The organism is Streptosporangium sp. CA-135522, from assembly GCF_050949235.1.
Lineage (GTDB): Bacteria > Actinomycetota > Actinomycetes > Streptosporangiales > Streptosporangiaceae > Streptosporangium.
In genome coordinates this window covers 8,281,604-8,394,836 of the sequence record NZ_CP192026.1, presented here as the reverse complement: position 1 = coordinate 8,394,836, position 113,233 = coordinate 8,281,604, and the positions used below count along the sequence as shown (strand labels likewise).

Genomic DNA, 113,233 nt, shown 5'->3' with positions numbered 1-113,233 from the left:
GGTCTCCAGACGCAGCCAGGGATGGCGCTGCCGCAGGATCTGCTCAGGCCGCTCCTTGGAGGATCCCTCCTGGGAGGCGTCCGGCACCGAGATCCGGACCTCATCGTCCGGATGCGCGAAGGCCGCCGTCAACTTCTCCGGCTTGATCTGACCGGTGTCGTAGACCAGGACGTCCCGGTTCGGGACCGGGATGGTGGCGACCGCGGAGAACCCCTGCGCCGCCAGCGGATTCGCCGGCCGCGTCGGCAGGGCGCCCGGGAGGGCGGGATCCGCGGGAGGCATCTTCACGAGGACCACGGCCTGCTCCGCGACGGGCGCGGCCGCGGTGGGGTCGTCGCGGAGCCGGATCTCGAACCGGTAGCCCGTTCGCCGGGCGACCTCGGCCACGACGTTCCTGGCGAACGCGTCCTCCCGCCCGGACGGGGCCTGGACGACGACCGTGCCCGGTTCCGTCCCGGCCGCGTCCCCCTCAACGAGGGGATCGCCGCCGGGAGCGTGCAGCATCGCGACGACACCGGTGCCGATCAAGGTGATGGCCAGCGTCGCGAAAGCCACGACCACGGCGATCTTGCCGTGCAGGCTCAAGCCGGGCAGGGACCGTCTCCCGCGGTCGGCCTGTTCCAGCCCGCCGAGCGAGGTCCGCATCGAGGGCGGCACGGCGCCCGAGGCCGGGCTCGCGGCGGCCTTCGGCCGGTAGGGCACGGTCGCCGCGGCGGGCGTGGCCCGGCTCTCGGGCACGGCATCGGGCGTCGCACCGGGTGCGTGTACGGCTGACCCCTCGCCGGTGCCTCCTCCTCCCGGAACCGGCTCACGATCCTCGAAACCGGGCGCGCTGGGGCCGGGCAAGGCATTTCGATGCCCAGCCACGACGTCCGTGTCCGCATCGGGGCCCTCTGCCCGGGGATCCTCCGCGCCCGGGTGCTTCGGCTTCCACCACACGCCGGTGGCGCCGGAGCGCAGCAGCCCGGAGCCGGAGTTTTCGAGCAGCCGTGCGGCGTCCGGCAGGTCCTCGGGGCCGAACGACAGCGGATCGGTCAGCCCGGCGAGCCCCCGCAGCATGTCCGCGATCCGGACCTCGGGCCGGGCCAGCAGGCCCAGGCACACGTTCGCCCGGCCGTCCCGCCAGGTGATCTCCGTTCCGTGGCCCCACCGCACCTCGTAGGCGTTCTCCGGCGCGTGCCGCGCGAAGGACAGCCTGATCTTGTGCCGGGCCGTGCTGCTGGTCCAGGTCGCCGCGGTCAACCTCGTCCGCATGCCGTACGGCAGGAGCGCGGCGACGGTGTCCAGAAAGCGCAACCGTTCGATCATGGGAACTCTGTCCGCGCCCACCACGCAGACGGGCCGCCCGGTCAGCAGCAGCGCGGCGGCGCACCGCGCGTCCGGTCCGGGGGCGAGGGCCGCGGGGTCGAACTCCGGCACGCGTACGACCAGGGGAGGGGACGGGGTCGCCGGCAGGCCTGTGAGGGCGTGGTAGAGCGCCTCGTAGGACACCTGATGGACGGCCAGCTCCTGGTACGGGACGTAGAACCAGCGGGTGTAGACGATCTTACGGTTGGTGGCGTCCCGGTGCCCGGACCACTCCTGGGCCGCGAGCACGATGTGGTGCGACACCCGCTCGCGCTCCCTGGTCGCCGCGACCGCGATCGTCACCTGGGGCAGATCCGCCGACAGACCCGTGGCGTACCTGCTCCTGATCTCCTCGAAGACCTCGGGCCCGAGGCGGTCGTCGCTCCAGGAGAGCAGCTCGTAGTCGTCGTGGGCGCCGGGCCGCTTCCCCTCCAGCGCCCACTCGAATCCGATCTCGCGGCTGGTCACGAGGCCTCCGTCGTCGGCCGGATCGCGGCGAGCCGCTGCCCCAGCCAGAGCATGGGCTCCACCACGTTGATCGGATGCAGCTGCCCCCGGATGCGTGAGTCCTCGTCCGCCTCTCCGGGAACCATGTTCTGGAAGTCGTCCCAGTCGAAACGCTTCATGCGCCGGTCCACGTAGAAGCCGATCGAGGACGTGGCGAAGAAGCGGATCCGATCCGGGTGGAAGAACCGGTCGAGCGCCTTGAGCACCATGTCGGCGTTGCCGCTGGCCGACACCTGGCACAGCTCGCGGAACAGCTCCCGTCCGTCCTCGCTGGTCACCCGGGGCAGCCGGTACGGATCGTCGACGTCCACGGTGAGCAGCCCTCGCTTCTCGGCCGTCTCCAGCACCCGGGGGTCGTCGAACTTGGTGACGCACACGGCGATGTGGTGCGGCAGCTTCCCGTCGGTGAACTCGCCGGCGGCGAGCATCCGCTCGGCGAGCCGGGTGAGCGGGGCGTGCATGTGGTCGAAGGCGTCCCCGAAGGTGAACTCCCTGATCGGGTCGAAGAGGAAGACGATGCCCCGGCTCCGCTCGAGGTTGTCCAGCAGCTCCTGCCGACGCGGGTCTCCCGAGCCGTCCGGAGCGCTCGGGCCGCCTGCCGGACGCCGTCCCGTGCCGAACAACCCTCCGGGAGCGTCGATCATGCCGATGCCTATCCGGGCCGGCGGCCCCGGCTTGGCCTTCCTGCCCCAGAAGCCGGGCTTGCGGAGAGTGGGGCCGATCAGCGTCCAGTGGTAGCGCTCCAGGGTCATGCTCGCCTCGGGGAACACCTTGCCCTGCAACAGGGCGTTGGTCTTCTCGATCAGGTAGTCCGACGACGCGGGGTCGGATCCGATGATCTTCCAGTCGTCGTTGCTCTTGGTCAGGGCGATGAACAACGCCGCCAGCAGAGTGGTTTTGCCGCTGCCGGGAGCGCCCCACATGGCGATGTTGTGATCGGGACGTTCCCGGCTCGGATCGGGCTGCATGCGCGTCGTCACTCCGTCTCGTCGAGCAGGGGGAACGGGAGATGGGCGGGGGAGGGGGCGACCAGGCCGAGCTCGGCGGCCAGGCCGCGCACGTCCACCGCCTCCAGATGGGCCAGGGCCGCCGCGCCGATCCGGTGCCACGCCTGGTGCGCCTGGTCGGCGGGCTGGTCGCAGATCGCGCCCAGCACCGTGCCCTGCCGCTGCCGTAGAGCGGTGATCAGCTTCCGCCAGTCGTGCCGGTGGGGGCAGGGCAGGATCCTGGACTGGTCGGTGCGATCCGGGTGCGGGGGGCGGCCTCCGACCGTGAGGATGACGGCGGGCGCCGGATCCGCCCGGCCGAGCCTTTCGACCACCACGGCGAGCACGTCCTCAAGCTGCGCCGCGTGGGGATGGTACGGATATCCCCTGGCCACCGCTCCCTGTTCCTCCAGCGCGCCGAGCGCGTTCAGGGCCTCTCCCGCGCCGGCCTCCCAGGCCGCGACCCGCACCGGGAACTCCGGCGCCGACGGGTCGTACGAGTGCGCCGCGTAGGCGAGGAGGGAGACCCGGAGCAGGCCGCCGAGCTCGCCGGAGGCAGAGCTGATCATCTGGCGTGCCCGGCTCAGCCGTTCCGCGACCTGGTCGTCCGCTCCGCAGACCTCCACCGCGCAGACGAGATGCGTCGGGCCGGTGGCCCCCGGCAGCCGATCCGGGAGCGCGGCGACGAGCTGATCCCAGTCCCGGGAGTCCGGCGAGAGCGCGGGCAGGCCGGTGAACCGTACCCGGCCGGGCCTTAACAGCTCGGCGGTCACCTCATACCGGCCGGGGGCGATCGGGGCGGACTGGACGGACAGCAGCCGCGGCTTCGGGCCCTGCCATGTGACCACGGCGAACGCGGTGCCGTGCGCGCCCGCGGCTTCGCAGCGGAGGGCGACCCGGGTCCGGGCCCCCGGGCGGGAGCCGAGGGGGAAGAGCTGTCTGCTGGTCAGCCGAGGCCGGTTGGTGCTCGAGTCGACGAGGACGACGATCAGCTCGTACGACCTGGTCAGCGGATCGTTCGCCATGACCTCCCGGATCCGTGCGGCGATCGGGGCCTCGGCTCGTAGCACCTGCGCGGCGGGATACGACGCGCGCAGCCAGGCGAGGGCCTGCTCGACCTTCGGATCGGCGGAGGAGGCGGCCACGAGGATCACGTCGGCGGAGGACGAGGGGGCGCGGGTCGTGCGTAGCAAGGCCTCCCGGGTCCCGGCCGGATCGGCGTCCCATCCGTGTTCGCCCGCGAGGGCCGGCCAGGTCGCCGACCAGCTCCGACCGTGGGGGCGGCCGTTGTCGTCCCGGTGGAGCAGGAACGTGGTGACGCCGTCGGCGGCGACCTCCACCAGGGTGAGGTGTTCGGTGTCGGCGAGGTCGGCCAGGGCCTGGGCGATCGCCTTCCTGTTCAGATCCCTGTCGGGCTCCGGCACGAGGAGTTCTCCATAGGTATGTCGTATTAGCTGCGCTGCGTCCCCGGTATCCCGATTAATCGGCGTATATAACGTTAGGGTGTGTTGCTGGGGCGAGGTGTCGTGTCGGACTTCCTCGGTGAAATTCCATTGGGTGTCTGTAAACGCGACATTGGGCGCCTATGATAACCCCTCCGAAGGACCGGCGCCGTTCCAATCGGTGCCGACGCGATGAGACTCCCTTTCCGAGGAGGAGCATGAGACGTTTCCTGAGCGGGCTGTCCGCGGTTTTGGTCGCGCTGTCAGGAGCACGCCCCGAGGTTCTCCGGACGTGCCCGACCGAACGCGGCAAATTCGAGGGCATCGGGGGCGCGGTCCTCACCACCAGCGTGCTCGCCTTCGTCTCCATGACGTTCGCCCTCAACAGCACGCTCGGCGTCAACATCGTCCTCGCCGTCGCCGCCGCTCTGCTGTGGGGCCTGGCGATCCTCAGCCTCGACCGGTGGCTCGTCTCCACCATCAGGGCTGACGCGCCGAACCGCTGGGCGCTGGCCATGCCGCGCGTTCTCGTCGCCGTCGTGCTCGGCCTGGTGATCTCCACTCCTCTGGTGCTGCAGGTCTTCAAGGCCGAGATCGACACCCAGATCGCCGAGATGAAACAGCGGCGCGCCGACACCTTCGCCGTACGGCAGGAGCAGGGCGCGGTGGGGAAGGGCGTCGACCAGCTCCGCAAGGAGGTGGCCGATCTGCGGCAGGTGATTTCCTCCGGCGGAGATGTTCCCCTTGACATGGAACAGGACTCGAAGATAAAGGCGCTGTCCGTCCAGCGCGTCAATGAGCAGAAGCAAGCGGACAAACACTACAAAGAGTGGCAGTGTCAGCTCTATGGTGGTCCAAACTGTGTTAAAAAGGGCAACGGTCCACTCGCCCAGGAGAGCCGGCGTGCGTACGAAAAGGACAAGGGACGCATCGAGCTGCTCACCCGGCAGATAGAGGGCCGAAAGCGGGAGCTGAACGCGACCGGGGAACAGGCCAAGAAAACACGGCTCGACGCCGCGGAGGAGGCCCTGCCCAAGGTCCAGCGTCAGCTCGACGCCGCGGTCAAGCAGCAGGCCTGGATCCAGCGGTCCTTCGACGAGGACAACCTGGCCACCGACGGGCTGCTCACCCGGCTCCGGGCGCTCAACGAGCTGACCGGCAAGGACCTCACCCTCAGCATGGCCCGGCTGCTGCTGTTCGCGTTGTTCCTGCTCATCGAATGCCTGCCGGTCGCGGTGAAGCTCATGCAGCGGCCCGGCATCTACGAGAAGGCGCTCGCGCTCGCCGAGCGCCAGGAGCTGGACGGCATGCGCGAGGAGTTCGGCGTCCGCGCCGGGTCCCGGTCCCGGCCGGCGGAGTCCGGCGGGTCGGACAGTGTCTGGCGCATCTGGTCGCCCCGAGAGGACGCGCCGCGACGGTCCGGCGCCGCCTTCGGGGAGGAGGCGCGGCCGCCTCACGGACCGAACGGCACCCAGGCCGAGCCGGTCGAACCCGACTACGAGTACGGGCCCCTGGAAGATCGGGCCCTGCGCGACATGACGGACACCCGTACCCTGCGGAGGCCGGGACCGGGTGCGGAGCGCTCGGGCGGGATCGAGCTGCTCCCCGACGAGGACTGAGGCCTCGGATGACGGCGCGAATCGTCCAAGGCCGGTACGAGCTGAGGTCCCGGCTCGGCAGAGGTGGCATGGGCACGGTGTGGCTCGCCTGGGACCGGACGCTGCGGCGATCCGTCGCGCTCAAAGAGGTCGTGCTGGCGCCGTACGGTGAGGACATGGCCGTACGGCGGGAGAGGGCGCTGCGCGAAGCGCGTGCCGCCGCCCGGATCCGGCATCCGGCGATCGTCGACATCTACGACGTCTTCATGGACGACGGATCGCCGTGGATCGTCATGGCGTACATCGAGGGCACGGCGCTGGACCGCCGGATCGAGCGGCAGGCCCTCTCCCGGCGGGAGATCCTCTCCGAGCGGGAGATCGCCCGGATGGGACGTGAGGTGCTGGCCGGGCTGGCCGCCGTGCACGATGCGCAGGTGCTCCACCGGGACGTCAAACCGGCCAACATCGTCGTCGATCCTTGCGACCGGGTCTTCCTGGTCGATTTCGGTATCGCGCGGATCTCCGGGGAGAGCGGCCTCACTTCGACCAACATGCTGCTCGGAACCATCGAGTTCATGGCGCCGGAACGGATCGACGGGCACACGGTGGGGCCGGCGTCGGATCTGTGGTCGCTGGGAGTGACGTTGTTCTGCGCGCTGGAGGGCTATTCGCCGTTCCTTCGCGCCAGTCCGATCGAAACGGTGCGGGCGGTCGCCGCCGGGCATCCTCCGCGCTTCCGGCGACCAGGTCCGCTCGCCGACGCGATCGCCGGCCTGCTCGTCACCGACCTCGCCCGGCGGATGGGGGCGGCCGAGCTGGGGCGGCGGCTGGACACGATCCTCGCGGGCCCGGGGCCGCGGCACCGTGGACGGGAGGAGTCGGACCTCGCGGGCCCGGGGCCGCGGCCCCCTGGGCGGGAGGGGCCGGACCTCGCGGGCCCGAGGCTGCGGCATCACGGACGGGAGGAGCCGGAGCGGCGCGCCGGCCCGGGAGCGGGCCGGGAGGCGCGGCGCGGACACGGTGCGCACGGCCCGGGGCCGGTCCGGGATCCGGACCGGGCGGGGATCCGGGATCCGGACCGGGCGGGGAAAGGCCGTGACGGCGAAAGCCCGCTGCTCGATCGGCCCCGCCAGGAGGCCGCCACCCTGCTCGGCTCGATGGAGCCGAAGGCCGCCGGGCGGCTCCTGGACGGCGCGGCGGAGGCGTCGGACACGGCAGCAGAGGTGCTGGCGTTGCTGCCGCCGCCGCGAGCCGCGCGGGTGATCGACCACATGACCCCGCATCGGGCGGCCAGGCTGGTGGGCGCGATGCCCCCCAGCCGGAGCGCGAGCATCCTGGCGCACACGGATGACCGTGTCACGGCCGCCGTCCTCGGAGCGCTCGGCATCGTCCCCACCGCGGTCCGTCTGGTGGAGGCGATGACGGTGCGGCGCGCCTGCCGGGTGCTCGGATACGTGCCGCCCGCCGTCGTCGCGGAACTGCTGTCCGCGACCTCGGACGGCCGTGCCGATCGGCTCCTCGACGGGCTCAGCCGCGCCGTACGCGACGAGATCACCCGGCTGACCGGCGGAGCGTGACGAGGAAGCCGTCGACGAGCTCGATCTGATGCTCCGCCGGAAATCTCTCCGGGGCGAAGAGCGCCTGCACCACCAGGCCGTGTGTGAAGGACAACGCGGTCGTCGCCAGCCGCTGCGCGTCGGCCCGAGCGGGCAGCTCGCCCAGGCGCTGCGCGTCCTCGATCGCGGCGCACAGTCCCGCGCGGATGCGTTCGTACCGGGTGGCCTGCGCGGTGAAGAGCGCCGGGTCGGAGAGGGCCACGTCCCAGGAACCGACCCAGATCCGGTTCATCGCCGCGCCCTCCGATGTCAGCGGAAGGATGTTGAGCATGTGGGTGCGCAGCGTGGGCAGCCCGATCGCGGGCGCCTTCAGGCGCGGGCGCTGCTGTGTGCGTACTTCCAGGATGTCGAGGGCGTGGGCGATCAGCTCGCGCTTGCCCGCGAAGTAGTGCGTGACGAGCCCGGTGGAAGCCCCCATGGCCGCCGCGACCGCGCGCAGGGTGAGGCCGGCGAACCCGTGCTCGGCGAGGACCTGCCAGACCGCCTCGGAGACGTCACGGCGACGGGCGTCATGGTCGGTGCGGGCGGGGCTCATGGTCCACTAGTCTACATACCGAACGTTTGTTATGAACTCGTGCGGAGGTCCGATGTTCGCTCTCCCCCTCACCGCTCGCGCCGAGCTGCGGCCGCTTGAGCCGTGGCTGGCCGAGGAATTCCTCACCCACCTCGACCGGGCACGTGAACACATCTCGCCATGGGTGTCGCCGACGTTCGTCGCCGCCGACCTCTCCGGGGCCCGCGCGCTGTTGCGGCGCTACGCGGACAAACGGGCACAGGACGCGGGTGGCATCTGGGGGATCTGGCTGGAGGGCACCCTCGTCGGTGGCGTCCTGTTCGTGTCGTTCGACGCCGCGCTGGGCGTCTGCGAGGCGGGCTGCTGGCTCGAACCCGGCGCGCAGGGGCATGGGCTGATCACACGCGCCGCCGAGCGGATCGTCGACTGGGCGGTGGGGGAGCGCGGCATCCAGCGCGTCGAGTGGCGGACCGACGCCGACAACGTGCGCAGCATCAACGTCGCCAAGCGGCTGGGCATGACCCGCGACGGCACCCTGCGGCAGTCCTACCCGATCGACGGCCGGCGGATCGACATCGAGGTCTGGTCGGTGCTCGCCGACGAGTGGCGCGCCCGCGGGGCGAGGGGCGCCGCGGACAAGGCCGAGATCGACGAGCTGACGGCGGCCTTCTTCCGCCTGTTCACCAACGCGGGCGGCGCTCGCCCGGACGTCGGCGCGATCCACCGGCTCTTCGTCCCGGACGGAATCATCGTCAAGGGCGGACCGCAGCAGGAGGTCTACGACCTGGACTCGTTCGTCGAGCCGCGGCAGAAGCTGCTGACCTCGGGCGAGCTCACCGAGTTCGCCGAGGAGGAGACCTGGGAGCGCACGGAGATCTTCGGCGACGTCGCACAACGGTTGGGCGGCTACCGCAAGCGCGGCGTTCACGCCGGCACGCCGTTCACCGGGACGGGGACGAAGAGCATCCACTTCCTGCGCACGCCGGAAGGCTGGCGGATGACCGCCCTCTCCTGGGACGACGACCGTTAGCCGTTCGTCCCGCGGGTTCGGTCCCGGTGGGTAGGCGACATCGAGCCGGCGGAGGCCGGCTCGATGTCGCGATCCCCACCGGACCCGAAGACCCTTCCTCATTTCCTCATTCCGAGAACATCGGGCCCGTGTCGCTCCCGCACTCGACCTCTGTGGCCAGTACACCTCCAAGACGCCCGCCGGGGAGCCGAGAGCGGTTTCTCGGTGATGTCCTGAAGCCGCCTCGCGGCGTCCTCGTCGAAGGACCCGCTCTCCACGCTGATCCGCCGCCCCTCCACGAAGGCGCTCACCTGAACAGGGGTTGCCGATGAGGAGGTCCAAGCTTTCGGCCCTGAGAGGAAGTCGGCCGCCGACCTGTTGACAGACACCACGCCAATGGAGATCGTTTCCCGAGAGCGGATCGGGCTCCTCTCGGGCCGATGGTGGAAGGTCGCGGTGACGGTGATCGTTCGTGGACTGGTTGCCGGTGCTCTCGCACTGGCCGCGGGCGCCCTGTGGGCCCGCCGGCGTTACGTGGTGGTCACCGTCGACGGGATGAGCATGGCCCCGACGCTGACCGACGGCGATCGCGTCCTGGTGCGGCGGCGACGGATCGACCAGGTGGGGCAGGGCGACGTCGTCGTGCTGGAACCCCCCTCCGATCCCGCCGGCCGATACGCGCCCGGACCGCCCGGGGCGGACGGCCGGCGCTGGAACATCAAACGGATCGCCGCGCTGCCCGGTGACCCGGTGCCCCAGGGGATCGCCGCCGGTGACGGCGTGGCCCACGTGCCCTCCGGGACGCTGGTGGTCCTCGGCGACAACCCCGACAGCGTCGACTCCCGGCATCGCGGATTCTTCCCCGCCGACCGGCTTCTCGGCGTCGCGCTGCGCCGGTTGGGCGGGCCGGCCCTTTAGCCGGTGACTGCAGCCGATGACTGCGGCCGGTGATTGCGGCCGGTGACAGGGGAAGCCGCGAGGCCGGTTGACCCGGGCCGTCGAGGAAGGCAAGAAGATGAGGTTTCGACTCCTCGGCCCGGTGCAGATCCAGGACGGCGACTCGCCCGTACGGATCACGGCGCCGAAGCAGCGCACGGTCCTCGCCATGCTGCTCGCGCGCGCCGGCTATGTCGTCCCGGTCCGGTCGTTGGTGGCCGAGGTGTGGGACGAGCCGCCGCGCTCGGCGGTGGCGAACCTGCGCACCTACCTCATGCAACTGCGCAGACTGCTGCCCCCCTCCGCCGACCCGGCCGTCGAGCGGCTGGTCACCTCGGACGCCGGCTACCTGCTGCGGGTCGCGCCGGACGAGTGCGACCTCTTCCAGTTCGAGGCGCTCTCCGCGCACGGCCGCCAGGCGCTGGCCCGGCGGGATCTCGCGGCGGCGCGGGACGCCTACGCTCGGGCGCTCGCCCTGTGGCGGGGCAGGGCGGCCGAGGACGCGCCGCTGGGGCCGACCCTGCGCGAGGTGGTCGCTCGTCTCACCGACCAGTATCTGAGCGCGGCGGAGGAGTACACGGAGATCCAGCTCGCGCTCGGCAGTCCCATGGCGGCGGCCGAGCGCCTGCGCGAGCTGATCGGGCAGCACCCTCTACGGGAGCGGCTGTACGGCCAGCTGATGGTGGCCCTGTGCCGATGTGGTGACGTCGTCGGCGCGCTGGAGGTGTTCGCGACGGCCCGCCGTACCCTGGCCGACGAACTCGGGCTCGACCCCGGACCCGAGCTGCGCCGCCTGCACCAGGCGGTCCTGCGCCGGGACGCGGACCTGATGACCCCCGTCGTGTCTCCCGTCGTGTCTCCTGCCGTGTCTATCGCCGTCTCTCCTGCCGCGCTCCCCGGCGTGCCCCCCGTTGTTCCCCCCGCCGCGGCACCGACCCGGGACGACCCCAGGGACGGTCGGCCCGGAAACGGGCAGGCCGGAGACGGGTATCCCCGCCCGCGTCAGTTGCCGCGGGAGCCGGTGCTGTTCGTGGGCCGGTCGGTCGAGCTCGCCCGGATGCTCGCCGCGCTGTGCGGTGACCCGGAGCCGGGCGCGATGCCGCCGGTGCTGGCGCTGCACGGCCCCGGCGGCGTCGGCAAGTCGACACTGGCGCTGCGGGCGGCGTACGCCGTGGCCGGCCGCTACGTCGACGGCCAGCTCTACGTCGATCTGCAGGGATCGAGTCCGGGCCTGCCGCCGCTCCAGCCCGCCGAGGTGCTCGGCCGCTTCCTGCGAGCCCTGGGGGTGCCCAACGGCGAGGTTCCCGCGGCTCCGGCGGAGGCGGCCGCCCACTACCAGTCGTTGCTGGCCGACCGGCGAGTCCTGATCGTTCTCGACAACGCCGTCGACGCCGCCCAGGTGGCGCCGTTGCTGCCGGCGGGCAGTGGCTGTGCGGCGGTGGTCACCAGCAGGGCGGCGCTGACCACCATGGACGGCGTGCCGATCGCCCTCGGTGTGTTCGACGAGGTGGACTCGGTACGGATGCTCACGCTGCTGGCGGGCCCGGCCCGGGTGGCCGCCGAGCCCGCGGCGGCGGCCGACGTCGTGCGCTGGTGCGGGTACCACCCGCTGGCGCTGCGCATCGCCGGAGCCCGTCTCGTCGGCCGCCCCGACTGGCCGCTCGCGCGGTTCGGCGAGCGGTTGCGCGACCAGCGACGCCGGCTGGACGAGTTGCAGGCCGCCGACCTGGCCGTCCGGGCCTGCTTCGAGGTCAGTTACGGAACGCTGGCCGGCGATGTGGGCCCTGCCGGGTGCGCGGCGGTGCGTGCCTTCCGGCTGTTCGGCGTGCTCGACGTGCCCGAGGTCAGCGTCGAACTCGCCGCCGTGCTCCTCGACGTCGATCCGAGGGCGGCCGAGGCCACGCTCGACGAGCTGACGGAGGTCCGCCTGCTGGAGCCGGTCGGCGCCGGACGGTTTCGCATGCACGACCTGCTGAGGCTGTTCGCCGCCGAGCTGGCCGTGGCCCATGATCCGGTGGACGATCGAGCACGGGCCGTCCGGCACGCCCTGGACTGGTACCTCGATCTGTGCGGGCAGGTGAACGATCTGGTGCAGCCGCACCTGCGATCCGGGGGGAGCCCGCCGGGCGGGCGGGACGCCGGAGTGACCCTTCGGAGCCCTGCCGAGGCGGTGCGGTGGTTCGAGACCGAGCTGCCCTGCCTGGTCGCGGCCGTCACCCAGGCGGCCGGGGAGACCGAGACGGCCCGTTTCGTCACCGATCTGCTGCCGTTGGTCAGGTCCCTGGCGACGAAGTGCGGGTACTGGCAGGAGCTTGAGACCATCGTCCGGCTCGCCGTCGAGGTGGCGCGGCGGCACGACGACCGGGCGGGGGAGGCGTCCACGCTGGCGACGCTGGGGGTGGTGGAGTGGCGGGCCGGCCGGATCGACGCCGCTCGCGGGTGCATGCGTCACGCGCTCGAACTCTGGCGCGATCTGGGTGATCAGGAGGCGGAAGGGCTGGCGCTGCACAACCTCGGCTGGCTGAGCATGCGCGTCGACGATCTCGACGACGCCCTCGGCCACATCACCGCGGGCCTGCGACTGCTGGAGGAGCACGGGTCCAACCGGGTCGGCATGGTCAGGCACAACCTGGGCGAGGTCCTGCTGCGGCTGGGCCGTTTCGCCGAGGCTGCCGACTGCCTCGAACGGTGCCTGGAGATCCGGAGGACGGACGGCGACTCCTTCGGGGAGAGCATCACCCTGGCCGCGCTCGGTCGCGCCTACTGCCTGCTCGACCGCCGGGAGCAGGCCCTGGCCACGCTCGCGGACGCGGTGCGCCACTGCCGGGAGATCGGTAACCGGGAGGACGAGTGGGAGGTGTTGCTCACCCGATCCGAGATCTGGCTGCGGCATGGCGATCCGGCCGCCGCGGCGGCCGACCTGGCCCGGGTCCTGGAGCTGGTGGCCCAGGTGGGTGACGCCTACGGCCAGGCCGCCGCCACCCGCCAGCTCGCCAGGGCGCGCACCGCGCTGGGCGACCCGCGCGCCGCCGAGCGGGACGCCCGCCGGGCCGAGGAGCTCTTCGCCTCGCCCGCCGTACGGCGTGATCCGGTGCTGGAGACGCTGCTCACCGCCCGGCTGTAGCTGCGCTGTATCGGCGGCTGTATTTCCCCAAAATAGCGTTTCGGTTGTCCGCAACACGCTATGAAGGGGTGAATCCAGATGAACGCTGTTCTGGGAAAGCTCGGCGACCGACTGCTCGAGAAGCTGGTGCCGAAGGCGACCGCCAAGGCCGACACCTACTTCTACCAGCACTGCTACTGCTATGGAACGACCTGGTACGCCAAGACCTGCTGGGTCGTCGGCGGTCAGACCGGCTGCGCGGGTGGTTGTGAGAGGCGCGGGAGCTGCTGACCGAGTAGAACCCGTAGGTCCGGGGGCTGGGGCGGCCGCCGGACTTCGGAAGTGTTTCGCGGGTCCCTCACCGTAGCGGGGATCCGCGAAACACCCCATGGCGGGGTGAGACGAGCGGTGAGACGGTGAAGATGCTCTATTTGATGATCGGGTGCCGGGCTTTGCTGGCCGGTGTCTTCGTGGTCGCGCTGGCGGGCAAGCTTCGCGGGCGGGCGGCGTTCGACGAGTTCGTGGCCTCGATCGTGGCCCTCGGGATGTTCCCGCGGGCCGGGTCCGTGACGGCGGCGTACGCCGTGCTCGGCGCGGAGGCCGCGGTGATCCTGTCGCTCGCGCTGCCGTCCACCGTGCTTCTGGGGTTCGCGGCGGCGATGGCGCTGCTCGCCGCTCTGACCGCCGGCATCCTGGCCGCCATGCGCCGGGGACGGCGCGCGCCGTGCCGCTGCTTCGGAGCCTCCGCCGCGCCGCTCGGCAAGGCGCACGTGGTGCGCAATCTCCTCCTGCTGCTGGCCGGCGGCGCCGGGCTCACGGCAGGGGCCGTCGCCGGTGACGCCGGGGCACACCCGGCGGGGATCGCCCTCGCACTGGTCACCGCCGCCGTGGGCGGCCTGTTCGTCGTGCGTCTCGACGACCTGCTGGGCCTGTTCACCCCCTCCGTCGCGCCGCGATGACGCGCGGCCGTGACGGCCTGAAGTCCTTGAGTGAGGTTGTCCGATGACTTTTCTGATCGCCGCCGTCGTGCTGGCCGGCATGCTCTCCATCTTCAACCTGGTGCTCACCTTCGCGGTACTGCGCCGCCTGCGCGAGCACACCACCGAGCTGGAACGTCTCGCCGGACCGGCGCGGTTCGGTTCGTACGATCCGAGAGTCCTGGTCGGTCGCACGTTGCCCCCCGCCGGGGCGGACGGCGGCGAGCGGCCACAGCTGGTGGCGTTCTTCGACGTCAACTGCGATGCGTGCCACGAGCGCGCACCGCGTTTCGCCGACGTGGCCCGCACCGGCACCGCCATGGCGGTCATCTCCGGTGACACCTCGAAGGTCGGCGACCTCATCGAGATGATCGGCGGCGCGGCGAGCATCGTCACGGCGGAAGAGGCCGACAGCCTGGTGAAGGCGGTCGGCATCGAGGCCTTCCCGACGTTCCTCCGGGTCGGCCCGGACGGCACGATCGTGGACGCGGACACGGAGCCGGACGTTCTCGCCGGAACGGCCCGTACGAGGTGACCACCTTTCCGGCCTCGGACGCGAAGCGGGATGGGGGCCGGCCGTACCGATCATGTGCTGTTGCCCGCAGGCGGCCTGACCCTCCTGGGACTGGCCGCCGGGGCGCTGCCGCACCTCTCCCCACGGCGCGTCGGTCGCGCTGGTGGGGTCGCGCTGGTGGGGCTCGATCGTCGTGCTCGACGGCGGCCGGATCGTCGAGCGGGGGACGCACGTCGACCTCACGGCGACGGGCGGGGAGTACGCCCGGCTGTTCGAGATGCAGACGCGGGGCTACCGCGAGGGCGCCGAGGGCGCGGAACGGTCAACGTTGACGCCCTGAACCCGATCGACAACGGTAAGTTACAATCCTCAAAAGAGGATATTTCCGGCATGGGTCTTGGTCGGTCACTCCCGTCGAGGGAGCCGCACGGCGACGTCCACGGCACTCCCGCCCGGTGGCCGCCACGGATCGGAGGCGCCCCTTGAGCACGGGACCGATCAGCGACCACGCCCTGCTGTCGGACTGCCGCTCGGCCGCCCTGGTCACCTCCGGTGGCTCGGTGGACTGGTTGTGCTTCCCCCGTTTCGACAGCCCGGCGATCTTCGCCCGGTTGCTCGACGATGACGCCGGGCACTGGTCCATCCGTCCCGCCCGCCCCGCCGAGGTCACCCGCAGATATCTGGACGATTCCCTGGTACTGGAGACCACCTTCCGCTGCCCGGACGGGACCGTGGTGCTCCTCGACGCGCTCGCCCTGGGCGCCCGGGAACGCGGGCACTCGCTGGGGGTCTCCTCACCGGGGGTCCTGCTGCGGGAGGCGACCTGCGTCGAAGGAAACGTGCCGCTGGAGATGGTGTACGCCCCGCGACCGGAGTTCGGGCTCGTCCACCCGCTGATGGAGCCGGTCCGCGGTGGTCTGGTGGCACGCGGCGGCGCGCATGTCCTCACCCTGTCGGCGCCCCTCGACCTACGGATGGGCGATTCGACCGCGCGTGCCGAGGTCACGCTGCGGGCGGGACAGCGGCTGAGCCTGGCCCTGCAGGCCAGCTGGGGCTGGGCGGCCGAACCGGCCTGCTGGAGTCCCTGGCGCGTCCACCGCCGCATCAAGGACACCGTCGCGGGCTGGCGCTCCTGGTCCCGGTTGCACACCGGCTACCGCGGGCCCTGGCAGGAGGAGGTCGGGCAGAGCGGGCGGGTGCTGCGGGCGCTGACGTTCTCTCCCACCGGAGCCATCGTCGCGGCGGCCACCACCTCCCTGCCCGAGGACGTCGGCGGGGAGCGGAACTGGGACTACCGCTACACCTGGATCCGCGACACCAGCTTCACCCTGCAGGCGCTCGCCACCGCCGCGTGCGAGGCCGAGGAGACCGCCTTCTTCGCCTTCCTCGCCCGCGCTTCGGCCACCCAGCTCGAACGAGGCATGGACCTGCAGATCATGTACGGCGTCGGCGGTGAGCGCGATCTGAGCGAGCGGCTGCTGCCCCATCTGACCGGCTGGCGGGGCAGCGCCCCGGTGCGCGTCGGCAACGACGCCTGGCGCCAGCGCCAGATCGACGTCTACGGCGAGCTGCTCGACGCGGCCCACCAGCTCTACGGTGACCTGGACGGCGACACGCTCCGCGGCAGGGGCCGGCTCGACCCTCTCACCCGTTCCTTCCTGGTCGGCGTGGCCGAGACGGCCGCCCGCCGCTGGCAGGAGCCGGACCAGAGCCTGTGGGAGGTGCGCGGGCCGAGCCGCCACTACCTGCACTCCAAGCTGATGTGCTGGGTGGCGCTGGACCGGGCCGTCGCCCTGGCTCCCGTCCTGGGAGCCACCGGCCGCGTCGCCGACTGGAGCCGCGTCCGGGAGCGGATCCGCGAGGCGATCCTCACGCAGGGCTGGAACGAGCGGGCGGGCGCCTTCACCCAGGCGTTCGGCACCGAGGACCTGGACGCGTCCGCTCTGGTGATGCCCCTGGTCGGGTTCCTGCCCGGTGACGATCCCCGCGTGCGGGCCACCGTCGGGGCCGTCGCCACGCGTCTGACCGACGCGCGCGGCCTGGTGCACCGCTATCACAGCACCGACGGGCTGCCCGGGGGAGAGGGCACGTTCCTGCTGTGCACCTTCTGGCTCGCCCACGCCCTCGCGCTCACCGGACAGGGCACGGCCGCCAGGAAGGTGTTCGAGACCGCCGCGTCGTACGCCAACGACGTCGGCCTCCTGGCCGAGGAGGTCGACTCGGCCACCGGCGAGCCCATCGGGAACTTCCCGCAGGCCTTCAGCCACATCGGCCTGATCAACGCCGCCCGCGCCATCCGCGACGGCGGCGGCTGAGGTCCATGGCCCATACGCCGGCATGGCCCATACGCCGACCGCCGCTGTGGTAAGTCCGATGCCGTGACCAATGTAATGAAATAGGGGTATTTGGTACTGCTGTGGGTTTTTGTCCACATAGAAAGTCTTGTGTCGGGAAAGGCGTAAGTGGCGGTGTACATCCGCCCGGACATACTTCCCGGAGGTAGTGATGGCGCTACGTACTCCACTCGCGGCGATAGCGGCGACCTCCGCTGCCGTGTTGGCGCTCATGAGCGGCTCACCGGCGGCCCTGGCGCAGCCGACCCCGACGCCGATGCCGACGTCCTCGGGCGCGCAGCAGGTGCCCGAGCAGGACAGCCGGTACCTGATGCAGGCGCACCGGAGCAACCTGGCCGAGATCGCCGCCGGCAAGCTCGCGGAGGGCAAGACGAGAGCCGGCGACGTCCGCTCGATCGCGGAGACGTTGGTATCCGACCACACCAAGCTCGACAAGAAGCTTCAGCAGGTCGCGCAGCGCCTGAACGTGACCCTGCCCACGGACCCCTCGGCCCGCCAGCAGGCCAAGGCCAAGGAACTGAGCGGGCTGTCGGGCGCGGAGTTCGACAAGGCATGGGTCAAGGCGATGATCAACGGTCACCGCGCGGCCCTGATCGCGACCAAGAGGGAGATCTCCAACGGGTCGGTGCCCCAGGTCAAGGCGCTCGCCAGGTCCGCCGAGCCGATCATCCAGGGTCACCTCGACAAGCTGCTCGCCGTGCAGAAGTCCCTCGGGGCCCTGGGACCGGTCCAGCCGCGGACCGTCCAGGTGGCGGTCGTGCCGCAGGCGGTCACCAACTGATCGCGCCCGACACTCCGGTGAGGCCCCGCACCGGTCGGGGAGCACATGGGTACGGCCATCGCGGGATCGTCCGGCGTCCATGAGAGCACCGGAAAGCCACGCGGCGGCCGTGGGGCGCAGCCCGGATCCGGCCGGCTGCGTCCCGATGACGGAGGTGTTCCACGGACCGGGGTGGCGATGATTCCGGGGCGCTCTGCCAGAATGCGGTCATGATCGAACAAGGGGAACCGGGCCCACGTCCGTTGCTGCTCCGCCCCACGGACGGCGAGCTGATCGATGTCGCAGGGGTGGAGCACTTCTTCCGGCTGACCGGCGAGCACACCGGCGGGCGCTTCGCCTTCGAGGAGTTCACCCTGGCGGCGGGCGTCGTCGGGGCCCGGCCGCATGTACACGAAGGGCACGACGAATATTTCTACGTCCTGGAAGGCGAGCTGACCCTGCACAACGGGGACGGAGAGGTGACGGTGGGACCCGGGCACCTGCTGTCGGCGGTGCGTGGGACCCCGCACGGGTTCCGCAACGCGAGCACGGAGACCGCGCGTGCCCTGTGCCTCTACACTCCCTCGGGATACGAGGGATACTTCCGCGAGGTGCACGCAGCCGTGGCGGCGGGTGCCCAGGTGACCGACGAACTCCTCACCGAGTTCCGCGCCCGCCACCGCACCACCTCCTGGCCGGTCGGGCACTGATTTGTCTATAGTCAGTCAGATGACTGACTTGGAAAAGGGTGCCGGAGCCGGAACGAAGCCGGGCAAGCGTCAGCGACTGGTGGCCGCCGCGACCCAGGTGCTGCATGAGCAGGGCGTCGAGAAGACGACGCTCGCGGACATCGCCCGAGTGGCCGAGGTCCCTGTCGGTAACATCTACTACTACTTCAAGACCAAGGACGACCTCGTCGCGGCGGCGATCGAGGCGCACGCGCAGGGCCTGCGGGTCGTGACCGCCGCGCTCGACCAGCACGGCGGCACTCCACAGGATCGGTTGAAGGCGCTGGTGCGTGGCTGGGTGGAACAGCGCGAACTCGCCGCGCGGTACGGCTGTCCCTTCGGGACCCTCGCCTCCGAACTCGACAAACGCACCGACGGCCTCGACCGGGAGGCCGCCAGGGTGATGCGGCTCCTCATCGACTGGGCCGAGCGGCAGTTCCGGGCGATGAACCGACCCGACTCCTATGACCTCGCGATCTCCCTGGTCGCCGCCTACCAGGGAATGTCGCTGCTCACCAACACCCTCCGCGACCCCGAGCTGATGACCAGCCAGGGCCGGCGGCTGGAGCAGTGGATCGACTCGCTGGTCTGAGCGCCCTTCCACGGTGCGGCCTGCCATCCCGCACCCCGGACCGGGGGCCCTTCCGGCTCACCGCTACGCCTGCGGGCCGCCGCGGGCCTGGACGGCGTCGTGCGCGGCCTGGGTGAAGGCGCGCACGCGGCCGGTCGCGGACGTGGTGAGCCAGAGCGGCCCCCACTCCAGGGGCGGGGCGTCGCGGAAGGGGACATAGGCGATGTCGGGCCGCGCGTAGTAGCGGTTGGCCTGCTCACCCACCGGGAAGACCCCCTGGCCCGCGCTGACCAGCATCAGCACTTCCTGGAACGTCTCGGCCGCCTGGCCGTACGTCACGGGCCTGCCCTCGGGGGTCAGTGAGGGCGCCTCCGGGTCGCGCCAGTGCTCGGGGATGGAGCAGGGGGCCCGCAGAATCTTGTCCCGGGCCAGGTCCTCGACGGAGACGGAGGTACGGCGGGCGAAGGGGTGCCGGGACGACACCGCCAGCATCCGCGGCTCGACGAGCAGCGCCGAGCCCATCGTGATGTCCGGCTCGTCGATGGGGAAGCAGGCGATGAGGAGCTCGATCTCCCCGGCGCGCAACCGCTGGACGGACTCGCCCGTCTGGACCTCCCGGAGCAGGACCCGGCATTCGGGGTGACGGCCGCCGAACAGGCCGACGGCCTCCAGCAGGAGCTGCCCCGCCGCGGCGCCGACGAACCCGACCCGCAGCATGCCGCTGATGCCGCGGCCCGCGTTGATCGCGCTCTCCACCCCGGCCACGACCTGCGCGTAGGCCGGCTGCAGGTCCTCGTGAAGCTTTCGCCCGATCGGGGTGAGCGTCACCCGGCGGCTGGTGCGCTCGAACAGCGGGACCCCGACGAGACGTTCGAGCTTCTTGATGGTCTGGCTGACCCGCGCGGTGGTCACGTGCAGGCGCTCGGCGGTGTGGCCGAAGTGCAGCTCCTCGGCCAGCGTCAGGAACGCCTCGATCTCGTGTCGCTCCAGCATGACCCTCCTTTGTTAAGCGGGGCTTAACGACTCTAGCGTGACGCGTCATTGTTCAGGTTTCGGCCAGACCGGATCCTGAAGACGTCACAAACGCCCCTCTCACATCGAGGAGAACCCCATGTATCTCACCCACGACCACGCGCTGTCGGCCCGGGACGGCGAGGCCGTCGTCCGCGAGCTCAGGGACCGCGCGGAGATCGTCGACGCCCTCTACCGCTTCGGCCTGGGCCAGGACCTGCGCGACAAGGAACTGTTCGCCTCGGCGTTCTCGGCCGACGCCGAATTGGACTTCCAGCCCGCCGCCGCGAAGTGGGGAGCGCACAGCCCGGTCATGGCCGGACGCGACACGATCGTGAACACCATCCTCGGGATGTTCACCGGCCGGATCGACACCACGCACGTGGTCACCAATCCCCGGGTGCTGGTGGAGGGCGACACCGCCCGACTCACCGCGATCGTCGAGGCCCAGCACCTGCTCACCGCCGACCACAGCCGGCACGCCCTGCTGAAGAACCTCTACGCCGTCGACCTCGTCCGCGACGGCGAGCGCTGGGTCATGCGGCACATCCGCATCGACAACATCTGGTACACCGGCGACCCCACCGCCATCTTCGGCGGCTAGTGCGGTGACCACGAACGTTCACCGGCTCAGGCGATCACGCGGCTCGGGCGGCCGGTTCGTCGTCCCTCACTGCGGATTCGAGCGCGTTCCCGGCGTTGCGTCGACGGAGGTAGGCCTCGCATGCGGCCGGCAACGCATACGGCTGACCACGTCGTACCCCTGACGCGGCGCCGCCGTCACCACGGACGGCGATCCGGTCAACTGGTTCAGCGCCATCGTCCGCGAATTCGGTGACACCGGCCTGGACCGCCGGGGGTGTCCGATCAAGCCGCAGAGTATTGACTTCAACTTCGGTTAAGGTTGCAGGCTCTTCCGTATGAAACGTGCACTCGTACTCGGTCCCGGTGGCGTCGTCGGTACGGCATGGCTGGCCGGACTGGCCGTCGGCCTGCGTCGTGCGGGCGTGGACCTGGCCGAGGCCGACATGATCGTCGGCACCTCGGCCGGCGCCATCGTCGGCGCCATGCTCGCCACCGGCGAGAACCTTGACCGCCTGGCCACCTTCACGAGATCCCGGAACAGCGCCGCCGCCGACCCGGGCAGGCTGGCCGAGGTCTTCGCGACCCTTGGCGACCCCACGCTGGACCAGGGGGAGAAGCTGCGCAGGGTCGGAAAGGTGGCCCTCACCGCCGACGTCGCCCCCGAGCAGACCCACCTCGACCGGACGGCCGCCCTGATCACCGCCCGCGACTGGCCCGAGCAGCCCCTCCTGATCACCGCAGTGAATACGGAAACAGGCGAACCCGTGGTCTGGGACCAAGGCGGGGACGCGCCGCTGCTGTCCGCCGTCGCCTCCAGCTACGCGGTGCCGGGCCTCTACCCGCCTATCACGATCAACGGCCACCGCTACATGGACGGTGCCTTCCGCGCGGGTGCCGGCGCCGACCTGGCGGCCGATGCCGACACGGTGGTCGTCATCGAGCCCCTGGGCCATCTCTTCCCCAGCGGCGCTCCCCTCTCGATCGCCCCTGACCAGGTAACCCTGGAGGTCTTCGGCCCCGACCTCCACGACACATCGGCCTGGGAGGCGTCTTATCAGGCAGGCATACGGCAAGCGACGCCGGCCGCCGAACGTATCGGAGGGTCATGGAACGGCACCGCCGACTGATGAGCCTGCTCACGCCGGCGCGGCCGAGATGGTCACCGGGACTGTCACAGCCACCGCATAGCATCGCGATCATGTTCCTCGGACTCCGCACATGGCACGGCGCAGCTGCACGTCCGCAGCCCGGGAGCCGCCCCCAAACGCCATCGGTCGCGCGTGGCGGCCCGACGGACGCCGCCCCACCCACGGCCCCGGTCGGAGGTTTTCCCCGTCGTGGGTGGGGCGGCGAGGTCGGCGCCGACCATGGAACCGCGTTCTCCTAACAGAGAGCCGGCTTGCCGGCGCCCTTGGGAACCTCCGGCATGGAGTCGACGACCTTGACCGTCATCACGGCCGTGCCGCCACGCATGGTCTCCTTGGTACGGCCGTCCGCCTGCTTCATCTCGGTCCAGCTCCGCCAGCCGAGGAACCTGTACGTCTCCGGCTCGAAGATCAGCTCCTCACGTTCCCAGCCTTCGGGACCCCGGTACTTGATCGAGGCGCCCATGCCATGGCGGCCCGCCGGGTCGGTGAGGTCGGGGACCATGGTCACGGTGGGCATCTTCGACAGAGCGCGGAAGACCACGGCGCGATTTCCGGAAGCGGCGAAGGGGTCCTCGACCAGGAGAAGCAGCTTCATCGCGACGACTCTTTCGATCCGGCGGCCGACCTGGTCCGCGCTCGGAGGGGCCTCTCCCCGCCCGGGCTTGTCCGCGCGGACGAACGCTTCCGCGTCCTTGCGGATCGTGGTGAGAAGCCGGTCGGGGTCGGTGGGAAGGTCGCCGGCACCCTGCGACGGCGCGTGCACGACATCCTCATGGCATTGGCCGGCGCGCTGATACTCCACCGTTCCGGCAGGTCGCACGTCCGTTTCCGGCGAGCCGCCGTCTCCGCGTCTCTCTCCGTACGTGGAACGCGCCAGGGCCCTGCCTGGGTCGGCGGCGGGGATCCACACCTCGCGGCGAACATCCTGCGTGTATTCGTGCCTCCCGGTACGCGGGCCGAAGATCACGCTCATCGTGACGTCCTTCCGGTCGACGTAGATGAACTGATCAGGTCGCGGCTGCGGATCCTCCCCGGCCGCCACCGTGGCCGCGTGCCGAAGCAGCTCCGCGGCGTCGGCCGGGCGGGCCCCGAACGGAGACGAGGCGTCGTCCCCGCGCACCGCGATCACCCCTACGGTCACCGCCGCCGCGAGCCCCACGGCGACGCCGGCCCTGAGCGCGATGCGGCCACGATCACGTGAACGCCGAAGAAGCGACGGAACCGGTTCGAGGGGACCGGCACCGGCCCGCTCCGCCTCCGCCTCGGCCGCCAGCCGGTCCCACGCTCGCGTGACGACCTGGGGAGCGGGCCCCGGCAGGGCGTCGTGGTGAGCCTTGACCGTCTGGAGTTCGTTCTTCACAGCGCCTCCTCATGGGGACCGATGACTTTGCGGAGCTTCTTGCGGGCGCGGTTGAGACGTGAACCGACCGTGCCCCGCGGGATGGCGAGGGCGTCGGCCACCTCCTCGTAGCTGAGCTGGGCGCACGCGACCAGCAGCAGGACATCCCGATCTCCGGCCGAGAGCCGGGCCAGGCCGCTGGCCAGCTGCGGCTGCATGATCGCCGCGGACACGCGCTGGACCACACGTTCGTCATGGCTCGCGACGGTTGAGGACTCGGCGCTCCTGGCCAGGGCCCGATACCTCCGGGCCTCGTTACGCCGATGGTCGGCGACGAGGTTGGAGGCGATGCCGTACAGCCAGGCGCGGGCGCTGAGGCGAGCGATGTCGTAGTGTTCCCGGACGCGGAAGGCGCGCAGGAAGGTCTCCGCGGCGATGTCGTCCGCGGCCGACTCGCCCAGGCGCATGTGCACATAGCGGTGGATGGTGTCGAAGTAGCGATCGAAGACGACGCCGAACCGCTCGGGATGACGCCACGACTGCTCTATCAGGTGGGCGTCGGTGATCTCGATCGGAGGCGCTGGATCTTTGGGGGGAGCTGACATGCACGCTGGCCTTTCGGCGGGGTACCTCGGACACGAGTAGTTCGGCGCAACCCCGATCCGTGTTCACGAAGGCCCGCCACGGCCCGTCGCCGCCGGTGGGAACGCCGCTTCACGTCGCACGGGCCGCGCCGGCTCCCGCCAGGAACGAGCCGATCACCGATGCCGTCGCCATCACCTGTTCGATCACAGGCCCCGAGGTGCGTGGGCCCGCGAGAAGTTCGCGGGCCCGAAACCTCCCATGGCCGAGGGGGTCAGCGGCTGACCGCGTCCGCCGGGCGCAGGCGGCCGAGGTCGGCGCGGCGGGGCAGGCTCTCCCAGTCGCCGTCCGCGGCGACCGCGAAGGCGCCGGCCGCGCAGGCGGTCGCCAGACGCCGTTCGGGGCCGGCCTCCTCCAGGGTCTCGGCGAGCCAGCCGGCGGCGAAGGCGTCACCGGCCCCGACGGGATCGAGTTCGGTGACGGGGTACGGCTCCGCATGCCGTACGACGCCGTCGGAGAGCTCCACCGCGCCGAGCGCGCCGCGCTTGATGAGCACGTGCCGCGGGCCCAGGTTCGACAGGGCTTCGGCCAGGGCGACCGGGTCCGCGCCCTCGACGACCAGGCGCGCCTCCGCCTCGGTCGCGAACAGCACGTCCGTCGTCGCGACGATCTCCCGTAGCACGGCGGACGCCTCGTCGGGAGCCCACAGGGCCCGGCGGTAGTTGATGTCCAGCGACACGGTCGAGCCCGCGTCGCGGGCCTCGGCGATCGCGGCGCGCACCGCCTCCCGGGCGGAGGCGGACAGCGCGGGCGTGATCCCGGTGACGTGCAGCACGCGGGCCGAGCGGATCAGCGAGACGTCGAGGTCGGCGGGTCCGAGCCGGGATCCGGCGCTCCCGGCGCGGTAGTAGCGCACATCGACCATCTCGGACGTCCGGCGACTTTTGATCATCAGTCCGGTGGGCGCGTCCGGATCGACGATCATCCCCTGGACGTCGACGCCCTCACCGGCCAGCGTCGAGCGCAGCAGCTCCCCGAACTCGTCGGCGCCCACTCGGCCGATCCACGCCGCGCGCCGGCCCAGGCGGGTGACGCCGATCGCCAGGTTGGACTCGGCCCCGCCCACGCTCAGACCGAAGTCGTGAGCGTGCCGGAGCAGACCGGTACGCCGCGCGGTGAACAGCGCCATGCTCTCACCGAGCGTTACCAGATCGATCATTGGAAATTGGTCCTTAGATGCTCGTCCGTGCCGGTCAACGGGTTGATCCCAGCTTCCTGGAGATGCGTAGCGCCGTCTCGGCCACCAGCGGCCCCAGTTCGCGGACCCGCGCGGCGGTGATCCTCGAAGTGAGGCCGGAGACGGAGATGGCCGAGGTCGCGGCATCGGTGTGGTTGAAGATCGGTGCGGCGACGCAGCGCACCTCGGGCTCGTTCTCGCGGTCGTCCACCGAGTAGCCCCGCTGCCTGATCCGGCCCAGCTCCGCGCGCAGCCGGTCGGCGCCGGTGATGGTGTGGCGGGTGATGGACGGCATCCCGGCGGCCACGACCCGCTCGACGTCCTCCTCCGGCTGCCAGGCGAGGATCGCCTTGCCGACGGCGGTGCAGTAGACGGGCGCCCGGCTGCCGATGCGCGAGGCCATGCGCACGTTGGTCTCGTTCTCGACCTTGTCGATGTAGACCACGTCCGGCGCGTCGTAGACCACGAGGTGAACGGTCTCCCGGACCTCGGTCATCAGCCGGTGCGACTCCTCGGCGGCCACCGTCCGCAGGTCGAGCGTGGCCAGGTAGGCCTGGCCGAGGTTGAGCGCGCCGTGCCCGAGCCGGTAGGCGCCGCTCTTGCGGTCGCGGTCCAGCAGCCTGGCCTCGATGAGCGGGGCGGTCAGGCGCAGCACCGTGCTCTTGGACAGGCCGAGCGCCTCGGCGAGCCTGGTGAGCGACAGGCCCTGGCCGGCGCCCGCGTGGTCGCGCACGTGTTCCAGCACGGCGAGGGCACGCCGGAGCGAGGCCGACTGGTTGCGTTCCGGGGCAGATTCGTTCATCACGGCCTCAACGAGAATTTCGGCAGGTCGAACACGCAGGTCAAATTAGGGGAGCCAATGCCCCCGTCGCCACTTTGCAGCACAACGTTCTGCATTGCACAACAAAGCACGCTCCCTCTTCCCGTGACCGGCGAGCCCTTCCTAGGGTCTGCCGCCAGCAGGAGGAGAAAGTTGTGAAGACGTCCACGCCTTCGACCCGGAGCCGGACGGGCTGACCCCCGGCGAACGATCCCGGGTGATCGGGGCCCGGTGCAACGTCTGGACCGAGCACATGGACAGCCCGCGTGCCGTCGACTACATGGTCTTCCCCCGGCTGTGCGCGTTCGCCGAGGTCGTGTGGTCGGCAGGGTGGGCGCCGTACCCCGACTTCGCCGGGCGGCTGGAGTCGCACGAGGTCAGGCTCGGCGCGCTGGGAGTGGAGTGCCGGCCCGCCGCGGGCCCGCATCTCTGGCAGAGCCGTCCCGACGCGCCGGGCCGGCCGATCAGCAAGGCCCGCCGGGAGGCCATGGTGGCCGAGTTCGGCATCGGCGGCCTCCATCCGTGAACGGTCACCGCCCGCGAGGGACCCGGGCGGGACAACGTCCGGGAACACGTCTCTCCGGCCGGTCCCGGCCGAGGTCCGCCGGAGGGCGCGTCCCTACCGCCGAAGGTCTGCCAGGTCGTGTCTCTCGAAGAGATCAGCGGTGTCCATCGGCGCTTTTCGGTAAACGGGCCGGGACGGCCGGTGTCGTGGTCAGATGGGGATCCTCGTTGAGGATGGCCTGATACAGCGTCTGCAGCTGCTGGCCCGGCTCGCTTCCCAGCTCTCTGACAAAGAGCTCACGCCTGTCGTGATACAGCGCGAGCGCGCGATTGGGCTGCCCGTCACGGCACATGGCCATGATGAGCTGGCCGAGCAGACGCTCACGGTAAGGATGTTCTTGGGAGTCTCTGTGGATCTCGGGCAGGATCTCACGGTGTCGGCCGAGGGAGATCTCGGCATCGTGCACATCTTCCATGGCCGCCAGGCGAAGCTCGGTCAAGCGTGAACGTTCGTGGAAGACGCCCTCCAGTGTCGTCAGTCCGTCATAGGCCGGCCCGCGCCAGAGCGCCAGAGCCTGGCGGAGCACCTCGATCCCGTCGGTGATATGACCGCGCCCCAGGCAGGCCCGGCCCTTCGCGAGGAGCTGTTCGAAGACCGGGACGTCGAGCTCGCCCGGGCCCAAAGGAAGAACGTAACCCGCATCGCATCGCACAATGCGCCGGGGGTTGGTGAAGAGCCGACGCAGGCTGCAAACCTGGACCTGTAGGTTTTTACGCACGGTCCGTGGCGGTCGTTCTCCCCAGAGCACGTCGATGAGACGGTCGGTGGAAACAGGGTTTCCCTGCTGTGACAAGAGGATCGCAAGCAGATGTCGCGGTTTCGGCGGCAGCGGGATGGGGCCCTCTTCCTGGTTGGCCTCGATCGTTCCCAATACTCGGAACTTCATATGTCCCCCAACCTTGTCCATCAAGATCAACCGGTTTCTAACCCTAGTAAACATTAAGCGCTTATCTCGGGCGTGAAGAGCGATTATATTCCGTTTGCAGATAGTACCGCCTCGGGATTCACGCCTCGTGAGACGAGTCACCCTCCACGGTGATCACGCGCTGAGCCTTTTTTGCCTTGAAAGGCTCACTGCGTCGCCCATTTAAGGGGATTGAGGCGTACGCGTCTATGAGATTGACAGTTCGGAACAGTTCCGAACAGCGCCGGACGGCGAGCCCGGTTTTTTGATATCGCAGGTCACGGCTGATGCCAGGTCGCTGGATTCGATTGTTGGAGTGCCGTGCGGCTGGAACGCGTTGCCGTGTCCGTGTGATTGTCCGGCGACCGTGAGTGACTTATGTGGTCATGTGACCCCGATCCGGTTTTCGGCGATCCGCAAAACGGAACCACGCGATTGAGGGTGGGAAGACAGTCGTCGGACCGATGTTAAGCAGGGGCTTTTATCGCTTTAACTGGATTTTTACCGGTCGTTGTGAGGCTCTTTCCCGGTCCTATCAAATCCAGGGTCTGACCTGTGGGTCCAGGCCCGAAGGGAAGGGGCATGGCCGTGTACAAGAAGTTCGAGTCGATGGGGGTTCGCCTGCTCGGGCGCCTGGTGCCCAAGGCGGAGGCGTTCGCCGGATGCGTTCCGCAGTGTTACCCCCAGTGCTGGCAGTGCGGCTACAGGCCGTGCCAGGTCGACAGCAAATGCAACGTTCAGTGCAACTCCTGACGCGATGAGACCGTGCCCGGCCATTGGCGGGCCGCTGACCCGGTCCGCCAATGCGGGGGCATGCCGGAACACGTTTCAGGCATTACCTACACAACAAAGGGGTTTGTAATGTACGAGAAGCTGCAGAGCATCGGCGGCCGGCTCCTGGAGAGATTCATTCCCAAGGCCGATGCGGCGGCCGGATGCACTCCTTTCTGCTATGTCAGCTGCCCCAGCTGGACTGGTAGGTGCGCGGGCAAGAGCTGCATCGTGCGCTCCGACTGCAGCGTCAGCTGTTAGTCAGGTTCACCGAAGACTCAACCGATCTCAGGCGGGCCTCGGCGGGCCCGCCTGAATCGCGGCGTTGATGAAAAGAGGCTGCCACGTGGAATACCTCGAAATCGGTGGTCGCTGCCTCATCTGCCTGGTGTTCCTCGTCGCGGCTGTCAGCAAGGTGGCGGGCCACGACGCGTTCGACGTCTTCACCTCGTCGGTGCGCGACATGCAGTTGGTGAGGTCCGGCGGGGTGCGCCGGGTCGCTCTGCTGGTCGTCGCCGCGGAGTTCTGCGTGTGCGCGCTCATGGTGATACCCGTGACCGGTAGCGGGATCGCCGGCTTCGCTCTCGCGGCCCTGCTCCTTACGGCGTTCGCCGTCGGCATCGTCAGGGTGTCGCGCCGGGGTGTGCGGGCCCCGTGCCGGTGTTTCGGCGCCTCCGCGGTTCCTCTCGGCGCTCGTCACGTCGTGCGCAACCTTGCTCTCGTGGCGGTCGCCGTCTCCGGCATCGCGGCCGCCCTGTCCACAGAAGGGGTTCGGCTGAGCGGGGAGACGGCGGTGGCCGCTCTCGGCGGGCTTCTTCTCGGCGGACTCGTCGTCATGCTCGACGACGTCTACACGTTGTTTCAGTCCGTAGACGGCTAGATCACCGTCGCTGACAAGCCGGCAAACTGGCAAAAGAGAGGTCAGGATGTCCTTTCCCGTTGCACTAGCGGTGCTCGCCTTGCTGGTGGGCGCCCTGAATCTGATCCTCATGGCGGGCGTGATCAAGCGTCTACGCGATCACACCGAGATGCTGGCCTCCAATCAGGGTCGCAAGCCCTCCATCGGCGTCGGAGAGGAAGTCGACGAGTTCTCGGCGACCACCATCGACGGTGATCCCGTGACCCGCGACTCGCTCGCCGGCGAGACCGTGGTGGCGTTCTTCTCGGCGACCTGCGGGCCGTGCAAGGAGAAACTGCCGAAGTTTGTCCAGTTCGCGAAGGAGCTCCCCCGAGGCCGTGACCAGACACTGGTCGTCGTCGCCGGAGAACCGGATGAGGTCGCTCCGATGACCGCCGCCCTGAGTCCCGTGGCGCGAGTCGTGCTTGAGAACAACAGCGATCCCGTGACGAGCGCGTTCAACGTCCAGATGTATCCGGTCATCCTGCGGGTCGGATCTGACCCCGACGGGAGAATCGCCGTTCTCAGCGACCGCGTCAACCTCAACCGGCACCCCGTCGCGATGGCATGACGCGACCGGCTTCTCACGATGCCCCTGATCCCGCCGCGCCGTCCGCACCGAATGGACGAACGCCGCCGGTGATCAGGCGCATCGCCCTTGCGGCATCGGTGACGGTGAGCGCCGCACCCGTGATTCTGGCCGTCCACGCAGGGCTGACGCTGATCACCGCGGCCGTGCCCGTGCTGAGCGCCTGGCTGACCAAACTCGTCATCGACAGCCTGATGGGGCGGGCTTCCCTCGGAACGGTGCTGGCCTTCGCGCTGGCGCTGGCCACCGCCGGGGCGGTCGCCGCGGTGCTCCCGCAGCTGATCAGGTATCTGCAGGCGGAACTCGGCCGCAGAACCGGTGAGGTCATCCAGGAACGGCTGTTCGCGGCGATGGAGCGTTTCACCGGACTGGCACGGTTCGAAGACCCGCGTTTCCTCGACCAGCTGCGACTGGCGCAGGCTCCCGGCGGGACCGTGCCTCATTCCAACGAGGTTCTTGACGGCGCCTTCGGCGTCGTGCGCTCTGTCTTTATGATCACCGGCTTCCTGGGATCGCTGTTCCTGCTCAACCCTTGGATGTCAGGCCTGGTACTGGTGGCCGGGGTGCCGATCCTGGTCGGGGAGACGGCGCTCGCCCGTCGCCGGGCCGGCATGCTCTGGCAGCTCGGGCCCACGGAGCGGCAGGAGATGTTCTACGGCAGCCTGCTGTCCACCGTGGAGGCGGCGAAGGAGATCCGGCTGTTCGGGCTGGGCGGGTTCCTACGAGATCGCATGCTCGCCAGCAGACGCGCCGCCAACACCGCCAAACGCGTCCTCGACCGCCGGGACCTCTTCATACAGGCCGGACTGGGTTTCCTGGCGGCGGCGGTGGCGGGTGCGGGACTGGTGTGGGCGGCTGTCTCCGCGCGAGACGGCTGGCTGTCCGTAGGGGACATCGCCGTCTTCGTCGCCGCGGTGGCCGGGGTGCAGGCCGGGCTGGCCTCGCTGGCCGGAGAGGTCGCCCGCTGCCATCAGGCGTCGTTGCTGTTCGACCACTACATGTCGGTGACGACGGCGGCACCGGATCTGCCCGTGGCCGTCCGGCCTCTTCGGATGTCGTCGCTGCGTCGGGGAATCGAACTGCGAGACGTGTGGTTCCGCTACGCGCCGGGCCGCCCATGGATCCTGCGGGGGATCGACCTGACACTCCACCATGACCAATCTGTCGCGCTCGTCGGCCTCAACGGGGCGGGGAAGTCAACGCTGGTGAAACTGCTGTGCCGGTTTTACGACCCCACCCGTGGCGCGATCTTCTGGGACGGTGTGGACATCCGCGAATTCGACATCGAGGAGCTGCGCCGCAGGATCGGTGCTGTTTTCCAGGACTACATGGACTACGACATGACCGCCGCCGAGAACATCGCCCTGGGAGACCTCACCGCGATCGAGGACAGGGCACGCCTCCAGGAGGCCGCCGAGCGTGCCGGAATACATCGTGAACTCACCGAACTCCCCTACGGCTACGACACGCTGCTGTCGCGGATGTTCTTCATGGAGACCGACAAGGAGAACCCCGAAACAGGAGTGGTGCTCTCCGGCGGGCAGTGGCAGCGGCTCGCGCTGGCCCGTGCCTTCCTGCGCGGGCAGCGCGACTTCATGATCCTTGATGAGCCGTCCTCGGGGCTGGACGCGCGGGCCGAGCACGAGATCCACGCCGCGCTGGACAGGCATCGCAGAGGGCGTGCCAGCCTGCTGATCTCCCATCGGCTGGGCGCTACCCGAGACGCCGATCTCATCGTCGTGCTCTCGAACGGCCGCATCGTCGAACAGGGCGACCATGCGACCTTGATGGAGGCCGGCGGGCCGTACGCGCGTCTGTTCACCACCCAAGCCGCCGGATACCAGACCGACCGGGAAATAGCCCTCACGGATTTATGATGCCTCTTATATGGTTATTAATCCCTTTAGTCGCCGTCTTTGTCCTCACCGCTCTGGTGGCGAGGCGCATGCTCGTGGTGGTCACCGTGCACGGCAGGAGCATGGAACCGGCCTACCATGACGGCGACCGCGTTCTCGTGCGGCGCACCCGAAAGCTCGTGGTGGGGCAGGTCACCGTGGTGGAGCATCCTCACGACCACAACGCCTGGAGTGACTCTCGGCGACCGCCCCTTTCCGGAGGCGAACCCGTCTCCAGCCGAAAGTGGCTGATCAAACGGGTGGCCGCGACACCTGGTGATCCGGTGCCGCGTGACAGGGTTCCACGCCTGGCGGACGTTCCCCACGGCCGGGTGCCTTTGGGCAAGGTGGTGCTCCTAGGAGACAACACCGAAGTCAGCTATGACTCTCGGTCGATGGGGTTCATTCCGGTGGAACGGATCCTCGGCGTGGTGGTCCGCCAGCTGGACATGACGGCGTCGGCGACCATTTGACTGGTCAAGGCCTCTCGTTCACCGGCGGCACCGCTCCTCACCGGCTTGTTTATTCTCCGCATATACGCGATGTCCTACCGTTTCCCTGGCCCGGACACGATTCGGCGGCGTGCGCGAATCCCCTACGCGGAGGCTGCTGACAAGAAAGGACCGTCCGTGATCGAAGATGTCGACTCGCGAGCCGGACGGGCGCGGATCCGGCATCGTCCACGATGGTTCCTCGTCACTCTGGGTGTTCTGGTCGCCGCGGGATTGGCCGTGTCGGCCTATCTCACCGTCACTCACTACAGCCATGAGATATCGCTCATCTGCATGGAGAACGCGACCGTCGATTGCGCTTCGGTGACGTCGAGCGAATTCTCCACGTTATTCGGAATCCCGCTTCCACTGCTGGGGCTGGCGTTTTTCATCGGGTTCGGGGCGCTGGTCGCCCCGTGGGCCTGGCGCTCGGAACACCCGCTCCCCAGATGGGGACGGCTCGCCGGCGCGATCGGCGGTGTGGTGTTCGTCGTCTATCTGGTCACCGCGGAGCTGGCGGTCCTGGGCAAGATCTGTCTTTGGTGTACCGCCGTGCACGTGATAACCGTCCTGCTGTTCGGTCTTGTCCTGGTTGACGAGTATCGCCGAATCGGATAGGTGTCCTGATCGCCGTCAGGTCGAAGCCATGGCGTGCGGTTTCCTCTTCGGGAGAGTGAATGAGCAAGAGCGTCCGGCAACGATCCGTCAAGGAGCGGCTCGCCGAGGAGCGCAAAAGAGAGAACGCTCGAGAGAAGCAGCGCAAGCTGCTGCTGAGCGTGCTTGGCGTTGTCGTCGTGGCCTCGGCGACGGTGGCTGTCGTGGTCACCGTCCAGGACAAGGCAAACAAGAGCAGCCAGAAGGGGATCGCGTACACCGGTCCGGCGATTCCCACCACTCGCCAGGCGGACGGATCGATTCTCATGGCGAAGGCGGGCGTCACCGGCCCCACGTTGGAGGTCTTCGAGGACTTCCAATGTCCGGCCTGCAAAAGGCTTGAAGAGAAGGCGGGCGACGCGGTGAAAAAGGCGGCGGCCGACGGCAAGGCGAAGGTGATCTTCCGGCCGTTCCAGCTCTTCACAGCGCCTCAATTCGCCGAGCCCGTGCCGTCGGTGTCCCGTCGCGGGGCGAACGCGGCGTTCTGCGCTCCCGCCGACAAGTGGGCCTCCTACGCCAAGACGCTGTTCACTCACCAGCCGACCGAGGGCAGTGAGGGGTTCGAGAACAAGGAGCTTCTCAACTGGGCCCGGGATCTCGGCTTCTACAGCCCCGAGTTCGACAAGTGCGTGACGGGCATGCAGAAGGCCGGGAACATAGACAAGGCGACCGAGTACGCCAAGGGTCAGCAGGTGACGTCCACACCCACCGTGAAGCTCAACGGCAAAGATCTCGGCCAGGAACAGGTGGCGCAGATCATCGCTGATCCCTCCAGCCTGGAGCGAATCCTCGCCTCGGCCGCCTCCTAGCGATCTCCGGCTGTCAGGCCCACAGGCTTTCCGCGGCTCGCGACAGTTCGGCGCGAGCCGCGTAGTCGTCGGCTCAGTCGGCTCTGTCGACCGCATCGTCTTCCCCCGGGTGTGCGCGTCGGCGGCCTCCAGCCGTGAGCAATCGGGGACGCCTCCGAAATGTCCGAGGTCACGTAGCGCGGTGAAGGAAGGTGAACAACGGCGGCGCGATGCCGAGGGCATCGCGGACGGCTCCCACTTGGCGGTATGTCGATGATTTTTGCCCGGTCCTGGGGCTAACTGTCGCTCGGGAGGCCTGACAGGCCAAAATTGGTCCGTGGTCAGGATCGGATCGGTAGGGATGAGCGATTGCGAGCGTGGGCAACTTCCGCCAGTGCTGGGTCAGCTGTTCGCCGACGGCGGTGAGGGGCGGACGCTCTCGACGGCGTTGCCGCCCGGAGACGTGGTCTGGCCCGATCCCGGTTACGCACGGTTCGCGACCGACCACCGTCCGGCGTTCTGGCTGAGCGACGTGGCGGTCACCGGCGAGCTGTGGGCCGAACTGCGGGCCGAGCACCACCGTTCGGGCCTGTGGCCGGTGCTGCTGGAGGACTCCGTCCAGCCGTGGTCGGCGGGGCAGGTCGCCCCGGACACGGCCGCCGAGATCGACAACTACCACGCCGCCGCGTTCATGGCCGAGGTGTGGTCGGACTGGATCGAGAAGGCCCGGGCCGACCAGCTCGAACTGCTGGACCCGTTCGGCCCGCAGTGCCCGGGACCGGCCGCCTCCGGAGAGCTCGCCGCCGATCCCGGCGTGGTCGCCGACTGGTACGCCGGGCTGGTGGCCGAGCGCAGGACCCCGCTCGGGCTGGTCGCGGCGGAGCGGGGGGCCGACGCGCTGGCCGTCATGGGCTGGCAGGGCGCGCTGAACCACAACGAGTGGATGGTGCCGCTCGCTGCCGTGGTGCGCAGCTGGGAGGACAGGTTCGGGGCGCGGGTGGTGGGCATGGGCTTCAACACCCTCGATCTGAGCGTCGCCGCGCCCCCGGTCACCCCGGAGCACGCCCTGCACGTCGCCGCCGAGCACTGGACGTTCTGCCCCGACAGCGTCATCTACAGCGCCGGGACGCTGACCGACTACGCCGAGCAGATCAGGGGCAGGAACGCCTGGTCGTTCTGGTGGGACTGATCATCGGAGCAGGAAGTCCCGCAGCAGCGGGAGATAGCGGGGCTGCTCGGTGGTGATGGAGTGGCCCGCTCCCGCGAGGCGGACGAGTGTGGAGCCCCGCAAGGTGCGCCGGTAGTCCTCGGCCACCTCGGGCTTCAGATAGTCGCACTCGCCCCGCAGGATCAGCACCGGAACCTCGACGGCGCGCAGCGCGGGACGGGGATCGGCGGCCCGTTCGGCATCGGCCGAGGTGAGCTGGTTGACATAGAAACCGGGGCGGTTGTCGTGGACGGGGGCCGGCGGGGAGCCCGGGCACCGTGTGGCGTCCTTGCCGGTCAGCATGACGCGCCGAAACCACGGATCGGCCTCGTCGTCGGGCACCAGCGCGTGGGCGGCGTTCGGATCGACGCTCATCAACACGCTGTGGACGATCATCCGCGGGGTGCCGGCCAGCTCGTCCCGCAGGCGGGTCTGCGAGGGCGGGAGCCTGCTCCATGGGTCGCCGGTGTCGTGACCGGGGTAGGCGCCCTCCCAGAGCGGCCCGGGGGAGACGAAGACCGCCTTGGCCACGTGCTCGGGGTGAGCGGCCAGGTAGCGGGCGGTGAGCGAGCCGCCCCAGGATCGGCCGACGAGGATGAGCTTGTCGGCTCCCAGGAGGTGCCGGATGGCTTCGAGGTCGGCCACCTGCCGGGCGACGGTGTACCCGGTGACGTCGGCCAGGCGGGTCGATCGTCCTGCCCCGACCTGGTCGTAGGCGTAGACGTCGAAACCGAGGGCGGCCAGGGCGCGGCCCGCGTCCGGGACGCCCTCGCCGGGAGTGCCCGGCCCCCCGTGCAGGAAGATCACCGGGGTGGCGCGGGGGTGGGCCGCCCGGACCGCGACATAGGCGATCCTGGAGCCGGTGGGCAGGTCCCAGAAGGCGACGCCGACCGGGGGCGGAGCCAGCGGGATCCGAGGCATCGGCCGGAACACGGTGAACGCGGCGGTCGCGGCGACGGCGAGGGCGATCGATCCGGCCAAGCCCGCCGCGACGGGACTTCGGCGGCGAATTCCCAGCAGGCCCAGGGCGAGCAGGATCAGCGGGAAGCCGGTGACGAGCGTCGCGCCGAGTGCCGCCGCGCAGAGAAGCGGGATCACCGCCGTGACGGCGGCGCCCCCGAAGAAGGCGGCCCCGCCCGAGACCGCGGCCACGACCGCGGCCACCGGCAGCAGGACGCCTCCCGCCAGGCGGCGCGTGAGAGCCGGGAGGCGAGAGCCGGTCGAACGCGCTTCGACGGAGGCGACGTTCGAGACGGCGGTGGGGGCGGTGGCGGCGGGATCGAAGTTGGAGACGGCGGATTCGGAGGTGGCGGACACCGAGGGGAGGGGCACCGCGGGGAGGGGCACCGAGGAGACGGGGACAGCGGTGCGGTGGTCGGGGACAGGGTCGGGGTCGGGGACGGCGGCGCGGTGGTCGGGGACAGGGTCGGGGACGGGATCGGAGGGAAGGGGGTGCGGGGGAGGGGGTTCGCCTTTCATGGATTTCACGCTAGGAGCGGGAAACGCGGTGATCGCCCTCCCTGAGGACCGTTACCATCCCCGCCGTGCGGCGGGGTTCGCCCCTCCCGGGGACGGATGCCGCCGGCGGTGGGAGGCGAGATCACCGCGTCCCGGGACGGACCAGTCCGGCCTCGTAGGCGGCGATCGTGGCCTGGACGCGGTCGCGGACCCCGAGCTGGGCGAGGATCCGCGCGACGTGATCCTTGACCGTGGCCGGGCTGATCTCCAGGGAGGCCGCGATCTCGGCATTGGACAGACCCCGGGCGACGTGCAGGAGGACCTGCGTCTCACGAGGGGTGAGACCCGCGACGCGGGCGGTGTCGGCCGGGCCGGGATCGGCGGCGAAGCGGTCGAGCAGCCGCCGGGTCACCCCGGGGTCGAGCAGCGCGTCACCTCTGGAGACCACCCGGACCGCGTCGATGATCCGCTCGGGGTCGGCGTCCTTCAGCAGGAATCCGGCGGCTCCCGCGCGCAGCGCCGCGAACACGTACTCGTCCAGGCCGAAGGTGGTGAGCACCACCACCTTCGCGCCCGGGACCTCCGCCGTGATCCGTGCCGTGGCCGCGAGCCCGTCGAGACCGGGCATCCTGATGTCCAGGACGGCCACGTCGGGCAGCAGGGACGCCGCCTGGGCCACGGCCGTCTCGCCGTCGGCGGCCTGGCCGACGACGGTGATGTCCGGTTCGGCGTCGAGCACCGCGGTGATCCCCACCCGGACCACCGCCTGGTCGTCGGCGACCGTCACCCGAATCACGCTGGCCCCACCTCCGGCAGCCACACCCGCACCCCGTCTTCCGTCTCGGTGACCGTACCGCCCGCGGCGTCGGCCGTGGCGCGCACCTTCCGGACCTGGGCCGGACCGGACACCGCGAGGCCGTCCGGGAGGTAGGCCACGGTCACCGTCACGCCGGTTGCACCGTTCATACGGCTCACGCCGCTTGCGCTGCTCACGCCGCCGGACAACATGGCCTCGGCGATCCGGTAGGCGGCGACCTCGACGGTGGCGGGCATCGGCCGGCGCGTTCCCGTGTAGCGGACGACGGCGTGGCTTCTGGCGGCCAGGGCGGCGATCGCGGCGATGACGGGGGGAAGGGCATCGTCGGCGGGATCGTCACGCAGCTCGCCGAGAAGTTCGCGCAGCGCGGTGAGACCGGCTCTGGCCTCGGCCAGGACGATGTCGAGGCGCCGCTCGTCGGCCGCCCTGACCACCGCCTCGGCCCGCGATCTGGCGGTACGGCGCAGCCCGGTGGCGATCCGGCCCCGCTCGGCTCGGGCCGCCGCCACCGCGTCCCGGTCGAGCCGGTCGCGTTGCTGCACCGCCGCGTCCCGCAGCCGGCGCCGCCGCCCGCCGACGAACACGCCCGCCGCCCACGCCGAGACGGTGGGGACGGCCAACGCCGCCGTGAGCGTCGCCCAGACCGCCACCGGCGGCCCCGTCAAGCCGTCGACCAGGGGAAAGGCGCCCAGGGCCGCCACCGCGAGCGGGGCCGGCCAGCCGCGCCCGCCGTACGCGCCGACACTGTAGACCAGGGTCAGCTCCACCCACCAGCACAACAGCACCAGCTGAGCCGACTCCGGCGCGGTCCACCCGGCGGCGTCGCACCACAACCAGGCCGGCAGCAACGACTGCGCCGCGGCCAGGCTCGGCCACGGCATCCTGCGACGCCACCTCAGCGGCAGGGCGTGCAGTACGAGCAGGACCGACAGCAGCGCTCCGGACGCCGGGGTCGCGAACGGCTCCGGCACCTCCGCGTAGAGCAGCCCGGCTCCGGCGGGCAGCGCCACGGCCAGTACTACCAGGGCCCAGTCCAGCGCCGCCGTCCCTCGCCAGCCCGCCGCGCGGCCAGGCCGGTGGACGTCCCGCCGGTTGTCGCCGTAGCGGAGCCGAGGAAACGGGCGGGGACGGCCGGGTACGGGTGCGTGGGCGGTCGTGAGCGGGAGGCGGGCCTGGACCGTCCAGCCACGGGGCGGGGGAGTTCGCGACGGCTCCGGTGCGTCCGCGGGTCCGTACGGCGGGGCGCAGCGCGGGAAGGGACCGGCACGCGGGCCGGTGTGGATGTGCTGGCCGGCGTGCGGGCCGGCGTGCAGAGTGCCGCCGAGGGCGCCGACGGCATGGCGCAGTGCGGCGAGGCCGGTGCCCGCGCCCAGGCCGGAGACGGTCGCCGGGCCGCCGTTGTCGGTGACCGTCACCGTCAGCCAGCCGGTGGCGGCCGGTGTGACAGGAGCCGGTGTGACGGGATCGGTGGCACCCCCCGCCGCCGGGGAGCTGGCGATAACGGGTGCGCCCCCCGGGCCGGTGGCCGGCGCGAGCACCGAGCCGGTGGCGGCCGGTGCCGCCGAGGCGTCGTGGACGGCTTCCACCCGGACGTGGACGACGGCGCCGGTGGCGTAGCGCATCGCGTTGGTCAGGGCCTCGCGGACCACGCGGAAGGCGACCGCGGCGAGTTCGGGCGGCGCGGTGACGATCGTGCGGTGGTAGGTCACGCCGGGACGGCCGATGAGGAGGGTGTCGATGTCACCGAGGGCGAGGGCACGGCCGCGGCGATCGAGGGCGCAGAGGCGGTCGAGTTCGGCCACGGCCTGGCGGCCCGCGTCGGCGGCGTGGGTGACGGCCTCGGCGGTGAGGCTCGGGTCGCCGAGACGGAGGGCGGCGGCCGAGGCGACCACGATTCCGGTGAGCCGGTGGGCGGCCACATCGTGGAGTTCGGCGGCGAGACGGTCGCGTTCGGCGGTGGCGGCCAGCCGGGGCACGGCCTCGGCGGCGGCTCGGTAGGCGGCGAGCGCCGCACGGCCGGCCCTGCGGCGGCGGCGGGAACGTCCCATGGCCCACGCCATCGCTGCGCCGCCCGCCGTGAGCCCTCCTGCTCCGGCGGAGTTCTGGAGACTCCCTCCGTGCATGACGACCACGAGGGCGACGGCCAGTGTGGCGGCGACCGCTCCGATCGCCGCCGGCCCGGCCGTGCCGTACACCGCCAGCGCGTAGAGGATCGCGAGGAGCACCGCGCAACCGAGGGCGATCAGCACAGGCCCACGCTACTGCCGACGTCACCCATGGTCGCGAGCGTCACGCGGCGTCCACCCGAACGCCCGGTGTTCGGCGCGTCCCGCACCGCAGAGCCGGCCGTCAGGGACGAGCTCGCGGTGCCCGCCTCCGGCGTTGGCGATATTGATCTCGTTCAGCCGTCCAGCGGCTGGATATCGCCGGTCGTGACCGCGGCTTTGCACGCGGGTGTATCCGGGCGTCTCCGAATCCTCCGGAAAACAGGCGTAGACCCGGCTGATCGGGGGTTCCATCGATCGATTGGCATATGCGGAGGCAAAGAACATCGTCGGGAGAAGGGCCGGCGCGCTGGTCGCCACCGCGATCACAGCTATCTCTCGCTCGTTCGTCGAGCAGTCCTCTTCGGCGGTTAAGAAGTAAGGATACGCAGGTCAAAGGCATGATCACCGAAAAGCTTCCAGGTAACCTTCCTAATGGTTCCAGCGAAGTCAACGGCCTCTCCGGGCATGATCAAGGCTTGGCCAATGGCGCTTTCTTGGTAGACGAGGTAGATCTTCTGGGGTTTTCATGGGTTTTGTTTTGCTTTGTCACTGAATGCGTGTAGTGTCCTATTTGTGATCGGTTGGCGACCTGCCCTTCAACGGAAGGAGCGGCCGGCCGACGTCGAATCCCGCAGGCCTCAGGGTCGCGGGAACCGGGGACCCACTTCTTGGGGTGAATCCGCCGCGAGCGTGCGGCGGTAGGGCAACTCCACCGCCCGAATCCGTCAGCTAACCCGGTAGACGAGATGGAGAGGAGATCACTAATGGGGCGTTTCGCCCACTTCCTGTCGGTGTCGACCTCGTTCACACCGGTCAACTAAGGCTTCCTCGCCGCGTCCGAACGCGGCGCACCCACAGCGCTCCGCGTAGCGCCCGGTCTTCCCGGCTACGCACCTTGACCCTGTGAGCGCCTATCCCGCCCGCGCCCCCCTGTCGGCGTGCGCGGCCTCCCGTTCCCTCGCGAAAGAGTCTTTTCTTCCCATGCGTTTCTCCCTTGGCCTGCGCCAGAACCGTTTCCTCGCCGCCACCCTCCTGGGTGCGAGCGTCTTCGCCTCCGCGGGCGTCGTCTCGGCGCTCCCCGCCTCCGCAGACGTCTCCGCCCCCGCCCCCGGCTCCGAGTCCGGTTCCACCTCCGGCTCCGAGGTCGCCCTCCTGAAGGGTTCGACCAAGGCCTCCTATTTCTGGGACGACTCCTCCGGCCGCGCCGGTGACACCGGCCTGCCCGCGAGCGGCAAGCCGATGCAGAAGGGCATGATCGCCAGCCCGAGCTGGCCCCTGATGACCGAGGGCTACGTGGTCTACAAGGGCAAGAAGGCCAAGTTCTTCGTCGGCGACCGCGGTCCCGGCGTGCCCTCCAGTAGCGGCGTCATGATCGACCTGGACGCCAAGTCCTTCGCCGACCTGACCGGCGGCACGTTCAACGCCGACACCCTGGGCGTGGACGGCAACGGCGGCATGGGTCACATCAAGGTCGACTACGTCATCACCAAGTGGGGCAACGGCCCGGGCAAGAAGAACTACCCGGTGCCCTTCTCCGCGGGCGCGTGGGGCCGCATCGACCACAACCCGGCCACCCCGCCGACGGTCGTCGACAAGTAATCGTCATCGCGTAGTCGGGCGGGCCGCCGCAAGGGCCGAAAGCCCCGGCGCCTCCTCCACGAGAGTCCCTCCCCCCTCTCCCCTTCCCCTGGAGGGACTCCCGTGCATCCCCCTTCCGCCTTCTGGTGACAAGCGAGAGCGGACGCCCGCCCAGGGCGTCCGCTCTTGCTCTCGTTTATACCGAATGTCATTCTGTTTGCCATGACCGGAACGGTATCCGCCATGACCGGCGCGGTGGGAGCGCCATGATCCTGCGCGCTCCCGCGAACGGCATCGAGATCGCCTACGAGACCTTCGGCTCGCCCGAGCACCGCCCGCTTCTGCTCATCATGGGTCTCGGCGCCCAGCTCATCCACTGGGACGACGAGCTCTGTGAACTGCTCGCCGACCGCGGGCACCACGTGGTCCGGTTCGACAACCGGGACGCCGGCGAGTCCACCCACCTGAACGGCGTCCCGGTGCCCGCCTTCGGCGGGGACGGGCAGGTCCCCTACCTGCTGGACGACATGGCCGACGACACCGCCGGCCTGCTCGACGCGCTCGGCTGGGAGTCCGCCCACGTGGTGGGCGCCTCGCTGGGAGGAATGATCGCCCAGACACTGGCGATCCGACACCCGCGCCGGGTGCGTACTCTCACCTCCATCATGTCCACCCCCGGCCCGCAGGCCGCCCCGCCCACCGAGGCCGCGATGGCGGTGCTCATGTCGCCGGCCGCGCGCGACCGGGAGAGCGCGATCCGGCAGTCGGTGGCGGCCTGGGAGGTCATCGGCTCGCCGGGATTCCCGCTGGATCGCGAGCGGATCGCCCAGGTCGCCGGGCTGAGCTACGACCGGTCCTACGATCCGGCCGGGACGGGCCGGCAGCTCGCCGGGATCATCGCCTCCGGCGACCGCACGCCGTTGCTGAAGGAACTCACGGTGCCCACCCTCGTGCTGCACGGAGAGGCCGACCAGCTCGTGCCGCTGTCCGGCGGCATCGCCACGGCCGAGGCGATCCCCGGCGCCAGGCTGATCACCTTTCCCGGGATGGGCCACGACCTGCCGTGCCCGCTCTGGCCCGAGATCGTCGGCGCGATCGACGAGCTCACCGCCGCCGAGCGTTGAGCTCCGGTACGGCTTGCGCCTCCCGGGGCGCAAGCCGTACCGGAGGATCAGATTTCGAGCTTCTCCTCGATGCCGCGCAGGCTGTGCCGCGCGAGCGCCAGGTTGGCCCGGGTCCGGTCGAGTGCCAGGTAGAGGAAGAGCCCCTTGCCGCCCCTGCCGGTGATCGGACGGATCACGTGGTACTGGCTGCCGAGCGTGATGAGGATGTCCTCGATGCCGTCCTTGAGGCCCAGCGACTCCATCGTCCGCAACTTGGCCTTGACGACCTCGGTGTTGCCGGCCGCGGCGACCTGGAGATCGAGGTCCTTGGAGCCGCCGAGGGCGCCCAGCGCCATGCCGCTGTTGTAGTCCACGACGACCGCGCCGAGGGCGCCGTCGATCGCCATCATCTCCTTGAGAGAGATGTCCATGTTGCCCATACCTGTCTCCGATCACGGGGTTGTCGATGTGCGGGACGTGATGGCGGCCAGGTTCGCCGCCGTCTTACGGCCCTCCAGTCGCAGCAGCCCGAGGTTGGTCCCGGGGCGGGCGAGCACTGTGAGGACGATCTTCGGACCGGCGGCGTAGAAGGCCGCGTAGCCGTTGGTGCCGGAGATGAGCGTCTCCTCGAAGGCGCCCTTGCCGGCCATGCTCGTCATCCGGCGGCTGAGGGCCAGCACCGCGGAGGAGAGTGCGCCGGTCTGCTCGACCTCGCCCTTCAGGTCGCTCGCTATCGTCAGGCCGTCCACGCTGCAGGCGATGCTGCCGTTCACATCGGGCATGCGCTCGCGCAGCGACATCATTTCCCGGTGCAGCTCGTCACGGAGCAGTGCCGCATCCTGGCGCACCTCGTCATGTGGTTCCACCGGCATCCTCCTTCCGAGCAGCTTCAGCGTCCGCAGCCCTATCGGCATCGGACCCAGCTCACGTCAGTGCCTCCAATGCGTTCTTGAGCCGGATGAGCAGGTTGATGTCGGCGGGATCCGCCGTCGCGGCGGGCAGCGACCCCGGTAGTGGCCCCGACAGTGAACCCGGCGATGAACCCGGCGGTGAACCCGGCAGCCCGGTGACGCCGGCCGCGGCGCCCGGGAACTCCCAGGTGCCCGCCGTGCCGCCCTTCTTGCGCTTGGGCAGCCCCGTGGGGGAGGGAGCGGGCGCGAGGGCGGGCGCGGGCTCCGCCGGCGAGGTGCTGAGCAGCCCGGCCGCGGCGAGCTGCCGTACGGCCAGCAGCACCGAGCCGGCCGGACGGCCGAGCCTGCGCGCCAGGTCACCGGGGGTCGCCGCCGAGTCGGCGGCGACCAGCACCTCCCATTGGAGAGAGGTCAGCACCACCCGCTGGGCGGGGATGCGTCCCAACGGGATCACCGGACGCGAGTCCAGCTCGGCGGACGGCCACGCCTGGTCCAACTGTGCCCTCCTTCGCCCGCACTCCCGCAGGAGACCGGTCACGTCGAAATACCACTGGGGCCCGAGCCAGTGCCGCTCTCCCGGCCGGAAGCCGGACCGGTCTCCGGAGGCCTGGAACAGGAAGTAGACGGCGTCGAGCACCGCGCTCATCACGCAGAACTCCAGCTCGCCCCGGGTGAGCACACCCCGGGAGACCAGCAGCTCGCCGCCGTGACGGTCCTCGCCGGCCTCCTGCCTGGCCTGCTGCACGGCGCGGGCGGAAACCCTGCGGCCGGCGGTCAGCAGGTCCTCCACCCGGGGGGCGGCCGCGCTCTCGGCGTGGGTCACGCGACCGCCGGTGAGATAGAACATCCCGGCCTCGCCCAGCCGCAGCGCGCCGGTGGCTCGCTCGCTCGCGAGCCCGCTGAGTACGCTCTCCATGGTCGGCATGGTTCACGTCGTTATCAGCCGGCCGGAAAGCGCCTGAAGGCGATGGCGGGCCAGAGCGAGGTTGGAACGATCTCGATCGAGCCGGACATAAATCACTAATGGGCCATCGAAGACCGTTTCTAGCGGTCTTAATAAATGATGCCCGTTATCTGTAGTTATGATCATGTCGTTGATTCGGACCGTTCCGCCGGGGGAGGTCGCTGCGAGCCCGTCCAGGGTCGCCCGCAGCGTCTCGCTCAACCCCGCGGCCGACTTCTCGACGTCGGCCAGGTGGTCGCCGCCGACCGCCACGGCCATCCCGCTGGTCTGATCGATCAGGATCGCGTCCAGCGCGCCGGGGATGGCCATGACCTCGGTCAGGCAGTCTTCGATTCCGAGCACGGGATCTCCCTCACCGCCGACTTCACAACGTCGCCCGGTCAGCGTAGGGATATCGCCGGAGAACCAAGTGTCCCGATTGAAAGTGATACGGGTGGAGATGGAGGATTCATCACCCGGGTATAAGGATCTCTACTCCGGAGAGTAAATCGCCGGTCAATCCCCGGTAATGAGTGCCTGTTCGTCCGGCTTGTAAATAAGAACATTCTTCACATAAGACTCCACGGCGGCGGGAAGCCCGACGTCGTTGCCGGCCGACTCGGACATGAACCAGCGGTGGTCGAGGACCTCGTGGAAGAGCTGGGCCGGCTCCAGCTTGTGCCGCAGTTCCTGGGGAACGGCCTCCACCGTCGGGTGGAAGACCTCCACCAGCCAGCGGTGGGCCACGATCGCCTCCTCCTCGTGACGCAGGCCGTACGACACGCGGAAGGAGTCGAGGTCGTTGAGCAGCCGCCTGGCCTGGTTCTCCTCCACGTCCAGGCCGGTGAGCCTGAGCAGCCTGCGCTGATGGTGGCCGGCGTCGACGACCTTGGGACGGACGATCAGCCGCCCGGTGCCCGCCTTGCGGCGGACCATCATCTCGGCGACGTCGAAGCCGAGGGAGTTCAGCCGGCGGATCCGCTGGTCGATCATGTGCCAGTCCACCTCCTCGATGATCTCGTCGGAGGTGAGCTCACCCCACAGCCGGTGGTAGCGGCCGCAGATCGAGTCGGCGACCTCCTCGGGATCGATGGAGGGGTGCAGCAGGCCGCCGGCCTCCAGGTCGAGCATCTCGCCGAAGATGTTGGTGTGCGCGACCTCGATGTCGTACAGCCGCTGGCCCTCACTGATCATGGGGTGGAGTTCCCCGGTCTCGGCGTCCACCAGATAGGCGGCGAAGGAGCCCGCGTCCCGGCGGAACAGGATGTTCGACAGTGAGCAGTCGCCCCAGTAGAAACCGCTCAGGTGCAACCGGACCAGCAGCACGGCCAGCGCGTCGAGCAGCCGGTTGAGCGTCTCGGGCCGGATCGTCCCCGACATGACCGCCCGGTAGGGCAGGGAGAACTGCAGGTGCCGGGTGATCAGCGCGGAGTCGAGCGGCTCCCCGTCCGCGTCGGTCCGCCCGGTGACCACGGCCACCGGCTCCACCGACGGGGTGTCCAGCCGGTTGAGGTCCCACAGCAGGCGATATTCCCGCTTGGCGTAGTACTCGCTGATCTCTTTGATCGCGTAGACCTTGCCGGAGAGCCGGGCGAAGCGGACCACATGCCGGGAGATGCCGCGTGGAAGCGAGACCAGGTGATGCTCCGGCCACTGCTCCAGCGGGACGTCCCAGGGCAGGCGGATCAGGTCCGGGTCGCCGGGGGCGCCGGTGAGCTGCAGGGGCATGGTCAGTCCTCACGACGGGGGAACAGGGGCGGGTTGAAGGCGCGATGGACCACCGCGGAGAGCTGCTCGTCGGTGAGCACCCGGGGCTCTGCGACGGCCTTGGCCCGCACGTAGACCTCGCAGAGCCACTCCAGCAGCCGGGTCGCCTCGAACGCCCGGTGCAGGTCGCCGCCGACGGTGACCCCGCCGTGGTTGGCCAGCAGCGCGGCCTGCCTGTCCTTGAGGGCGGCCCTGACGCCGGCCGCCAGCTCCGGGGTGCCGAAGGTGGCGTACTCGGCGACCCGCACCGTTCCGCCGAGCAGCAGCGCGTTGTAGTGGATCGGCGGCAGCTCGGTCATGGTCGTGGCGACCACGGTGCCGAAGGTGGAGTGGGTGTGCACGACCGCCCCGGCGTCGGTGGTCGTGTAGACCGCCAGGTGCATGGGCGTCTCGGAGGACGGTTGCGACTCGCCCTCGACCAGGTATCCCTCGACGTCGATCACCGGGCACGCCTCGGGTTCCAGCCGGTCGAGGGGGACGCCCGTGGGTGTCACGGCGATCAGGTCGCCGGCGCGGACGCTCAGATTTCCAGCGGTGCCGACGACCAGTCCGGTCTCGGCGGCCCTGCGGCCGTATTCACACAGCAGACGACGCTGCTCCGCCAGCAACATGCCGGTAAAAGTAGGGGCTTGCGGTGGTGTGCGGCAAACCATCATTATCTGGTCTAGACCGGTTACCCCTCATTCGACCGCTGAAAGGCCTGGATCTTTTACTCTCTTAGAAGTCGCGAGTCAACGGTCTTGCAGGGGTTATGAGGTACTGTGTGCCGATCTGTCAGGGGAGCATGCTCCTTTCGCGTTTACTTGCTACCGGAAATGTCGCGGGTACATCACGGGTCGGTCTAGACCGGCTGCGACCCCTTGACGGTGAACTTTGGGGATACGTACCTTCGGGCAAACGTTTAGGAAACTTTCCTAACTGATCTCCCGCTCAGGAGGGTTGCGATGTCCAACTCGGCCGGTACGCCCGGAGATATCACCCGACGGCAGATGCTTCGCCGGATCGGCCTGACCGCTCTGGTCGCCGGCCCCGGCGTCGGACTGCTCAGCGCCTGCGCCACCGGCGGCGGCTCCTCTCCCGCGGCCACCACCTCGGCCGCGCCGTCGTCGGGCGGCGCGGTCTCGGCGGCCAACCCCTTCGGCGTCGCCGCCGATGCTCCGCTCGAGGTCGTCATCTTCAAGGGCGGTCTCGGCGACAGCTACGCGACCGAGGTCCACGAGCCGCTGTACAAGAAGGCCTTCCCCAAGGCCACGGTCAAGCACGTCGCCACCCAGCAGATCGCGCAGACCCTGCAGCCGCGCTTCGCCGGCGGCGACGTCCCGGACCTGATCGCCAACTCGGGCACCGACCTCATGGACAACGGCGCCCTACAGCAGGAGGGCCAGCTCCTGGAGCTCACCGAGCTGTGGGACGCCCCCTCCATCGACGACCCGAACAAGAAGGTGCGCGACCTGGTCGCGCCGGGCACCGTGGAGTCGGGTCTCATCGCCGGCAAGCCGTACCTGATGAACTACGTCTTCTCGGCCTACGGCCTCTGGTACGACTCCGCCCTGTTCGAGAAGAACAGCTGGACCCCGCCGAAGACCTTCGAGGAGTTCAAGGCCTTCTGCGAGAAGGCCAAGGCCGCCGGGGTCGTCCCGTTCGCGTACGCGGGCAAGAACGCCTCCTACTACGCCTACTGGATGATCCTCATCTCCGCCGCCAAGATCGAGGGCAACCAGCTCCTGATCGACATCGACAACCTCGCCGACGGGGTCTGGAAGCGCGACTCGGTCAAGCAGTCCGCCGCCGCCTGGGCCGAGATCGGCAAATACATGGACAAGTCCTTCGAGGGCCTGATCCACACCGATGTGCAGACCCGGCAGAACCAGGGCAAGATCGCCCTCTATCCCTCGGGCTCCTGGCTGGAGAACGAGCAGAAGAGTCAGACTCCCAAGGAGTTCAAGTACGCGCTGACGCCCACCCCCAGCGTCACCGCGGCCGACAAGATGCCGTTCGAGGCCATCCGCGCCGCCGCCGGCGAGGCCTACATCGTCCCCGCCAAGGCCAAGAACCCCAAGGGCGGCCTGGAGTACCTGCGCATCATGCTCTCCAAGGAGGGCGCGCGCGGCTTCACCGAGAAGTCCGGCAACATCACCGTCGTGACCGGTGCCGCCGACGGCCTGGACCTGACGCCGGGTAACGCGAGCCTCAGCGCCGCGCAGACCGCGGCCGGCTCGAACATCGTCACCTTCAGCAGCTTCGAGAACTGGTACAAGGAGCTTGAGACCGAGCTGCGCAAGCAGACCAACGCGCTGATGTTCGGCCGCATCTCCGCCGACGAGTTCTGCGAGAAGATGCAGAAGGCCGCCGACAAGACCAAGTCCGACTCGTCCATCACCAAGCAGAACCGGACGGTGTAGGTCCCGATGCGGCATGGCAGGTATCCGTTCATCATCGGCTTTCTCGCCGCGCCGGTGCTCCTCTACGTCGTCTTCGTGATCAGCCCGTACGTCCAGGCTTTCTACATCGCGCTGACCAACTGGAAGGGCATCTCGGCCAATCCTCAGTTCATCGGTCTGGAGAACTTCTCCCGGCTGCTGGACGACGAGGTCTTCTGGGCAGCGGTGCGTCACCACGGTGTCCTGTTACTTGTCATGCCGCTGGTCACCATCGTGATCGCGTTGTTCTTCTCCTTCCTGCTCAACCTGGGCGGCGGGCAGAAGGGCGGCAGGATGTCCGGGATCGGGGGCTCGAAGGTCTATCGCGTGATCTTCTTCCTGCCCCAGGTCCTGGCCGTGGCCATCGTCGGCGTGCTCTTTCAGACGATCTACCGCCCGGACGAGTCCGGCGTGATCAACGGCCTGCTCGGCAAGATCGGGATCGAGCCGGTCGGCTGGCTGATCGAGCCCAACCTCGCCCTGTGGGCGATCATGGGCGTGGTGGTCTGGCAGGCCGTCGGCTTCTACGTGGTCCTGTTCTCGGCGGGCATGTCCTCCATCCCCAGTGACGTGTTCGAGGCCGCCGCGCTGGACGGCGCGGGCCGCTTCATGCTGTTCTTCAAGATCACTCTCCCGTTGCTGTGGGACACCATGCAGGTCGCCTGGGTCTACCTGGGCATCGCCGCCTTCGACTGCTTCGCCCTGGTCCAGGTGCTCTCGGTCGACCGCGGCGGACCCGACAACTCCACGACGGTGCTCCCTCTGGAGATCTGGCGGACGGCGTTCAACTTCTCCAAGTTCGGCTACGCGTCGGCGATGGGCGTGGCTCTGTTCTTCATGACCATCACGTTCGCGGCGCTCACCCTGCGCGTGACCCGGCGCGAGAGGATCGAGTTCTGATGGCTACGGACACGGCGTACAAGCCGGCCACCCGGTCGGGCGCCTCGCACGGCAGGCCGAGGAAGCGCAAGAGCCCGCTGGGCGTCTTCGGCTCCCTGTCCCACATCGCGCTGCTGGTCTGGGCGATCCTGATCATCGGCCCGATCCTGTGGACGTTCCTGGCCTCCTTCAAGACCAACGCCGAGATTTTCGGTGATCCCATCACGCTGCCGTCCTCGCTCGGCTGGGACTCCTGGGGCCGAGCGTGGGAGAAGGCCCACATCGGCCAGTACATGCTGAACACCGTCTTCGTGGTGGTGTGCAGCACGGCCGCGACCATGCTGCTGGGCTCGATGGCCGCCTACGTGCTGGCGCGCTACTCCTTCCCCGGCAACCGGGCGATCTACTTCCTGTTCGTTTCGGGCATGACCTTTCCGGTCTTCCTCGCCCTGGTCCCGCTGTTCTTCGTGGTGAAGAATCTCGGCCTGATCGACACCCACCTCGGTGTGATCCTGGTCTACACCGCCTACTCGCTGCCGTTCACCGTCTTCTTCCTTTCGGCGTTCTTCAAGACGCTGCCCACGTCGGTGGCCGAGGCGGCGATGATGGACGGCTGCTCCCACACCCGGACGTTCTTCCGGATCATGGTGCCGATGGCCAAGCCCGGCCTGATCAGCATCACGATCTTCAACATCCTGGGCCAGTGGAACCAGTACCTCCTGCCGATCGTGCTGCTGTCCGGCAACGTCGAGGACAAGTGGCTGATCACTCAGGGCATCGCGAACATCTCCACCAATGCGGGCTACGAGGCCGACTGGCCGGGCCTGTTCGCCGCGCTGAGCATGTCCATCATCCCGGTGATGATCGTTTACATCATCTTCCAGCGCCAGATCCAGTCGGGTCTCACCTCCGGCGCCGTCAAGTAGGCGCCGTCAAGTAGGCGCCGTCAAGTAAGCGCTGTCAGGACGGTGGTCAGATAAATCATGTTCGGCCGGTAATCCCACGAGGGGCTTCGGGAGTCGTTCTTAGTCGGAACGAACCCACCTCTCCGGGAGACCCATCCATGACCGACCTGGAACCGGCCTTCCCCTTCCCGTTCTTCGGGGCGGGGGAGGCCGGCTACTACATGTGGGCCGAAGTGCATGTGCGTTTCGGTCGCGAGCCCACGAGCTCACAGCGTGAGGTCATCGTGGACACCGTTCCGCCGCCGCTGCGGGGAGCGGTCGACTGGTGTGACGGGCGTCAGCTCATGGTGGCCAGCGGTCTGTTCCTGCACGGCGCGGTGGTCCGCGCCTATCCCGCTCGGGAAGGGGAGACCGACCGGGTCGGCGAGGACGGCTGGCTCTACGCCGCGCCCTCCCGGATCTCGGCCCTCAACGCCGGCATCGAGGCGTGGCTGCGCCGGATCCACCTGGAGTGCCCGATCCTGGCCGCCTACCGTGCCGAAGACCTCGACGGTGGCGGCACCCGGCTGTCCCCGTGGCACGACTGGAGCCTCACCCGGCTGCCCGACTTCATGCCGGAGTTGGAGCGGCTCCTCGACCGGAGCGGCCACGCCACGGTCATGGCCCGGGGTGTCATGGCCATGGCCCGGCGGGCCGGCAGGCTGCCCCGGCTTGGCGCGTTCGCCGCGGACATGATGTCCTGGACCGATGGACTTGCTTGATGACTCCGCGGTGGAGCAGAGACTGACCGGCGTGCCCGAGTGGCGGCGCGAAGGCGACGAGATCCGCCGGACGATCAAAGCCCCCGACTTCCCGGCCGCGATCCGCATCGTCGACGAGATCGCCGTCGAGGCCGAGAAGCTCAACCATCACCCTGACATCGACATCCGGTGGCGCACCCTCCACCTGGTCCTGTCCACCCATGACGCCGGCGGGCTGACCGAGATGGACTTCACCCTCGCCGCCCGCATCGACGCCATCGCCGCGTCCCACGCCTGAGAGCCGCGGAGCCGCACGGCCACAGGGCCGCACGGCCACAGGGCCACAGGGCCGCACGGCGGCATGGCCGTAGAGACGCACGGCCACAGGGCCGCACGGCCACAGGGCCACAGGGCCGCACGGCGGCATGGCCGTAGAGACGCACAGCCACAGGGCCGCACAGCGGTATGGCCACAGAACCGCATGACCACAGAACCGCATGACCACAGGGCCTCCCGGCTCGCGGGCCGTTTCGGACGCGGTCGTCGGGAGGCGCGAACCGGGGACACGTCGGGCGGACACGGCGAATACGCGATGTGATCGCCCGATTACTCGTTAGAGTGATCCCATCTCGCCGTATCTCGCGGTGTCCGGTCGTGTCTGGTCAAGGAGATGTTGGATGCGCGCTTTCGTGGCTCTCGTCGCCGTCGGTCTGCTGAGTGTGGCCTGTGGCGGGCAGCAGGCCGCGGCGCCCCCTCCGGCCGGGCAGGCCGCGAGCCCCGCCGGAATCCGGCTGGCCGGGGGCGGCACGCTCACCCCGCCGCTGCCCAAGGCCTCGGCGATCGCCTACAACCTCAAGCTGGCGCCCCCCGGCGCCTCGGCGCGGGTCGAAGCCGAGTCGGGGGCGGTTCTCGCCACCTCCACGCTCACGGTCGAGGGCCTGCTGCCCAACCGGACCTACGGTGCGCACCTGCACGTCAATCCCTGCGGAATCGAGCCTGAGGACGCGGGCTCGCACTACCAGCACGCCCATGCCCACGCCAGCGCCGACAACGAGGTGTGGCTCGACTTCACCACCGACGCCGAGGGGTCCGCCACCGCCACCGCCAAGCAGGACTGGGCCTTCGTCCCCGGGCGGGTGCCGCACTCCCTGGTGATCCACGCCAAGCGGACCAGGAAGGCCGGCGCCAAGGCGGGCACCGCGGGTCCGCGCGTCGCCTGCGTCACTTTGGCCGAGCATTAGGCCCCGGCCCGATCCGAGGGAGGCCCTGTCCGCTTTCCTTGGCCGATCCGCTTTCCTTACACTGTCCGCTTGCCTTGGCCGGCCCGCTCTGCGCGGCCTGCCTGCCTTGGCCGGCCCGCTCTGTGCGGCCTGCCTGCCTGGGCCGCCCGGCCCGTCCGGCGTGGAGCCGCTGCCGTCACCCTCGCCGCGCGCTCGCGCGGCCCGCGGCCTGCGCTTCCTCTGACGGGATGCGCGCCATCATGCGCTCCATGCCGTTGACCCAGTTGTCCCGAAGGGCCGCCGCCGCGCCCTTCCGGTCACCGGCGATCAGGCACTCGGCCACCCGGCAGTGCTCCTCGGCGGCCCGCTCCATCGGGGTGCTCTCCCCTGTCATCAGGTGGGCGTAGCGGCGCATGCCCGCCTTGACGCTGGTGATCAGATCGAGCAGCCGTTCGTTGGTGCAGCCGCTGAGCAGCAGGTCGTGCCACTCGTCGTCGTGGCGCTCGATGTCCTGCCGTTCGGCGATGTTGTCCGAGAAGTCCTGGGCGAGCCTGAGCAGTTCCGGAGCGATCTCCTCCAGGTAGGCCGGGTTGGAGTTTTCCAGGGCGAGTGCCTCCAGTGCCGCCACGATGGCGCACAGCTCGCGAAACTCCTTGCGGCTGACCGGCGCGAACCGAAACCCCCGGCCCTGGTTGCTCTCCAGCACGCCTTCGCCCGCGAGTGTGATCAGGGCCTCGCGCAGCGGGGTGCGGCTGACGCCGAGTTCGCCGGCGAGGGCGGCCTCGTTGATGTCGGTACCGGCCGCGAAGTCCCCTCGGTCGAGTCGGAGCATGAGCTCCTCGCGGATCTGTTCGCGGAGGGGGCGCCGCTCGATCGCCATGGCACTCCTTGGGTTGATCTTGCGTCAAGCTTACCCACTTGACGTGATGCAAAATACTGCACTATGAATTCTGCATACAAAATATTACATGTCATAGATCGGAGTTACGGGTGGGCTTGACCAGGATTTCCGGACTGCTGTTTGGTGGTGACTACAACCCCGAGCAGTGGCCGGAGCACGTCTGGGACGAGGACGTCAGGCTGATGTCCGAAGCCGGGGTGAACATGGCCACCGTCGCGGTCTTCTCCTGGTCCCGTCTCGAACCGCGTCCTGGGGAGTACGACTTCGGCTGGCTGGACCGGATCCTCGACCTGCTCCACGAGCACGGCGTGGCCGCCGACCTGGCCACCGCCACCGCGACCCCGCCGCCCTGGCTGGTACGCGAGCACCCCGACGTGCTCCCGGTGGACGCCGCGGGCACGCGCCTGGACTTCGGCTCCCGGCAGAGCTACTGCCCCAGCTCGCCGATCTTCCGCGACGCCACGGTACGGCTGGCGCGGATGATGGCCGAGCGCTACGCCGGCCACCCGGCGCTGGCCATGTGGCACATCGGCAACGAGTACGCCGACCACACGCTCGAATGCTTCTGCGAGGAGTCCGCCCGGCACTTCCGGCGCTGGCTCCAGGCACGTCATGGATCGATCCAAGGTCTGAACGCCGCCTGGGGCACCTCCTGCTGGGGCCAGCACTACACCGCGTTCGATCAGGTCAATCCGCCGCGCAAGGCTCCGGGACCGGTCAACCCCGCCCAGGTCCTCGACTGGCGCCGCTTCAGCTCCGACGCGCTGCTGGAATGCTTCGAGCTGGAGAAGGCCGTGCTCCGCGAGGTCACCCCGGACATTCCGGTGACCACCAACTTCATGAGTATCCTGCACGGCCTGGACTACTGGAAATGGGCCGAGGCCGAGGACATCGTCAGCGACGACGCCTACCCCGACCCCGCCGACCCCGCCTCGCACGTGGCGATCGCGCTCAGCTACGACCTGATGCGGTCGCTGAAGCGGCGGCCGTGGATCCTGCTGGAGCAGGCGTCGAGCGCGGTGAGCTGGCGTGAGGTCAACGCCCCCAAGCCGCCGGGGATGATGCGCCTGCACAGCCTCCAGGCCCTGGCCCACGGGGCCGACGGCGCGATGTTCTTCCAGTGGCGGCAGGCCAAGTACGGTCCGGAGAAGTTCCACTCCGCGCTGCTGCCGCACGGCGGCACCGCCTCGCGCGGCTGGCAGGACACGCTGCGGCTCGGCGCCGACCTCGGGCGCCTGGCCGAGATCGCCGGGTCCGAGACGCACGCCGACGTGGCGCTGCTGCTCGACTGGGACAGCTGGTGGGGCCTGGAGGCCCCGGAGTCGATGCCCTCCAACCGGCTCAAGCTCAAGCAGCTGCTGCAGTCCTGGTACGAGCCCATGCACGCCCGCGGCGTCGCGGTGGACCTCGTCCCGGCGGGCCGCGACCTGTCCGGCTACCGAGTGGTGATCGCCCCCAACCTCTACATGTGCACCGAGGAGCAGGCCGCGCACCTGGCCGCCTTCGACGGGCACCTCGTCGTCGGCCCGTTCAGCGGCGTCGTCGACCGGGCCGACCAGATCCACGACGGCGGCGCCCCCGGCCCGCTGCGGGAGCTGCTCGGCCTGACGGTGGACGAGTTCTGGCCGCTCCCCGACGATCACACCCAGCGGGTACGGCTCGCGCCGGAGTCCGGGGCCGGCGAGGCGCCGGCCGTACCGGCACGGACCTGGGCCGAGTGGCTGTGCGTCGAGGACGCCGAGGTGCTCGCCCGCTACGAGGGCGGAGACCTGGACGGCCAGGCGGCGATCACCCGGCGGGGGAACGTGACCTACCTGAGCTGCCTGCTCGACGACGTGACCCCGGTCCTGTCCGAGGTCCTGGCGGCCGCGGGCGTCCGGCCGGTGGCCGACGTGCCCGAGGGCGTGGAGGCCACCCGCCGGGGCCGCTACCTCTTCCTGCTCAACCACGCGACGGCCCCCGCGACGGTACGCCTGCGTGAGCCGGGGACCGACCTGCTCACCGGCCGTGACCTGCACGGCCTGATCGAGATCGCACCCCGCGACGCCGTGGTGCTCCGCACCGCGGCCGCGCCGACCGAAGCCGAGCCAACCGAAGGAGAACGGTGACCCACCCCTACATCCCGAACGCCGAACCCGGCGTCCGGGCCGAGATGCTCGCCGCCATCGGCGCCGCGAGCGTCGAGGAGTTCTACGCCGCCATCCCGGCCGGCCTGCGCCTCGACCGGCCGCTGAACCTGCCCGAGCCGATGGCCTCCGAGCAGGAGCTGGTCGCGCACATGCGCGGCCTGCTGGGACGCAACACCGACACCACCGAGGCGCTCAGCTTCCTCGGCCACGGCTGCTACCCGCACCACGTCCCGGCCGTCTGCGACGAGGTCAACGGGCGCGGCGAGTTCCTCACCGCCTACGCGGGCGAGCCGTACGAGGACCACGGCCGCTTCCAGGCGATGTTCGAGTACGTCAGCATGATGGCCGAGCTGTTGGAGATGGACGTCGTCAACGTCCCGACCTACGACGGCTTCCAGGCGGCCGGCACCGCCATCCGGATGGCGGCCCGCTACACCGGCCGCTCGAAGGTGCTGCTCAGCGGGGCCGTCGGTGCGGACAAGATGAGCAAGCTCCGCGACTTCCTCGACCACGACGTCGAGCTCGTCATCGCCCCGGTCGGGGCGGACGGCGAGATCGGCGAGGTGGTGATCGACGAGACCTTCGCCGCGATCTACCTGGAGACCCCGAACGTCTACGGCGTGGTGGAGACCCGGGGCCGCGAGCTCGCCGACCTCGCGCACGCCGTCGGCGCGCTGCTGGTCGTCTCGACCGACCCGATCTCGCTGGGCGTGCTGGCCCCGCCCGCCGCCTACGGCGCGGACATCGTCTGCGGTGACATCCAGTCGCTCGGCATGCATCAGAGCTACGGCGGCGGCCACGCCGGATACATCGCCACCCGCGACGAGGAGCGCCTGGTCGCGGAGTTCCCCTCGCGGCTGTTCGGCATCGCGCCCACCGCGGTCCCCGGCGAGTACGGCTTCGGCGACGTCTTCTACGACCGGACCTCCTTCGCCCTGCGCGAGGAGGGCAAGGAATGGGTGGGCACCGCCGCCGCCCTGTGGGGCATCACGGCCGGGGTCTACCTCGCGCTGATGGGCCCGGAGGGCATGCGCGAGCTCGGCGAGACGGTCCTGGCCCGCACCCGCTACGCGATGGACCGGCTCTCCGACGCCGGAGCCCGGGTGCTGCACCCCGACGCCGTCCACTTCCGCGAGTTCGCGATCGAGGTACCCTCCGCGGACGGGCTCCTCGCCGCGCTGCGCGCGGACGGGATCTTCGGCGGCGTCCGGCTGGACGACCGCACGCTGCTGGTCTGCGTGACCGAGCGGCACTCCAAGAACGACATCGACCGGCTCGCGGCAGCCGTGAAGGAAGGGCTCTCATGAGTGGGCACGCGGGAGAGTCGTTCGCCGAGCTGCCGGTGGCTCCCAAGCCGCCGCTGCGCCGGTTCCACCAGGCCCGCTGGGACGAGCCGATCATCTTCGAGCAGTCGCGCGCCGGCCGCCGGGGCATCGCCGTACCGGCCGCGGGGGTGCCCGCGGTGGAGCTTCCCGATTCGGTACGGCGAGCCGAACCGCCCAAGCTGCCGGAGATGTCGCAGCTGCACGTGCTGCGGCACTACGTCCGGCTGTCGCAGGAGAACCTGGGCGTCGACCAGGCCATCGCGGTCGGCCAGGGCACCTGCACGATGAAGTACAGCCCCAAGGTCAACGACCGCTTCGTCAACGACCCCAAGGTGGCCGAGCTCCACCCGCTCCAGCCCGACGACACCGTGCAGGGCGTGCTGGAGATCTACTGGCGAATGGAGCGGATGCTCGCCGAGATCTCCGGCATGCGCCGGGTCACGCTCCAGCCCGCCTCCGGGTCGGCCGCGATCTACGCCAACATCGCGATGATCCGCGCCTACCACGCCTCGCGCGGCGAGGCGGAGCAGCGCGACCAGGTCATCACCACGATGTTCTCCCATCCGTCCAACGCGGCCTGCGCCAAGGTCGCCGGGTACGAGATCATCACGCTGATGCCGGACGAGAACGGCTATCCGGACATCGAGGCGCTGCGCGCCGCCGCCGGTCCCCGCACCGCGGCCCTGATGATCACCAACCCCGAGGACACCGGCATCTTCAACCCGCGCATCGCGGAGTTCGTCGAGATCGTCCACGAGGCCGGCGGTCTGGCCTGCTACGACCAGGCAAACGCCAACGGCATGCTGGGCATCACCCGCGCCGCCGACGCCGGGTTCGACCTGTGCCACTTCAACCTGCACAAGACCTTCTCCACCCCGCACTCGTGCGGTGGTCCGGCGGCCGGCGCGTGCGGCGTCTCCGAGGCGCTCGCGCCCTTCCTGCCCGGCCCGACAGTGGAGTTCGACGGGACGCGCTACCACCTCGACGCCGACCGCCCGCAGTCGGTCGGCAAGATGCGCCCGTTCCTGGGCGTCACCCCGAACGTGGTCCGCGCCTACGCCTGGATCATGGCGCTGGGCGCCGAGGGCCTGCGCGAGGTCGCCGAGACCGCGGTGCTCAACAACAACTACCTGATGCACAAGGTCCTGCAGATCAAGGGAGCCTCGGCCCCCTGGGGTCGCAATCGCCTGGAGCAGGTCCGCTACTCCTGGCAGGAGCTGTTCGAGGAGACGGGCGTGCACTCGGAGGAGATCGGCGTCCGCGCCGCCGACTTCGGCGTGCACTACTGGACCAGCCACCACCCCTACCTGGTCCCCGAGCCCTTCACCCTGGAGCCGACGGAGTCGTACTCCCAGGAGGACCTCGACGAGTACGCCGCGATCCTCGCCCACGTCGCCGACGAGGCCCGCCGCGACCCCGAGCACGTCAAGGGCGCCCCCTACAACCAGACGATCCACAAGATCGACCCGACGTCGCTGGACGATCCCAAAAAGTGGTCTCCCACCTGGCGCTCCTACACCCGCAAGCACCTGTCGTGACCGCCGACCGGCCGGCGTCCCGCGCCGCCTCCCGAACCCGGCCGCCCGCGCTCGCGGACGGCGCGGTCCTCACGGTCGGGCTGATCGTCAACCCGGTCGCGGGGATCGGCGGTCCGGCCGGTCTCAAGGGCAGCGACGGCATCGACGTGCAGCGCGAGGCGCTTGCCAGGGGAGCGTCCCCGAGGGCGGGCGAGCGGGCGACGCAGGCCGTACGAGCCCTGCTGGCCCGCCGCCCGGAGGTCAGGATCCTGACCGTCGCCGGCCCGATGGGCGAGGACAGCGCGCGGGCCGCCGGTGCCCATCCGGAGCTCCTGCGGCTCGTCCCCGCCGGAGCCTCGCCGGACCTTCCGCGGACCGGCGCCGCCCTCGCCTCGCCGGAGCCCGTGCCGCCCGCCCCCGCGGGCCCGTCGTCGGCGGCGGACACGACGGCGGCCGTCGCGGCCATGCGCGGGGTCGACCTGTTGCTGTTCGCCGGTGGGGACGGCACCGCGCGGGACGTGCTGGACGGTTCGCCGTCCTGCCCGGTGCTGGGCATCCCGGCGGGAGTGAAGGTCTACTCCGGATGCTTCGCGGTCAGCCCCGCCACGGCGGGGGTCATGGCGGCGGAGTTCGGCGGGGACACCGCCGGAGCCACCGTCGACGCCGAGGTGGTGGACCTCGACGAGGAGGCCTACCGACGAGGCCGGGTCAGCCCGCGGCTCTACGGCACCCTCCGCGTGCCCGCCGCCAGGGCGCGGCTGTCGGGCCGCAAGACCGGATCGTCGTCGGCCGCCCCCGGTTCGGCCGAGGGCATCGCCCGGGAGGTCGTGGCGCGGATGCGCCCCGGCGTCCGCTACGTCCTCGGCCCCGGCGCCACCACCATGGCCGTCGGCCGGCGGCTCGGCCTGGCCACCACGCTGCTCGGCGTGGACGTGGTCCAGGACGGCGAGCTGGTCGCCGCGGACGTGGCCGACAGCGAGCTCCTCGACTTCGTGCGGGGGCGTGAGACCCACGCCGTCGTCTCGGTGATCGGGGGGCAGGGGTTCGTGCTCGGGCGGGGAAACCAGCAGATCAGCCCCGCCGTACTGAAAATGATCATGACCTCCGGAGGGCTGATCGTCCTGGCCACCCAGCAGAAGCTCGCCGGGCTCGGCGGGCGGGCGCTGCTGGCCGACACCGGAGACCCGGAGACGGACGCGCTGGTCAGCGGGCACGTCTCCGTCATCACCGGATATCGCGAGAGCGCGATGTACCGGATATGTTCTGCGATTGAGGAGTTCGTTGCATGACCACCCTGACTGACAAGGTCGCCATCGTCACCGGTGGCGCCTCCGGCATCGGCCGGGCCACCGCACTGCTGTTCGCCCGCCAGGGCGCGGCCGTCGTGGTCGCCGACCTCGACGGGTCCGGCGCCGCGAAGGTGGTCGAGGAGATCGAGGCCGAGGGCGGCCGGGCCGTGGCGGTCAGGGCGGACGTGGCCTCCGAGGACGACTGCGCACGTACGGTCGGCACCGCGCTGGAGACCTTCGGCGGGCTGCACGTGCTGTTCAACAACGCCGGGATCATCCGCCGGACCACCGCCCTGGACATCACCGCCGAGGAGTGGGACCGGGTCATGGCGGTCAACGTCCGCTCGGTCTTCCTCATGTGCAAGCACGCGATCCCCGCCATGACCGACGGTGGCTCGATCGTGAACACCGGCTCCGGCTGGGGCCTCAAGGGCGGCGGCAACGCCCTGTCCTACTGCGCCTCCAAGGCGGCCGTGGTCAACATGACCCGGGCCCTGGCGATCGACCACGCCAAGGCCGGTATCCGCGTCAACTCGGTCAACCCGGGCGACACCGACACCCCGATGCTCCGCGAGGAGGCCCGCCAGCTCTCGGAGGACTGGGCCGCCTTCGCCGCCGACGCCGCCGACCGTCCGATGGGCCGCTCCGGCACTCCGGACGAGATCGCCCAGGCCGTCCTTTTCCTGGCGAGTGACGCCGCCAGCTACGTCACCGGAGCGGCCCTGGTCGTCGACGGTGGCGGACTCGCATAACCCACCCCCCAAAGAAATCCCATCCCCAGGAGGCACACCGTGTCTTTCCCCATTTCCAAAAAGGCCATGGCCGTAGCGGCTCTGGCACTGCTCACCACCGCCGCCTGCAGCGGGAGCGGTGGCTCGACCGCCGGTGGTCCGTCCGCCGGCGGGAAGGTCACCATCCGGTGGTCGACCTGGGGCTCGGCCGAGGACGTCGCGCTCTACAAGGGCTTCAACGACGACTTCATGAAGCGCCACCCGAACATCGTGCTGAAGATGGAGACGGTCCCCAAGTACGAGGACTACCACCCCAAGCTCCTGACCCAGCTCACCTCCAAGACCGCGCCCGACGTCTTCTTCGTCGGTGACGACAACGTCGGCAAGTTCGTCGCCGCCGGGGTGCTCACCCCGCTCAACGACAAGCTCGCCGGCCCGGACAGCAAGAGCAAGCCCGAGGACTTCTTCGACGGCATCTACGGCGGGGCCAAGAAGGACGGCCAGATCTACGGCGTCCCGAACGACACCAGCCCCGAGGTGCTCTGGTACGGCAAGAAGGCGCTCAAGGACGCCGGGATCACCGAGGACCCGGCCGAGCTGAACGCGGCCGGCAAGTGGACCATGGCCAAGTACCTTGAGATGAACGCCAAGCTGAAGGCGGCGGGCAAGGCCGGTTCGATCTTCTGGAACTGGTACGGCTCGACCTACAGCGTCATCGGCGGCTTCGGCGGCAAGGTGTGGGACGGCGGCAAGTTCGTCGCCACCACCGACCCCAAGTCGCGCAAGGCCCTGGAGACCCTGGCCAAGGGCTACGCCGACAAGACCTTCCTGTCGGCCGACGTGCTGCCCGCCAGCAACAACGCCAGCACCCAGCTCCTCAAGGGCACCGCGGGCTTCTACGCCGGCGGCCGGTGGATGATCGACTCCCTCAAGAAGGGCGGAGACCTGCCCAACTACGACATCGTGCCGTTCCCGTCGGAGACCGGCCAGCCGATGCCCGGCGCGGTCGCGGTCTCCTACCTGGCGATGAACAAGGACACCAAGAACGTCAAGGAGGCCTTCACCTTCCTGACGGAGTTCGTCAGCAAGGAGGGCCAGCTCGTGCGCCTCAAGGGCGGCGGCGCGGTCCCCTCGATCAAGGGCGCCGAGCAGATCGTGCTGGAGGGCAACTACCCGGCGCACGCCCAGACGTTCCTGGACGTCCGTGACACCGGCTTCGCGAACTACCCCGAGGAGGTCGGCGTGCCCGGTCTCACCAAGGACATCAATGACGAGCTGATGAAGGTCTGGACCGGCAAGGTCCCCTTCGAGCAGGGCATGACCGAGCTCCAGTCCCTCGTCGACGGCAAGATCGGTTAGCGGCGTGGGCGTCGTCACCTCGGCGCGCCCCGCCGCGAAACCCCGCTCCGCACGCGCGAAGACGCGCGTGCGGAGCCGGGACGGCTGGTGGGCCGCGCTCTTCCTCGCCCCGCAGGTTCTCGGCCTGCTCGCCTTCCTGGTCTTCCCGCTCGGGTTCGCGGTCGCGCTCGCGTTCATGAAGTGGGACGGGCTCGGTGAGATGTCCTGGGTCGGCTTCGACAACTTCGCCGCCCAGCTCTCCGACCCCGACTTCGGCACGGCCGTCTGGAACACCGTCAAGCTCGCCTTCCTGACCGTCCCGGTGGGCCTGGCGCTCGCGCTGCTCATCGCGGTCGCGCTGAACCACGTCAGGGGCAAGACGTTCTACCGGGTCGTCTACTTCCTGCCGGTGGTGACCAGCTCCGTCGCGGTGGCCGTGATGTGGCAGATCATCCTGGCCAGCGGTGACTACGGCGTGCTCAACAGGACCGTCTACGACTGGTTCGGGATCACGCTGCCCAACTGGCTGGAGGACCCGAACTGGATCGTCGTGGCCATCGCGATCGTGACCATCTGGTCCTCGCTCGGCCTCAACGTGGTGATCTTCCTGGCCGGGCTGCAGACCATCCCGCCGTCGCTGACGGAGGCCGCCCGCATCGACGGCGCGGGCCCGGTCCGGATCTTCCGGTCGGTGACGCTGCCCATGGTCTCCCCGACCATCTTCTTCTCCACCGTGGTCGCGGTGATCAGCTCGCTCCAGGCGTTCGACCAGATCTACGTGCTGGTCAACCCCGACCACAACGACGGCGCCCGCACGATCGTCTACCAGGTCTACGACCTGGGTTTCCAGAAGTTCGAGTTCGGCATGAGCAGCGCCGCCGCGCTGATCCTGCTGGCGCTGACGCTGCTCGTCACCCTCGTCCAGTTCGGAGTGCAGAAGCGCTTCGTTCACTACGACTCCTAAGGGGAGGCGTCGATGGCTGTGATCCCCGGACCCTCCGGCGTTCCCGTCTCCCGTCGGCTGGGCAGGGTCGCCCTGCACGCCGTCCTCATCGCCGGCGGGCTGGCGATGCTGTTCCCGTTCGTCTGGATGCTGCTGACGTCGTTCAAGGGCACGCGGCAGATGCTCAACGCGCCGCTCGACTGGCTGCCCAACCCCTGGCGGGCGCAGAACTATCCCGACGCGTTCGGCGCGCTGCCCTTCGCCCAGGCCTACTGGAACAGCTTCTACATCGCGGTGCTCAACGTGATCCTCACCCTGAGCACCTCCGCGATGGCCGCCTACGCCTTCGCCCGGATCCGTTTTCGCGGCTCCGGGCTGTTGTTCGGCCTGTTCCTGGCGACCCAGATGGTGCCATCCCAGGTGACCATCGTCCCGCTCTACCTGATGCTGTCGAAACTGGGCTGGATCGACTCCCACCTGGCGCTGATCGTGCCCGGCTTCGTCAACCCCTTCGCGGTCTTCCTGCTGCGGCAGTTCATCCGGGCGGTCCCGATCGAGCTGGAGGAGGCCGCCCGCCTCGACGGCGCCAACCGCTGGACGATCTTCTGGCGGGTCGTGCTGCCCAACGTCAGGCCCGGCATGGGCGCGCTCGGCATCATGGTCTTCCTGGCGAGCTGGAACAGCTTCCTCCTGCCGCTGATCTTCCTCAACTCGCCGGAGCTGGCCACCGTGCCGCTGCTGGTCAGCCAGTTCGCCGGGCAGCACGGCGCCACCGAATACGGTCTCACCCTCGCCGCCTCGGCCATCTCGGTCATCCCGATGATGATCGCCTTCCTGATCGGCCAGCGGCGCATTCTCAACAGCATGGCCATGTCCGGCCTGGGAGGACGCTGACAATGCTGGACCTTCGCGAGCGGCCCTTCACCGACCGCGGCTCCCGGCTGCTGGTGATGGCCGCCGCCGACGGCTCACTCTGGATCGCCCGCGCCGAGTACGAGACCCGGCTGTCGGAGACGACCGTGCTCACCGGCCTGCGGGTGTTCTCCGGCGACCGCGAGCTGCCCGTACGGCAGGCGCGCGCCGACCGGATCTCCTTCGAGGAGGACGTGGATCTGGTCTTCGCCGACGCCGAGACGCTGGTGCTGACCGGTTCGGGGGCGCGTGCGGTCTGGAACGGCGGCGCCGGAGTGATCGACGGGACGTTCGTGCTGGTGGGGGAGGTGCGCCCGTACGACGGCGCGGAGCTGCGGGAGGCCGCCGCGCGCCGCTGGCGGGAGTGGTTCGACCGGATGCCGGCCGTCCCGGCGCAGCTGCGGGAGCGGGCCGAGCAGGCGTGGTGGACGCTCGGCGTGAACCTGCTGCCGATCGCGTTCGCGGGGGGCCGGGAGGGAGTCGTCCCCTCCAAGTTCGGCTATGTCGGCATCTGGAACTGGGATGCCTATTTCCACACCATCGCCCTGCGTCACGCCGATCCCGAGCTGGCCCGTGACCAGATCCGCATTCTCCTGGACCATCAGCGTCCCGACGGTCTCATCCCCGACGTCGTCCACGACCTCGGCGTCCTCGCCGAGACCACCGACCTGCCCCGTTCCGACCACGCCCGCCTGGCCCAGCACGTCGGCCAGGCGGGAGGGGCGGCGGAAAAGGCCCCGGGACACGGAGCGGAACCCGGCGGGGCGAACGGTGCGGGTCCCGGACGTCCCGGCGAACCCGGTGACGGGCCTGACGGGTACGGCGGGCCGATCGGCGGCATCGTCCCGGTGACCAAGCCCCCGCTCACCGCCTGGGCCGTCTGGAAGATCCACGAGGTGGCCCCGGACCTGGGCTTCCTCGCGGAGGTCTATGAGCCGATCACCCGCTCGCACGAGTGGTGGCTGACCGTCTCCGACCCTGACGGTGACGGACTCGCCGAGTATCTTCACCCTTACTCCTCGGGCCTGGACGACAGTCCGATCTGGGATCACGGCCCGCGTGCCGAACCCCCGGACCTCAACTCCTACCTGGCCCTGCAGGCCGACCGGCTGGGCGACATCGCCGAGGCGCTGGGCCGTACCGAGGAGGCGCTGACCTGGCGGAAACAGGCGGCCGAGCACGTCGAGCTGCTGGTGGCCAGGCGCTGGAACGGCAACCGCTTCGTGACCCTGTCGAAGACCGATCCCCGTACGGCGGCGCCCGGCACCGCCGTACGGCCGGCCGAGGTGGAGGTCGCCACCCGGACCCCGCTGGAGCTGATGCCGCTGCTCACCGGCCGTCTCCCCGAGGAGATCGCCGGGCGGCTGGTCGCCGATCTGCTCTCTGCGAGTTTCTGGGCCGAACGCCCGGTGCCCACGGTGGCCTTCGACGACCCGGCCTTCGACCCCGACGCCATGTGGCGCGGCCCGGTCTGGCTCAACGTCAACTACCTGTTGATCGAAGGCCTGCATCGCTCGGGTTTCACCGAGGTGGCCGGCGAGCTGACCCGGCGAACCCTCTCCATGGTGAACGCCGGTGGCGGCCTGTACGAATACTGGAACCCGCTCACCGGCGCCCGGGCGGCGCGGGCGACCAGCGGGTTCGGCTGGTCGTCCGCGCTCTTCCTGGACCTGGCCGCGCGTCAGGCGTGACCGGCCGCGTAAGACAGTTCGTGTTACATTGCCGATATGACGACGGTGACGGTGCGTCTCGACGAGAAGACGCGCAAGGAGCTTGAGCAGGTCGCCGAGGAGATGGGCGAGTCGATCTCGGAGGTCGTCCGCAAGGCCATCCACCTCGCCTGGTTCACCACCATGCAGGAGCGGATGCGGAAGGAGTCGGCCGAGATCGCCAACGACCCCGCCGAGCGGGAAGAGGCCGAGCGGATCAGGGAGTGGGCCCGCTACCTTGCTTCGTAAGGGGTCCATCTTCCATGTGACTCTTCCCGCCCGTTCCGACCACACTCAACAGGGGCGGCGGTACGCCGTCGTGGTGACCGCCACGAGTTTCATCGGGTCGGTCGTGACGGTCGCGCCCACGTCCACCTCCGCCCGGGCGAGCTTGACTCGTCCGGAGGCGGAGATCGACGGCCGCAAATGCCGGATCCTGCTTGAGCAGATGCTGGCGGTGGACATCGCCAAGCTCACGCAGTGGGTCGGAATCCTGGAGGACGACGAGCTGGACGCGCTGGACGACGCGCTGAGGCTCTACCACGGACTCCTGTGATCTTCGCTCGCCCGATCTTCCCGTAGCCGGCCGCGCGTCAGGCGTGACCGGCCGGGATGCTGCCGAGGCGGCCGGCCTGGTAGTCCTCGAACGCCTTGACCAGCTCCTCCTGGGTGTTCATCACGAACGGGCCGTAGTGCGCGACCGGCTCGCCGATCGGGCGGCCGCCGAGCACGATGACCTCCAGGTTGGGGCTGCGGCTCTCCTGGGTCCCGGCGGCCGAGACGGTGATCGTCTCGCCGTCGGTGCCCAGACCCGGCAGGGTGCCGAAGCCGTCGAAGACCGCGAGCTGCCCCGATTCGACGGGCTGCCTGTCGATGCCGACCGAACCCCGTCCGGAGAGGACGTAGGCGAGCGCGTTGAAGTCCTTGCGCCAGGGCAGCGTCAGGTAGGAGCCGGGGCTGAGGGAGGCGTGCAGCAGGGTGATCGGCGTCCTCGTGCTGCCGGGACCGGTGAAGCCGGCGACCTCGCCCGCGATCAGGCGCACCAGTGCCCCGCCGTCGTGGCTGCTGAGCAGGACGACGTTGGACCTGCCGATGTCCTGATACTTGGGCGCGACCATCTTCTGGCTGCCCGGCAGGTTGACCCAGAGCTGGATGCCGTGGAACAGGCCGCCCTTCTGGACCAGCCACTCCGGGGGAGCCTCCTTGTGCAGGATGCCCCCACCCGCGGTCATCCACTGCGTGTCTCCGTCGGAGATCGTGCCGCCGCCGCCGTGGGAGTCGGCATGGTCCATCACGCCGTCGATCATGTAGGTGACGGTCTCGAAGCCCCGGTGCGGATGCCACGGGGTGCCCTTGGGCTCACCCGGCGCGTAGTCCACCTCGCCCATCTGGTCCATCATGATGAACGGGTCGAGGTACTGGGGCTTGATCGTCGCCAGGGCCTTGCGCACGGGGAAGCCCTCGCCCTCGAACCCGCTGGGTGCGGTCGTCACCGTCAGCACCTGGCGTTCGCGCACCGCGTCGAGCGGCTGCGGCAGGCGGGGCAGGGTCAACGGGTTCTCTACGGTCACGGCTGGCATATCGGGCTCCTTCCTGCGGGATTCGCCGGTATCAACTCAGTTGATTGTTCAACTATTCCGCCGTGGCCGTAAGCGGCCACAAGTTGACGAGGCCGTGCCCGTGCCCGTGCGCACGGCCGCGACCGTGCCCGTGCGCACGGCCGCGACCGTGCCTGTACCCGTGTGGTGCCCGTGCCCGTGCGCGCGGCCGTGGCGTCGAGCACGCCACGGCCGCGGAGCCCGCCGGGTGTCACCTCGGAGTCGCTCCGGTCACCCCTTCTCGACCAGGGCGAACGCGCCCCGGCTCAGCGAGATGAGCTCGGGGGCGGCCTTGCTCTCGTCGAGGGCCGTCCGGGGGTCGTTGGTCAGCGTGGTGACGAAGTAGGTCTTCCCGCCGGCCTTCGGGGTGGTGCGGGCGAGGTAGCCCAGGTCCAGCACGCCGAGCTCGGAGCCGCCCTTGAACCAGACCGCCGACCACTTCTTCGGGTCGAGGCCGAGGCCGCCGTCGTTGGCCGACATCGCCTCGGCCAGCGGCCTGGAGCTCAGCTTGGCCAGGCCCGCGTAGGCGCGGCAGACGTCGCGCGGGGAGCCGAACCACTCCACTGTGTGGATCTCGCGGGGCTTGTCCCAGTATTTGATGTCCGACAGCGACTGCTTGGCCACCGTCCTGTTCAGATAGGAGAGTTTCCCCGCCGGGTTGAGCGCGAGGTATGCCCTGGCCTGCTCGGGATGGTTCACGCCCTTGAGCAGGAACAGCTCGCGCGTGGTGAGGAAGGGGATGTTCGCCTTGGCGTGGCCGGACCACTGGCGCACCTTGGCCTCCACGGCCTTTCGCCCGACCGTGTGGATGAGGATGTCGGCGGCGGTGTTGTCGCTGATCGAGATCATCAGCTTCGCGGCCTCGCGGACCGTGGTGGTGCTGTTGTCGGGGCGGTCGATCAGTCCTCCCTCGCCCAGGCTCTTCCACTCGGGCTTGATCGTGAGCTTGGTGTCCCAGCTCAGCTTGCCGTCGCGGATCTTCTGGGCCACCGCGCCCAGCACGTAGACCTTGAAGATCGAGCCCAGCGGGCGCGGCGTGTCCACCGCCGTGGCGTGGATGACCTTGCACCGGCCGCCGGGACCGATCTCGGCGGCCAGGAAGCCGGTCTCGGGGGCGACCTTGCGCAGCCGGTCGTCGAGCTGGGCCCAGCTCCCGGGAGCCGGAGGGATGGGTGCCTCCTCGGGGACCGCGCCCAGCGATGCGACCTTCCCGTCCCCGTCCACCGAGATCGTCAGGACGAACTTCTGCCCGGCCGCCGTCACCAGGCCGACCAGCAACTCGGGCTTGACGGTGGTCAGCTTCTCCAGCGCGACCCCTTTGCTCCTGTCGAGGAAGGCGTTGAAGTCGTCGGCGGGGATCGCCTTGAGGAACTCCGCGCTGAGGTGTTCCCGGAGCTCGCTCTCGGCGATCGGCGCCCTGGACACGGCGTCGAGGAACCAGCTCAGCTGGCGGCCGGCCGGGCTGTCGGGGATCGCCGGGGCGACGGCGACCGTGGCGGCCGCCGATGCGGCCGCCGCCTGCCCGCCGACGGCGAGCACCGTCACGGGGACGGCCGCGGTCAGCAGGGCGAGGGCCAGGACACGCGTCTGTCGGAACGGAAGTCGCACGGAGAGCTCCTTGTCGGGATCGGGAAGGCGTCACCGCCCCCTGCGATGGCCTTGATCACAAGCTAGGCAGGGGCGGCTCGCCGGACCACCCGGCCGTCCGCACTCCCCAGGGGTGCGGCAAACTGCACCGGGTGTGCGGACAACCTCATAGACGGCGCCTTCCGTGGCAGGTCACGCTGCGGCTCATGAATCGATTCCCCCGGGTGCTCGCCGCGGCGGCGGCCGCGGTGGCCGCGGCCGGGATCGTCGCGGGCGGGCTGCTGGAGACCGGTCTGCCCGCGCCGTTCAGCCAGTGGTTGTTCATCGTCGTGTGCCTGTTCATGCCCGGGATCGGCTGGCTCATCGCCTCCCGGCGTCCCGACAACGTCTACGGCTGGCTGCTGCTGGCCGGCGCCTGCTGCCTGGGCTTCGGCGCGTTCGGCACTTCCCTCATGCTGCGGGAGGACACCGGTCACGGCCCGCTCGTGCTCATCGGCGGCCCGCTCGCCTCGTTCTTCACCCTCTTCTATGGCCTGGCCTGGGTCTTCATTCCCCTTCTGTTCCCCGACGGGCGACTGCCCTCACGCCGTTGGCGCGCCGGGGTCTGGATCGCCGGGGTGGCGATCGCCGTTCACTGGGCGAGCGTCCTGCTGGCCCCCGACGCGGTTTACGCCACCGTCTTCCCGGGCGGCAACCCGTTCGGGATCGGCGGGACGGCGGGGCTGGCCCTGTTGGCCGCGGGCGGGCTGGGGCAGGCCGTGACCTTCCTGGTGGGAGTGTCGGTGCTGGTCTCCCTGGTCCTGCGCCGGTGGCGGAGCCCCGCCGCCGAGCGCCGCCGGTTCACCTGGATGATCGCCGGAGTCGTGGGCACCCTGGGCGGGTTCGTCCTCATGACGGCCTTCGGACCCACGGAGGGCCACTGGGGAGTGTGGCTCGGGGTGTTGAGCACCATGGCCTCGCTGCCCGCTGTGATCGCGGCGGCCGTCTTCCGGCACAACCTCCTCGACATCAGGGTGGGGATCCGGGGCTCGCGGCTCTTCCTGGTCTTCGACCTGCGGCCGACGGTCGACGAGCTGCTGACGGAGCTCGGCCCGGCGCTGGAGGAGGTGGAGCCGGTGGAGCAACTGGGCCGGCTGGCGGGAGCCGTACGGGCCGGGCTGGAGGTTCGCTGGGCGGCCGTCACGCTCGCGGACGGCACGCGGGTGGTGGCCGGGAAGGAGGAGGGCGAGGCCGTGCTCACCGTGCCGGCCGGGCTGGGACACATCGCGTGCGGCCCCAGGACCGTGGGGCGCTTCACCGCCGAGGACCGTCGCCTGCTCGGAGCGCTGGCGGTGCCGATCGGGCTGGCCATCCAGAGCGCCGGGCTGGCGGGCCGGCTGGTCAACGCGCAGGAGGCCGAGCGGCGGCGGATCGAGCGCAACATCCACGACGGGGCACAGCAGCAGCTCGTCGCGCTGATCGCCGGGCTGGAGCTGGCCCGGGCGACCGGCGGCGGCCCCGACACGTTCACCCTCCTGCGCGAGCAGGCCCGCCAGACCCTCACCGACCTGCGGGAGCTCGCGGCGGGCATCCACCCGTCCGTGCTCAGCCAGGGCGGGCTGGTCGAGGCGGTCGAGGAGCGCTGCTCGCGCCTGCCGGTGGTGACGACGGTGGCGGCCGGCGCGGGACTGCGGGCGCGACGCTTTCCCGACGAGATCGAGGGCGCGCTGTACTTCACGGTGAGCGAGGCGATCGCCAACGCTCTCAAGCACGCCGCGGCCTCCCGGATCGAGGTACGGCTGACGCAGGACGGCGGGCGGCTCCAGGCAGTGGTCACCGACGACGGCAAGGGGTTCGATCCGGCCGTGACCCGCCGCGGGGGGCTCGGCCCGCTGGCCGATCGGGTGGCCGCCCTAGGCGGAAGGCTGGAGCTGACCGGCGGCCCGGGTGAGGGGACACGCCTGCGCGCCTGGGTCCCGGTCCCCGGCTGAGCGGCGCGGGGACGGGCCCGCGGGACGGGGGTGTGGGGGAGCGGGCCCGGTGGGTCACTTCTGCGACGGGGACCTGTCAGGGAGCTTGCCCTGCTGGACCGAGCCGGTGAGCACCTTGCTGATCAGCTGGTCCATGGAGGGCGCCATGTGACCGAGGTCCTTCCCGCTCATCGCGTTGTTCGCGACGGTGTAGGCGTTCGAGCCGATGTAGAAGGAGGCGAAGTCCCCCAGGTCGTTGTCGAGCGCCTTGCCCAGGGGGCCGAGCCTGGTGAGGTCCCAGACGCCGAAGAAGACCAGGCAGGCCGCGAAGTCCTTCATGGTCGCCGTCGCGTTGTCCTTGCCCGGGCCGAAGCCGTCGCCGAAGGACAGCCTGGTCCCGACCGCCAGGGTCGTGTCGGCACCGGCGAAGAAGGCGCTGCCCGCGGCGTATTCCGCCGCCTTGTTCGCCACCACTCTCTCCGCCACCATCTTCCCCGCCAACTTTTTCGTCATCAACTTGCGGAGGATGTCATTGATGTATTTCTCCAGGAGCAACATCAGGTATTCGAGCTGGTACCTTCTGCGAAGCCTCTCCGCGACCCACTTGACGGCGGCGGAGCCGGGACCACCGACCCACGGCCAGGCCCCGGCGAGCGCCGACTGCGCCAAGGCCGTCGCCGCCATGACCTCAAGCGTGTGCCGGATCGCGTCGAGCGCCCTGCCGAACTCCTCGCACGCCTCCGCCGCGTGTTCGGCGTGCTCGGCGACGGCCTTGGCGTAGTCCTGGAAGGAGAAGCTCGGGTTCGGTCCCTGGGCGCCGGGAGGCAGCACGCTGGAGAAGAGGCCGCCCTCCCAGAACGCGCGGAACGCCTCGCTTCCCGCGCTGGGATGATCCCGCCACACCCGCGTGACCCGCGGCTGGACATCGCCGGCGGACTCCCGTACCGCCTGGGCGATCGACCGCCAGATGACGGCGGCCTCACGCGCCTTGTCCGGATCGCCCTCCGGCCACTTCTCGTAGATGTCGTAGAGGTTGAACCCCGCCAGGCCCACCGCGGCGGCTCCGCTCAGCGCGCCCCGCGCCGTGGGGCTGAGGTTCAGTGGGAACTTCACTTGGGGACCTTCGGCATGTCGCCGAACTTGGGGATCTTCGGCATGTCGCCGATGTTGTGCCAGTTGACGATCTCCGCGTCATTCACGTTCGTGCCCATGGCATGCAGGCCGATCGCCACTTTGGCGTAGAAGGTCGAGATGGCCTGCGCCTCGGTCAGGACCTCTTCGAGCGTGGCGGCGTAGCCGCGCATCCCGGCGTCGCCGTTGTAGAACTTCGTGCCGGGTTTGTCGTCACCCCAGAAGTTCCCGACGGTGAGGAGGGCTTCCATCTTCCTGATCAGGATGCCTTCGAGCTCGGTGCCCTCGTGGTGGACGGCCGGCGCGATGGAGCCCTGCAGGTCGTCCGGAGCCACGGCCATCTGGCCGGGCCGCTCTCCCGGCGTCGAAGGCGGGCCGTAGCCGCGGGGGGTCGAGGGCGGGCCGTACACGGGGTGCACGGGGGGAGAAGCGTCGGAGGAATCTTGGGACATGCGCCCTCCTTGAGATGAGCCGCGGGTACGGCTGGCCGGTGTTACCTGGCTAAACGCCAAGTAACTCTATTTACCAATCGGAAATATCAAGATTACATCGAAAGTGTCAGAAACGAGCAGGAAAGATCGACGATAGCGGGAAACGCGCCCTGCGGCGTCAGCCGAACACCCCGGGCGGGGGGACGGGGACGACGACGGGATCACCGTCGTTGAGAGGTTTCGCTCCGGCGATGAAGTTGACCAGGTCCTCACCGTGCACGCATCGGGCCTGGGTGAGGCCGCCCGCGGCCCGGCGGGTCAGGGCCGTGAGGGGAAGCCCGGTGCGTGAGGCGGCGAGGATGAGGTTGCCGAAGCGGCGTCCCCGCATGACGCCCGGATCGGCGAGCAGGGCCATGTGGGGGAAGACGCCGGAGACGGTGGCGAGCACCCGGCGGGCGAAGGCCAGGCCCTTGCCGTCGGCGATGTTGACCAGCAGGGACCCGGCCGGGCGCAGGACGCGGGCGAGGTCGCCCATGTATTCGGAGGTGGCCAGGTCCAGCGGCATCATGGCGCCGCTGAAGGCGTCCAGCACGAACAGGTCGGCCGAGGAGTCCTGAAGCCCGGCGGTGGCCGTGCGGCCGTCGAGGATCCTGACCTTGAGCCGGGGCACCGACTTCAGCCGGAGCTGATCCCTGACGAGCTGGACGAGACCTCCGTCCGGCTCGGCGACGATCTGCCGCGATCCCGGGCGGGTCGCCGCCACGTAGCGGGGCAGGGTGCAGCCGCAGCCCCCGATGTGCACGGCGTCCAGCGGACCCTCGTCGAGCAGGTCGATCACGGTGGCCATCAGCTGCACGTATTCGAAGTCGAGGTAGGTGGGATCGTCCAGGTCCACGTAGGACTGGGGCACACCGTCCTTGGAGATCACCCAGCCGGAGGGCCGGTCGAGGTCACCCAGCAGATCGACCTCGCCGAAGGTCACCGGATAACGACCCGGCATCGGCCCCTGTGGTTCCCGCCTGACCATCAGCTTCGATCCTCTTTCCTCTGCGTGTCCCGCCGCGTGTGGCCGGGGACGCCCCTGGGAGAAACCGTACGCGCAATCGAGCCCTCCTCACGCTCGCCCTCACGCTCGCCCTCACGCTCGCCCTCCTCATGCTCGCCGTCGTCCCGGGTCCGCCGCCCGCATGGTGAACGGCGCGGACGCCCGCGCCGTCGCGACACGCTTTTGCGACTTTTCACAGATGATCCCTGTAGGACAGATCACAACCTACGGTGCCGTAAGTTACGCTAGCGTAGGTTCATGACCACGACCGCCGTTGAGAGGTTCACACCCCCAGTGTCGATCAAGCCTCGCCTGCGTGGCTGGCTGCATGCCGGAACGCTGCCCGTCGCGCTCATCGCCGGATTCGTCCTCGTCGCCCTGGGGCCCACGCTGCAGGCGCGACTCGCCGCCGCCGTCTACGCGATCACCTCGGGCCTGCTGTTCGGCATCTCGGCCACCTACCACCGTGGCACGCTCTCTCCCCGCCTTGAGGAGGTGCTGCGACGACTCGATCATGCCAACATCTACTTGATCATCGCGGGCACCTACACCCCCTTCGCGATACTCGCCCTTGACGGGGCGGCCAGGGTGGTGGTCCTCGGCGTGATCTGGGCCGGCGCCATCGCCGGAGTGCTGTTCCGGGTGCTGTGGACCGGCGCCCCTCGTTGGCTGTCCACCGCCCTCTACATCGGCCTCGGCTGGACGGCCGCCTTCGTGCTGCCCCAGCTGCTGGCGGGAGCGGGGGTGGTCGCGGTGGCGCTGGTCCTGGTCGGCGGGCTGCTCTACACGGCGGGCGGGGTCGTGTACGGCCTGCGCCGCCCCGACCCCTCGCCCCGCTGGTTCGGCTTCCACGAGGTCTTCCACGCCCTCACCGTCGCCGCCTACCTGGTCCAGTACGTGGCGGTGTCGCTGGTGGTCTACGCGGCGGCGTGAGGCACTGGACGATCGCCCGGCGGGCCGGACGGGCGGGCCGGGCCGGTCGCTCTGCGGCGGACGGGGCGGACGGGCCGGTCTGTAGTGGTCTGCGGTGGTCGGCGGTGGACGGGTTGGCCTGCGGCGGTCGGTGGTGACCGCCGCGGACCGCTCACTCGGCGGCGACCCCGAGGCGGCGCACCGCCAGCTCCGCGTAGAGCGCGGCCCCGTCGGGCAGCACCGCGTCGTCGAAGCGCGCCTCGGGGGCATGGTTGTAGGCGGCTTTGCCCGGATCGATGTCCGGCGGGCACGCGCCGAGCGCCACGAACGCCGACGGCACCCGGTCGGAGACGAAGGAGAAGTCCTCCGAGCCGGTGAACGGCTGCGGAGCCCTGATGAACCGCTGCTCGCCGTACACCTCGCGGACCGTCGCGCCGACGAACTCGGCTTCGGCGCCGTCGTTGACCGTGACCGGATAGCTCACCTGGTAGTCGGCCTCCACGTCCAGCCCGTAGGCGGCCGCGATGCCCTTGACCAGGGTCACCGCCCGCTCCTGGATTCGGGCGTGGGAGGCCTTGGAGAACGACCGGATCGTCGCCTCGAACCGCGCCTCCTCGGGAATCACGTTTTCGGCGGTGCCGGCGTGGAAGCTGCCGACGGTGACGACCACCGGGTCGAACACGTCGAACCCCCGGGTCACCATGGTCTGCAGCGCGGTGACCATCTCGCACGCGACGGGGATCGGATCCTTGGCGCGGTGCGGCACGGAGCCGTGCCCGCCGGCGCCGCGCACGGTCACCACGAACCTGTCGGCGGCGGCCATCATCGGACCGCCCTTGCTGATGAACACCCTCCGGGGGAGCGCCGCGCTGATCACGTGCAGGGCGTAGGCCGCGATCGGACGCTCGCCGGCGGCGTCCAGCACGCCCTCCTCGATCATGATCTTCGCGCCGCCCTTTCCCTCCTCGCCCGGCTGGAACATGAAGATCACGTTTCCGGCGAGCTCGTCGCGCCTGGCCGACAGCAGGTGCGCCGCCCCGGTCAGCATGGCGGTGTGCAGATCGTGGCCGCAGGCGTGCATCCGGCCGTCCACCTGCGAGGTGATCGCCTCACCGCTGCGCTCGGAGACCGGCAGGGCGTCCATGTCGCCCCGCAGCAGCACGGTCGGACCCGGCCGGGCGCCTCGCAGCACGGCCGTGATCGAGCTCAGCCGCTCGCCGAGCCGTATCTCCAGGGGGAGGCCGGACAGCGCCGCGAGGACCTTCTCCTGGGTCCGCGGCAGATGGAGGCCGATCTCCGGCTCCCGGTGCAGAGCGTGGCGAAGGCGGACCAACTCATCTCGCATGTCGGCGGCGGATTCGCGAAGGGACACCGGAGACTCCTCCCGACGGTTATGCAGCTATACGCACGATAGTCCCGATTTGACCGATTCGTGGTCTCATGTTGGCGATCTTCTGGAAAGGAATCGATCATACGAGGAGGGCAAATGGAAGAGCTGTCTCGCATGTGGTGGGTGTATCTGGTCCGGGGGCTGTGCGCGATCCTGTTCGGCCTGCTGGCGATCGTGTGGCCAGGGATCACGACCTACGCGCTGGTCGTCGTCTTCGGCGCCTATGCCATCGTCAACGGCGTGTTCGCGCTGTTCGGCTCGGGTCGCGGCGGCTCCCGGCTGTGGATGATCGTCTATGGCGTCATCAGCATCCTGGCCGGCATCGCGGCATTCGTCTGGCCGGGGATAACCGCGCTGGCCCTGCTGTTCCTGATCGCGAGCTGGGCCGTCGTCACCGGTGTGGCCGAGATCGTGGCGGCGATACGGCTGCGCAAGGCACTGGAGGGGGAGTGGATGTTCATCGTCAGCGGCGTGCTGTCGGTGCTGTTCGGCGTCCTGCTGCTCGTCTGGCCGGCCTCGGGCGCGCTGGCCGTCGTCTGGCTCATCGGCACCATGGCCATCGTGTACGGCATCGCCCTGCTGGCGCTGGCCTTTCGGGTCAAGGCGCTGGGTTCCCGCAGGCCAGGCACCCCGGGGGCCACTCCGCGCGTCGTGTGATCGCCGAACAATCTTCACAAAAATCGGTCTGCCTGCGTAATCTCTCCATATAGATGCCTCGTTGACGGGGAATCATCTGTCCGACTCACTGTGGAGGGGACATGGACGTGCACGGCCGTCTCGCTCGTCATCTACTCGTCGACGGCTACCGGCTGGTGCTGGACCTCGAACAGAGCCGGGGATCCCGGCTCGTCGACGCCCGCACGGGCCGGAGCTACCTGGATTTCTACACCTTCTTCGCCTCGGCCCCGCTCGGTGTGAATCCGTTCGACGACGATCCGGACTTCCTCGCCCTGCTCGGCCGGATCGCCGCCAACAAGCCCGCCAACTCCGACCTCTACACCAGTCACCTCGCCGACTTCATCGAGACGTTCAACCGGGTCCTCGGCGATCCCGAGCTGCCGCACCTGTTCTTCGTGGAAGGCGGTGCGCTGGCCGTCGAGAACGCGCTGAAATGCGCCTTCGACTGGAAGAGCCGGCACAACGAGTCGTGCGGCCGCTCCCCGGAGCTCGGCACCAAGGTGCTGCACCTCACCCGCGCCTTCCACGGCCGCAGCGGCTACACCCTCTCGCTGACCAACACCGATCCGGTCAAGACCGATCGGTTCCCGACGTTCGGCTGGCCCCGCATCGACGTGCCCGCGATCCACTTCGGCGACGTCGAGGCGGCCGAGGAACGGGCACTGGCCCAGGCGCGGGCCGCCTTCGAACGCCACCCGCACGACATCGCCTGCTTCATCGCCGAGCCGATCCAGGGCGAAGGCGGCGACAACCACATGCGGGCCGAGTTCCTGCAGGCCATGGAGGCGCTCTGCCACGAGCACGACGCGCTGTTCGTCATGGACGAGGTGCAGACCGGCGCCGGGATCACCGGCACCCCCTGGGCCTACCAGCAGCTGGGCCTGCGTCCCGACCTGGTGGCCTTCGCCAAGAAGGTCCAGGTCGGCGGGGTCATGGCGGGCCGCAGGGTCGATCTGATGCCGGACAACGTGTTCCGTGTCAGCGGCCGGATCAACTCCACCTGGGGCGGCGGGCTGGTCGACATGGTCCGTTCCCGCCGGATGTTGGAGATCGTGGAACGCGACGGCCTGATCGCACGTGCCGGGGAGCTCGGTCACGAGCTCCTGGCCGCACTGTTGAAGCTCCAGGCCCAGTTCCCCGAGACGATGGAGAACACCCGGGGACGCGGGCTCATGTGCGCCTTCGACCTGCCGGACCCGGCCGAGCGCGACCGTCTGGTGGCCCTGCTCAGGCGTGAGGAGGGGGTGCTCGTCCTGCCCTGCGGCGAGCGGTCGGTACGGCTGCGCCCCGCCCTTTCGGTCACCACCGAGGAGCTGGAGGAGGGCGCGGACGCCATCGGCCGGGCACTGGCGGCCTCCCGGGACCTGCGGCTGTCGGCGTAGGGACCTCTCCCGTCGCCGGCCTCTCAGAAGCGCGGAGGATCCTCGCGGGTGGCCCGCCCCAGCCACAGGCCGATCGCGGTCACCCGTGAGTCCGCGCCGAGCTTGGCGTAGATCCGGTTCACGTGATTCTTCACGGTCTTCTCACTGAGAAACAGGTGCTGGGCGATCTGCCCGTTGGAGCGACCCGTGGCGATCAATTCCATGACTTCGGTCTCGCGTCTGCTCAATCCCGTCTCGACTCTGGGCTCTGCGTCGAACGGGGCATCGTCGACTCTCATCCGGCCTCCGTGGCTGCAACACGGTCAGGTCGCCGAAACCCCCGGTCTTACGGCGTAGCGATAGCAGTGAGCATAACTCGCAACGTCCATTTTTGGTGGATAAGTCGAAAGTGAGGAGAAACAGAACGGCCGGTCCGACAGGACCGGCCGTTCTTCTGGGGTGAGCGAGGGGACTTGAACCCCCGGCATCCAGGACCACAACCTGGCGCTCTGCCAACTGAGCTACGCCCACCACGTCTGCCGCAGCAGCACATGGAAAGTGTAGCGGTTTTCAGGACTCGTTTCGCACTCGGTTTCCGGCGCGGCTCAGGTCGCGGTGGCGGAGACGGTCTCGGCCAGCTCACGGGCGGTGGCGGAGTCGGGGCCGGGCTGGGCCACGAAGACCGCCGCCCGGTAGTAACGCAGCTCCCGGATGCTCTCGACGATGTCGGCCAGCGCCCGGTGGCCGCCCTGCTTCTCCGGCGAGGCGAAGTAGACCCGCGGGTACCACCGGCGGGCGAGCTCCTTGACCGAGGACACGTCGATCATCCGGTAGTGCAGGAACGTGTCCACAGCCGGCATGTCGCGCGCGATGAACGAGCGGTCGGTGGAGATGGAGTTGCCGCACAGCGGGGCCTTCTTCGGCTCCCGGATGTGGCTTCTGATGTATTCGAGCACCAGGGCCTCGGCCTCGGCCAGCGTGACGCCACCGCCCAGCACGTCCAACAGCCCGGAGGCGGTGTGCATCTCCCGGACCACCTCCGACATCTGCTCCAGCGCCTCGGGCGGAGGCTTGATGACCACGTCCACGCCCTCGTCGAGCTGGTTCAGCTCGCCGTCGGTGACCACGCAGGCCACCTCGACGAGCGCGTCTCGGCCGAGGTCGAGCCCGGTCATCTCACAGTCGATCCAGACCAGCAGGTCACTCATAGCCTTCAGGGTAGTACTCCCTTCAGGAGAGCTTGAGCGAGTCGAGCACTCGGCCGACCACGGAAACATCCAGATTGTCGGGTACGGACACGTAGACCAGCCCCGGGCGCGCACCCGCCCCCCGGTCCACGAGCACGAAGGCGCCCCGCTCCTTCTTCCACTTCCAGCCGTTGGCCGCCGACTCCTTGGAGAAGTCCATGTCGAACATGAGCAGCCAGGCGTCCTTGCCGCTCACCTGGATCGCCTTGTTCTGCAGGATCTTCCGCTGGTGCTTCGGTGAATAGAAGTTCTCCTCGACGGCGAGCAACAGCGTCGCGGTGGTCGCCCGCATGCTCTTGACCCCGTCATAGCCGAACTTGTCGGGAAGCTCTCCGGCGAAGATGTTGCCGAGCCAGTTGTTGCCCTGGCCGTCGTAGTTCTCCTGGGAGGGCGCCGTGAGCGCGCTGGTCCAGGTGAAGCCGAGCGGACCGCCGCCGACGCTCGGAGGCACCGTCCACGGGGAACCGGGGAACTCGTAGGACAGTCCGGTCGCGGGGTCCTCCAGCCGCCCGCCCTGCGGCCGGGGCAGGTCGGTGTTACGGTCCGGATCCTCGGACGACTGAGAGGGCGACGGCTCGGGCGACGGCTCGTAGGTCGGCTCCTGCTCCGTCGCCGTGGGTACGGGGGTGGGCCGGGCGATCACATTGCCCTTCGGGTTCAGCAGGAACATGGCGGCGACCACGATGCCCACGACCACGATCACGGCCCCGCCGCCGCCCAGGATCCACGGCCACGGGTTGCTTCTGCGGGGCGGTGGACCGGTGGGCAGGTCGTATCCGCCGGCGGGCAGTTGCATCGTGGTCCCGCCCTGGGACTCGGCACCCCACTGCGGCTGCTGAACCGGGGACGTCCCCGGCCCCTGGGGCGGGAGACCGGGCTGGTTCCACGGCCCCGTGGGGCCCTGCTGGTTCCACGGCCCAGTGGGGCCCTGCTGGTTCAACGGCCCGGGCTGGTTCCACGGCCCCGCGGGTCCGGCGGGCACCCCCGCGGGCCCGCTCGGCTCCCCTGCGGGCAGGGGAGCCGGTCCGGGCCGGGACGCCTGGGGCGCCCCCTGTCCGGCGGGCGCGTCCGCCTGGTGGGTGGCATCGGTCCACTGGTTGCCGTCCCACCATCGCAACTGTGGCGAGCCGTAGGGATCGGGGTACCAGCCGGCGGGGGTCTGCGTGGTCATGGCGGCCAGAGTAGTAAGAACTGGTTTGCCGTGCATTATGGACCTTTGGACAGCTTCTAGCAGTTGAAGGTGAAACTCGCCTTGTCCTGAAGCTTCCTGCCCTCCGGCAGGGGAGAGAGCACCCGCAGGGTGGCCGTTCCCTTGAAGCTCCCCTCACCCTTGACCGTCCACTGCAGGATCACCTCGTGTGAGGTCTTTCCTGCCGCCACGGTGTCGGTCTGCTCGATGGTGTCCTTGCGATCGCTCCGCTTCCACTGGTAGCGGACCTCCCCGGCCGAGCCGTTGGTGGTGAGCAGACCCCTGATCTTGACGTTCGCGCCGCACCCCTGCGTCTTCTTCGGCGCGATCACGTCCAGTCCCGTCACCGCCAGCGGAACCGTCGGGGAACGCAGCAGCCAGGCGACCAGGATGCCCACGACCATCAGCGCGAGGACGGCCGAGGAGAGGACCGCGCGGCGACGCCGTCGCCGCGCGGGGGCGCCCAGCACCCGGAGCTTGTCGGAGGGGGGCTCGGTCTGCTGGTCCCGGCCGGCCCGCCAGAGCTGCGCGGCCGTGGTCTCCACGGGCACGCCGGGGCCGAACCGCATGACCACGTCCTCGGTACGGCTCTCGCCGGTCCTCGGAACGTGCAGCAGCGCGACGATGTCACCCTCGTCCGGAGGGACGGCAGGAGCCGGCCGCTCGCTCCCGGCCCGCGCATCGTGCGCCGACCACCGTTGCAGGGTCTCCAGCAGCCTGTCACGGGTGGTGAACCCGGGCGGCAGCAGGTCACGTCCGGCGAGCAGGGTGTCGCGGGCCGCGGCGAGCCCGTGGGTGGAGGCCGTCGTCGCCGCCCGCTCGAACAGCGAGGCCGCCCCCGGTGTGGACACGGCCCAGCTCGCGGCCAGGCCCCGGGCGAGCGAGACCCAGGCGGCGACGTCGCGTTCCGGGGCGGGAGAGCGGCCGTGTATCGCGTCGGCCAGGCCCCGTTCGGCGAGCAGCGCGGACCCGTCCGCCGCGATCACCACGTTGCCGGGATGCAGCGCCCCGTGGGCGAGCCCCGCGGCGTGCACGGCCAGCAGCGTCTGCGCGATCTCCGCCAGGACGGTGGCCGCGCTGCCCGCGTCGGGCCGCGGGACACCGGGCGTCTCGGCCAGCAGGTCGGTCACGGTCGGGCTGACCGGTTCGGCGGTCAGCAGCCAGACCTCGCCCTGGGCCGCCACCAGGTCGGCGATCGGGACCAGCCCGGTCACACCGCTCTGGGCCAGCCTGCGATCGGCGACCACGGCCGCGACCAGACGCTCGCGCGTCGCCGGATCGGCGACCAGCCGCGGGTCGAAGCTGAGCGCGCCACCCGCCCGTCCGTCGGCCGCGACCGCCGACGACCAGGTGCCCAACTCATCGGTCCAGGTGCGGTGAGTCAGCCGGAATCCGGCGAAACTTCCCCCGTCGGTGTTCATCGTCGAACCCGTTCCGCCACCTACCGCCGCCTCCGGTGCCGTCCGGCCACACCACGCTTCACCGCCAGTGTGAACGGAACCGCGCCGCTCGTCACCAGCCCGAGGGCGAGGAGCGCCGAAGGAGCCGTCTCGATCGGGGGAGTGGGCGAGGAGGTCAGACTCGGCGTTCCCCCGCCGGAGCTCTCCCCGCCCGTCGGCTCCGGATCGGAGGAGGTGGTCGGCGAGCTCGGCGGGGTCGAGGGAGATGTGGTGGTCGTGGGCCGGGGGGTCGGCCGGGTCGTGGGCCGGGCCGTCTGCGTGGGGGCGGCCGTCGGGGTGGGGGTCGGTTTCGCCGGCGGGCTCGAAGGCCGGGAGTCGTCGACGTTGCCGAGTGCGGAGCCGTCCTCCTCCTGCGTGGGGGTCGGTGAGGGCCGTCTGGTCGGCGTGGACGGGCTCTTCGTCGGCTTCCTGGTGCGTGTCCGCGACGGTTTGGGTGTCGGGGTCGGCCTACGGGTGGGCGCGGCCGAGGGCGGTTCGGCGGGGCTCGTGGTCGGAGTCGGCTCCTGCGTGGCCTTCGGCGTCGGCTCCTGCGTGGGCGGATCGGTCTTGTCCGCGTCGTCCGTGTCGTCGTCCGGGAGGACCGACTCCACCGGCTCGGACCCGAGAGCGGTGGGCGTGGTGACCGAGCTCTGTGCCCGGAGCGTGGTGCTGTCGCCGGAGCTGACCAGCACCGCGCCGATGGCGCTGATCACCGCGATGCACCCGATGCCGATGAGAATCTTGGCGCTCATCTTGCTGAGCGGGGACGGCCGTTCGGAGGCGGACTTCGTGCCGCGCCCACCGAGCTCGGTCTCGGCCAGCGAAGTGCTGGTCTCGGGCCGTTGGATCTCCAGCGGGAGCAGAGAGGCCATGATCCCGACGAGTCCGGCCAGGCGACGGCGGCCGCGCTCCTGCCAGTCCGGCCCGTAGGCGTCGGCGGCGACCGCCTCCAGTTCGGTGAGGAAGGCGGTGGCGGTCGGCGGCCGGTCGGCGGGGTGCTTGGCCAGACCGCGCTCCACCAGGCCCTGCAGGGCCGACGGCACCTCCTCAACGGGCGGGGGCATCGCCTGATGCTGCCTGGCCAGCGCGGCGATGTTGGTCGCCCGGAAGGGCCGGGTGCCCGTCAGGCACTCGAAGAACACGATGGTGGCGGCGTAGACGTCGGTGGACGGACCGGCCGGAGCGCCCGTCCATTGCTCGGGCGCCATGTAGGGCGGCGTGCCGGCGGGGGTGTCCCCGTCGCCGGACCGAACCGCGATGCCGAAGTCGACGAGCCGGCTCGTGCCGTCGGCCTCGATCATCACGTTCTCCGGCTTGAAGTCGCGATGGACGATGCCGGCGGTGTGAGCGGTCGCCAACCCGAGGAGGGCGCCCTTGAGCACGAGCAGCGCGGCCTCGGGGCCGGTGGGTCCCTCCGAGCGGAGGATCGCGCGCAGGGCGACGCCGTCCACCAGCTCCATGACGATGGCGGCGCCTTCACCGGTCTCGATGTAGTCGTACAGCCGGACCGTATGAGGGCTGTCGAGGGTGTTGAGCACCCGCGCCTCGTGCCGGAAGCGCGCCACGAACCCGACGTCGCTCCTGAGCTCGTCGGACAGGTATTTGATCGCTACCAGGATGTCATCGGCGTCGTGCCGTGCCATCACCACGCGCCCGGCGGCGCCTGCGCCCAACTCACGAATTTCCGTGTAACCGGGGACTCGCCAGGCTGATGGCGTGCCGTACATAACGGTCTCCTCAGATGTCTGGGCCCCCACCCATAACAGACGGACCGTAGCTTAGCGATAGATCATCAATTTATGCTCATTAATCACTAAACGGCTCTCGCTCGGCTCGTTGTCGGGGCACGGGAAAAGCCGGCCGGGGACAGACACCGGGGACAGGCGGGGAAGGGCGACCTCGACCGGGTGGATACTGGGCCGGTGCGCCAGGCATTCGCTCACGACGCGGTCGTGACCATGGAAGCGGGCGGCGACCCGCAAGCCCCGGGGGCGGCCGTCACGGCCGCGCTGTGCGGCCACTGGGAGCACGAGCCGCCGTGTCCACTGGCGCCGCACCACACCGCCGCGGAACGCTCCGGCGACGAGGCGCGGTTACGCGTGCTGTTCGCCGCCGAACCCGCGGCCGAGGCCGAGGTGCGCGGCCGGATCGAGGCGGCCCTGTCCCGGGCGGGCCTCGACGGCCCGGACGGCGTCACCACGCGCTGGCGGTTCCACGGCGCACGGCCCAGCCCCGTCCGGAAGGACGAGGCCGAGCACGCCGACAGGCTCGTTCAGACCTGAACATCTCGCTCACCAGGCGCCGGCGAGCGATGTGATCACGGTTCACGGACCCCCGCCGGAACGGCCTCCACGGATGGTCCGGCGCCCCCCGGCGACCTTTCTCCCGGCCCTCGATCCGGTTCGAGGGTCTTCGCCGGTGGGACCGACGGTTCGGAGGTCTGCGTCGGACGGGAGGTCCGTGTCGGTTCGGAGCTCTGCGTCGGTTCGGAGGTCCGTGTCGGGCTGTGTGTCGGGGTCGGACGGGGGGTTCGGGTCGGCCTGGAGGTCCGCGTCGGTTCGGAGGTTCGTGTCGGTTCGGAGGTCGGTGTCGGTGTCGGTGTCTGCGTCGGTGTCGGCTCGGCGCACGGCCCGGTTCTGCCGCTCGCGCTGCCGGAACCGCCCGGCGGGGTGCTCGTCGCCACCACGCTCCAGGTGGAATCGCAGGCCACATCCTGGAAGGTGAACCTGATCGTCCGTGTGTAGCTCGTCTCCCCGGCCAGCGGCACGGTCGCCTGCCGTACCGCCCTGCCGACCCGGAAGGTCACATGCAGGCGCACCTGCCGGGTGTTGCCGGCACTCACGGCGACAGAGACCACAGCCGTCCCCCGTGCGCCGACGCCGGCCCGGAGCACGTCCACCCGCCGCACCTCCGGCCTGGGAGGCGTGGGCGTGGGCGTCGGTGTCGGTGTGGGTGTCGGAGTGGGCGTGGGCGTGGGCGTGGGCGTCGGTCTCGGGCCGTGGGTCGGTTCGGGAGGCCGCGCCGGGGAAGTGGGCCTGCCCGTCCTCACCGGAGGTCTCGCCGGTCCGGTGGGGGCGGAGGAGAGCGACGGTTCGGCCGGCGACCCCGCGGAGGACGACTCGGGAGACGCGGACGAAGAGGGAGATGCTGAGGGAGACACGGAGGGGGACGCGGCGGCGGACGACCGCGGCGGTGAGAAGGTGGCCGGGCCGGACGGCGACGTGGACGGCTCGGCGGCGGCGATCTCGATCCGGTGGACCTCCGGCGCCCGCTCGCCGGCCAGTACGTACGCGCCGACACTGCCCGCGACCACCACCGCTCCCGCCCCGACCGCGACTCCCACGGCTCTTCTGCGCAGCGTGCCGAGTACGGTGCGGAACAACGTGGTCCCGGCGGCCGGGCCGGGGGCGTGCAGCCGGAACAGCAGCGGCAGCAGCGCCGCCAGCGCGGCCAGCCTGCTCCTGCCCCGCTCCTCCCAGTCCTCGCCGTACCCGGCGACGGCCGCGGCCTCCAACTCGGTCAGGAATCCGGCGGCGCCGACCGGCCGGTCCGCCGGATTCTTGGCCAGGCCCCTGGCGACCAGCGCTCTGACCGGCTCCGGCACCTCCCCCACTGGGATCGGCGCGTTGCGGTGCTGGTGCATCAGCACGGCCCGGTCGATCGCCCGGTACGGCCGGCGCCCGGTCAGGCACTCGAAGAAGACCGCCGTCGCGGCGTAAACATCCGTGGCGGGTGAGGCGGGCTCGCCCGTCCACTGCTCAGGCGCCATGTAGGGCGGCGTGCCCGCGGGGTGGTCGGCCGTTCCCGCTCGCACGGCGATGCCGAAGTCGACCAGCTTGCTGGCGCCGTCCGCCTGGACGAGCACGTTCTCCGGCTTGTAGTCCCGGTGAACCAGCCCGCTCAGATGAGCGGTGGCCAGCCCCATGAGCGAACCTTTGAGAACGGTCAGGGCCGCCTCGGGCCCGGTCGAGCCGTGCTCGCGCAGCAATTCCCGCAGGGAGACGGCGTTGACCGCCTCCATGACGATGGCGGCGCCCCCCGCCGCCTCGACGTACTCGTAGAGCTGGACCACGTTGTCGTCGGCCACCTCCACCAGGAGCCTGGCCTCGGCCCGGAACCGGGCGAGGAAGCCCGGATCCCGCCTGAGCGGCTCGGCCAGGTATTTGATCGCGACCTGGGCGCCGGACTCGTCGTGCCGGGCGAGCACCACCCGGCCGCCGCCTCCCGCGCCGAGCTCGCGCAGCTCGGTGTAGCCCGGAAGGTGCCATTCGCTGACCGCCATCGCCGCCCTCCAGCGTCAGGGTGAGAGTCCTCCCTTATGAGACGTGCGTTCCGTGTGCCTGGTTTGCCACAGAGGGCTTACCGAATGGGTATGGTTCGGGTCTTGATGTGCTCGGGAACCTCCAGATCCACGGCCATGGCGGGATCGGTCTCCGGAGCGCCCCAGGATGAGCGCAGGGGCAGGACCCCGGCCCAGATCGGCAGCGCGTAATCCTCCTCCTCGTCGAGCGGCGGCCCCTGCCGTACCTTCACCGACGCCTCGGCGAGGGACAGGGCGACCACGGCGGTCGCGGCGAGCTCCTTCCTGGTCGGCGGTCGCGTGGCATTCCACTGGCCGGGAGCCAGCTGCTCGGTGATCGCGTGCAGGCCGGCCAGGCGCTCCTCGTCCTCCTCGACGACGCGGGGACGGCCGTAGATCATGGCGGAGCGATAGTTGACCGAGTGGTGGAAGATCGAGCGGGCCAGTACGACGCCGTCCAGGTGCGTCACCGTCACGCAGACTTCATCGGCGCCGCGCAGGGAGGTGGCGCCGGTGGACCCGTGGAGGTAGAGGGTGTCGCCGATCCGGCCGTAGCAGGTGGGGACGACCATCGGGCAGCCGTTCACCACGACGCCCAGATGACAGATCAGTCCGGCGTCCAGCACCCGATAGAGGTCTTCGTGGTCGGTCCGGCCCCGATCCTTCGAGCGGCCGAGAGCGGTGCGGGGAGTCGAAGAGAGCATGGCTCTAACCTAGGAAGAAGTGGACATCGAGAACACATCCACTTCTTGCCGCTTCCGGGAGACCACTTTGCCGCGCACCTCAGTTGACCTGCCCGTCTCAGTCGACCGCGGGTCTCCGGTCGCCCTCACCGTTCAGCTCGGCGACCGGCTTCGCACCGCCATGCGCGACGGCACCCTCAAATCCGGCGAACGTCTGCCCTCCACCCGTGCCCTGGCCCGCCAGCTGTCCGTCAGCCGCACCGTCGTCACCGAGGCCTACCAGCAGCTCTACGCCGAGGGCTGGCTCGACGGCCGCCACGGTTCGGGCACCTACGTGGCGGACCTGGTCATCCACACCCCCGCAGCCTCCGGCTCCGGGGACGCCGCCACCGGACACGGCGACGGCCCCGAGGAGCCGAGTCGCCCGGCCGTACCGTGCCGGACCGCCGCGCGCGGGCGCGGTGAGCATCTGATCGACCTGCGGCCCGGACAGCCGTGGGTCCGTGACTACGACGAGGCGGCCTGGCGCAGGGCGTGGCGCAAGGCGGCCGACCTCCCGCCGGGAGACAACCCCGACCCCTACGGCCTGCCAAGGCTCCGCGAGGCCTTGGCCGAGCACCTCCGCAGGGCCCGGGCGATCGCCGTGGGGCCGGAGAACATCATGGTCACCCGGGGCACCGGCAACGGTCTCGACCTCGTCGCCGCGACGCTTCTGCGCGCCGGGCAGCGGGCGGGCGTCGAGGACCCCGGCTACCGGGTCGCCAGGAACGTCTTCGCCGCGCGGGGCGCCGAGATCGTGCCCTGCCCGGTCGACGACAACGGTGTCGTCGTGGACGACCTCCCCGACGACCTGCGCGTGCTCTACACCACCCCCGCCCACCAGTACCCCCTGGGCGGACGTCTGCCCGTCTCGCGCAGGGAGCGCCTCCTCGCCTGGGCCCGCCGTACCGGAGCGATCGTCGTGGAGGACGACTACGACGCCGAGTTCCGCTACGACGTCGCCCCGTTGCCCGCGCTCCACGGCCTCGACCCGGAGCGGGTGGTCCTGCTCGGCACGCTCTCCAAGTCGCTCGCCCCCGACGTCGGCGTCGGCTGGCTGGTCGCCACACCGGATCTGCTCGCCGCCGTCGCCCAGGTCCGCACGGACCTGGGCGACCGCACCAGCGGCCCGGCCCAGCAGGCGGTGGCCGTCATGATGGAGCGCGGGGACCTGGATCGTCATCTGCGTCGCATGCGGCTGGAGTACGCCCGCCGTCGCGCCGCCATCGTGGAGGTCCTCGGCTCCATGGTCACCGGAGACACCGCGGGGTTGCACGTCATGGTGGAGCTTCCTGCGGAGGTCGTCCCCTCGCTCCTGGAGAGGGCGGAGGAGCGTGGCGTGCTGCTGATCTCGACCGCGGGCCGCCACCACCACGGCGAGACGCGCAGGCACGGACTGGTGATCGGGTACGGCTCCGCCTCGCTGGCCGACGTCCGGAGGGGGGCCTTGGTGATCGCCGAACTGATCGGCTCCCGGCTGGCGATGAAAGCCGAGTGGCGTTCTAATGGTGGGCTATGAGCACGCCTGGCATCGACCGGTCCCGTCTCGTCGCCTGGATGGCCGCCAACGTCGCCGAGGTGGGGGAGCCCACCGGGATCTCCCTCATCTCCGGCGGCAGATCCAACCTGACCTATCGGGTCGAGACGCGCACCCGCCTCCTGGTCCTGCGCCGTCCCCCTCTCGGCCATGTCCTGCCCACGGCGCACGACATGCGCCGGGAGTGGCGCGTCATCTCGGCGCTGGCCGGGACGGCGGTGCCGGTGCCCGAACCGGTCGCGCTCTGCACCGACGAGGACGTGATCGGAGCGCCCTTCTACCTGATGGGACACGTCGAGGGCGAAGCCCTCCGCAACCGTGACGAGGCGGACCTGTCACCGGAGCAGGCCAGGGCGCTGTCGGAGCGGCTCGCCGAGGTGCTCGCGGCCATCCACGCGGTGGACCACGCCGCGGTCGGCCTGGCCGGCTTCGGCCGCCCCGACGGTTATCTGGCCCGCCAGCTCGAACGCTGGGGCCAGCAGTGGACGCGTTCGAAGACCCGCGACCTTCCCGAGTACGACCGGCTCGCCGCGCGCCTGCGGCGGCGCCTGCCCGAGCGCTCCCCGGCCGCCCTCGTACACGGGGACTACCGCCTCGACAACACGCTGGTACGGCTGGCGGCGGGTGCCGACCCGCAGATCCGGGCGGTGGTCGACTGGGAGATGTCCACCCTGGGCGACCCGATCGCCGACCTCGGACTCACCCTGACCTACTGGCAGGATCCGGGCGACACCGAGCGCTCCTCCATCCCGCTGGCCGGAGACATCACACTCACCCCGGGTTTCCTCGACACCAAGGAGTTCGCCGCGCACTACGCGCGGGCGTCCGGGGCGGACCTGACCGACCTGGACTTCTACGTGGCGTTCGGCAACTTCAAGCTGGCGGTCATCGTGGAGGGCATCCACGCCCGGTTCGTGCAGGGCAAGACCGTCGGTGAGGGGTTCGAGCACGTCGGCGCCTCCGTGCCGACGCTGGTCGCACGGGCCCACCGGGCGCTCGACGAGCGTTAGGGCGGGCTCCGGTCCGGCTCCCGCCGGGCACGCCGTACGGTGAACAGCGCGCCCAGGGCCGCGACCGAGGTGATGGCGGCCAGCGCCGTCACCGCGGCGGACATCGTGAACCTGCCGCTCAGGAAGAACGCCTCGCTCACGATCACGCCGATGGAGACGCTGAGCACCAGCGTGAGCGCCAGGCTCTCCAAGGCGTCCCCCGCGTGGTCGCGGCGGCCGAGCAAGGGACGGACCAGGGCCAGCACGGCGGCACCCGGGCACAGCAGCAGGAAGCCCACCGACACGGCGATCCGCAGCGGGCCGGGGTTCGCGACCTGGGTCACGAGCGGCGTGAGCCACCCGGAGGCGGCTAGCAGCGGCAACGGCCAGCGCGATCGGCTCATGGCTTCTCCGGGACGAGTTCGTAGACGACGCCGCCGGAGTTGCGGGCCAGCACCCGGAAACGGTTCGACGCGGCGACGTCCCGGCTCAACCGGTCGACCGTCCCCCGGGGAAAGATCCCCGCGGTCTCGGTGGCGCTCTTCTGCGCGCGGTTGAGCACCAGGTACGCCTTGGCGCCGGGCGGCAGCTTCGACATGAGACCGACCAGCGAGGGCAGCGGATCGCGGACCAGCTGCGGCAGGGTGGGAACGTAGTCCGGCAGGCCGCGTACGGCGGCGCGTGACGGCGGCAGCTCATCCAGCCAGGCGTGTTCGTAGCGCTCGTAGTAGTCGTAGGCCGCGGGAAGGAAGAACGTGGGCGCCACGATCAGCGAGCCGGAAGGGGCCACGCTGTAGACCTCCCGGACGAGCCGGACCTCGTCGGCGGTGAAATAGTTCGACTGCTCCTTGCCGTAGTTTCCGAAGAAGAAGCCCGTGACCATGAGCAACAGGACCAGGGGCAGCACCGCCGCCCGGACCGCCGCCCGGCGGGAGGGCAGGAAGAGGGCCGCGGCCAGGAAGGCCGTGAGCGGCAACGTGAACAGGTAGACGCGAAAGATGATCTCGCCGCCGTAGCTTCCCGCGGCGAGGAACAGCAGCGGGCTCGACCCGATCGCGAGCAGCGGCAGACCCGATCGTCTGAGCCAGCCGCGGCGCACGAGGGCGCCGGCGATGGCCAGCAGCCACAACCCGCCGGACAGGGCCCGATCCGCATAGGCGACGATCACCTGACCGGGGGAGGCCGAGCCGAGGGTGATGAAGCCGTCGTCCAGGTTGCCGCCGGCATCGCCCAGCGAATCGACGATGTCGCTGAATCTGCTCTCCAGAAGCTGCCAGGCGGCCACGGCGTCCCAGACGACCACGATGAGACCGGTGATGAGCAGAACGCCGAGATTCCGGTGCCGGCGCAGCAGGAACAGGGCGGCCAGCCCGACCGTCAGCACCAGTGGCGTGAGCTGGTGGGACGAGGCGATCGCGAGGATCGGGACGACCAGCAGGCACGTCCACACCAGGCGGGTGGACGTGCCGGAGACGGGGGGCGGCTGCGCGGCCAGCCCGTGCGGGTCGTCGCCCGATCCGATCGCTCCCCGGCGAAAGCGCCGTACCACGACCGCGAGCACGGTCAGATACAGCACCAGCGTGGTGGCCTGGGGGGAGAAGTAGTCCTGTCCCACCCATGAGCAGGAGAAGTAAACCCACGTCGCGCCCCAGACCAGCTGGCGGTTGCGCGTCACCGTGCGAAACAGCAGCAGCAGAGGCAGGAGGATCGCGGTGTTGAAGACCGCCGGCCCCCAGGCGGCGATGCCCAGCGCGTCACGCAGCCCGGCCGTCTCCGTCATCAGCGAGAAGAAGGAGAAGAAACCGGGCCATCGGTGATAGGCGGACAGCGGCCCGATCTCCGGGTCGGTCGCGCCGTGCCGGATCAGGTAGTCGATGACCGAGACGTGCTTCCAGGCCCACGAATAGCGAAGCGACGGGTAGAGCAGGGCGGGCGTCGCATGCAGCACGGCGATCAGCATGAGCACGTAACCCGCGTGCCAGAGTTCGAGGGCCCGCCGGTCGCCGAGCAGGGCGACGAACCCGGCGACCATGACCACGATCGCGGCCCAGAACGCGGCGGGCAGGACGGTGAGCAGCCCCAGATCGGTCATCCGGTCGAGATCGACCTGGCGCAGCGAGAGCCCCCAGAGCACGGCGGCGACCGGTAGCGCCGCACGGGCGAGGACGCGTGTCCAGGTGCTCGCCCGCACGGGCATCCCCTCGGCGCGCGTCGTGCGCAGCCGCCCGGCCGCGTAGCCGAGCTCGGCCGCCGCCAGGCCGGCGAGCATGACCAGCAGGGCCTTCCATCCCTTGACGTCGGCGGGACCGGTGAAGGTCACCGCCCGGAATACGGCTCTGGGCAGTCCTCTCCTGATCGGAGCCAGGTGGGCCGCCAGCCCGTCCCGCCCGCCGGTCCGCCGCCGGACACCGGCCTGCGACCGGCCTTCGGCCAGGCATCGGGACAGGAAGGAGGACAGCCGGGCCCGGTGCGCCGGCACCTCCAGCCGCACGACCGCCGAGGGCTGGTCGAGCAGCCTCCCGTCGGGCCTCAGCTCGCGCAGCCGGGACCGGAGCTCGGTCGCGATCCCGCCGGCGGGCCCGGTAACGGCGTCACCCGGCCGGGGGTCGGGCTCTTCGGGGAAGCCGCCCGCCTCGGCAAGCGCCTCGCGGCGCAGCGACAGGGCACCGCCGTACAGGTCGTCGATCCGGCCGTCGCCGGCGGATGAGCCGGTGCACGGCACCCCGAGCACCCAGGCCAGCTCGGCGGGGAACCAGTCGGGCTTGCCGGTGCTCCAGCGCACGATGACCCGGCCGCGCACCCCGATCACGTCGTCATCGGCGTAGGCGGCCAGCAGGGACGCCGACCAGCCGGGTTCGGGGCGGCAATCGCCGTCGAGAAAAGCGACAATCTCTCCCCGCGCGCTCGCCAGTCCCCGGTTCCGCGCCGCGACCGCGCCGGCGACCTCCCGGTCGTGCACGACCACGACGCCGTCGAGCGTGGCCTCGGCCCAGGCGGCCAGCTCGGGACAGTGGTCGACGACCAGCACGATCTCCTCCGGAGCCGGCTGCTGGGCGCGCAACGCCGCGACCGCGGAGGACAGGTGGGCGGGCGAGCCGCCGGCCCCGGTGACGATGACGACGGACAGGGCCGGACCGGTGCCGGCCTCCCCGGCGCGAGGCTCCTCGCGGGGAGCGGGGACGCGCCAGGTGGTGACGGAGGAGATGTCCTCGACGGGCGGCAGGAGGATCACGGCCCCCTCCGCGGCCCCGTCTTCCGCGACCCCGTCTCCACCTCCGTCGGGTGTCTGTTTCCCGGGGTGCCCGGTGTCGGTGTCTTTTCCGGCGTGTCCGGTGCCGGTCGCCGTTTCCTCCGCGTGCCCGGTGTCGGTGTCTTCTTCGGCGTGTCCGGTGCCGGTCGCCGTCTCCTCCGTGGGCTCGATGGGCGCGTCTTTCCCCGCCTGGCCGGCCTCCGCGGCGCGAGTCTCTCCGATCTTCCGGAAGTTCCGGGTTTCCCGGGAGTCTTCGGAACCTTCGAGGACTTCGGTTTTCCAGAGGTCGCGGGTCGCGTCGGGCTCCTGGCGGACCGTGATGACCGTGGTCTCGGCGTCACCGGCCGGTTCCTCGGGCTCGCCGGGGTCTTCGAGGGCAGCCGGGAGCGCGCTCTCCGCGGGCTGGTCGTCTTCGGGCCGCGAAGCCGGGCCGCAGGCCGATGATCTCGTCGGGCGGGCGGTCGAGTCGTCGACCAGCTCTTCGGCCTTCCTGCCCTCCACGCGCATCCTTTCCTGGCCCAGCCGATGCGAATGCCTGGCCCCGACTTTACTCCGCGCGGATTCTTCTCCGCTCCCTGACGGCTCTGGCTTCTTCCTGAAAGGTTCCGCACTGTTCCGCACTGTTCCGGACAGCAGTGATCTTGTGGGTTACCTCGGATCTCCTTCACGATCCATCGTGTTTCCTCCCACTTGCCGACATTTCGGCATCAGTGGCATTACGCGGAGGTCGTATTTTGAAGAGATCGTTCACCCGAAGGCGTGCCGCCGGTCTGGCTCTCGCCACATTCGTCGCCGTATGCATGACGGCCGGGGTGCCGCGGACGGCGACTGCGGCGGTCACGGGGCCACCGCCGCAGGCGTCGTCGTTCGATCATGCTCTGCACTGGAACACCGCCCTCTTGAAGGCGTTCCGGTCTGTCCAGAGGGAGAAGGCGTCTCCGGGACGGCTGGCACGGGCCGCGGCGATGATGAACATCGCCATGCACGACGCCAACTGGCCCGCCGCGCCGAGAACCTACCTTCCCCGGATCACGCAGCAGAATCCGAACGACTCGATCGAGGCGACCATGGACGCCGCCGCCTACGGCGTCCTGAGGAACCTCTTTCCCGGCGTCGACTTCACCGCGGAGCTGAACGCCGCCACCGCGCAGATCCCCTCCTGGGTCAACCCCGCCTACGTCGCGGGTGGCAAGGCGGACGGAGAGAAGATCGCCGCTCTGATGATCGCCGAACGCTCGGGGGACGAGCCGGCTTTCGACCAGGCCTACACGCCGGACAACGTTCCCGGATCGTGGCGTCCGACCGGCTCGGGAAACGCGCTCGACCCGAACGTGGGGCGGCTCAAGCCGTTCGCCATGACGTCGGGCACGCAGTTCCGGCCACAGCCTCCGGCCGGATTCTCCTCCTATGACGGGCTCCTGCGCAGTTCGCAGTACGCGGACCAGGTCAACGAGGTGAAGTCCTACGGGTCGGCGACGTCCACGACGCGCACCGCGGACCAGACAGCGGCGGCGCACTTCTGGGCCAACGACGTCGACGGCACCTACAAGCCGCCGGGGCAACTGCTCGACATCACCATCGCCGTCTCGAAGGCGAAGGGGCTCAAGCAGGCCGAGAACGCCGAGCTGTTCAACCTGGTCTCCATGGCGCTGGCCGACGCCTCGATCGTGGCCTGGGACGCGAAGTACGCCACCCCGATCGACCTGTGGCGGCCGGAATCAGCCATCCAGTCCGCCGATCTCGACAACAACGACGCGACCACGGCGGACAAGAACTGGCACCCCCTGTCGACAGGGCTGAGCGGCCAGCCGTTCTCCCCTCCCTTCCCCGCGTACATCTCCGGCCACGCCACCTTCGCCGGAGCCTGGGCCGGCGTCATGCAGCGATGGTTCGGCCACGATCTCACCTTCACCGCCAAGACCGAAGACCCCTACGCCACGGTGACGGAGCGCACCTTCACCAGCTTCGAGGCGGCGGCGGAGGAGGACGCGCTCAGCCGGCTCTATCTCGGCGTGCACTACCGGTGGGACGCCGACGGCGGCCTGGAGTCCGGGTTCAACCTCGGCGAATATGTTTACGTCACTCGCAGAGATCAGTGAACAACTTCCCACAAACAGAACATAACTGATAAATAACCACCCTGGTCCCCTCCAGGTCGCGCGGAAAGTTGATAAAAGTCCGCTCTGACCTGGAGGGTGGCGTTTTGTCACCGACGCAGGTTAGGGTTCCGCTCGTCAAGCATCGTCGGCGAACGGGGAAGCTGCGTTGTCGTCCACATTCGGCGCTCCCCCCGGCCCGGACGACGCCACCGATCCGGCGGAGTTCGTCATGGCCCTGGGGCGGCTGCGGCAGTGGTCCGGTCTGAGTTATCGGCAACTGGCCGCCAAGGCGGAAGCGTCCGGCGACGTCCTGCCTCCCAGTACGGCGGTCGGCGCGCTCAGCCGGGCCGCGCTGCCGCGAGAGGAACTGGTCGCCACCTTCGTCCGGGCCTGCGGGGTGGACGAGGCGGTCGTCGCCCGCTGGGTCGCCGTCCGCAGGCATATCGCCGCATCCGCCGCCCCGCGGCCGTCGTTGCCCGTCCAGGAGGCCGGAGGCGCCGGCCCTCTCGCCGAGTCGCAGCGGAAGGGCATCCTCCGTCCCCCGGATTCCCGCCCTGACGAACAGGGCCTTTCCGACCGAGGCTTTCCCGGCCCGGGACTTCCCGCTTCGCCGCTTCCGGCTCCACCCGGATCGGGTCCTTCCGCTCCGGATGCTTCCGCGCCGGGTTCCTCCGCGCCGGGTTCCTCCGCGCCGGGTTCCTCCGCGCCGGGTTCCTCCGCGCCGGGTTCCTCCGCTCCGGATGCTTCCGCGCCTGGTCCTTCCACGCCGGATGCTTCCGGTCATGCTCCCGCCGTACCCGATCCCGCGATCCCGGATCCCGCCGAGCCGGCTTCCAGCGGTCCGGGGCCCGCCGTCCCGACGGCCGAAGGAACCGCGGGAGCCGCCGGAACCGCGGGTGCAGCAGGAGCCGCCGGAGCCACGGGAGGACGGTGGCGACGGCCCGTGGTGGCGGTGGCGGCGATCGTGGTGGTGCTGGCCGTGGCCGGTGTCGCGGTGGGGGCGCTGGGAGGCGCCTTCGCGATCGGACCCGCGTCGTCACCGACTCCGGGCTCCTCCTCGCCGGGGTCCGCGCCGGCGCCGGCCCCGAGTTCTTCCTTTCCTGGGTCCGTGCTCGCCGACGGCTGGTACCGGATCACCCCTTCCCACGTCGCCGACCGTGACCTGTGCGTCGGCGAAGGACGGGAGCGCAACCGCAGGACCACCCGGGAACTGGCCGTCCAGCGACCCTGCCGCGGCCTTTCCCCCGACACCTACCTGCGGGCCGTCGGGCAGAACGTCTACCAGATCGAGTGGCACCATCCCGTCCACGGCGTGGGCTGCCTGACGGTCGATCACGCGCGGGACAGCGACGAGGCTCTGATCGGACCGGCGAACTGCACCGGGGCCGCCTACCAGCGCTTCCTCCTGGAGCAGGCCGGCCCGCGGGAGCCCAGGGGTTTCGTGCTCCGGCCCCTGCACAACAGCCGATGCGTCGGCATCCTGTCCGGCGTGGCCGACGTGGACGTCGGGGCCGAACTGGCCCAGAACGGCTGCACCGGCAAGGGCGACCAGGTGTTCCTCTTCACCCCCGCGCCCGCCCCCGACATGGCCGCCAAGCCGGCCGGATAGGCGCCGGCTCCCGGGTCTCAGCCGGTGGCCTGCCGGGCCATGGGCTGCCGGAAATAGGGGTTCTTGCCGACCTCGGCGAACGACTCCAGAACGCCCGGGCCGGTGAGCGAGAAATCACAGTCGTCCGCGTCGGTGTTGTTCCACTGGATGATCGCCTTGAGGTTGGGCATCGTCTTCATCGCCTCGGGGATGTCGCGGTACCAGTCGGCCCGTGCGGCGGTGTCGCTGCGGTGGCTCTCCGTGCCGTACTCGGCGAGGATCAGCGGCTTGCCGGCGAAGCCGTTCTGCTGGAACCACTCGTAGGTGGGGCGGACGGTCTCGGCGAAGTCCTGCCACGCGGCGCCGCGGCAGGCCGCGAAGTTGTAGGGGTCGTAGCTGATCCAGTCGACGTAGGCGTCACCCGGGTAGTAGGCCTTCCACCGGTCCCGGAACGGGTAGTAGCCGGTGACGCCCCAGACCCAGAGCGCGTTGGTCGCGCCCGCCCGCCGGAAGCCGTCGACGATGCGCTTGTAGGCCGCGATGTACTCCGCCGGGGTCTGGCCGCTCTCGTCACGGTCCTTCTCCCCGTCGAAGCCGACGAGAACGGGCCTGCCGTACTTCTTGACCCGCGCCGCCTGGTCGGCGATCGCCTGGTCGTAGTCGCCGGCCGCGATGTCGCGCCAGGGGATGCCGATGTTCTCGTCCCAGATCCTCGACTCCCAGCCGAGGAACAGGATGCGCTCGGCGCCGAGATCGCCCTCGTCGTCCCGGAAGAACCGTCCGGCGTCGCTGTTGGACATGTCGTGGTAGCTGATGGTGATGTCGAGTTTGCGGCCGATCCGCTGCTCCATCGCGACCACGTCAGGAACCAGTCTCCGATCGCCGTTAGGTGGTACGTGCATGCCCCACCAGGCTCCGCAGGGTGGCACGAGAGCGGCGGTCGGGGCGCATGACGAGAGCGGAGCCGTCGCTCCGGGCACCACCGGCGCCCGCCCGGCCGTCGTCTGCCGTCCGGAGGCGAAGGCGTAGATGCCGGCCGCGGCCACGAGGGCGCCGGCCAGGCCGATGATGATCCATCTTGACGCCGAGAGCCTTCCCGCGTCCCGGGCGTGCCTTCTCCCACCGGGTGGAGTCATGTGATCATCCAGGTGTCTGGTGCCGGCGGACCGGTTATGGCCAACATGGATCGCGGCTTTCTGTTCGTTCGAATTTTAATTGATTTTTCTATCAAGAGTGGAGACCGCCGGCTATGGCCGGCATAAAGAGGAGGCGTTTCACGTCGTGCGGCGAATTGCTTTTCGGTGACCCTATGCTTCCCACTCCGGCTCGACCGGCACCCGCACCTTTAGCCGGTTAAGCAGCGTGGCGACACGATTGGCGCGAAGTGGGTCCACGGGAAGCACATGCCTCGTCCACCAGCGCGCGACCCCGGGGGAGGGCCCGGCCGGGACGAGGGTCAGGTAGTCGTCCAGCGGCGGGTCGTAGACGAACCCGGGCACGACGCCGTGCCGTTCCAGCCGGGCGACGACCTCGTCGCGGTCCTCGACCAACAACGGCACGCGCAGCAACGGCTGAAGCCGCGCCTCGCGCACGCCTCGCGCCGCCCAGGGCAGGCCGCGCAGCAACTCGACGCCCGCCAGCCGGCGTTCCCGCTCCTGGTCGATCACCCGGAAGCGGGAACGAAGATAGCGTCGCAGCAGCGGCCCCTGCCGCACCCTCCAGTCGTCGAGGTCGATCTCCAGCCAGTGGCCGAGCGCCGTGAGCCCCGCCGGTGACTCCAGGGCGGCTCGCAGCTCGTCCTCGCGAGGAGCGAGCCGGTGCCCCGTCCACTCGATCACGCCGAGCGCCCTCAGCGTCCGCCACACCGGCCCGACCAGTCCGCTCCGATAGACCGTCTCCCGGAGCAGCGGGCGCAGCGTGCCGAGGATCTCCGCGCGGGCCCCGCCGTGGAGCAGCAGTCGCGCGCGCCGCCTGGCCAGTTCCGGTAACACGCCGGGATCCTCCACGACCAGGAACCCCCCGGACATCGCCCTGCCGTGCTTGGCCAGGCTGAAGACCCCCGCCATGCCGAAGGTGCCCGCCGGTCGGCCGTCCACCGTCGTCAGCATGGCGTGCGCGGCGTCGTCGATCAGCGTCAGGCCACGGCGGTCACATTCGGCTCGTAACCGGACGACCCGGTCAGGCTGGCCGTACAGGTGGGCGGTGAGCACGCCGGACAGACCGCTCCAGTCCACCCGTGGCAGGTCGATGTTGCCGTCGAGAGGGGACACCGGCGCCATGACCGGACGCAGGCCCGCCGCGAGCACGACGAACAGCACGGTCTCGCAGTTGGTCGGCGCCATCAGCACCCGGTCACCCGCCTCGAACCAGTGCCGCAGGGCGAGGTAGAGCCCGAACCTGGCCGAGGGCACGTGCAGGCACTCGGCGCCGACGCGCTCACGCATGATCGACTCAAGCGTGGAACTCATCGGATTCTCGCCCGGCTTCGCAGGTCGCCGTAGCGCCTCATGGTCCGGTCCGCCATGCCGTACAGGACGGGACTGTCGAGGATGAACTGCCGCACCCGGCGGACCGGCGCGCTGCGCAGCCAGTGCGCCGCCGCGCCGGCGGACCGCCGCCGCGCGCATCCTTCGGCCACCGGCTCGCCCCGGCTGCGCAACGCCTCCTTGTACTCCGAACCGGTGCCGATCCCGAGATCCATCGTCCCGATCCCGTGCGCCGCCGCCGCCTCGGCCATCCTCAGGTGCTGGATCAGGCCGGGCGAGTATCGGGCGAAGGCCGGATCGTAGGCGGGGAACCAGCCCACCAGGGTCGTGCCCGAGCGCAGGCCGAAGTGGCCCGCGACCGGCCTGCCGTCGCAGTAGAGCATCGACAGGGGGCCGGCGAAGTCATCGGTGTCGATCGCGTGCAACCGCTCGGCGAGCTCCACCACCCACGGCCGGCCGAACCGGTCCGGACGGCCCATCCGCAGGTACTGGTCCGACTTCCAGCGCCGCAGCAGGCGGAACTGCTCCTCGTCGCCGACCGCGAAGTCGAAGCCGAGCTCACCGGCGTCACGGCCGAGCTTACGCTCCTTGTACAGGGTGGATTTGAGGAACTTGGGCGAGCGCTCGCGCAGCTCCTTCAGGAAGGCCGGGTAACCGCCGGACAGGTCGAGGATCACCGCTTCCTGGCGCAGGACCTCGAACGGCCGAAACCACGGCTGCCCGTCGACCATGCACCCGAACTCCCACACGTGCAAGCCGCACTTCTTCAGCAGGGTCTCCGCGTCGAAGTCCGCGCCGGGCACGTGGATCACTCCCTGGCAGAGCGACACCCAGGCACCCAGCGCGGCGCCCACCCCGCCAGGATGCCGTTCGAAGGGGAAGAACCCGACCGGTCCGCCCTCCTCGGAGATCACCGCGATCCGCGCCTCGGCGCTGACCTCGCCCATCGCGATCACGAAATCCGGGCTGAGGAAGGGGTTGGCCAGGCGCGGGGTGGCACGCTGCATCGCGCGCCAGGCCGCGATGTCGGCCGCGCCGAGCTCGTCCGGCCGGATGACGTCGATTCTCATATGCCGCGGCCCATCTGCTGTAGCCATCTCACGATCGCGCCGGCGGGCACCCCGGCGGTGACGGCCAGCGCCAGGTAGGCGCGAGGCTCCCAGGGGCGTCGCCGTACGGTCTGTCCGATCCAGCGCAGCGCCTGCACGGTGCGTCCCGCGGTGGCCTCCGCGAAGGCGATCTTCCCGGCGAGCTGGGCGTAGCCGCCCGGCGCTCCGGCGAACTCGGGGTATCGATCCAGCATCCAGCGCAGCGCGGAGGAGATCGTCTCGCTGGTGTCGACGACGGAGAAGTGGGAGGCGGTGTGCAACCTGACCCGCACTCCCGTCCCCGCCAGGTTGGTGATCGGCCCGAACCGGGCGGCTCGCAGCAGCAGCTCGTAGTCCTCGCCGTACCCGCCGGGCAACTCCTCACTGACCAGCCCGAAACCGTTGACCAGCGCCTCGCGCCGCATCAGGTAGGTGGAAGGATGCATGGAGGGCAGTTGGCTGCGCAGCAGATCCCGCAGGGTCACCGTCGGCGCGCTCACGGACCGGGGGAAGACGGCCTCGTCGTTGAACAGCTCGATCCCGCACGTCGCGAAGTGACCGGCGCCGAGCGCCGTCACCTGCGACCGGAGCTTGTGCGGCAGCCAGAGGTCGGTGTCGTCGCAGAAGGCGACCAGCTCACCGTCGCCCAGGAGCGCGCCGGTGTTGCGCGCGCCGGCGATCCCCGGGCTGCGGGTGTTGGCGGTCACCACGACCCGGCGCCCCGGGGCGTCGGTGGCGAACGAGTCCTCCGGCGGGCACTGGTCGAAGACGGCGACACAGGTCAGATCGCCCGGGTAGTCCTGGCAGAGGATCGAGTCGATCGTCTCCTGGAGCAGCCCGGTGCGATTGCGGGTCGGGATCACCACGGTGATCGCCGGCCAGTCGTCCACGGCGGGTCCTTTCTGTGCGGGTCGATGTTGTGCGCGGGGTGAGGTCCTGTCATCTAGGCCGCTGTTCTCAGCGTCTGGTCGTCGGCCGGCTCGGCCGTCCCGGAAGGACGCCGCCTGCGTACCGGCGTGAGCGCCAGCGCGAGGACGCAGAGGCCGAACAGGCAGAACAGAGACGTCTGGAGGTGCTCGGCGGGCGCGAGCCAGAGCCCGGCGGCCACCAGCATCGCCGCCGGCCAGTGGAATCGCTCGTCACGCCGGACGGCTCTGGCGACCAGCAGCGCGGGGGCGAGCGCCGCCACGGCGAGCAGGACCGGGGCCCAGTTCAGCAACGCAGTGGGATCGGTGAGCCCCATGGCGCGGGCGAGGAAGGCGGGCAGGGCGAGGAGCCGCTCCCCGTCGGGGGCCCGGCCGGTGGCCATGATCCGCATCACCTTCCCGGCGAGACCTCCTGCCGAATCTCCCGCCGAGCCGGCCAGGGCCTTCATCCCGTGCAGGCACACGGTCACGGCGACGAGCTGGGTCCACAGCACCGGCCGCCTGCGCCCCATGGCCAGCTCCGCGGCGAAGGCCACCACCACCAGGCCGATGCCCGCGGCAACCGGTACGGTGGCCGGCGGGAAGGTGAGCGAACCGCCGGCCACGAAGGCGAGCGCGACGATGACCAGGCCCTCCACGGTGATCAGCGGGGGCAGCCACCGCTTCGCCGACACCGGCCACGGCGTGCGGGTCCGCGCGGGTGGCGCGGTTTCGGCGGGGGGCGTTCTGGCGGGGGCGGCCGCCAGGGTGGGCTGCGCGTCGACGATCATCATCACCAGCGTCGGGGTCTCGTCCGGTGAGAGCCCGGCCTCCACAGGCGTTCTTCGCCCGGCCTCCACAGGCGTCCCCCGCCCGGCCTGCGCCCGCGCCCCCCGCAGCACCGAGATCAGGCCGGGGGCGACGACCGCCACGACGACCACCTGGGCCGCGAGGGTGCCGAGGCCCACGCCGGTGATGCCGTGGAACCGGAACAGGACGAACGACAGTCCCACGACCAGGACGCACAGCAGCGCCTGGAGCGCCAGCAGCGCCCGCACTCTGCTGCGGGCGCGGAGCACCCCCAGGTAGATCTCGATGACCGCGTGCGGGACGGAGGCCAGGGCGAGCAGTCGCAGCACGTTCGCGCCGTGCTCGGCGAACGACGGGCTCCAGCCGAGCCGGAGGATGAGCGGTGCGGCCAGCACGGTCGTCAGCACCACGGGGACCAGGAGCGTCATGGTCCGCCGGAGTGCCAGCACGCACTTGCCCGCCAGCAGGGAGGGATCCCCCGACCCTTCGATGGTCAGTGAGATGGCCATGTTGAGCGCGAGCATGTCGAAGACGCCGACCAGCGTGACCGCCGCCGCGTAGTATCCCGCCGTCCGCGCGTCCACTCCCGCGAACACCAGCACCGGCATGAGATAGACGCTGGCCAGGATGAACAACGTGCCGGGGAAGTCTCCGGCGAGAAACCGTCCGATCCGGCGCAGGCGGGGCGGGGCGCGGTGCGGGTCGCGCGCGGCGGCCAGGGGAGCCAGCCTGCCGAAGACGGCGATGCTGATCGGGACGACCGTGACGGCCACCGGGATCGTCCAGGCGAGGAAGATCCCCGTGCCGGGGAAGGCCGGGGCCAGCACGACCAGTAGCCCGATCTTGGCCAGCCCGACGGCTATCCCGATCAGCGGTACCCAGGTGGCCTTGCCCAGCGCGGTGAGCACCACGTCCTGGATCGTGAACACGCACCACAGGAAGACCGACAGCAGGAACCAGCCCGCCAGGCCGAGTTCGTTCAGCCCGCTGAAGTTGGCGCCCCACGTCTCCAGCGTGGACAGGAAGAGCACGGTGGCGACCGCCGCCGCGCCGCCGCCCACCAGGTAGGTGAAACCGACCAGGCGTCCCGTCGCCCGGCCCCCCTCGGGCAGGAAGCGGGTCAGCGCGCCCACGAACCCGAACGCGGTGAGCGCCGCGAGCAGGCGCATCGCCGCGATCAGCGCGGAGGCGCGGCCGTAGTCGCCCTCGCTGTAGAAGCGCACGGCGATCGTCCAGTAGGCCAGGCCGAGTGCTCCGGCGGCCCCGGCGTTGACGATCAACGAGTAGGCGTTGCGCAACAGGGGGTCGTTCAGGTCTTTGGGGACACGTTTCCACAGGGCGCGCGGCGTTCCCCGCCGATCCGCCGCCCCGCTGGGGAGACCCGTGTCAGTCACCGTGTGGTACCTGCCCCGGCGCGTATTTCGAGGAGATCTGCCGCAGCCCGTAGCGGGTCCGCCGTACCAGCGCGTATCCCTTCGTGAGGGCGCGTTCCCTCAGGTAGAGGACCGGCAGGCCCTGCCCGGCGATCGCCCTGCCGAACTTGACCATCGAGGTCTGCTCGGTGACCGTCAGGCGGGGCAGCGCCAGCATCTCGTCACCTTCCCGGAAGGCGTCGTTGGCGACCGCGCAGGCGGTCCAGTAGCCCGCCCTGCGCGCCTCCCGGCGGACCCGCGCGCTGGAGTAGCCGTAGGGGTAGGCCATGGTGGCCACCGGGCGGCCGATCTGGTCTTCGAGCAGGGACTTGTTCGTGCGCAGCTCGTCGCGGAGCTCCCGGTCGGGGAGCTGGTCGAGCTGCGGATGGCTGTGGCTGTGACCGCCGATCTCCATGCCGCAGGAGACCGCCTCGCGGACCTGGCCCCAGCTCAGCATGGGAGCCGGCCGCCGGCCTGCCGTCGCCGGGCCGGAGTCCTGGACCCAGCCACTGGTCACGAAGACCGTCGCCGGATACCCGAACCGTTCCAGGATCGGCAGCGCCTCGCTGTGGAAGTCGGCGTATCCGTCGTCGAAGGTGATGACCAGCGGTCTTTCGGGCATCGTCCCCGTCCGGTGCATCCCCGCGACCAGTCCGGACAGCGTCATCGGGGTGAAACGCCGCTCGCGGAGCATGCCGAGCTGCTCGGCGAACCGTCCCGGCGAGACCGCGAGCGGCCGGGTCTCGTCGTTCGGCCGGTCGCTCACCGAGTGGTACATCAGGATCGGGACACCGGTCATGGCCGCCCCAGCTTCAGGCGCGCCGTGCCGACCGCGTAACCCCAGGCGGTCCAGGCCAGGCCGACGACGATGGCCGCCGCCCGGCCGAGCCCCGGCAGATCGCCGCGCAGTGCCGCGCCGACACCGCGCAGCACCCCCCGGGGCAGGGTCCTCATCACGTGGGCCCGCTCGCTCGACAACCCGTCGCCGGCTCCGACGCTCGCCGCGACGAGGGCTTTGGACAGGCCCTCGGCGTAACATCGCGACCTGAAGTAGGCGAACCCGGCCCGCTGCGCGGAGACCCTGTGCCCGATCACCGCCTCCGGCTCGAACAGCATCACCGCGCCGGGCCGGCGCTGGGAGAGCCGGATGCAGAACTCCGTCTCCTCGCAGCCGAGCGGGCGGCTCCGGCGTCCCTGCACGCTGCGGCCCATCCCGGTGCGGAAGCCGCCGATCTCGCCGACGACCTCCCGCCGGAAGGCCGCGTTCCCGCCCATGACGTTGCGGATCGGCGCCCGCTGCGTGGGCATGCCCCGGTAGGTGCAGCCCACGGTCCAGTCGAACTCGTGCGGAAACCACCGGGGACGGCGCCCCATGGCCCACAGCGGCCTGGTCAGCCCGCCCACCCCCACGATGGTCGGATCCCGCAAGCCCTTCTCCAACGCCTCCAGCCAGCCGGGCTCGGCCACCGCGTCATCGTCCAGATAGGCCACGATGTCGCCCGAGGCGGTCGCCGCGCCGGTGTTCTTGCCGCCGGACAGCCCTTTCTCGTGCGTGTTCTCCACCACGATCGCGCCGGGATACTCCTGTTTGAGCCTCAGATGAAGGTCCGGGTTGTGGTCGACGACCAGGATGATCTCGTACGGCCTGCGCCGCTGGTTCTCGACCGATTCGACGGCCGCCCGGATGTCCTCCCAGCGCTCCTCGGTGTAGGCGCATATGACGACGCTGCTGCGCATGGCTACGCCGCGCCCTGGTCCGCCGCCGGAGCGGCCTCGGGCGTCGGCGAGGGCCTGACCGGCCGCTGACGCCACTCGCGGATGATGGTCTTGAGCACGCGCAGGCCGTCGCGGACGGCCCGCAGGTTGCTCTCACCGTGAATCCGGCACCGTTCGTGGCTGGGCACCTCGTGGACGCGGAGCCCGGCCTTGGCGGCGCGGATGTTCATCAACGTCTCGACCTCGAAACCCTCGCAGTCGAGGTCGAGCACCTTCAGGTGCCGAGCCCAGAAGGCGTTGTAGCCATAACACAGGTCGCTGTAGCGGGTGCCGTACATCAGGTTCACCAGGGTGGTGAGGATCCGGTTGCCGGCCCGCCGGCTGAAGGTCAGGTCGTCGCTGCCACCGCCGGCGGCGTAACGGGACCCTTTGACGAAGTCGGCGCCGGTGACCAGGGCGCCCACGAACTGGACGATCTCGCGGCCGTCGGTGGAGCCGTCGGCGTCGATCATCACGATGATGTCGCCGGTGCACGCGGCGAAACCGGCGGCGAGCGCGTCTCCTTTGCCCTTACCGCGCTGGGTGACGATCCGTACGTTGGGCCGCAGGCGCTTGGCGACGGCGACGGTGTCGTCCACCGAGTTGCCGTCGACGAGCACGATCTCGTCTATCCACTGGGGAAGCGTGGCGAAGACGTGCGGGAGGTTCTCCGCCTCGTTCATCGCGGGGACGACCACGCTGACGGTCGGGGAAATGGCCATGTGAGGGGTGAGCGGTGTGAACCGCTCCAGCGGCGGCATGGAGCGTAACGTGCCGAGCTGCTTACCGTTCTGTCTGACGGTCTCGGGATTCATGATGACGGATATTCCTTTTGTCCTTCCGTGCGCTCGTTCCCTGGCATGCGGTGAGAGCGGCGCGACTGCGATCAGAGGGAGGCCTTACGTCGGGGACGGGGAGGGGTGCCGAAAATACGGTCGGAGGGGATTCAACAGGGAAGAGAGGTGCCGGCCGAGGGGAGACGCTATCGAGCCCTCGATGATTGTTTTGCGGTTAGGTGGGGCCGGAAATGTGATTTCGCCTTGCCGTAACCGGTGAGCAGTCGGTCGGCGGCCCGGAAAAGGGAGGGATTGTCCACTACGGCGGTGCGGAGCCTGGCGATCGGAACCCGCCTCAACCATTGGGCGGCGGCCATAGGGGACGGGCGCGAGATACGCGCCTCGGCGACCATCAGAACGCCGGTTTTGAGCCATTCCTTGTATTCGCGACCGCCCTTTCCCATGTCCACCTGGCGCAGGCCCGCGTCGGCGGCGTGCTCGGCCATGTGCAGGTGATGCGTGATCCCGGGGGAGTAACGCGCGAACGCGGGGTCGTACGCGGGGAACCAGCCGACCAGGGTGTGCGCCGTACGGAGGCCGAAGTGCCCGGCGACGGGGGTGTCTCCGGCGTAGAGCATGGTGAGCACGCCCGCGAAGTCGTCGGACCGCCGGGCGTGCAGCTCTTCGACGAGCCGCACTATCCAGGGCCGGGCGAAGCGGTCGACACGTCCGGTCCGCCGGTACTGGTCGGACTTCCAGCCGATGACCGTGTGCAGCGCCCCGGCGTCCGCGCAGTCCCACTCGAACCGGAGCCCGCCGTGTTCGCGGCCGAGCTTGCGCTCCTTGTAGCGGACGGTCTTGTAGTTCTTCGCCGAGTTGGCGCGCACCCGCTCGACATAGGCGCCGAAACCACCGCTGAGGTCCATGACCGGCGCCGGCCGCACGTCCGTTTCGTACGGCGCGAACGTGGGCTGACCGGCGACCAGGTGATCGAAGTCGATGGCCGACACCATGCAGGCCCGGAGCAGGTCTCGGGGGTCGAGCCTCAGCTCGGGAACCGAGATCAGGCCGTGGCAGGTGGTGAGAAAGCCTCCCAGCGGCCTGCCGACGCCGAAGCCGTGCCGCTCGTAGGGAAAGAATCCGGCGATCTCACCGCCGTCCTCGACCACCGCGACCCTGACGTGGTCGCGCAGCTGTCCCATCACCATGGCGAAGTCCACCGACAGGAAGGGGCTGTCGAGGCTGGGGGAGGCTTTCTGGATCTCGCGCCATCGGAAGAGCTCGGACGGGCCGAGATCTCGCGGGCGCACGACAGTGATCTTCACCTTGACCCGGCCCCCTGTTCGGTCTGCACGCTTTCGCTCCCCCGATGCAACAGGGACAACGCGTATATGAAGCCGCCGAGCGCTGCGATCGTCACTACTCCGGCGCGGGGTGACCATGCGTCGAAAGACGACATCGCAGTGGCAAGGAGAACGTTCGAAAGGAAACTTGCCGCCACCCCGACCGATAGCGCGATGAGCGGGTCACGATCACGCAACAGTCCTGCCGCGGCGATGCCGGGAACCGACAAGAGGAACAACGGGGTAAAGATCATTCGTAGGGGGGTGTCGACGTCGGCGAGCGCGATCAAGGCTCCCGTCGCGCACGCAGGGACGATCGCCCATCTGAGCGCCCCGCGATTGATGGACATCCCCGACTCCCGGCTGATGATCGAGTGGTTGATCGCATACTCATGTGACCAACCGCTCCGCAGCGCGTCAATGCCGACGCCTGGCACCAGCCCATGGTTTACCGAATCGCAAAGTTAAGTCGAGAGATTGCTCAAGGGCGAGATAAAAGATCATATTGCGTCCAGTGGAGATCATCTGATCTCTTTTTAAGATCATATTGTGGCTTATTCCGCACTGGCCGTCGGCGAAGGCGTCGGTGCCGACGTCGGAAGCGGAGGCGGGTCGCTGGGCGGATCCGAGGCCTCCGCCTCAAGGCCCTCCCATGAGATCGCGCAGCTGGAGGCGCCGCCCGCGGAGGTGAAGGCGACCCGCCCCGTGCCGCTCTCATCGGGATCGGCGGCGCTCACCCAGATCGTGCTTGTGGCTCCGGCCCTGAGCCGTCCGCGCCGGGGCCGGACATCCAGGCCGCCCGAGGCGGTCGCCGACCACGAGACCGCGGCGTTGCGAGCGGAGAGCTGGATCTGCCCCGCGCCCTCTCCGATGTCGGTGGGGCACGAGACGGCCAGCCGCCCGGTGGCGGGCCGGGCGGCGGGACCGCGGGTGACGCGAGGCCGGTCGGGAACCGGCCGCCGGGTCGCCGCCGGCCGGGCCGGGCCGGGTGTGGGCGCGGCCGTCCTGGTCCGACCGGGCTCGGAGGTTCTCGTGGGTTCGGCGGACTCGGTGGATTCCACCGGTTCAGGTGTCGGTTCAGGTGGTGAGGGCTCCGGCGAGCCCGCTTCCGGGGCGGGCTCCAGCGTGATCAACGCGGGTTTCCGGTTCGGCGCGGCGTCGGCCGGATCCGCCGACCCGCCGGCCACCTCCCGTCCGGAGAACACGATCACGACCCCGGTGACCACCAGTACGCACAGGGCGGCCACGATCACCGGAGCCGTTCGCCGGGCGGATCCGCGGCGCCGGGTCCGTTTCGCCCTGGTGCCCCTCGGGCCCGTTCTGCCACGCGTCTTCGCGCGACGTTCGGCCGCCACCGGGAATCCGGTCCGGTCGAAGCGATCGCCTGCCTCGGTGACGACGGCGCGCGTCACCGCGAAGTCCGGGTTCACACAGGTCTCGATGACCCGGCGACGCAGGGACAGCGGTGGGAAGGCCGCCGGCACCATGTCGAGCAGCCGCCCGGCCGAGACGTGCCGGCTTCGCCGTTCGAGGCAGACCTCGCAGCGGGCGATGTGGCCGGAGAGCCGCCGGCGCAGCATGGTGGTGAGCGGGCCCTCCCACGAGTCGACCATCGCCGACAGGTCCGGGCAGTGCGCCCGGCCGACCCTGGCCAGCACCACGGCGGCGGCCGAGTTCTCCAGGTGCTCGCGGGCCCGTCCGAGCCGTGTCGTGGCCTGCCGCGAGGACAGCCCGAGCACCATGCCGACCTCGCCGGTGCTGAGATCGTGCCGCAGCGACAGCTCCAGTGCCTCGCGTTCCTGTCCGCTCAGCTCGGCCAGCGCCTCGTGCACCAGCACGGCCAGCTCGCGATCGTCGGGGACGTCGTGATCGTCGAACTCCGGCTCGGGCGCCGCAGCCCGGGCGCCGGCCGCGCACCGGAGGCGGACGAGAGCGTACAGCCACGGGCGCAGCCGGCTCGGCTCACGCAGCCGGTCCACGCACCCGCACGCGGTGACCAGGGCGTCGTGTACGGCCTCGGCCGCGCCGTCCCGGTCGCCCAGCAGCGAGTGGGCGTAGTCGTTGAGACGTTCCGCGTAGGAGTCGTAGAGTTTCGCGGGCGCCGTCGCGTCGGCACGCCGCAACGCCTCCACGAGTTGCTGGTCGTCGGTTCGGCCGACGGTCGGCCATCCGGGCACGGACATTCCTCCCCGTAGGACGGACTCGTTCACGGGCCATGCCCGAGACCCCACACGCGTAGGACGCCACCTGGCGGAGACGGGTTGTCCTAACCGGTCGATACCATGCCGACCCGGTATGAACTGGTAAAACTGAAACGGCTGGGGTCCGTGGGACGCCAGCCGTACAGGGTGGAAGAGGATGCGGGATCAGCAGTTGGGCGCGCAGATACGGCGCTTCATGCCCTCCAGGAAGAACTTGCGGACCTGGAGCACGTCCCGGGCGATGAACGCCTCGCCGCCGGTCGCCTTGGCCAGCGCGTCCATCTGCTTCTTGCCCGCCGCGGCCTCGGGGCCGAAGGCGATGAGCAGGATGCTGACCGGCTTCTCCGGGTTGTAGGTCTTCTTCAGGTACCGCAGCATCTCCTCGTTGGAGACGCCGCCGTCCGGGTCGTCGTTGCCGGCGCCGTCGGTGAGGATCAGCACTGTGTTGATCTTGTCGCTCTGGTACTCCTTGGTCATCTGCTCGTAGGCGGCCCGGAGCGTGTCGTTCAGCCCGGTGTCGCCGGTGGGCTTCGCCCGGATCGCGGAGACCTTCTGGGCCAGCAGGTCCTTGCGGAGCACGCCGTCGATGCTCTCGGTCAGCGGGCCGACGGGCACCGTCTTGCGGAAGTCGACGCCTTGGCCGTCGAGATGTGTGGAATATTCCCACACGCCGATCTCGCTCTTGGCCGGGAACAGCCGCATGCCCTCGATGGCGATCTTGGAGATCATGCGCATCCGATCCGAGCCCGTGCCCGGGACCGGCAGGGCCATCGTGCCGGAGACGTCCAGCAGCGCCAGCAGCCGGGTGCCGAGGTTCAGCCGGGACCACGACTGCGACATCTTCACGACGGTCCCGGCGTCGGGCGCCTTCAACGCCCGGGGAGCCTTGGCCTGGAAGCCGCCGACGTCGGCGACCGCCTCGCCCCCCTTGCCGTCCGGGGTGCGAAAGCCCCGCTCGCGCAGCGTCCTCTTGGCGGCCTCGGTGCCGAATTCCTGCTGGAAGGCCTCGGCGGCCTCGCGGATCGCGGCGTCCTTGGCGGTGATCACCACGGGATAGTCGAGGTTGAGGGTGCCCTCGGCCGGATACAGGGGAACCGCCGCGACCTCCGGCTTCTTGACGTTGTTGAACGACCAGACGCCCTGCTCGGAGGCGACGCCGAGCGGGGCCCGGGTGCCCTTGACGCCGAGGCTGGACAGCAGCGCGTCCTGGTCGCGGACCGCCGATCCGGACAGCGTCTTGAGCGCGCCGACCAGCTGCTCCTGGCCGACGCCCGAGGTCGTGGCCACCCCGGCGGCGGCCAGGAGCGCGCCGAGCCCGGCGGCGTTGAAGGAGGGGTCGAGCGCCAGCACGCGCACCTTGCGGCCCGGCCCGTCGACGTTGGCCACGTTGGCGGCGTTGATCATGCCGCCCCAGCTCGCCATGCCGAAGCTCTTCTTCAGGCTCGGCACCACCGAACCGGAGGCCACCATGACGATGGGGGACTGGGCCACGGAGGCGCCGGGGGCCGGCATCTGCGGGTTCCTGGCCCGCAGGTTGGCCACCCACAGCGACGAGTCGGGGATCCACAGGTCCGTCGCGCCGCCCTTGCCGCCGGCCAGCCCGGAGGCCACGGTCGCCGGGACGCCCTTGGTCACCGTGACGCTCGCGCACTTGCCGCCGACGTCGTGACCGGCCTTGTTGAAACGCTCGGCGATCTCGGACACGGCGGGCTGGATGTCGGGGGAGGCGGTGACCCGCACCGCGATCCCCTCTCCGGCGCATCCCCGATCCCGATTGATGATCACGAAGGCGGCGACGCCGAGCAGCACCGCGAGGGCGACGGAACCGGCCAGGGGGGCGAGCACCGCGCCGCGTCCGCTGCGACGCCGTCGGGGCGGTTCGGTGGAGGAGGCGTAGCCGTCCTCGAGTTCATCCGTCCGGTGACGTCCGCCCACGATGCCCTCTTAGGTGTCGATGTTCTGAGCCAGCGGGTCACCCTATCGGGAGGTTCTCCGCAATATTCACGGAACTGTACTGGGAACACTTACTGTGGCAAAACACCGCTCTTGGTGCGGAGATCACCGTACGCGTCGGTAAGTAACAGCTGTGATCTACGGCGGAGCGGCCCGCTCCGGCACAGCCGGCACGGCCGGCTCAATGGCAGCAGGAGTGTCCGCGCCAGGCCTTCCGGCCCTCCCGTACGGCCACCGCCGCCAGGAGCACGGCCATGGCGGGGTCCGCCCACCACCACCCGATGCCGTTCAGTCCGAGCCCGGCCAGCACCCCGGCGGCGAGCAGCGCGCACAGCAGGTTCTGGGTGCCCTCGCCCGAGGTGGCCGCCGAGTGCAGCCGGGCACCGAGCCGCCGCTTGGCCCGTCCCAGGAGCGGCATACCGACGAGGCTTGCCGCCGTCACCACGACGCCCAGCAGGCTGGGCACGGCCCGATGCCCGGCGTTCAGGTCGTGTGCCACGTGGACCAGCAGGTAAGGGGCGAGCAGCCAGAAGCTGATCGCCACCGCCTTGCGGGCCTTGCCCTCGGCGTCGTTGGAGAGGGTCCGCGAACCGGTGAACCGCCACACCACGATGAGGCTGGCCAAGGCCTCCACCAGCGAGGACATGCCCCAGCCGATCAGGGCGACCGAATGCGCCCCCAGACCGGCGGCCAGACCGAGCACGCTCTCGGCGCCCAGCCAGATCAGGGTGGCCAGGGAAAGAGCGCGCGCCCTGCGGGCGTCGCGCAGCCACTCGTCGCTCGCCGGCCGTACCAACACCGTCTGGTCAGCCACGATGCCCCCCGAATCACATAGCGCGACGCTCAGCAACATACACGTCACCGTTTGTGGCATCGGCCTGATGCCGCAAGCTCTCGGCCGCCATCCGGGCGGCGTAGTCTCCCGGGGAGTGCACCAGCAGATCATGGAGGACAGTTCGTGCCGTTCACGCCCAGCCACATCGCCGCGGTGCTGCCGCTGGTCTCCTCGGCCAGGGCCCGCCAGGTGCTGGACCCCTGGGCCCTCGCCCTGGGAGCGATGGTGCCCGACCTGCCGATCTTCCTGCCCTTCCTGCCGGGCTACAGTCTGTGGCACTCCACCCGAGGCGTCCTCACGATCGACCCGTTCGCCGTCGTCGTGCTGCTGGCGGCCTTCCACGGCCTGATCCGCGATCCCCTGACCGCGCTGCTCCCTCCCGGGCTCTGCGGGCGCGTCGCCGCGCTGTCTCCCGACGGGTACGGCCTGCGACGGCTGCCCACCGTGATCGCCGGCGGTGTCGTCGGCGCCTTCACCCACAAGCTGTGGGACTCCTTCACCCACCACTACAGCTCGGCCATCTGGGGCTGGGACTGGCTGGACGCGCGGGTGGCGGGTCTCATCCCGGTCTTCCGCCTGCTGCAGTACCTCTCCACGGTCGCCGGCCTGGCCGCGGTGCTCTGGTGGGCCTGGCGCGGACTGTCCCGGATGGAGCCCCGGGAGCCGCCGCGGCGCCTGGCCCTCTCCGGCCGGGCCCGGCGCGCCGTCCTCCTGGCCGCCGTCGCGGCGACCCTGCTGGGCGCGGCGATCTGGCCGGTCGCCTTCCCACCCCGAAGCTGGGCCGAGACGGTCACTCGCGTGGGCGCCGGAGTGGTGGCGGGCTGCTGCGCCCTGCTGCTCGTCTACGCGGGAGTGTGGCAGCTCAGGCGGCTCGTGGCAGTATTCGAAGGTGTTTAACGCCTCGGATCCCCGTCTGGCCGACTACGCCAACCTGCGCGACGTCGAGCTGCGCAAGAGCATGGAGGCCGAGCACGGTCTCTTCATCGCCGAAGGGGAGAAGGTGATCCGCCGGGCCGTCGCGGCCGGCTACCCGGTGCGATCGGTGCTGCTGACCCGGCGCTGGGCCGAGCCGCTCGCCGACCTGCTCGACGGACTCGGCGACCGGGTCTACGTGGTGGACGACGACGTCATGGAGAAGATCGCCGGTTTCCCGGTGCACCGGGGCGCGCTGGCCGCGATGGAGCGGCGGGAACTGCCCGCGGTGGAGGAGATCCTGCGCGGGGCCTCCCGGCGCGTTCTCGTCCTCGAAGACCTCGTCGACCACGGAAACGTCGGGGCCATCTTCCGCTGCGCCGCCGCGCTGGGCGTCGAGGCGGTGATCCTGTCGCCCCGCTGCGCCGATCCCCTGTACAGGCGGTCGGTGAAGGTCTCGATGGGCGCGGTCTTCGCCATCCCGTACGCGCGGATGACCAACTGGTACGACGGCCTGCGGGAGTTGCGCGCGGCGGGCTTCCAGACGCTGGCCCTCACCCCCGACCAGTCCGCCGCCGCCCTGGACGAGGTCGACATGGGCGAGCGGGTCGCGCTGCTGCTGGGCTCGGAGGGCGACGGGCTGTCCTCCCGCTGGCTGCACGAGGCCGACCGGCCGGTCTGCATCCCGATGAGCCCGGCCGCGATGGGCCTGGGAGTCGACTCGCTCAACGTGGTGGCCGCCGCGGCCATCGCCTGCCACGGCCTGATGCGCGGAGGTCCGGCGGACCCGCCCCACCCGGGGGCCTGAGCCCGCCCGGGTGGCGGCCATGGCCGGGGTGGGCTCAGCTCCGGACGTCGTCCGTCCGCAGGGCTTCGATGACCGCGGCGGTGTCCAGGTAGAACGGACGGATCTCGGCGACACGGCCGTCCCTGATGGTCATCAGCTGCATCACCTCGGTCTCCAGGACCCTGCCGGTGGCACGGGCGCGCAGGCGCCCCCGGTTCCAGACCACGACGGTGTCGCCGTCGACCACATATCTCTGCTCCAGGAACTCCAGGGACTGCCAGGCCTCGCTCATCGCGGCCATGAACCGCTCGATGCCGCTCGGCCCTCGCCAGACGCCCCCGTAGGGCAACCCGGCGGCCTGGAACATCACGACCTCGGGGTCGAGGCACTCGGCGAACTCGTCGAAGGAGGCCTTGCCGGGGCCGCCGGCGGTGATGTAGGCCGCCTCCGCCGCGTAGAGCCTCTCCAACGCGGCCAGGGATCCGCGGCCTCCGTCGGGTTCCGTGTCCGCGGTGTCGTTCGTCGTCGTTTCCGTTGTCATGCCTTCATGATGTCCGTTTCCGAGGGAACACTCCGGCGGGAATCGGACGACCAAATCCCCGGTTCCCCGAGGGGCCGGTACGGTGCCAGACTTCACGTTCCGCCGATTCCGGATAGGGAGATCCCGTGCCCCTCGTAACGCTGCGCCCCGTGATCGAAGAGGATCTGACGATCTTCGAGGAGGAGTTCTACAGCCCGGAGGGCACCGGGCCCTACCAGTGGTTCGGGCACCGCACCACGGGGAGGGAGCGGCGCGCGTTCGCCGAGACGGGCCTGCTGGGCGACGACGGCGGCACGCTGACCGTCTGTTCCGGCGGGGAGGTGAGCGGGCGCGTCGAATGGTTCAAGGCGTCCTGGGGACGCCCGCTCACCTCATGGTGCTGGGAGATCGCCATCGGCCTGCGGCCGGGCTTCCAGGGACGCGGCATCGGGACCGAGGCGCAGCGGCAACTCGCCGCCTACCTGTTCGAGCACACCCGCGCCCACCGGATCCAGGCCTTCACCGACATTCGGAACCGTGGCGAGCAGCGCGCGCTGGAGAAGGCCGGATTCCAGCGGGAGGGCGTCATACGTGAGGCGCAGTGGCGCGGCGGGCGCTGGCACGACCAGGTCCTCTACTCGCTCCTGCGCCCCGGTGCCGGCCGTACCGAGCCGTAACCATGCCCGCCTCGAACGGGGGAACCTGAGCGGGGTGTCGGAGAGCGTGCGCCTGATGACCCGGCCCTTGCCGACATCCGTTC

At 70.1% G+C, this 113,233-nt stretch carries 105 protein-coding genes, 1 tRNA gene and 1 riboswitch (1 of these 107 only partly in view); of the genes, 55 read left to right on the top strand and 51 right to left on the bottom strand.

Annotation, left to right across the window (positions count from 1 at the left end; genetic code table 11):
• The 3 genes in view from ACQPYK_RS39560 to ACQPYK_RS39550 are tightly spaced (at most 8 nt apart) and all read right to left on the bottom strand, a layout consistent with a single transcriptional unit that may run on beyond the window.
• Positions 1-1,815 carry the 5' portion of a hypothetical protein gene (locus ACQPYK_RS39560; protein ID WP_433243282.1) on the bottom strand. Its footprint begins 468 nt before the window's first position, so the window shows 1,815 of its 2,283 coding nt (coding positions 1-1,815); its start codon is at positions 1,813-1,815; its stop codon lies off the left edge, out of view.
• The gene (locus tag ACQPYK_RS39555; RefSeq protein WP_433243279.1) at positions 1,812-2,822 is read right to left on the bottom strand and encodes a hypothetical protein; all 1,011 of its coding nucleotides are present in this window, start codon (positions 2,820-2,822) and stop codon (positions 1,812-1,814) included. The genes ACQPYK_RS39560 and ACQPYK_RS39555 overlap by 4 nt, the downstream gene beginning before the upstream one ends.
• An 8-nt stretch (positions 2,823-2,830) precedes the next feature.
• Complete coding sequence (locus ACQPYK_RS39550) at positions 2,831-4,264, bottom strand: hypothetical protein (protein WP_433243276.1); 1,434 nt, start codon at positions 4,262-4,264, stop codon at positions 2,831-2,833.
• A gap of 236 nt (positions 4,265-4,500) precedes the next feature.
• Here ACQPYK_RS39550 and ACQPYK_RS39545 point away from each other — a divergent pair, with 236 nt between their 5' ends.
• The gene (locus ACQPYK_RS39545) at positions 4,501-5,901 is read left to right on the top strand and encodes a DUF4407 domain-containing protein (RefSeq protein WP_433243273.1); all 1,401 of its coding nucleotides are present in this window, start codon (positions 4,501-4,503) and stop codon (positions 5,899-5,901) included.
• 8 nt (positions 5,902-5,909) lie between these two features.
• A complete protein-coding gene (locus ACQPYK_RS39540) occupies positions 5,910-7,457 on the top strand; it encodes a protein kinase domain-containing protein (protein ID WP_433243270.1) in 1,548 nt (515 codons plus the stop codon).
• Here the strand turns inward: ACQPYK_RS39540 and ACQPYK_RS39535 are convergent.
• A complete protein-coding gene (locus ACQPYK_RS39535) occupies positions 7,432-8,031 on the bottom strand; it encodes a TetR/AcrR family transcriptional regulator (protein WP_433243267.1) in 600 nt (199 codons plus the stop codon). The genes ACQPYK_RS39540 and ACQPYK_RS39535 overlap by 26 nt on opposite strands.
• Before the next feature lie 52 nt (positions 8,032-8,083).
• On the opposite strand from ACQPYK_RS39535, the gene ACQPYK_RS39530 reads away from it, so the two are divergent.
• The 11 genes from ACQPYK_RS39530 (at position 8,084) to ACQPYK_RS39480 (ending at position 18,983) form a co-directional block, all read left to right on the top strand.
• Positions 8,084-9,040 carry a GNAT family N-acetyltransferase gene (locus tag ACQPYK_RS39530; protein WP_433243264.1) on the top strand — a complete coding sequence of 319 codons (957 nt, stop codon included), beginning with the start codon at positions 8,084-8,086 and terminating at the stop codon, positions 9,038-9,040.
• A 375-nt stretch (positions 9,041-9,415) separates the two neighbouring features.
• Positions 9,416-9,937 (top strand): S26 family signal peptidase, encoded by a 522-nt coding sequence (locus ACQPYK_RS39525; protein ID WP_433243261.1) that lies wholly within the window; start codon positions 9,416-9,418, stop codon positions 9,935-9,937.
• Between the two features lie 97 nt (positions 9,938-10,034).
• Positions 10,035-13,079, top strand: coding sequence for a BTAD domain-containing putative transcriptional regulator (locus tag ACQPYK_RS39520; protein WP_433243258.1), 3,045 nt, complete (start codon positions 10,035-10,037; stop codon positions 13,077-13,079).
• A gap of 78 nt (positions 13,080-13,157) precedes the next feature.
• Positions 13,158-13,349 (top strand): hypothetical protein, encoded by a 192-nt coding sequence (locus tag ACQPYK_RS39515; RefSeq protein ID WP_433243255.1) that lies wholly within the window; start codon positions 13,158-13,160, stop codon positions 13,347-13,349.
• Between the two features lie 131 nt (positions 13,350-13,480).
• Positions 13,481-14,017, top strand: a complete 537-nt coding sequence (locus tag ACQPYK_RS39510; RefSeq protein ID WP_433259050.1) for a MauE/DoxX family redox-associated membrane protein — start codon at positions 13,481-13,483, stop codon at positions 14,015-14,017.
• A gap of 43 nt (positions 14,018-14,060) precedes the next feature.
• On the top strand, positions 14,061-14,570 hold the full coding sequence (locus ACQPYK_RS39505) for a hypothetical protein (RefSeq protein ID WP_433243252.1): 510 nt from the start codon (positions 14,061-14,063) through the stop codon (positions 14,568-14,570).
• 142 nt (positions 14,571-14,712) lie between these two features.
• Positions 14,713-14,889 (top strand): hypothetical protein, encoded by a 177-nt coding sequence (locus ACQPYK_RS39500; protein WP_433243249.1) that lies wholly within the window; start codon positions 14,713-14,715, stop codon positions 14,887-14,889.
• Between the two features lie 142 nt (positions 14,890-15,031).
• Positions 15,032-16,864: a glycoside hydrolase family 15 protein gene (locus ACQPYK_RS39495; RefSeq protein WP_433243246.1), complete on the top strand. Its 1,833-nt coding sequence runs from the start codon at positions 15,032-15,034 to the stop codon at positions 16,862-16,864.
• A 190-nt stretch (positions 16,865-17,054) separates the two neighbouring features.
• Complete coding sequence (locus ACQPYK_RS39490) at positions 17,055-17,684, top strand: DUF4142 domain-containing protein (RefSeq protein WP_433243243.1); 630 nt, start codon at positions 17,055-17,057, stop codon at positions 17,682-17,684.
• 209 nt (positions 17,685-17,893) lie between these two features.
• Positions 17,894-18,373 (top strand): cupin domain-containing protein, encoded by a 480-nt coding sequence (locus tag ACQPYK_RS39485; RefSeq protein WP_433243240.1) that lies wholly within the window; start codon positions 17,894-17,896, stop codon positions 18,371-18,373.
• Between the two features lie 19 nt (positions 18,374-18,392).
• Positions 18,393-18,983 (top strand): TetR/AcrR family transcriptional regulator, encoded by a 591-nt coding sequence (locus tag ACQPYK_RS39480; protein WP_433243237.1) that lies wholly within the window; start codon positions 18,393-18,395, stop codon positions 18,981-18,983.
• Between the two features lie 63 nt (positions 18,984-19,046).
• Here ACQPYK_RS39480 and ACQPYK_RS39475 read toward each other — a convergent pair whose 3' ends face one another.
• Positions 19,047-19,955: a LysR family transcriptional regulator gene (locus ACQPYK_RS39475; protein WP_433243234.1), complete on the bottom strand. Its 909-nt coding sequence runs from the start codon at positions 19,953-19,955 to the stop codon at positions 19,047-19,049.
• A 118-nt stretch (positions 19,956-20,073) separates the two neighbouring features.
• Here ACQPYK_RS39475 and ACQPYK_RS39470 point away from each other — a divergent pair, with 118 nt between their 5' ends.
• Positions 20,074-20,577 carry a nuclear transport factor 2 family protein gene (locus ACQPYK_RS39470; protein ID WP_433243231.1) on the top strand — a complete coding sequence of 168 codons (504 nt, stop codon included), beginning with the start codon at positions 20,074-20,076 and terminating at the stop codon, positions 20,575-20,577.
• 316 nt (positions 20,578-20,893) lie between these two features.
• Entirely contained in the window at positions 20,894-21,685 is a 792-nt protein-coding gene (locus ACQPYK_RS39465; RefSeq protein ID WP_433243224.1) for a patatin-like phospholipase family protein, read from the top strand.
• Positions 21,686-21,941: 256 nt separating this feature from the next.
• Here the strand turns inward: ACQPYK_RS39465 and ACQPYK_RS39460 are convergent, their stop codons facing one another.
• From ACQPYK_RS39460 to ACQPYK_RS39445, 4 genes are all read right to left on the bottom strand, one after another.
• Positions 21,942-23,066 carry a CU044_5270 family protein gene (locus ACQPYK_RS39460; protein WP_433243221.1) on the bottom strand — a complete coding sequence of 375 codons (1,125 nt, stop codon included), beginning with the start codon at positions 23,064-23,066 and terminating at the stop codon, positions 21,942-21,944.
• Positions 23,063-23,650 carry an RNA polymerase sigma factor gene (locus ACQPYK_RS39455; protein ID WP_433243218.1) on the bottom strand — a complete coding sequence of 196 codons (588 nt, stop codon included), beginning with the start codon at positions 23,648-23,650 and terminating at the stop codon, positions 23,063-23,065. Before ACQPYK_RS39455 ends, ACQPYK_RS39460 begins: the two co-directional genes overlap by 4 nt.
• Positions 23,651-23,901: 251 nt before the next feature.
• Positions 23,902-24,846 carry a sugar kinase gene (locus tag ACQPYK_RS39450; RefSeq protein WP_433243215.1) on the bottom strand — a complete coding sequence of 315 codons (945 nt, stop codon included), beginning with the start codon at positions 24,844-24,846 and terminating at the stop codon, positions 23,902-23,904.
• Positions 24,847-24,880: 34 nt separating this feature from the next.
• Positions 24,881-25,666 carry an IclR family transcriptional regulator gene (locus ACQPYK_RS39445; protein WP_433243212.1) on the bottom strand — a complete coding sequence of 262 codons (786 nt, stop codon included), beginning with the start codon at positions 25,664-25,666 and terminating at the stop codon, positions 24,881-24,883.
• Between the two features lie 148 nt (positions 25,667-25,814).
• Between ACQPYK_RS39445 and ACQPYK_RS39440 the strand changes: the two genes are divergently transcribed.
• Positions 25,815-26,210 carry a family 20 glycosylhydrolase gene (locus ACQPYK_RS39440; protein ID WP_433259049.1) on the top strand — a complete coding sequence of 132 codons (396 nt, stop codon included), beginning with the start codon at positions 25,815-25,817 and terminating at the stop codon, positions 26,208-26,210.
• 133 nt (positions 26,211-26,343) lie between these two features.
• On the opposite strand, the gene ACQPYK_RS39435 is transcribed toward ACQPYK_RS39440, so the two are convergent.
• Entirely contained in the window at positions 26,344-27,135 is a 792-nt protein-coding gene (locus ACQPYK_RS39435; protein ID WP_433243209.1) for an AfsR/SARP family transcriptional regulator, read from the bottom strand.
• 600 nt (positions 27,136-27,735) lie between these two features.
• On the opposite strand from ACQPYK_RS39435, the gene ACQPYK_RS39430 reads away from it, so the two are divergent.
• From ACQPYK_RS39430 to ACQPYK_RS39395, 8 genes are all read left to right on the top strand, one after another.
• Positions 27,736-27,906: a hypothetical protein gene (locus ACQPYK_RS39430; protein WP_433243206.1), complete on the top strand. Its 171-nt coding sequence runs from the start codon at positions 27,736-27,738 to the stop codon at positions 27,904-27,906.
• A gap of 364 nt (positions 27,907-28,270) precedes the next feature.
• Positions 28,271-28,804: a MauE/DoxX family redox-associated membrane protein gene (locus ACQPYK_RS39425; protein WP_433243203.1), complete on the top strand. Its 534-nt coding sequence runs from the start codon at positions 28,271-28,273 to the stop codon at positions 28,802-28,804.
• A gap of 46 nt (positions 28,805-28,850) precedes the next feature.
• Entirely contained in the window at positions 28,851-29,393 is a 543-nt protein-coding gene (locus ACQPYK_RS39420; protein ID WP_433243200.1) for a TlpA family protein disulfide reductase, read from the top strand.
• Positions 29,394-29,461: 68 nt separating this feature from the next.
• Entirely contained in the window at positions 29,462-31,288 is a 1,827-nt protein-coding gene (locus ACQPYK_RS39415) for an ABC transporter ATP-binding protein (protein ID WP_433243197.1), read from the top strand.
• Positions 31,285-31,779, top strand: coding sequence for a S26 family signal peptidase (locus ACQPYK_RS39410; protein WP_433243194.1), 495 nt, complete (start codon positions 31,285-31,287; stop codon positions 31,777-31,779). The genes ACQPYK_RS39415 and ACQPYK_RS39410 overlap by 4 nt, the downstream gene beginning before the upstream one ends.
• Before the next feature lie 156 nt (positions 31,780-31,935).
• A complete protein-coding gene (locus tag ACQPYK_RS39405) occupies positions 31,936-32,415 on the top strand; it encodes a vitamin K epoxide reductase family protein (protein ID WP_433243191.1) in 480 nt (159 codons plus the stop codon).
• A 59-nt stretch (positions 32,416-32,474) separates the two neighbouring features.
• Positions 32,475-33,260 carry a DsbA family protein gene (locus ACQPYK_RS39400; protein WP_433243188.1) on the top strand — a complete coding sequence of 262 codons (786 nt, stop codon included), beginning with the start codon at positions 32,475-32,477 and terminating at the stop codon, positions 33,258-33,260.
• A gap of 373 nt (positions 33,261-33,633) precedes the next feature.
• The gene (locus ACQPYK_RS39395; protein WP_433243186.1) at positions 33,634-34,428 is read left to right on the top strand and encodes a DUF4253 domain-containing protein; all 795 of its coding nucleotides are present in this window, start codon (positions 33,634-33,636) and stop codon (positions 34,426-34,428) included.
• On the opposite strand, the gene ACQPYK_RS39390 is transcribed toward ACQPYK_RS39395, so the two are convergent.
• The 4 genes from ACQPYK_RS39390 to ACQPYK_RS39375 all read right to left on the bottom strand — a co-directional run bounded on the left by ACQPYK_RS39390 (position 34,429) and on the right by ACQPYK_RS39375 (position 39,240).
• Positions 34,429-35,925, bottom strand: coding sequence for an alpha/beta fold hydrolase (locus ACQPYK_RS39390; protein ID WP_433243183.1), 1,497 nt, complete (start codon positions 35,923-35,925; stop codon positions 34,429-34,431).
• Positions 35,926-36,046: 121 nt separating this feature from the next.
• Positions 36,047-36,700: a response regulator gene (locus ACQPYK_RS39385; protein WP_433243180.1), complete on the bottom strand. Its 654-nt coding sequence runs from the start codon at positions 36,698-36,700 to the stop codon at positions 36,047-36,049.
• Positions 36,697-38,970 carry a histidine kinase gene (locus ACQPYK_RS39380; protein ID WP_433243177.1) on the bottom strand — a complete coding sequence of 758 codons (2,274 nt, stop codon included), beginning with the start codon at positions 38,968-38,970 and terminating at the stop codon, positions 36,697-36,699. The genes ACQPYK_RS39385 and ACQPYK_RS39380 overlap by 4 nt, the downstream gene beginning before the upstream one ends.
• Before the next feature lie 21 nt (positions 38,971-38,991).
• Positions 38,992-39,240 carry a lytic polysaccharide monooxygenase gene (locus tag ACQPYK_RS39375; protein WP_433243174.1) on the bottom strand — a complete coding sequence of 83 codons (249 nt, stop codon included), beginning with the start codon at positions 39,238-39,240 and terminating at the stop codon, positions 38,992-38,994.
• Between the two features lie 358 nt (positions 39,241-39,598).
• Positions 39,599-39,747: riboswitch (cyclic di-AMP (ydaO/yuaA leader) on the top strand.
• A 222-nt stretch (positions 39,748-39,969) separates the two neighbouring features.
• Here ACQPYK_RS39375 and ACQPYK_RS39370 point away from each other — a divergent pair.
• On the top strand, positions 39,970-40,587 hold the full coding sequence (locus tag ACQPYK_RS39370) for a hypothetical protein (RefSeq protein WP_433243171.1): 618 nt from the start codon (positions 39,970-39,972) through the stop codon (positions 40,585-40,587).
• Positions 40,588-40,832: 245 nt separating this feature from the next.
• Positions 40,833-41,690, top strand: a complete 858-nt coding sequence (locus ACQPYK_RS39365; RefSeq protein ID WP_433243168.1) for an alpha/beta fold hydrolase — start codon at positions 40,833-40,835, stop codon at positions 41,688-41,690.
• A 47-nt stretch (positions 41,691-41,737) separates the two neighbouring features.
• Here the strand turns inward: ACQPYK_RS39365 and ACQPYK_RS39360 are convergent, their stop codons facing one another.
• From ACQPYK_RS39360 to ACQPYK_RS39335, 6 genes are all read right to left on the bottom strand, one after another.
• Positions 41,738-42,109 carry a hypothetical protein gene (locus ACQPYK_RS39360; protein ID WP_433243165.1) on the bottom strand — a complete coding sequence of 124 codons (372 nt, stop codon included), beginning with the start codon at positions 42,107-42,109 and terminating at the stop codon, positions 41,738-41,740.
• Positions 42,110-42,121: 12 nt separating this feature from the next.
• Positions 42,122-42,535 carry a roadblock/LC7 domain-containing protein gene (locus tag ACQPYK_RS39355; RefSeq protein ID WP_433243162.1) on the bottom strand — a complete coding sequence of 138 codons (414 nt, stop codon included), beginning with the start codon at positions 42,533-42,535 and terminating at the stop codon, positions 42,122-42,124.
• A 58-nt stretch (positions 42,536-42,593) separates the two neighbouring features.
• Positions 42,594-43,496: a DUF4388 domain-containing protein gene (locus ACQPYK_RS39350; RefSeq protein ID WP_433243159.1), complete on the bottom strand. Its 903-nt coding sequence runs from the start codon at positions 43,494-43,496 to the stop codon at positions 42,594-42,596.
• Positions 43,497-43,508: 12 nt separating this feature from the next.
• Positions 43,509-43,886: a roadblock/LC7 domain-containing protein gene (locus tag ACQPYK_RS39345; protein ID WP_433243156.1), complete on the bottom strand. Its 378-nt coding sequence runs from the start codon at positions 43,884-43,886 to the stop codon at positions 43,509-43,511.
• Between the two features lie 153 nt (positions 43,887-44,039).
• On the bottom strand, positions 44,040-45,251 hold the full coding sequence (locus tag ACQPYK_RS39340; protein WP_433243153.1) for a DUF4032 domain-containing protein: 1,212 nt from the start codon (positions 45,249-45,251) through the stop codon (positions 44,040-44,042).
• 2 nt (positions 45,252-45,253) lie between these two features.
• Positions 45,254-45,901 (bottom strand): class II aldolase/adducin family protein, encoded by a 648-nt coding sequence (locus ACQPYK_RS39335; protein ID WP_433243150.1) that lies wholly within the window; start codon positions 45,899-45,901, stop codon positions 45,254-45,256.
• A 333-nt stretch (positions 45,902-46,234) separates the two neighbouring features.
• Between ACQPYK_RS39335 and ngcE the strand changes: the two genes are divergently transcribed.
• From ngcE to ACQPYK_RS39305, 6 genes are all read left to right on the top strand, one after another.
• On the top strand, positions 46,235-47,692 hold the full coding sequence (gene ngcE, locus ACQPYK_RS39330) for an N-acetylglucosamine/diacetylchitobiose ABC transporter substrate-binding protein (protein ID WP_433243147.1): 1,458 nt from the start codon (positions 46,235-46,237) through the stop codon (positions 47,690-47,692).
• 6 nt (positions 47,693-47,698) lie between these two features.
• Complete coding sequence (locus ACQPYK_RS39325) at positions 47,699-48,610, top strand: carbohydrate ABC transporter permease (protein WP_433243144.1); 912 nt, start codon at positions 47,699-47,701, stop codon at positions 48,608-48,610.
• Positions 48,610-49,515 (top strand): carbohydrate ABC transporter permease, encoded by a 906-nt coding sequence (locus tag ACQPYK_RS39320; RefSeq protein ID WP_433243141.1) that lies wholly within the window; start codon positions 48,610-48,612, stop codon positions 49,513-49,515. Before ACQPYK_RS39325 ends, ACQPYK_RS39320 begins: the two co-directional genes overlap by 1 nt.
• 137 nt (positions 49,516-49,652) lie before the next feature.
• Entirely contained in the window at positions 49,653-50,255 is a 603-nt protein-coding gene (locus tag ACQPYK_RS39315) for a hypothetical protein (RefSeq protein WP_433243138.1), read from the top strand.
• Positions 50,242-50,532, top strand: coding sequence for a 4a-hydroxytetrahydrobiopterin dehydratase (locus ACQPYK_RS39310; protein ID WP_433243135.1), 291 nt, complete (start codon positions 50,242-50,244; stop codon positions 50,530-50,532). Before ACQPYK_RS39315 ends, ACQPYK_RS39310 begins: the two co-directional genes overlap by 14 nt.
• Positions 50,533-50,911: 379 nt before the next feature.
• Positions 50,912-51,475, top strand: coding sequence for a superoxide dismutase family protein (locus tag ACQPYK_RS39305; RefSeq protein WP_433243132.1), 564 nt, complete (start codon positions 50,912-50,914; stop codon positions 51,473-51,475).
• Between the two features lie 175 nt (positions 51,476-51,650).
• Here ACQPYK_RS39305 and ACQPYK_RS39300 read toward each other — a convergent pair whose 3' ends face one another.
• Positions 51,651-52,334, bottom strand: coding sequence for a GntR family transcriptional regulator (locus tag ACQPYK_RS39300; RefSeq protein WP_433243129.1), 684 nt, complete (start codon positions 52,332-52,334; stop codon positions 51,651-51,653).
• A 110-nt stretch (positions 52,335-52,444) separates the two neighbouring features.
• On the opposite strand from ACQPYK_RS39300, the gene ACQPYK_RS39295 reads away from it, so the two are divergent.
• Genes ACQPYK_RS39295 through ACQPYK_RS39245 form a run of 11 tightly spaced genes read left to right on the top strand, consistent with a single transcriptional unit; the run spans position 52,445 to position 64,804 of the window.
• Complete coding sequence (locus ACQPYK_RS39295) at positions 52,445-54,463, top strand: beta-galactosidase (RefSeq protein ID WP_433243126.1); 2,019 nt, start codon at positions 52,445-52,447, stop codon at positions 54,461-54,463.
• Positions 54,460-55,791 (top strand): aminomethyl-transferring glycine dehydrogenase subunit GcvPA, encoded by a 1,332-nt coding sequence (gene gcvPA, locus ACQPYK_RS39290; RefSeq protein WP_433243123.1) that lies wholly within the window; start codon positions 54,460-54,462, stop codon positions 55,789-55,791. The genes ACQPYK_RS39295 and gcvPA overlap by 4 nt, the downstream gene beginning before the upstream one ends.
• Positions 55,788-57,347, top strand: coding sequence for an aminomethyl-transferring glycine dehydrogenase subunit GcvPB (gene gcvPB, locus ACQPYK_RS39285; protein WP_433243120.1), 1,560 nt, complete (start codon positions 55,788-55,790; stop codon positions 57,345-57,347). The genes gcvPA and gcvPB overlap by 4 nt, the downstream gene beginning before the upstream one ends.
• Complete coding sequence (locus ACQPYK_RS39280) at positions 57,344-58,615, top strand: ATP-NAD kinase family protein (RefSeq protein WP_433243117.1); 1,272 nt, start codon at positions 57,344-57,346, stop codon at positions 58,613-58,615. Before gcvPB ends, ACQPYK_RS39280 begins: the two co-directional genes overlap by 4 nt.
• On the top strand, positions 58,612-59,367 hold the full coding sequence (locus ACQPYK_RS39275) for an SDR family NAD(P)-dependent oxidoreductase (protein ID WP_433243114.1): 756 nt from the start codon (positions 58,612-58,614) through the stop codon (positions 59,365-59,367). Before ACQPYK_RS39280 ends, ACQPYK_RS39275 begins: the two co-directional genes overlap by 4 nt.
• A 39-nt stretch (positions 59,368-59,406) precedes the next feature.
• Complete coding sequence (locus ACQPYK_RS39270) at positions 59,407-60,705, top strand: ABC transporter substrate-binding protein (protein WP_433243111.1); 1,299 nt, start codon at positions 59,407-59,409, stop codon at positions 60,703-60,705.
• 4 nt (positions 60,706-60,709) lie between these two features.
• Positions 60,710-61,648 (top strand): carbohydrate ABC transporter permease, encoded by a 939-nt coding sequence (locus ACQPYK_RS39265; protein WP_433243108.1) that lies wholly within the window; start codon positions 60,710-60,712, stop codon positions 61,646-61,648.
• A 12-nt stretch (positions 61,649-61,660) separates the two neighbouring features.
• Positions 61,661-62,521 carry a carbohydrate ABC transporter permease gene (locus ACQPYK_RS39260; RefSeq protein WP_433243105.1) on the top strand — a complete coding sequence of 287 codons (861 nt, stop codon included), beginning with the start codon at positions 61,661-61,663 and terminating at the stop codon, positions 62,519-62,521.
• Between the two features lie 2 nt (positions 62,522-62,523).
• Complete coding sequence (locus ACQPYK_RS39255; protein WP_433243102.1) at positions 62,524-64,230, top strand: amylo-alpha-1,6-glucosidase; 1,707 nt, start codon at positions 62,524-62,526, stop codon at positions 64,228-64,230.
• 36 nt (positions 64,231-64,266) lie between these two features.
• Positions 64,267-64,497, top strand: a complete 231-nt coding sequence (locus ACQPYK_RS39250) for a DUF6290 family protein (protein ID WP_433243099.1) — start codon at positions 64,267-64,269, stop codon at positions 64,495-64,497.
• Positions 64,487-64,804 carry a type II toxin-antitoxin system PemK/MazF family toxin gene (locus ACQPYK_RS39245; protein WP_433243096.1) on the top strand — a complete coding sequence of 106 codons (318 nt, stop codon included), beginning with the start codon at positions 64,487-64,489 and terminating at the stop codon, positions 64,802-64,804. The genes ACQPYK_RS39250 and ACQPYK_RS39245 overlap by 11 nt, the downstream gene beginning before the upstream one ends.
• 37 nt (positions 64,805-64,841) lie before the next feature.
• Here ACQPYK_RS39245 and ACQPYK_RS39240 read toward each other — a convergent pair whose 3' ends face one another.
• Both ACQPYK_RS39240 and ACQPYK_RS39235 read right to left on the bottom strand, forming a co-directional pair.
• Positions 64,842-65,828: a pirin family protein gene (locus ACQPYK_RS39240; RefSeq protein WP_433243093.1), complete on the bottom strand. Its 987-nt coding sequence runs from the start codon at positions 65,826-65,828 to the stop codon at positions 64,842-64,844.
• A gap of 249 nt (positions 65,829-66,077) precedes the next feature.
• Positions 66,078-67,454, bottom strand: coding sequence for a serine hydrolase (locus ACQPYK_RS39235; protein WP_433243090.1), 1,377 nt, complete (start codon positions 67,452-67,454; stop codon positions 66,078-66,080).
• 185 nt (positions 67,455-67,639) lie between these two features.
• Between ACQPYK_RS39235 and ACQPYK_RS39230 the strand changes: the two genes are divergently transcribed.
• Positions 67,640-69,403 (top strand): sensor histidine kinase, encoded by a 1,764-nt coding sequence (locus ACQPYK_RS39230; RefSeq protein ID WP_433243087.1) that lies wholly within the window; start codon positions 67,640-67,642, stop codon positions 69,401-69,403.
• A 54-nt stretch (positions 69,404-69,457) separates the two neighbouring features.
• On the opposite strand, the gene ACQPYK_RS39225 is transcribed toward ACQPYK_RS39230, so the two are convergent.
• From ACQPYK_RS39225 to ACQPYK_RS39215, 3 genes are all read right to left on the bottom strand, one after another.
• A complete protein-coding gene (locus ACQPYK_RS39225; protein WP_433243084.1) occupies positions 69,458-70,495 on the bottom strand; it encodes a hypothetical protein in 1,038 nt (345 codons plus the stop codon).
• On the bottom strand, positions 70,492-70,965 hold the full coding sequence (locus tag ACQPYK_RS39220; RefSeq protein WP_433243081.1) for a hypothetical protein: 474 nt from the start codon (positions 70,963-70,965) through the stop codon (positions 70,492-70,494). The genes ACQPYK_RS39225 and ACQPYK_RS39220 overlap by 4 nt, the downstream gene beginning before the upstream one ends.
• Before the next feature lie 157 nt (positions 70,966-71,122).
• On the bottom strand, positions 71,123-71,971 hold the full coding sequence (locus ACQPYK_RS39215; protein ID WP_433243078.1) for a spermidine synthase: 849 nt from the start codon (positions 71,969-71,971) through the stop codon (positions 71,123-71,125).
• Between the two features lie 276 nt (positions 71,972-72,247).
• Between ACQPYK_RS39215 and trhA the strand changes: the two genes are divergently transcribed.
• Complete coding sequence (gene trhA, locus ACQPYK_RS39210; protein WP_433243075.1) at positions 72,248-72,922, top strand: PAQR family membrane homeostasis protein TrhA; 675 nt, start codon at positions 72,248-72,250, stop codon at positions 72,920-72,922.
• Between the two features lie 151 nt (positions 72,923-73,073).
• On the opposite strand, the gene ACQPYK_RS39205 is transcribed toward trhA, so the two are convergent.
• The gene (locus ACQPYK_RS39205) at positions 73,074-74,273 is read right to left on the bottom strand and encodes a M20 metallopeptidase family protein (protein WP_433243072.1); all 1,200 of its coding nucleotides are present in this window, start codon (positions 74,271-74,273) and stop codon (positions 73,074-73,076) included.
• A 114-nt stretch (positions 74,274-74,387) separates the two neighbouring features.
• On the opposite strand from ACQPYK_RS39205, the gene ACQPYK_RS39200 reads away from it, so the two are divergent.
• Together ACQPYK_RS39200 and lat are read left to right on the top strand one after the other, a co-directional pair.
• A complete protein-coding gene (locus ACQPYK_RS39200; protein ID WP_433243069.1) occupies positions 74,388-74,948 on the top strand; it encodes an HdeD family acid-resistance protein in 561 nt (186 codons plus the stop codon).
• Between the two features lie 101 nt (positions 74,949-75,049).
• Complete coding sequence (gene lat, locus ACQPYK_RS39195) at positions 75,050-76,351, top strand: L-lysine 6-transaminase (RefSeq protein ID WP_433243066.1); 1,302 nt, start codon at positions 75,050-75,052, stop codon at positions 76,349-76,351.
• Between the two features lie 23 nt (positions 76,352-76,374).
• On the opposite strand, the gene ACQPYK_RS39190 is transcribed toward lat, so the two are convergent.
• From ACQPYK_RS39190 to ACQPYK_RS39165, 6 genes are all read right to left on the bottom strand, one after another.
• Complete coding sequence (locus ACQPYK_RS39190; protein ID WP_433243063.1) at positions 76,375-76,629, bottom strand: helix-turn-helix domain-containing protein; 255 nt, start codon at positions 76,627-76,629, stop codon at positions 76,375-76,377.
• 156 nt (positions 76,630-76,785) lie between these two features.
• A tRNA-His gene (locus tag ACQPYK_RS39185) sits at positions 76,786-76,861 on the bottom strand.
• Positions 76,862-76,935: 74 nt separating this feature from the next.
• Positions 76,936-77,538: an oligoribonuclease gene (orn, locus tag ACQPYK_RS39180; protein ID WP_433243060.1), complete on the bottom strand. Its 603-nt coding sequence runs from the start codon at positions 77,536-77,538 to the stop codon at positions 76,936-76,938.
• A 22-nt stretch (positions 77,539-77,560) separates the two neighbouring features.
• On the bottom strand, positions 77,561-78,748 hold the full coding sequence (locus ACQPYK_RS39175; protein ID WP_433243057.1) for a DUF2510 domain-containing protein: 1,188 nt from the start codon (positions 78,746-78,748) through the stop codon (positions 77,561-77,563).
• 56 nt (positions 78,749-78,804) lie between these two features.
• Complete coding sequence (locus ACQPYK_RS39170; RefSeq protein ID WP_433243054.1) at positions 78,805-80,187, bottom strand: hypothetical protein; 1,383 nt, start codon at positions 80,185-80,187, stop codon at positions 78,805-78,807.
• Positions 80,188-80,207: 20 nt separating this feature from the next.
• Complete coding sequence (locus tag ACQPYK_RS39165) at positions 80,208-81,932, bottom strand: protein kinase domain-containing protein (RefSeq protein ID WP_433243051.1); 1,725 nt, start codon at positions 81,930-81,932, stop codon at positions 80,208-80,210.
• A gap of 195 nt (positions 81,933-82,127) precedes the next feature.
• Between ACQPYK_RS39165 and ACQPYK_RS39160 the strand changes: the two genes are divergently transcribed.
• Positions 82,128-82,487, top strand: coding sequence for a hypothetical protein (locus ACQPYK_RS39160; RefSeq protein ID WP_433243048.1), 360 nt, complete (start codon positions 82,128-82,130; stop codon positions 82,485-82,487).
• 35 nt (positions 82,488-82,522) lie between these two features.
• Here ACQPYK_RS39160 and ACQPYK_RS39155 read toward each other — a convergent pair whose 3' ends face one another.
• Both ACQPYK_RS39155 and ACQPYK_RS39150 read right to left on the bottom strand, forming a co-directional pair.
• Positions 82,523-84,487 (bottom strand): protein kinase domain-containing protein, encoded by a 1,965-nt coding sequence (locus ACQPYK_RS39155; protein WP_433243045.1) that lies wholly within the window; start codon positions 84,485-84,487, stop codon positions 82,523-82,525.
• A 77-nt stretch (positions 84,488-84,564) separates the two neighbouring features.
• The gene (locus tag ACQPYK_RS39150; protein WP_433243042.1) at positions 84,565-85,209 is read right to left on the bottom strand and encodes a pyridoxamine 5'-phosphate oxidase family protein; all 645 of its coding nucleotides are present in this window, start codon (positions 85,207-85,209) and stop codon (positions 84,565-84,567) included.
• A gap of 67 nt (positions 85,210-85,276) precedes the next feature.
• On the opposite strand from ACQPYK_RS39150, the gene ACQPYK_RS39145 reads away from it, so the two are divergent.
• Positions 85,277-86,746, top strand: coding sequence for a PLP-dependent aminotransferase family protein (locus ACQPYK_RS39145; protein ID WP_433243039.1), 1,470 nt, complete (start codon positions 85,277-85,279; stop codon positions 86,744-86,746).
• Complete coding sequence (locus tag ACQPYK_RS39140; protein ID WP_433243036.1) at positions 86,743-87,774, top strand: phosphotransferase family protein; 1,032 nt, start codon at positions 86,743-86,745, stop codon at positions 87,772-87,774. The genes ACQPYK_RS39145 and ACQPYK_RS39140 overlap by 4 nt, the downstream gene beginning before the upstream one ends.
• Here the strand turns inward: ACQPYK_RS39140 and ACQPYK_RS39135 are convergent.
• Both ACQPYK_RS39135 and ACQPYK_RS39130 read right to left on the bottom strand, forming a co-directional pair.
• Entirely contained in the window at positions 87,771-88,157 is a 387-nt protein-coding gene (locus ACQPYK_RS39135; RefSeq protein ID WP_433243033.1) for a hypothetical protein, read from the bottom strand. The genes ACQPYK_RS39140 and ACQPYK_RS39135 overlap by 4 nt on opposite strands.
• The gene (locus ACQPYK_RS39130) at positions 88,154-91,504 is read right to left on the bottom strand and encodes a glycosyltransferase family 2 protein (RefSeq protein WP_433243030.1); all 3,351 of its coding nucleotides are present in this window, start codon (positions 91,502-91,504) and stop codon (positions 88,154-88,156) included. Before ACQPYK_RS39130 ends, ACQPYK_RS39135 begins: the two co-directional genes overlap by 4 nt.
• A gap of 233 nt (positions 91,505-91,737) precedes the next feature.
• On the opposite strand from ACQPYK_RS39130, the gene ACQPYK_RS39125 reads away from it, so the two are divergent.
• Positions 91,738-93,102 (top strand): vanadium-dependent haloperoxidase, encoded by a 1,365-nt coding sequence (locus ACQPYK_RS39125; RefSeq protein WP_433243027.1) that lies wholly within the window; start codon positions 91,738-91,740, stop codon positions 93,100-93,102.
• A gap of 166 nt (positions 93,103-93,268) precedes the next feature.
• On the top strand, positions 93,269-94,711 hold the full coding sequence (locus ACQPYK_RS39120) for a hypothetical protein (RefSeq protein ID WP_433243024.1): 1,443 nt from the start codon (positions 93,269-93,271) through the stop codon (positions 94,709-94,711).
• Between the two features lie 17 nt (positions 94,712-94,728).
• Here ACQPYK_RS39120 and ACQPYK_RS39115 read toward each other — a convergent pair whose 3' ends face one another.
• From ACQPYK_RS39115 to ACQPYK_RS39055, 13 genes are all read right to left on the bottom strand, one after another.
• Positions 94,729-95,826: a glycoside hydrolase family 26 protein gene (locus tag ACQPYK_RS39115; protein WP_433243021.1), complete on the bottom strand. Its 1,098-nt coding sequence runs from the start codon at positions 95,824-95,826 to the stop codon at positions 94,729-94,731.
• A 171-nt stretch (positions 95,827-95,997) separates the two neighbouring features.
• A complete protein-coding gene (locus ACQPYK_RS39110) occupies positions 95,998-97,158 on the bottom strand; it encodes a DegT/DnrJ/EryC1/StrS family aminotransferase (RefSeq protein ID WP_433243018.1) in 1,161 nt (386 codons plus the stop codon).
• Positions 97,155-98,246 carry a GNAT family N-acetyltransferase gene (locus ACQPYK_RS39105; RefSeq protein WP_433243015.1) on the bottom strand — a complete coding sequence of 364 codons (1,092 nt, stop codon included), beginning with the start codon at positions 98,244-98,246 and terminating at the stop codon, positions 97,155-97,157. Before ACQPYK_RS39105 ends, ACQPYK_RS39110 begins: the two co-directional genes overlap by 4 nt.
• The gene (locus tag ACQPYK_RS39100) at positions 98,243-99,154 is read right to left on the bottom strand and encodes a glycosyltransferase family 2 protein (RefSeq protein WP_433243012.1); all 912 of its coding nucleotides are present in this window, start codon (positions 99,152-99,154) and stop codon (positions 98,243-98,245) included. The genes ACQPYK_RS39105 and ACQPYK_RS39100 overlap by 4 nt, the downstream gene beginning before the upstream one ends.
• A gap of 53 nt (positions 99,155-99,207) precedes the next feature.
• Entirely contained in the window at positions 99,208-101,373 is a 2,166-nt protein-coding gene (locus ACQPYK_RS39095) for a lipopolysaccharide biosynthesis protein (protein WP_433243010.1), read from the bottom strand.
• Positions 101,366-102,190, bottom strand: coding sequence for a polysaccharide deacetylase family protein (locus ACQPYK_RS39090; protein WP_433243007.1), 825 nt, complete (start codon positions 102,188-102,190; stop codon positions 101,366-101,368). The genes ACQPYK_RS39095 and ACQPYK_RS39090 overlap by 8 nt, the downstream gene beginning before the upstream one ends.
• Entirely contained in the window at positions 102,187-103,128 is a 942-nt protein-coding gene (locus tag ACQPYK_RS39085; RefSeq protein ID WP_433243004.1) for a glycosyltransferase family 2 protein, read from the bottom strand. Before ACQPYK_RS39085 ends, ACQPYK_RS39090 begins: the two co-directional genes overlap by 4 nt.
• A gap of 2 nt (positions 103,129-103,130) precedes the next feature.
• Positions 103,131-103,961 carry a glycosyltransferase family 2 protein gene (locus ACQPYK_RS39080; RefSeq protein ID WP_433243001.1) on the bottom strand — a complete coding sequence of 277 codons (831 nt, stop codon included), beginning with the start codon at positions 103,959-103,961 and terminating at the stop codon, positions 103,131-103,133.
• A 167-nt stretch (positions 103,962-104,128) separates the two neighbouring features.
• Positions 104,129-105,247, bottom strand: coding sequence for a GNAT family N-acetyltransferase (locus ACQPYK_RS39075; protein WP_433242998.1), 1,119 nt, complete (start codon positions 105,245-105,247; stop codon positions 104,129-104,131).
• A complete protein-coding gene (locus ACQPYK_RS39070) occupies positions 105,244-105,702 on the bottom strand; it encodes a hypothetical protein (protein WP_433242995.1) in 459 nt (152 codons plus the stop codon). Before ACQPYK_RS39070 ends, ACQPYK_RS39075 begins: the two co-directional genes overlap by 4 nt.
• A 117-nt stretch (positions 105,703-105,819) precedes the next feature.
• Positions 105,820-107,442, bottom strand: coding sequence for an RNA polymerase sigma factor (locus ACQPYK_RS39065; RefSeq protein ID WP_433242992.1), 1,623 nt, complete (start codon positions 107,440-107,442; stop codon positions 105,820-105,822).
• A gap of 189 nt (positions 107,443-107,631) precedes the next feature.
• The gene (locus tag ACQPYK_RS39060; protein ID WP_433242989.1) at positions 107,632-109,401 is read right to left on the bottom strand and encodes a substrate-binding and VWA domain-containing protein; all 1,770 of its coding nucleotides are present in this window, start codon (positions 109,399-109,401) and stop codon (positions 107,632-107,634) included.
• A gap of 199 nt (positions 109,402-109,600) precedes the next feature.
• Positions 109,601-110,233, bottom strand: coding sequence for a cation transporter (locus tag ACQPYK_RS39055; RefSeq protein ID WP_433242986.1), 633 nt, complete (start codon positions 110,231-110,233; stop codon positions 109,601-109,603).
• A gap of 144 nt (positions 110,234-110,377) precedes the next feature.
• Between ACQPYK_RS39055 and ACQPYK_RS39050 the strand changes: the two genes are divergently transcribed.
• Together ACQPYK_RS39050 and ACQPYK_RS39045 are read left to right on the top strand one after the other, a co-directional pair.
• The gene (locus tag ACQPYK_RS39050; protein ID WP_433242983.1) at positions 110,378-111,151 is read left to right on the top strand and encodes a DUF4184 family protein; all 774 of its coding nucleotides are present in this window, start codon (positions 110,378-110,380) and stop codon (positions 111,149-111,151) included.
• Entirely contained in the window at positions 111,144-111,974 is an 831-nt protein-coding gene (locus tag ACQPYK_RS39045) for a TrmH family RNA methyltransferase (RefSeq protein WP_433242980.1), read from the top strand. The genes ACQPYK_RS39050 and ACQPYK_RS39045 overlap by 8 nt, the downstream gene beginning before the upstream one ends.
• 34 nt (positions 111,975-112,008) lie before the next feature.
• Here ACQPYK_RS39045 and ACQPYK_RS39040 read toward each other — a convergent pair whose 3' ends face one another.
• Positions 112,009-112,494: a nuclear transport factor 2 family protein gene (locus tag ACQPYK_RS39040; RefSeq protein ID WP_433242977.1), complete on the bottom strand. Its 486-nt coding sequence runs from the start codon at positions 112,492-112,494 to the stop codon at positions 112,009-112,011.
• 125 nt (positions 112,495-112,619) lie between these two features.
• On the opposite strand from ACQPYK_RS39040, the gene ACQPYK_RS39035 reads away from it, so the two are divergent.
• Positions 112,620-113,150: a GNAT family N-acetyltransferase gene (locus tag ACQPYK_RS39035; RefSeq protein ID WP_433242974.1), complete on the top strand. Its 531-nt coding sequence runs from the start codon at positions 112,620-112,622 to the stop codon at positions 113,148-113,150.
• The last annotated feature ends 83 nt before the right edge of the window (positions 113,151-113,233 follow it).

Bases quoted from the DNA above. Each gene is read 5' to 3' on its own strand.
- ACQPYK_RS39555 (WP_433243279.1), bottom strand. From the start codon at position 2,822: ATGCAGCCCGATCCGAGCCGGGAACGTCCCGATCACAACATCGCCATG.
- ACQPYK_RS39545 (WP_433243273.1), top strand. From the start codon at position 4,501: ATGAGACGTTTCCTGAGCGGGCTGTCCGCGGTTTTGGTCGCGCTGTCA.
- ACQPYK_RS39540 (WP_433243270.1), top strand. From the start codon at position 5,910: ATGACGGCGCGAATCGTCCAAGGCCGGTACGAGCTGAGGTCCCGGCTC.
- ACQPYK_RS39535 (WP_433243267.1), bottom strand. From the start codon at position 8,031: ATGAGCCCCGCCCGCACCGACCATGACGCCCGTCGCCGTGACGTCTCC.
- ACQPYK_RS39530 (WP_433243264.1), top strand. From the start codon at position 8,084: ATGTTCGCTCTCCCCCTCACCGCTCGCGCCGAGCTGCGGCCGCTTGAG.
- ACQPYK_RS39525 (WP_433243261.1), top strand. From the start codon at position 9,416: ATGGAGATCGTTTCCCGAGAGCGGATCGGGCTCCTCTCGGGCCGATGG.
- ACQPYK_RS39520 (WP_433243258.1), top strand. From the start codon at position 10,035: ATGAGGTTTCGACTCCTCGGCCCGGTGCAGATCCAGGACGGCGACTCG.
- ACQPYK_RS39515 (WP_433243255.1), top strand. From the start codon at position 13,158: ATGAACGCTGTTCTGGGAAAGCTCGGCGACCGACTGCTCGAGAAGCTG.
- ACQPYK_RS39510 (WP_433259050.1), top strand. From the start codon at position 13,481: ATGCTCTATTTGATGATCGGGTGCCGGGCTTTGCTGGCCGGTGTCTTC.
- ACQPYK_RS39505 (WP_433243252.1), top strand. From the start codon at position 14,061: ATGACTTTTCTGATCGCCGCCGTCGTGCTGGCCGGCATGCTCTCCATC.
- ACQPYK_RS39490 (WP_433243243.1), top strand. From the start codon at position 17,055: ATGGCGCTACGTACTCCACTCGCGGCGATAGCGGCGACCTCCGCTGCC.
- ACQPYK_RS39485 (WP_433243240.1), top strand. From the start codon at position 17,894: ATGATCGAACAAGGGGAACCGGGCCCACGTCCGTTGCTGCTCCGCCCC.
- ACQPYK_RS39480 (WP_433243237.1), top strand. From the start codon at position 18,393: ATGACTGACTTGGAAAAGGGTGCCGGAGCCGGAACGAAGCCGGGCAAG.
- ACQPYK_RS39475 (WP_433243234.1), bottom strand. From the start codon at position 19,955: ATGCTGGAGCGACACGAGATCGAGGCGTTCCTGACGCTGGCCGAGGAG.
- ACQPYK_RS39470 (WP_433243231.1), top strand. From the start codon at position 20,074: ATGTATCTCACCCACGACCACGCGCTGTCGGCCCGGGACGGCGAGGCC.
- ACQPYK_RS39465 (WP_433243224.1), top strand. From the start codon at position 20,894: ATGAAACGTGCACTCGTACTCGGTCCCGGTGGCGTCGTCGGTACGGCA.
- ACQPYK_RS39455 (WP_433243218.1), bottom strand. From the start codon at position 23,650: ATGTCAGCTCCCCCCAAAGATCCAGCGCCTCCGATCGAGATCACCGAC.
- ACQPYK_RS39450 (WP_433243215.1), bottom strand. From the start codon at position 24,846: ATGATCGATCTGGTAACGCTCGGTGAGAGCATGGCGCTGTTCACCGCG.
- ACQPYK_RS39445 (WP_433243212.1), bottom strand. From the start codon at position 25,666: ATGAACGAATCTGCCCCGGAACGCAACCAGTCGGCCTCGCTCCGGCGT.
- ACQPYK_RS39435 (WP_433243209.1), bottom strand. From the start codon at position 27,135: ATGAAGTTCCGAGTATTGGGAACGATCGAGGCCAACCAGGAAGAGGGC.
- ACQPYK_RS39430 (WP_433243206.1), top strand. From the start codon at position 27,736: ATGGCCGTGTACAAGAAGTTCGAGTCGATGGGGGTTCGCCTGCTCGGG.
- ACQPYK_RS39420 (WP_433243200.1), top strand. From the start codon at position 28,851: ATGTCCTTTCCCGTTGCACTAGCGGTGCTCGCCTTGCTGGTGGGCGCC.
- ACQPYK_RS39410 (WP_433243194.1), top strand. From the start codon at position 31,285: ATGATGCCTCTTATATGGTTATTAATCCCTTTAGTCGCCGTCTTTGTC.
- ACQPYK_RS39400 (WP_433243188.1), top strand. From the start codon at position 32,475: ATGAGCAAGAGCGTCCGGCAACGATCCGTCAAGGAGCGGCTCGCCGAG.
- ACQPYK_RS39390 (WP_433243183.1), bottom strand. From the start codon at position 35,925: ATGAAAGGCGAACCCCCTCCCCCGCACCCCCTTCCCTCCGATCCCGTC.
- ACQPYK_RS39375 (WP_433243174.1), bottom strand. From the start codon at position 39,240: ATGGAACCCCCGATCAGCCGGGTCTACGCCTGTTTTCCGGAGGATTCG.
- ACQPYK_RS39370 (WP_433243171.1), top strand. From the start codon at position 39,970: ATGCGTTTCTCCCTTGGCCTGCGCCAGAACCGTTTCCTCGCCGCCACC.
- ACQPYK_RS39365 (WP_433243168.1), top strand. From the start codon at position 40,833: ATGATCCTGCGCGCTCCCGCGAACGGCATCGAGATCGCCTACGAGACC.
- ACQPYK_RS39360 (WP_433243165.1), bottom strand. From the start codon at position 42,109: ATGGGCAACATGGACATCTCTCTCAAGGAGATGATGGCGATCGACGGC.
- ACQPYK_RS39350 (WP_433243159.1), bottom strand. From the start codon at position 43,496: ATGGAGAGCGTACTCAGCGGGCTCGCGAGCGAGCGAGCCACCGGCGCG.
- ACQPYK_RS39340 (WP_433243153.1), bottom strand. From the start codon at position 45,251: ATGCCCCTGCAGCTCACCGGCGCCCCCGGCGACCCGGACCTGATCCGC.
- ACQPYK_RS39335 (WP_433243150.1), bottom strand. From the start codon at position 45,901: ATGTTGCTGGCGGAGCAGCGTCGTCTGCTGTGTGAATACGGCCGCAGG.
- ngcE (WP_433243147.1), top strand. From the start codon at position 46,235: ATGTCCAACTCGGCCGGTACGCCCGGAGATATCACCCGACGGCAGATG.
- ACQPYK_RS39325 (WP_433243144.1), top strand. From the start codon at position 47,699: ATGCGGCATGGCAGGTATCCGTTCATCATCGGCTTTCTCGCCGCGCCG.
- ACQPYK_RS39320 (WP_433243141.1), top strand. From the start codon at position 48,610: ATGGCTACGGACACGGCGTACAAGCCGGCCACCCGGTCGGGCGCCTCG.
- ACQPYK_RS39315 (WP_433243138.1), top strand. From the start codon at position 49,653: ATGACCGACCTGGAACCGGCCTTCCCCTTCCCGTTCTTCGGGGCGGGG.
- ACQPYK_RS39310 (WP_433243135.1), top strand. From the start codon at position 50,242: ATGGACTTGCTTGATGACTCCGCGGTGGAGCAGAGACTGACCGGCGTG.
- ACQPYK_RS39305 (WP_433243132.1), top strand. From the start codon at position 50,912: ATGCGCGCTTTCGTGGCTCTCGTCGCCGTCGGTCTGCTGAGTGTGGCC.
- ACQPYK_RS39300 (WP_433243129.1), bottom strand. From the start codon at position 52,334: ATGGCGATCGAGCGGCGCCCCCTCCGCGAACAGATCCGCGAGGAGCTC.
- gcvPB (WP_433243120.1), top strand. From the start codon at position 55,788: ATGAGTGGGCACGCGGGAGAGTCGTTCGCCGAGCTGCCGGTGGCTCCC.
- ACQPYK_RS39275 (WP_433243114.1), top strand. From the start codon at position 58,612: ATGACCACCCTGACTGACAAGGTCGCCATCGTCACCGGTGGCGCCTCC.
- ACQPYK_RS39260 (WP_433243105.1), top strand. From the start codon at position 61,661: ATGGCTGTGATCCCCGGACCCTCCGGCGTTCCCGTCTCCCGTCGGCTG.
- ACQPYK_RS39255 (WP_433243102.1), top strand. From the start codon at position 62,524: ATGCTGGACCTTCGCGAGCGGCCCTTCACCGACCGCGGCTCCCGGCTG.
- ACQPYK_RS39250 (WP_433243099.1), top strand. From the start codon at position 64,267: ATGACGACGGTGACGGTGCGTCTCGACGAGAAGACGCGCAAGGAGCTT.
- ACQPYK_RS39240 (WP_433243093.1), bottom strand. From the start codon at position 65,828: ATGCCAGCCGTGACCGTAGAGAACCCGTTGACCCTGCCCCGCCTGCCG.
- ACQPYK_RS39230 (WP_433243087.1), top strand. From the start codon at position 67,640: ATGAATCGATTCCCCCGGGTGCTCGCCGCGGCGGCGGCCGCGGTGGCC.
- ACQPYK_RS39220 (WP_433243081.1), bottom strand. From the start codon at position 70,965: ATGTCCCAAGATTCCTCCGACGCTTCTCCCCCCGTGCACCCCGTGTAC.
- ACQPYK_RS39215 (WP_433243078.1), bottom strand. From the start codon at position 71,971: ATGGTCAGGCGGGAACCACAGGGGCCGATGCCGGGTCGTTATCCGGTG.
- trhA (WP_433243075.1), top strand. From the start codon at position 72,248: ATGACCACGACCGCCGTTGAGAGGTTCACACCCCCAGTGTCGATCAAG.
- ACQPYK_RS39200 (WP_433243069.1), top strand. From the start codon at position 74,388: ATGGAAGAGCTGTCTCGCATGTGGTGGGTGTATCTGGTCCGGGGGCTG.
- lat (WP_433243066.1), top strand. From the start codon at position 75,050: ATGGACGTGCACGGCCGTCTCGCTCGTCATCTACTCGTCGACGGCTAC.
- ACQPYK_RS39190 (WP_433243063.1), bottom strand. From the start codon at position 76,629: ATGAGAGTCGACGATGCCCCGTTCGACGCAGAGCCCAGAGTCGAGACG.
- orn (WP_433243060.1), bottom strand. From the start codon at position 77,538: ATGAGTGACCTGCTGGTCTGGATCGACTGTGAGATGACCGGGCTCGAC.
- ACQPYK_RS39175 (WP_433243057.1), bottom strand. From the start codon at position 78,748: ATGACCACGCAGACCCCCGCCGGCTGGTACCCCGATCCCTACGGCTCG.
- ACQPYK_RS39170 (WP_433243054.1), bottom strand. From the start codon at position 80,187: ATGAACACCGACGGGGGAAGTTTCGCCGGATTCCGGCTGACTCACCGC.
- ACQPYK_RS39165 (WP_433243051.1), bottom strand. From the start codon at position 81,932: ATGTACGGCACGCCATCAGCCTGGCGAGTCCCCGGTTACACGGAAATT.
- ACQPYK_RS39155 (WP_433243045.1), bottom strand. From the start codon at position 84,487: ATGGCGGTCAGCGAATGGCACCTTCCGGGCTACACCGAGCTGCGCGAG.
- ACQPYK_RS39150 (WP_433243042.1), bottom strand. From the start codon at position 85,209: ATGCTCTCTTCGACTCCCCGCACCGCTCTCGGCCGCTCGAAGGATCGG.
- ACQPYK_RS39140 (WP_433243036.1), top strand. From the start codon at position 86,743: ATGAGCACGCCTGGCATCGACCGGTCCCGTCTCGTCGCCTGGATGGCC.
- ACQPYK_RS39135 (WP_433243033.1), bottom strand. From the start codon at position 88,157: ATGAGCCGATCGCGCTGGCCGTTGCCGCTGCTAGCCGCCTCCGGGTGG.
- ACQPYK_RS39115 (WP_433243021.1), bottom strand. From the start codon at position 95,826: ATGACTCCACCCGGTGGGAGAAGGCACGCCCGGGACGCGGGAAGGCTC.
- ACQPYK_RS39110 (WP_433243018.1), bottom strand. From the start codon at position 97,158: ATGAGTTCCACGCTTGAGTCGATCATGCGTGAGCGCGTCGGCGCCGAG.
- ACQPYK_RS39105 (WP_433243015.1), bottom strand. From the start codon at position 98,246: ATGAGAATCGACGTCATCCGGCCGGACGAGCTCGGCGCGGCCGACATC.
- ACQPYK_RS39090 (WP_433243007.1), bottom strand. From the start codon at position 102,190: ATGACCGGTGTCCCGATCCTGATGTACCACTCGGTGAGCGACCGGCCG.
- ACQPYK_RS39085 (WP_433243004.1), bottom strand. From the start codon at position 103,128: ATGCGCAGCAGCGTCGTCATATGCGCCTACACCGAGGAGCGCTGGGAG.
- ACQPYK_RS39080 (WP_433243001.1), bottom strand. From the start codon at position 103,961: ATGAATCCCGAGACCGTCAGACAGAACGGTAAGCAGCTCGGCACGTTA.
- ACQPYK_RS39040 (WP_433242977.1), bottom strand. From the start codon at position 112,494: ATGACAACGGAAACGACGACGAACGACACCGCGGACACGGAACCCGAC.